The sequence below is a fragment of the Pseudomonas sp. TZ252 genome, from assembly GCF_056110345.1.
Window position 1 is genome coordinate 842425 of record NZ_CM148566.1, and the last position, 114271, is coordinate 956695.

General features: G+C 65.4%; 98 protein-coding genes (2 of these 98 running past the window's edge). 22 read left to right on the plus strand and 76 right to left on the minus strand.

Features of this window, described 5'->3' with window-relative positions; all coding sequences use genetic code 11:
• Positions 1-136, plus strand: the final stretch of a protein-coding gene (locus ACYAF3_RS03960; protein WP_020649397.1) for a peroxiredoxin. The gene continues 434 nt to the left of window position 1, outside the view; only the last 136 of its 570 coding nucleotides appear in the window; the start codon falls outside the window, past its left edge; the stop codon is at positions 134-136.
• Positions 137-198: 62 nt separating this feature from the next.
• Here the strand turns inward: ACYAF3_RS03960 and ACYAF3_RS03965 are convergent, their stop codons facing one another.
• From ACYAF3_RS03965 to ACYAF3_RS03995, 7 genes are read right to left on the minus strand one after another with little or no spacing between them, the layout of a single operon-like run.
• Complete coding sequence (locus tag ACYAF3_RS03965; RefSeq protein WP_176392680.1) at positions 199-336, minus strand: hypothetical protein; 138 nt, start codon at positions 334-336, stop codon at positions 199-201.
• Positions 333-1577: an MFS transporter gene (locus ACYAF3_RS03970; RefSeq protein WP_169518324.1), complete on the minus strand. Its 1245-nt coding sequence runs from the start codon at positions 1575-1577 to the stop codon at positions 333-335. Before ACYAF3_RS03970 ends, ACYAF3_RS03965 begins: the two co-directional genes overlap by 4 nt.
• Complete coding sequence (locus tag ACYAF3_RS03975) at positions 1574-2536, minus strand: alpha/beta hydrolase family protein (RefSeq protein ID WP_088928741.1); 963 nt, start codon at positions 2534-2536, stop codon at positions 1574-1576. Before ACYAF3_RS03975 ends, ACYAF3_RS03970 begins: the two co-directional genes overlap by 4 nt.
• On the minus strand, positions 2529-2828 hold the full coding sequence (locus ACYAF3_RS03980) for a DUF1330 domain-containing protein (RefSeq protein ID WP_024889585.1): 300 nt from the start codon (positions 2826-2828) through the stop codon (positions 2529-2531). Before ACYAF3_RS03980 ends, ACYAF3_RS03975 begins: the two co-directional genes overlap by 8 nt.
• A complete protein-coding gene (locus ACYAF3_RS03985) occupies positions 2825-3226 on the minus strand; it encodes a cupin domain-containing protein (protein ID WP_088928742.1) in 402 nt (133 codons plus the stop codon). Before ACYAF3_RS03985 ends, ACYAF3_RS03980 begins: the two co-directional genes overlap by 4 nt.
• A complete protein-coding gene (locus tag ACYAF3_RS03990) occupies positions 3223-3615 on the minus strand; it encodes a nuclear transport factor 2 family protein (RefSeq protein ID WP_026353018.1) in 393 nt (130 codons plus the stop codon). Before ACYAF3_RS03990 ends, ACYAF3_RS03985 begins: the two co-directional genes overlap by 4 nt.
• Positions 3616-3619: 4 nt before the next feature.
• Positions 3620-4213 carry a LysE family translocator gene (locus ACYAF3_RS03995; protein ID WP_020649404.1) on the minus strand — a complete coding sequence of 198 codons (594 nt, stop codon included), beginning with the start codon at positions 4211-4213 and terminating at the stop codon, positions 3620-3622.
• 231 nt (positions 4214-4444) lie between these two features.
• Between ACYAF3_RS03995 and ACYAF3_RS04000 the strand changes: the two genes are divergently transcribed.
• From ACYAF3_RS04000 to ACYAF3_RS04020, 5 genes are all read left to right on the plus strand, one after another.
• Positions 4445-5239: an enoyl-CoA hydratase/isomerase family protein gene (locus ACYAF3_RS04000; protein ID WP_474727501.1), complete on the plus strand. Its 795-nt coding sequence runs from the start codon at positions 4445-4447 to the stop codon at positions 5237-5239.
• Between the two features lie 4 nt (positions 5240-5243).
• The gene (locus ACYAF3_RS04005) at positions 5244-5702 is read left to right on the plus strand and encodes a PaaI family thioesterase (RefSeq protein WP_024889590.1); all 459 of its coding nucleotides are present in this window, start codon (positions 5244-5246) and stop codon (positions 5700-5702) included.
• 64 nt (positions 5703-5766) lie between these two features.
• The gene (locus ACYAF3_RS04010) at positions 5767-6360 is read left to right on the plus strand and encodes a biotin transporter BioY (RefSeq protein ID WP_217980118.1); all 594 of its coding nucleotides are present in this window, start codon (positions 5767-5769) and stop codon (positions 6358-6360) included.
• A 28-nt stretch (positions 6361-6388) separates the two neighbouring features.
• Complete coding sequence (locus ACYAF3_RS04015) at positions 6389-6814, plus strand: nuclear transport factor 2 family protein (protein WP_245217913.1); 426 nt, start codon at positions 6389-6391, stop codon at positions 6812-6814.
• Positions 6811-7608 carry a hypothetical protein gene (locus ACYAF3_RS04020; RefSeq protein WP_474727504.1) on the plus strand — a complete coding sequence of 266 codons (798 nt, stop codon included), beginning with the start codon at positions 6811-6813 and terminating at the stop codon, positions 7606-7608. The genes ACYAF3_RS04015 and ACYAF3_RS04020 overlap by 4 nt, the downstream gene beginning before the upstream one ends.
• Here the strand turns inward: ACYAF3_RS04020 and ACYAF3_RS04025 are convergent.
• The 17 genes from ACYAF3_RS04025 to mads1 form a co-directional block, all read right to left on the minus strand.
• Positions 7584-8378: a DsbA family protein gene (locus ACYAF3_RS04025; protein ID WP_474727506.1), complete on the minus strand. Its 795-nt coding sequence runs from the start codon at positions 8376-8378 to the stop codon at positions 7584-7586. The genes ACYAF3_RS04020 and ACYAF3_RS04025 overlap by 25 nt on opposite strands.
• A gap of 12 nt (positions 8379-8390) precedes the next feature.
• The gene (locus tag ACYAF3_RS04030; protein WP_474727508.1) at positions 8391-11270 is read right to left on the minus strand and encodes a conjugative transfer ATPase; all 2880 of its coding nucleotides are present in this window, start codon (positions 11268-11270) and stop codon (positions 8391-8393) included.
• Positions 11270-11701, minus strand: coding sequence for a TIGR03751 family conjugal transfer lipoprotein (locus ACYAF3_RS04035; protein ID WP_474727510.1), 432 nt, complete (start codon positions 11699-11701; stop codon positions 11270-11272). Before ACYAF3_RS04035 ends, ACYAF3_RS04030 begins: the two co-directional genes overlap by 1 nt.
• The gene (locus ACYAF3_RS04040) at positions 11682-13100 is read right to left on the minus strand and encodes a TIGR03752 family integrating conjugative element protein (RefSeq protein WP_474727512.1); all 1419 of its coding nucleotides are present in this window, start codon (positions 13098-13100) and stop codon (positions 11682-11684) included. The genes ACYAF3_RS04035 and ACYAF3_RS04040 overlap by 20 nt, the downstream gene beginning before the upstream one ends.
• A complete protein-coding gene (locus ACYAF3_RS04045; protein ID WP_474727514.1) occupies positions 13090-13977 on the minus strand; it encodes a TIGR03749 family integrating conjugative element protein in 888 nt (295 codons plus the stop codon). The genes ACYAF3_RS04040 and ACYAF3_RS04045 overlap by 11 nt, the downstream gene beginning before the upstream one ends.
• Entirely contained in the window at positions 13974-14651 is a 678-nt protein-coding gene (locus ACYAF3_RS04050; RefSeq protein ID WP_474727516.1) for a PFL_4703 family integrating conjugative element protein, read from the minus strand. The genes ACYAF3_RS04045 and ACYAF3_RS04050 overlap by 4 nt, the downstream gene beginning before the upstream one ends.
• Positions 14648-15058, minus strand: coding sequence for a TIGR03750 family conjugal transfer protein (locus ACYAF3_RS04055; RefSeq protein ID WP_009463352.1), 411 nt, complete (start codon positions 15056-15058; stop codon positions 14648-14650). Before ACYAF3_RS04055 ends, ACYAF3_RS04050 begins: the two co-directional genes overlap by 4 nt.
• Positions 15059-15064: 6 nt before the next feature.
• Positions 15065-15424, minus strand: coding sequence for a TIGR03745 family integrating conjugative element membrane protein (locus ACYAF3_RS04060; protein ID WP_009463354.1), 360 nt, complete (start codon positions 15422-15424; stop codon positions 15065-15067).
• A 23-nt stretch (positions 15425-15447) separates the two neighbouring features.
• Positions 15448-15681 carry a TIGR03758 family integrating conjugative element protein gene (locus ACYAF3_RS04065; protein ID WP_009463356.1) on the minus strand — a complete coding sequence of 78 codons (234 nt, stop codon included), beginning with the start codon at positions 15679-15681 and terminating at the stop codon, positions 15448-15450.
• A complete protein-coding gene (locus ACYAF3_RS04070) occupies positions 15678-16049 on the minus strand; it encodes an integrative conjugative element protein, RAQPRD family (RefSeq protein ID WP_134235660.1) in 372 nt (123 codons plus the stop codon). Before ACYAF3_RS04070 ends, ACYAF3_RS04065 begins: the two co-directional genes overlap by 4 nt.
• Before the next feature lie 266 nt (positions 16050-16315).
• Entirely contained in the window at positions 16316-21775 is a 5460-nt protein-coding gene (gene mads8 / locus ACYAF3_RS04075) for a methylation-associated defense system ATP-binding protein MAD8 (protein ID WP_474727518.1), read from the minus strand.
• Positions 21772-23415 carry a methylation-associated defense system protein MAD7 gene (gene mads7, locus ACYAF3_RS04080; RefSeq protein WP_474727520.1) on the minus strand — a complete coding sequence of 548 codons (1644 nt, stop codon included), beginning with the start codon at positions 23413-23415 and terminating at the stop codon, positions 21772-21774. The genes mads8 and mads7 overlap by 4 nt, the downstream gene beginning before the upstream one ends.
• Positions 23399-27556, minus strand: a complete 4158-nt coding sequence (gene mads6 / locus ACYAF3_RS04085) for a methylation-associated defense system protein kinase MAD6 (RefSeq protein ID WP_474727522.1) — start codon at positions 27554-27556, stop codon at positions 23399-23401. Before mads6 ends, mads7 begins: the two co-directional genes overlap by 17 nt.
• Positions 27556-28971 carry a methylation-associated defense system restriction endonuclease subunit S MAD5 gene (mads5, locus tag ACYAF3_RS04090; protein WP_474727524.1) on the minus strand — a complete coding sequence of 472 codons (1416 nt, stop codon included), beginning with the start codon at positions 28969-28971 and terminating at the stop codon, positions 27556-27558. Before mads5 ends, mads6 begins: the two co-directional genes overlap by 1 nt.
• Positions 28968-30986 (minus strand): methylation-associated defense system DNA methyltransferase MAD2, encoded by a 2019-nt coding sequence (gene mads2, locus ACYAF3_RS04095; protein ID WP_474727526.1) that lies wholly within the window; start codon positions 30984-30986, stop codon positions 28968-28970. The genes mads5 and mads2 (ACYAF3_RS04095) overlap by 4 nt, the downstream gene beginning before the upstream one ends.
• On the minus strand, positions 30983-32986 hold the full coding sequence (gene mads2 / locus ACYAF3_RS04100) for a methylation-associated defense system DNA methyltransferase MAD2 (RefSeq protein WP_274753521.1): 2004 nt from the start codon (positions 32984-32986) through the stop codon (positions 30983-30985). Before mads2 (ACYAF3_RS04100) ends, mads2 (ACYAF3_RS04095) begins: the two co-directional genes overlap by 4 nt.
• A 28-nt stretch (positions 32987-33014) precedes the next feature.
• A complete protein-coding gene (gene mads1 / locus ACYAF3_RS04105) occupies positions 33015-33221 on the minus strand; it encodes a methylation-associated defense system helix-turn-helix domain-containing protein MAD1 (RefSeq protein WP_024889608.1) in 207 nt (68 codons plus the stop codon).
• A 156-nt stretch (positions 33222-33377) separates the two neighbouring features.
• On the opposite strand from mads1, the gene ACYAF3_RS04110 reads away from it, so the two are divergent.
• From ACYAF3_RS04110 to ACYAF3_RS04120, 3 genes are all read left to right on the plus strand, one after another.
• Positions 33378-33728 carry a helix-turn-helix domain-containing protein gene (locus ACYAF3_RS04110; protein ID WP_024889609.1) on the plus strand — a complete coding sequence of 117 codons (351 nt, stop codon included), beginning with the start codon at positions 33378-33380 and terminating at the stop codon, positions 33726-33728.
• 93 nt (positions 33729-33821) lie between these two features.
• Positions 33822-35555 (plus strand): ATP-dependent nuclease, encoded by a 1734-nt coding sequence (locus tag ACYAF3_RS04115; RefSeq protein WP_474727529.1) that lies wholly within the window; start codon positions 33822-33824, stop codon positions 35553-35555.
• Complete coding sequence (locus ACYAF3_RS04120; protein WP_217980146.1) at positions 35542-36960, plus strand: UvrD-helicase domain-containing protein; 1419 nt, start codon at positions 35542-35544, stop codon at positions 36958-36960. Before ACYAF3_RS04115 ends, ACYAF3_RS04120 begins: the two co-directional genes overlap by 14 nt.
• Here ACYAF3_RS04120 and ACYAF3_RS04125 read toward each other — a convergent pair.
• The 9 genes from ACYAF3_RS04125 to ACYAF3_RS04165 all read right to left on the minus strand — a co-directional run bounded on the left by ACYAF3_RS04125 (position 36957) and on the right by ACYAF3_RS04165 (position 43746).
• Positions 36957-37706: a TIGR03747 family integrating conjugative element membrane protein gene (locus ACYAF3_RS04125; RefSeq protein ID WP_150084287.1), complete on the minus strand. Its 750-nt coding sequence runs from the start codon at positions 37704-37706 to the stop codon at positions 36957-36959. The two genes, ACYAF3_RS04120 and ACYAF3_RS04125, sit on opposite strands and share 4 nt — an antisense overlap.
• Positions 37703-39859, minus strand: a complete 2157-nt coding sequence (gene traD, locus ACYAF3_RS04130; RefSeq protein ID WP_474727532.1) for a type IV conjugative transfer system coupling protein TraD — start codon at positions 39857-39859, stop codon at positions 37703-37705. Before traD ends, ACYAF3_RS04125 begins: the two co-directional genes overlap by 4 nt.
• Before the next feature lie 10 nt (positions 39860-39869).
• A complete protein-coding gene (locus ACYAF3_RS04135; RefSeq protein WP_474727534.1) occupies positions 39870-40421 on the minus strand; it encodes an integrating conjugative element protein in 552 nt (183 codons plus the stop codon).
• A complete protein-coding gene (locus ACYAF3_RS04140; protein ID WP_009463805.1) occupies positions 40418-40996 on the minus strand; it encodes a lysozyme family protein in 579 nt (192 codons plus the stop codon). Before ACYAF3_RS04140 ends, ACYAF3_RS04135 begins: the two co-directional genes overlap by 4 nt.
• Positions 40981-41670 carry a TIGR03759 family integrating conjugative element protein gene (locus ACYAF3_RS04145; protein ID WP_474727913.1) on the minus strand — a complete coding sequence of 230 codons (690 nt, stop codon included), beginning with the start codon at positions 41668-41670 and terminating at the stop codon, positions 40981-40983. The genes ACYAF3_RS04140 and ACYAF3_RS04145 overlap by 16 nt, the downstream gene beginning before the upstream one ends.
• A 71-nt stretch (positions 41671-41741) precedes the next feature.
• The gene (locus ACYAF3_RS04150) at positions 41742-42389 is read right to left on the minus strand and encodes a hypothetical protein (RefSeq protein WP_474727536.1); all 648 of its coding nucleotides are present in this window, start codon (positions 42387-42389) and stop codon (positions 41742-41744) included.
• The gene (pilL2, locus tag ACYAF3_RS04155; protein ID WP_474727538.1) at positions 42386-42970 is read right to left on the minus strand and encodes a PFGI-1 class ICE element type IV pilus protein PilL2; all 585 of its coding nucleotides are present in this window, start codon (positions 42968-42970) and stop codon (positions 42386-42388) included. Before pilL2 ends, ACYAF3_RS04150 begins: the two co-directional genes overlap by 4 nt.
• Positions 42922-43101: a hypothetical protein gene (locus ACYAF3_RS04160; RefSeq protein WP_474727540.1), complete on the minus strand. Its 180-nt coding sequence runs from the start codon at positions 43099-43101 to the stop codon at positions 42922-42924. Before ACYAF3_RS04160 ends, pilL2 begins: the two co-directional genes overlap by 49 nt.
• A 48-nt stretch (positions 43102-43149) precedes the next feature.
• The gene (locus tag ACYAF3_RS04165; RefSeq protein ID WP_474727541.1) at positions 43150-43746 is read right to left on the minus strand and encodes a helix-turn-helix domain-containing protein; all 597 of its coding nucleotides are present in this window, start codon (positions 43744-43746) and stop codon (positions 43150-43152) included.
• A gap of 111 nt (positions 43747-43857) precedes the next feature.
• On the opposite strand from ACYAF3_RS04165, the gene panE reads away from it, so the two are divergent.
• Positions 43858-44784, plus strand: coding sequence for a 2-dehydropantoate 2-reductase (gene panE, locus ACYAF3_RS04170; protein ID WP_474727543.1), 927 nt, complete (start codon positions 43858-43860; stop codon positions 44782-44784).
• 93 nt (positions 44785-44877) lie between these two features.
• Here panE and ACYAF3_RS04175 read toward each other — a convergent pair whose 3' ends face one another.
• The 7 genes from ACYAF3_RS04175 to ACYAF3_RS04205 all read right to left on the minus strand — a co-directional run bounded on the left by ACYAF3_RS04175 (position 44878) and on the right by ACYAF3_RS04205 (position 51248).
• A complete protein-coding gene (locus ACYAF3_RS04175; protein ID WP_474727544.1) occupies positions 44878-47148 on the minus strand; it encodes a helicase-related protein in 2271 nt (756 codons plus the stop codon).
• Between the two features lie 110 nt (positions 47149-47258).
• Positions 47259-47564 (minus strand): hypothetical protein, encoded by a 306-nt coding sequence (locus ACYAF3_RS04180; protein ID WP_003294134.1) that lies wholly within the window; start codon positions 47562-47564, stop codon positions 47259-47261.
• Positions 47565-47665: 101 nt separating this feature from the next.
• A complete protein-coding gene (locus ACYAF3_RS04185) occupies positions 47666-48775 on the minus strand; it encodes a DUF6094 domain-containing protein (RefSeq protein ID WP_474727546.1) in 1110 nt (369 codons plus the stop codon).
• A 64-nt stretch (positions 48776-48839) separates the two neighbouring features.
• Positions 48840-49490, minus strand: coding sequence for a hypothetical protein (locus ACYAF3_RS04190; RefSeq protein ID WP_474727548.1), 651 nt, complete (start codon positions 49488-49490; stop codon positions 48840-48842).
• 84 nt (positions 49491-49574) lie between these two features.
• A complete protein-coding gene (locus ACYAF3_RS04195; RefSeq protein ID WP_474727550.1) occupies positions 49575-49940 on the minus strand; it encodes a hypothetical protein in 366 nt (121 codons plus the stop codon).
• A gap of 89 nt (positions 49941-50029) precedes the next feature.
• Positions 50030-50641, minus strand: a complete 612-nt coding sequence (locus tag ACYAF3_RS04200; protein ID WP_474727552.1) for a DUF3275 family protein — start codon at positions 50639-50641, stop codon at positions 50030-50032.
• A gap of 55 nt (positions 50642-50696) precedes the next feature.
• Complete coding sequence (locus tag ACYAF3_RS04205; protein ID WP_474727554.1) at positions 50697-51248, minus strand: STY4534 family ICE replication protein; 552 nt, start codon at positions 51246-51248, stop codon at positions 50697-50699.
• 566 nt (positions 51249-51814) lie between these two features.
• Between ACYAF3_RS04205 and ACYAF3_RS04210 the strand changes: the two genes are divergently transcribed.
• A complete protein-coding gene (locus ACYAF3_RS04210; protein WP_474727555.1) occupies positions 51815-55180 on the plus strand; it encodes a hypothetical protein in 3366 nt (1121 codons plus the stop codon).
• Positions 55181-55328: 148 nt separating this feature from the next.
• Here the strand turns inward: ACYAF3_RS04210 and ACYAF3_RS04215 are convergent, their stop codons facing one another.
• The 14 genes from ACYAF3_RS04215 to ACYAF3_RS04280 all read right to left on the minus strand — a co-directional run bounded on the left by ACYAF3_RS04215 (position 55329) and on the right by ACYAF3_RS04280 (position 67662).
• The gene (locus ACYAF3_RS04215; protein WP_474727557.1) at positions 55329-55721 is read right to left on the minus strand and encodes a hypothetical protein; all 393 of its coding nucleotides are present in this window, start codon (positions 55719-55721) and stop codon (positions 55329-55331) included.
• A 25-nt stretch (positions 55722-55746) separates the two neighbouring features.
• Positions 55747-55998 carry a hypothetical protein gene (locus ACYAF3_RS04220; RefSeq protein WP_009461167.1) on the minus strand — a complete coding sequence of 84 codons (252 nt, stop codon included), beginning with the start codon at positions 55996-55998 and terminating at the stop codon, positions 55747-55749.
• An 806-nt stretch (positions 55999-56804) separates the two neighbouring features.
• Positions 56805-58820 carry a DNA topoisomerase III gene (locus tag ACYAF3_RS04225; protein ID WP_474727559.1) on the minus strand — a complete coding sequence of 672 codons (2016 nt, stop codon included), beginning with the start codon at positions 58818-58820 and terminating at the stop codon, positions 56805-56807.
• A 210-nt stretch (positions 58821-59030) separates the two neighbouring features.
• Entirely contained in the window at positions 59031-59498 is a 468-nt protein-coding gene (locus ACYAF3_RS04230) for a single-stranded DNA-binding protein (RefSeq protein WP_474727561.1), read from the minus strand.
• Positions 59495-60043 (minus strand): DUF3158 family protein, encoded by a 549-nt coding sequence (locus ACYAF3_RS04235; protein WP_034365971.1) that lies wholly within the window; start codon positions 60041-60043, stop codon positions 59495-59497. The genes ACYAF3_RS04230 and ACYAF3_RS04235 overlap by 4 nt, the downstream gene beginning before the upstream one ends.
• A complete protein-coding gene (locus ACYAF3_RS04240; protein ID WP_032963671.1) occupies positions 60040-60828 on the minus strand; it encodes a PFL_4669 family integrating conjugative element protein in 789 nt (262 codons plus the stop codon). The genes ACYAF3_RS04235 and ACYAF3_RS04240 overlap by 4 nt, the downstream gene beginning before the upstream one ends.
• A 188-nt stretch (positions 60829-61016) precedes the next feature.
• Positions 61017-61769, minus strand: a complete 753-nt coding sequence (locus tag ACYAF3_RS04245) for an OST-HTH/LOTUS domain-containing protein (protein ID WP_474727564.1) — start codon at positions 61767-61769, stop codon at positions 61017-61019.
• Between the two features lie 237 nt (positions 61770-62006).
• Entirely contained in the window at positions 62007-63200 is a 1194-nt protein-coding gene (locus ACYAF3_RS04250; protein WP_474727566.1) for an STY4528 family pathogenicity island replication protein, read from the minus strand.
• Between the two features lie 2 nt (positions 63201-63202).
• Positions 63203-63763, minus strand: coding sequence for a DUF2857 domain-containing protein (locus ACYAF3_RS04255; RefSeq protein WP_141123778.1), 561 nt, complete (start codon positions 63761-63763; stop codon positions 63203-63205).
• 17 nt (positions 63764-63780) lie between these two features.
• Positions 63781-65439: a ParB family protein gene (locus ACYAF3_RS04260; RefSeq protein ID WP_474727568.1), complete on the minus strand. Its 1659-nt coding sequence runs from the start codon at positions 65437-65439 to the stop codon at positions 63781-63783.
• Positions 65432-65680, minus strand: a complete 249-nt coding sequence (locus ACYAF3_RS04265; protein WP_474727570.1) for a type II toxin-antitoxin system HicA family toxin — start codon at positions 65678-65680, stop codon at positions 65432-65434. The genes ACYAF3_RS04260 and ACYAF3_RS04265 overlap by 8 nt, the downstream gene beginning before the upstream one ends.
• Entirely contained in the window at positions 65664-66530 is an 867-nt protein-coding gene (locus tag ACYAF3_RS04270) for a ParA family protein (protein ID WP_350329777.1), read from the minus strand. Before ACYAF3_RS04270 ends, ACYAF3_RS04265 begins: the two co-directional genes overlap by 17 nt.
• Before the next feature lie 41 nt (positions 66531-66571).
• Positions 66572-66790, minus strand: a complete 219-nt coding sequence (locus ACYAF3_RS04275; RefSeq protein ID WP_009461157.1) for an AlpA family transcriptional regulator — start codon at positions 66788-66790, stop codon at positions 66572-66574.
• Positions 66791-66900: 110 nt separating this feature from the next.
• A complete protein-coding gene (locus ACYAF3_RS04280) occupies positions 66901-67662 on the minus strand; it encodes a hypothetical protein (RefSeq protein ID WP_474727573.1) in 762 nt (253 codons plus the stop codon).
• 747 nt (positions 67663-68409) lie between these two features.
• On the opposite strand from ACYAF3_RS04280, the gene ACYAF3_RS04285 reads away from it, so the two are divergent.
• The gene (locus ACYAF3_RS04285) at positions 68410-70170 is read left to right on the plus strand and encodes a caspase family protein (RefSeq protein ID WP_474727574.1); all 1761 of its coding nucleotides are present in this window, start codon (positions 68410-68412) and stop codon (positions 70168-70170) included.
• Positions 70167-71054, plus strand: coding sequence for a hypothetical protein (locus ACYAF3_RS04290; RefSeq protein WP_474727575.1), 888 nt, complete (start codon positions 70167-70169; stop codon positions 71052-71054). The genes ACYAF3_RS04285 and ACYAF3_RS04290 overlap by 4 nt, the downstream gene beginning before the upstream one ends.
• Positions 71055-71601: 547 nt before the next feature.
• On the opposite strand, the gene ACYAF3_RS04295 is transcribed toward ACYAF3_RS04290, so the two are convergent.
• Positions 71602-72078, minus strand: coding sequence for a hypothetical protein (locus tag ACYAF3_RS04295; protein ID WP_031633222.1), 477 nt, complete (start codon positions 72076-72078; stop codon positions 71602-71604).
• 231 nt (positions 72079-72309) lie between these two features.
• Positions 72310-72603 (minus strand): DUF2845 domain-containing protein, encoded by a 294-nt coding sequence (locus ACYAF3_RS04300; protein WP_003141121.1) that lies wholly within the window; start codon positions 72601-72603, stop codon positions 72310-72312.
• 339 nt (positions 72604-72942) lie between these two features.
• On the opposite strand from ACYAF3_RS04300, the gene ACYAF3_RS04305 reads away from it, so the two are divergent.
• A complete protein-coding gene (locus ACYAF3_RS04305) occupies positions 72943-73200 on the plus strand; it encodes a YjhX family toxin (protein WP_003085431.1) in 258 nt (85 codons plus the stop codon).
• A gap of 59 nt (positions 73201-73259) precedes the next feature.
• A complete protein-coding gene (locus tag ACYAF3_RS04310) occupies positions 73260-73766 on the plus strand; it encodes a GNAT family N-acetyltransferase (RefSeq protein WP_105579219.1) in 507 nt (168 codons plus the stop codon).
• Between the two features lie 43 nt (positions 73767-73809).
• Here the strand turns inward: ACYAF3_RS04310 and gloA are convergent, their stop codons facing one another.
• Together gloA and ACYAF3_RS04320 are read right to left on the minus strand one after the other, a co-directional pair.
• The gene (gene gloA, locus ACYAF3_RS04315) at positions 73810-74205 is read right to left on the minus strand and encodes a lactoylglutathione lyase (protein ID WP_003098430.1); all 396 of its coding nucleotides are present in this window, start codon (positions 74203-74205) and stop codon (positions 73810-73812) included.
• A 44-nt stretch (positions 74206-74249) separates the two neighbouring features.
• Positions 74250-74546 (minus strand): heme-binding protein, encoded by a 297-nt coding sequence (locus ACYAF3_RS04320; RefSeq protein WP_003085421.1) that lies wholly within the window; start codon positions 74544-74546, stop codon positions 74250-74252.
• 115 nt (positions 74547-74661) lie between these two features.
• On the opposite strand from ACYAF3_RS04320, the gene ACYAF3_RS04325 reads away from it, so the two are divergent.
• The 7 genes from ACYAF3_RS04325 to ACYAF3_RS04355 all read left to right on the plus strand — a co-directional run bounded on the left by ACYAF3_RS04325 (position 74662) and on the right by ACYAF3_RS04355 (position 82359).
• Positions 74662-75516: a LysR family transcriptional regulator gene (locus tag ACYAF3_RS04325; RefSeq protein WP_003123052.1), complete on the plus strand. Its 855-nt coding sequence runs from the start codon at positions 74662-74664 to the stop codon at positions 75514-75516.
• Between the two features lie 285 nt (positions 75517-75801).
• The gene (gene toxR / locus ACYAF3_RS04330; protein ID WP_003120800.1) at positions 75802-76581 is read left to right on the plus strand and encodes a toxA transcriptional regulator ToxR; all 780 of its coding nucleotides are present in this window, start codon (positions 75802-75804) and stop codon (positions 76579-76581) included.
• Positions 76582-76673: 92 nt separating this feature from the next.
• A complete protein-coding gene (gene catB / locus ACYAF3_RS04335; protein ID WP_003163350.1) occupies positions 76674-77312 on the plus strand; it encodes a type B chloramphenicol O-acetyltransferase in 639 nt (212 codons plus the stop codon).
• A 254-nt stretch (positions 77313-77566) separates the two neighbouring features.
• Complete coding sequence (gene migA, locus ACYAF3_RS04340) at positions 77567-78466, plus strand: alpha-1,6-rhamnosyltransferase (protein ID WP_003163351.1); 900 nt, start codon at positions 77567-77569, stop codon at positions 78464-78466.
• 127 nt (positions 78467-78593) lie between these two features.
• Positions 78594-79988: an amidase gene (locus tag ACYAF3_RS04345; protein WP_003098438.1), complete on the plus strand. Its 1395-nt coding sequence runs from the start codon at positions 78594-78596 to the stop codon at positions 79986-79988.
• A 70-nt stretch (positions 79989-80058) separates the two neighbouring features.
• Positions 80059-81375, plus strand: a complete 1317-nt coding sequence (locus tag ACYAF3_RS04350) for an MFS transporter (RefSeq protein WP_105579218.1) — start codon at positions 80059-80061, stop codon at positions 81373-81375.
• 78 nt (positions 81376-81453) lie between these two features.
• Positions 81454-82359, plus strand: coding sequence for a sterol desaturase family protein (locus tag ACYAF3_RS04355; RefSeq protein ID WP_003085391.1), 906 nt, complete (start codon positions 81454-81456; stop codon positions 82357-82359).
• Here the strand turns inward: ACYAF3_RS04355 and ACYAF3_RS04360 are convergent.
• The 18 genes from ACYAF3_RS04360 to ACYAF3_RS04445 all read right to left on the minus strand — a co-directional run.
• The gene (locus ACYAF3_RS04360) at positions 82342-83007 is read right to left on the minus strand and encodes a helix-turn-helix transcriptional regulator (protein ID WP_003116524.1); all 666 of its coding nucleotides are present in this window, start codon (positions 83005-83007) and stop codon (positions 82342-82344) included. The genes ACYAF3_RS04355 and ACYAF3_RS04360 overlap by 18 nt on opposite strands.
• Before the next feature lie 71 nt (positions 83008-83078).
• Positions 83079-84065: a LysR family transcriptional regulator gene (locus tag ACYAF3_RS04365; protein WP_003120804.1), complete on the minus strand. Its 987-nt coding sequence runs from the start codon at positions 84063-84065 to the stop codon at positions 83079-83081.
• 9 nt (positions 84066-84074) lie between these two features.
• Complete coding sequence (locus tag ACYAF3_RS04370; protein ID WP_003455027.1) at positions 84075-84500, minus strand: hypothetical protein; 426 nt, start codon at positions 84498-84500, stop codon at positions 84075-84077.
• Positions 84500-85444, minus strand: coding sequence for a peptidylprolyl isomerase (locus tag ACYAF3_RS04375; RefSeq protein ID WP_003098445.1), 945 nt, complete (start codon positions 85442-85444; stop codon positions 84500-84502). The genes ACYAF3_RS04370 and ACYAF3_RS04375 overlap by 1 nt, the downstream gene beginning before the upstream one ends.
• 4 nt (positions 85445-85448) lie before the next feature.
• Complete coding sequence (locus tag ACYAF3_RS04380; protein ID WP_003141135.1) at positions 85449-85928, minus strand: YbjN domain-containing protein; 480 nt, start codon at positions 85926-85928, stop codon at positions 85449-85451.
• Between the two features lie 28 nt (positions 85929-85956).
• The gene (locus ACYAF3_RS04385) at positions 85957-86619 is read right to left on the minus strand and encodes a hypothetical protein (RefSeq protein ID WP_003116527.1); all 663 of its coding nucleotides are present in this window, start codon (positions 86617-86619) and stop codon (positions 85957-85959) included.
• A gap of 34 nt (positions 86620-86653) precedes the next feature.
• Positions 86654-88360 carry a putative porin gene (locus ACYAF3_RS04390; RefSeq protein WP_003123057.1) on the minus strand — a complete coding sequence of 569 codons (1707 nt, stop codon included), beginning with the start codon at positions 88358-88360 and terminating at the stop codon, positions 86654-86656.
• 67 nt (positions 88361-88427) lie between these two features.
• Positions 88428-89174 (minus strand): energy transducer TonB family protein, encoded by a 747-nt coding sequence (locus ACYAF3_RS04395; protein ID WP_003098450.1) that lies wholly within the window; start codon positions 89172-89174, stop codon positions 88428-88430.
• An 8-nt stretch (positions 89175-89182) separates the two neighbouring features.
• Complete coding sequence (locus ACYAF3_RS04400) at positions 89183-89602, minus strand: ExbD/TolR family protein (protein WP_003085366.1); 420 nt, start codon at positions 89600-89602, stop codon at positions 89183-89185.
• A 10-nt stretch (positions 89603-89612) separates the two neighbouring features.
• The gene (locus ACYAF3_RS04405; RefSeq protein ID WP_003085365.1) at positions 89613-91460 is read right to left on the minus strand and encodes a DUF2341 domain-containing protein; all 1848 of its coding nucleotides are present in this window, start codon (positions 91458-91460) and stop codon (positions 89613-89615) included.
• Between the two features lie 23 nt (positions 91461-91483).
• Complete coding sequence (locus ACYAF3_RS04410; protein ID WP_003116531.1) at positions 91484-93118, minus strand: ShlB/FhaC/HecB family hemolysin secretion/activation protein; 1635 nt, start codon at positions 93116-93118, stop codon at positions 91484-91486.
• Positions 93119-93281: 163 nt separating this feature from the next.
• Entirely contained in the window at positions 93282-93884 is a 603-nt protein-coding gene (locus tag ACYAF3_RS04415) for a transposase (RefSeq protein ID WP_003098455.1), read from the minus strand.
• 391 nt (positions 93885-94275) lie between these two features.
• On the minus strand, positions 94276-106809 hold the full coding sequence (locus tag ACYAF3_RS04420) for a filamentous haemagglutinin family protein (RefSeq protein WP_474727585.1): 12534 nt from the start codon (positions 106807-106809) through the stop codon (positions 94276-94278).
• 198 nt (positions 106810-107007) lie between these two features.
• Positions 107008-108186 (minus strand): substrate-binding domain-containing protein, encoded by a 1179-nt coding sequence (locus tag ACYAF3_RS04425; protein ID WP_023116094.1) that lies wholly within the window; start codon positions 108184-108186, stop codon positions 107008-107010.
• A gap of 513 nt (positions 108187-108699) precedes the next feature.
• A complete protein-coding gene (gene gspF, locus ACYAF3_RS04430) occupies positions 108700-109914 on the minus strand; it encodes a type II secretion system inner membrane protein GspF (protein WP_003112721.1) in 1215 nt (404 codons plus the stop codon).
• On the minus strand, positions 109914-111323 hold the full coding sequence (gene gspE / locus ACYAF3_RS04435) for a type II secretion system ATPase GspE (RefSeq protein WP_003112722.1): 1410 nt from the start codon (positions 111321-111323) through the stop codon (positions 109914-109916). Before gspE ends, gspF begins: the two co-directional genes overlap by 1 nt.
• Positions 111320-113731, minus strand: coding sequence for a type II secretion system secretin GspD (gene gspD / locus ACYAF3_RS04440; protein ID WP_105579216.1), 2412 nt, complete (start codon positions 113729-113731; stop codon positions 111320-111322). The genes gspE and gspD overlap by 4 nt, the downstream gene beginning before the upstream one ends.
• Positions 113728-114271 carry the 3' portion of a type II secretion system protein M gene (locus ACYAF3_RS04445; RefSeq protein ID WP_003112724.1) on the minus strand. 50 nt of this gene lie beyond the right edge of the window, so 544 of the gene's 594 nt are visible here — the last part of the coding sequence; its start codon lies beyond the right edge, outside the window; the stop codon is at positions 113728-113730. The genes gspD and ACYAF3_RS04445 overlap by 4 nt, the downstream gene beginning before the upstream one ends.

Genomic DNA, 114271 nt, shown 5'->3' on the forward strand with positions numbered 1-114271 from the left:
AGGCCTGGCACTGCTCAAGCGACTGACCCTGATTGCGCGCGATGGCGTGATCGAGCATGTGTTCTATCCTGTGTTCCCGCCGGACCGGAATGCCGACGATGTCGTCGCATGGTTGAGGCAACGGCCAGCCACTTGACCTTGGCCAGTCAGCGACACGATCAGCGCTCATGGTCGTGCGAAGTTCTCGTCAGGTCCCGCTCACCCGCAGAAGGACCACTGCTCCAACCACACCCACAGCAGTTCCATCGACAGCCAGGCGCGGAACACCAGCACGCCCGCAGCCAGCAGCACAGCCAGCGGTGCCCAGCGCCTGAACCATTCGCGGTCTTGCCTCATGAAGTCGCCAACCGTGGATCGGCGCGAACGATGGTCCTGTCGTCGATCGGCCAGTGCAGAACCGTCGCCAGCAGGCCCAGCGCAATCGCCAGCAGCCAGATGCTCAGGTATGACCCAGTTGCCTCGAACATGCGGCCACCAAGCCAGACACCGAAGAATGATCCCAACTGGTGGCCGAAGAAGACGAAACCGAACAATGTGGTGATGTAGCGCACGCCGAAGATCTGAGACACCAGGCCATTGGTCAGCGGAACCGTCCCGAGCCAGAGGAACCCCATCACTGCAGCGAACAGGTAAACGCCCCATGTGCTGAGCGGCAGCAGGACGAACAGGGCCATCGCCACCGTGCGCGCCAGGTACAGGCCTGCAAGCAGGTACTTCCTGCGCAGCGTGCCACCCCAAAGCCCCAGCAGGTAGGTGCCGGCCACATTGGTCAGCGCAATGATCGCCAGCGCGGCGACGGCATCGGTAGCGGCCAGGCCCCGGTCCAGCAGGTAGGCTGGGAGGTGCGTGGCGATGAAGGCGAGTTGGAAGCCACAGGCCAGGAAGCCCAGGTTCAGCAGCCAGAAGCCGCGGTGGCGGAAGGCTTCACCGATCGCCGCCTTCATCGACAGCTCCGTGCCGACCACCGCGTTCGAGATGCTTGCGTCGCGCATCGGGAACGCCAGCGGCAGCAGCAACGCCATGACCACTGACAGAATCAGCAGCGCACCCGTCCAGGCCCAACCGCCGATCAAGGCCTGCGCAACCGGGACCATGGCGAACTGCCCGAGGCCACCGATGGCGCCGGCCAGCCCCAGTGCCCAACTGCGGCGCTCAGCCTGCACGAGGCGGCTGAGCGCGCCGTAGATCGCACCGAATGCCGTGCCCGACAGCGCGATGCCGACGCACACGCCAGCGCCCAGAACAAAGGCCACGTGGCTGTGCGCCTGAACCATGAAGAAAAGCCCCAGCGCATAGAACACGAGCCCGCCCGCGATGACCTTGGCCGAACCGTAGCGGTCGGCAATCATCCCGGTGAAGGGTTGGGCGAGACCCCAGGTCAGGTTCTGCACCGCCATCGCGAAACCGAACATTTCGCGCGACCAACCGCGATCCATCGTCACCGGCAGCAGAAACAAGCCTTGCACGTGCCGCACACCGAGGGCCAAACCCATGATCAGTCCGCCGGCCAGGATCGGAATCCAGAGCGATCGGCGCTCGTTTGCCGATGCTGTCGAGGGGGCGAGGTTCGTGTTCATGTCGTGGCTCCCGCTGCTTGCGGATCGTCCGCAGGTCGATGCTTCAGTGCGCCGAGTGGGTGGGTTGGTGGCTCGCCGGTACGCAACCAGTCCAGCGCCAGGGGCCACAGCGCCTCGCGGAAGCGCTCGTGGAAGAAGGCGAAATGGCCGATTTCGGCCTGCTCGATGGCCGCGGGAGCCAAGCGCAGGTGATGGCGCTCGCTGCCGGTGTAGTAATCCAGCAGGCGGTCCAGCGCCGGTACCGTGCCGAATGGATCGTCCTCGATGCCCAGCGCCAGGATCGGTGCGCGCACCTGGCCGAAGCGCCGTGCCAGCATTTCGGCTTCGGGCTCACCTTCCAGTGTCTCCCGGCCTCGGCGCACCGTGCCCTCGAAGCGGGGACCCATGCGTGCCCAGTCCAGTGCCACGCCCTTGGGCGTGTCCTCCATCCATCCCAGGCGCTTGGCTGGCACGTAGCCAAGCACCCGCGCCAGCAGCGGCATGGCCACGTGCCAGCGCAGGAACATGGCGCGGCGTGCGGCGGGCGCATAGTCGCGCCAGTAGGCGTACTGCGCCCCCATGGTGAAGATGCGCCGCACGCGGTGTGCGGACGCGGCCAGCCCGATCACGAAGCCCCCAGCGGAGTGGCCGACCACGTCGATCGGCTGGCCGGGGAATCGCCAGGCGAGGTACTGCAGCACACCCTCGAAATCGTGCTGCCCCCAGTCGATCCAGTCGGCCTGCAGCCGACGCAGCCCACGGTGTCGCGATTCGCCGATGCCGCGGTAGTCGTAGGTCACCACGTCCCATCCGTGGCTGTGGAGCCAGTCGGCAAAGCGCCCGTAGTACCGGCAGCGCACCGAGGTGGCAGCGTTGATGACCGCGACCGGATGCGGGCGTCGTGGATCGCAGGGGCGGCGCCAGGCGAATCCACCCAGTGCATAGCCGTCGGCGGCGCGAATGTCGATGGGCTCAGTCATTCACAGCGAGACCCTGGACCAGCAGCACCACGGCCTGCGCGCCGGCCATGCGATCCTGGGCAATGCGTTGGTACTCGTCCGATTCCGCCCAGTCATGGAAGGCGGCTTCGTCGGGAAAGGACATGAGCACGAGCTTCTGGTGCGGCCAGGTGCCTTCGATGGTGCGAGGCTGCTCGTCCGCGGCCAGCAGACGTCCCCGGTGGTGGCGGAACACCTCCATGAAGCGCGCCTGGTAGCGGTCGTAGGCGGTCCGGTCGTGGATGGTGAGTTGGGCAATGGCGAAAACGGTCATGACGCAGGCTCCGAGTCGCGATGGCGATCCGGTTCGGCGGCCGAGGTCGATTCGATGCGGTCGCCCTGCGTGCTGGGGCTGGAGAACACCAGAAAATTCACGTCCTCGTCGCCACCATTGGCGGCGATGTGGCGAGTGCCGGCCGGGACATGCACGCCTTGACGGGCTGCCAGCAGCACGTCCTGGTCGGACGTGCTCAGGCGCAGGTGGCCACTGAGCACGTAGAAGAACTGGTGCGCCCTGGCGTGCCAGTGGGGTGCTTCGGCGCCGCCTGCGGGCATCCATTCCTGCCGCACCTGCATGTGTTGCAGTTCCAGCAGTCGCCAGCCCAGGCAGACCCCACCCCAGTCATAGCGGTTGCCGTCGTCGGTCCGGACGGCGCGCAGCAGTGCCGTCATGGCGTGTCCTCCTCGGCGGGGACGCCGTGCAGAGCCTCGCCATGGACCTGCCGCCCGTTCTCGAAGCGCATGATCTCGCACATGCGCGTGCGCTTGCCGCAGGCCTGCGCCACGTAATGGACGACGACGGTCTGCGCCTCGACATCGCAGATGGCCGAGATGAGTTCGAACCGCAGGTCCGGCCTGTCGGCGAGCGCGGCCAGCCAGTAGCGGCGCAGCGCGTCCTTGCCTTGTACCCGCGTGCCACCGGTATAGGGCTGGGCCAGCGCGCTCACGAACAGTGCATCGTCGGCGTAGGCGGCCAGCACCGCCGGCACGTCGCGCCGGTTCCAGTCGTCGATCCAGGCCAGCGCATGGGCCCGGAGTTGATCATGAGAGAGTGTCGTCATGGCATCACATCCAGAAGAGAAGAACGGTCAGGGCGGCCAGGGTCGCCATCGCACGATTGACCACGCGAGCGACGGCGCGGTCGCGCAGCCAGGGCCGCAGGCCGGCGCCGAAGGCGGCCCAGACCAGCATGCAGGGCAGTCCGATGGCGGCGAACACCAGGCTGACCACCAGCAGGCGCAGTGCGTAGCCTTCGCCCGGCGGCAGGAAGGTGGACACCACCGTCACCGAGATCAGCCAGGCCTTCGGATTGACGAACTGGAAGGCCAACGCCTGCATGAAGCCGATGGGCCGGCCGGCTTCGGTCTCCTCCAGTTCGGCCGCGCGCCACAGGCGCGCGGCCAGCCAGAGCAGGTAGAGGCTGCCCACGACCTTCAATGCGACCTGCAGGCGAGGTTCGAGGGCAAACACCGCACCGAGGCCGGCGCCGGTGATCCCGAGCTGCACCATCACGCCCGCGGGGATGCCCAGCAGGTGCGGCCAGGTTCGGCCCAGGCCGAAGAGCAGGCCCGAGGACATCAGCATCACGTTGTTGGGACCGGGCGTGATCGACATGACGAAGGCGTAGACGATCAGCGCCACGAGGGCGGTATGTTCCATGGGAGTTCGCTGGGACGGGGAGTACCGGGGCGTTGAGGGAAAGACGAGGCCCGTCCGCGAATTGATTCTGGGCCGGGCATGGCGTCGGCTCCAGCGAGAAATTTTCAGTCCCACCTGAGATATTCGCGCTTGGCCGCAAGCGTCATCGCGCAGCAGACTTCGCAGGTACTGCCCGGCGCTGCCGAATCGATGACGGCCCGGCACTTCGGGCGGTTCCTCGCAGGAGAACCCATGTCTTCCGATTTCATTCGATGCGCGTCGCACCCAGACGGCTATGCCGAGTTGGTCATCGACCGGCCGGCAGCCCGCAACGCCCTGTGCCGCTCACTGACCGATGCGATGGCCGCGCACCTCGACAGGCTGGCGGCCGACGCCGCCGTGCGGGTTGTCCTGCTGCGCGCCGAAGGCGAACACTTCGCGGCCGGTGCCGATCTCAAGGAAATGCTGGGCATCAGCGCGGAGCAGGCGCGGGCCACTGACTTCGCCGGTTGCTGCGCGCCGCTGGGCACGTTCCCCAAGCCCGTGGTGGCGCTGGTGCAGGGCTTCGCGCTCGGCGGCGGCTGCGAACTGGTCGAGATGTGCGACATCGTGCTGGCGGCCGAGAACGCCGTGTTCGGCCACCCGGAGGTTCGCGTCGGCACCATGCCCGGTGCGGGCGGCACGCAGCGCCTGCCGCGCCTGCTCGGCATGGCCAAGGCGCTGGACCTGCTGCTGACCGGGCGCCGCATGGACGCCCGCGAGGCCGAACGCAGCGGGCTGGTCTCGCGCATCGTGCCCCCCGATCACCTGCTCGAAGAGGGCCGCCGGCTCGCCGCCGACATGGCGTCGCTGTCGGGTGAGGTGCTGGTCCTGATCAAGCAGGCCGCGCGTGCCAGCGCCAGCCTGCCCATGGACGAAGGACTGCACCGCGAGCGGGCCACCTTCCACCACACCCTTTCGCTGCCCGACCACGAGGAAGGCATGCGTGCATTCCTGGAGAAGCGGCCACCTCGATTCAACCCCCTCTCCACTGCAAAGGAACCTTAGAACGATGACCCAAGCCGCCCCATCCTTGCCGCTCGATCCCCAGGTCGAGCGAATCGTCCGCGACAGCTTCGCCCGCCAGGGCCTGATGCACCACCTGGGCGCCGAACTGCACGAGGTTGCGCGCGGGCGGGTCAGCATCCGGTTGCCGTTCCGCGAAACCCTCACCCAGCAGCATGGCTACTTCCATGCCGGCGGCACCAGCGCCATCGCCGACTCGGCCGGTGGCTACGCGGGCTTCACGCTGTTTCCACCGGACAGCTCCGTGCTGACCGTCGAGTTCAAGATCAACCTGCTCGCCCCCGCGCAGGGCGACTACCTCGAAGCGGTCGGCACGGTGGTGCGCTCCGGACGCACCCTGACCATCTGCCAACTCGAAGTCTTCGGCGTCACCGAGCAGGGACGGGCCCAGGTGGCGCTCGGCCAGCAAACCCTGATCTGCCTGCAGGGCAAGCAGGATCGATGACGTTTCCGGTGTCCGCGCAAGGATGCGCTCGGCGGCCAGTGCCGCCATTCATGAAGGAGAACCCATGACCCCAACCTCGACCCAAACCCTCGGGACCCTCGACACAACCCGCTGGCTGCGCGGACAGTCCAACGCGACCAAGGTGCTGGCGGTGCTGTTCGGCACCCTCGTGCTCACCGCGTCGTCCCACGTCAGCGTGCCTATGGTGCCGGTGCCAATGACCATGCAGACGCTGGCCGTCACGCTGGTCGGCGCACTGTACGGCTGGCGCCTGGGTGGCCTGACGATCCTCGTCTGGCTGGCCCAGGGCGCGCTCGGCTTGCCGGTGTTCGCCGGCGGCACGGGAGGTCTGGCGCGCTTCCTGGGACCGACGGGTGGCTACCTGCTGGCTTTTCCCGTGGCCGGCGCGCTGACCGGCTGGCTGGTCGAACGCGGCTGGCATGGCGGGCGCGTCGTGTTGGCCTTCGCGGCGATGCTGATCGGCAACGCCCTGTGCCTGCTGCTCGGCGGCGCCTGGCTGGCCGCGATGGTTGGCGTGCAGAAAGCCATCGCCGTGGGCGTGGCCCCCTTCGTCCTCGGCGGCGTGCTCAAGTCGGTGCTTGGCGCTGCGCTGCTCAAGGCCATCGACAGCGGTACCCGCAAGGCGGCGCACCGATGATGCGCGTCCCGGACCGGCCCGGCACATCATGATGAACGCCCTCGATGCGGAGCAGGCGCGGCGCTTTGCGCAGGCGTGGCTGCCTGCCTGGACCGGCAACGATCCCCAGCGGCTGGCTGCCTTCTATTCGGAGGATGCCTTCTATCTCGACCCTGCCGTACCCCAAGGGCTGCGGGGAAAGCCCGCGTTGCTGGGTTATTTCGAGCGCCTGTTGGCGCGCAATCCGGCGTGGGTCTGGACGCAGGTCGAGGGCATCCCCATGCAGGATGGCTTCCTCAACAAATGGTGTGCCGACATCCCGGTCGGTGGCGAGGTGTTGACCGTGGTCGGCGTATGCCTGGTACAACTGGACCATGCGGGCAAGATTCGCCGCAACGAAGTGTATTTCGACCGCAGCGAGTGGATGACCAGGATGGGAGCGGCATCGAAGCGGGATCGGGACGGAGGGCCATGAGCGAGCAGCAGGCAGGGAGCGTTTGGTGGACAAGGATCTACGTCTTCGTGGTGGAGCCGGTGCTCCTGGTGTCGGGCCTGACGCTGGTGCTTGCGTTGCTGTCGTCCCTGCGCGCGGACCCTGGCCCCGCCAGACTGGCTGCCGCCGTCTTCCTCGTCACCTCCGTCATGGGGCTCATGGTCCTGGTCCGACAGTATGGACGCCGCCTGCGCTGGCGAGGCAGGCACATGCCCTTGCCCCGCTTCCCGGCGACGCTGCGCATTCCCATCGCGCGCGCCGCGTGGTGGGAAGTGCTGGTCATGGGCATGGGGATCGTGTTCCCTCTGCTGGTCGTCGTGCTGCCTCCCCTCGTCAAGGACATCCACGAGACGGACCCTGTCGTGCTCGCTCTTGCGCTGGGCGGTGTCATCCTGGCCGTGGCGCTCACACGTGCGATCGTGCGAACACTCGTGCGGCGGTTGCGTCGCCTCGACCCACCCGCCGACCTCGTGGCCGATGCCCTCGGCCTCACGCGCGAAGGCCCCCAGCGGGCCTTCGTTCCCTGGCAGGCAATACAGTCCATCGAACATGCGAAGTTCCGCATCTGGAACTCGCACCTGCACCTACTGGCGCTGAAAGTCGATGATCCGCATCGATATGGCTTGGACACCGGTCGCTTCCAACGGCTGATGCTCAGGGGCACCACCGACGAACGCGGCATGAACGTCGGGCTCATCAACCTGAGCGGCTACATGCCTTCGCCATCGGACAGCGTGCGCGCCCTCCGCGACTACTGGGCCTCGGCGAGGCCATGACGGCGACCACGGACCGCCGTGCCGGCGGCGTCGGCGGCCCCCACTGAACGAGCGTCCGGCCTGTCCGGCGATGCAACCAGATCGAGCGCCGACAGCAGCGCATCGCCCTCGACCGGACCGTGCAGCAGCAGCGTTTTCCCGGTCAGGCCGTCGTCAAGCCGCACGGTGGGCGTGGCGTTGATGCCGCTGCGCAGGGCCTCGTCGGCCTGCGCGCGAACGATGGCTGCGGGGCGGTCGCTGTCCAGGCAGGTCCGCATGGCGGTCGTCAGACCTGGCCAGGCCTGATCGGTGGGCAGCCCCTGGCCATCACCGCGGGTGTTTTGGTAGAGCCAGGCGATGGCATCGAAGAAGGCCTCGTGGCCTTGCGCTTCTCCTGCGCACTCGGCCACGCGGGCCAGCCGACTCGCCTCGGGATCGTGCATCGCCAGCGGCAGGTGATGCCACCGCAGGCTGGCCTCGGGGTGGGCATCGATCCAGGCCATCAGGGTCGGGTAGTAGGCCTTGCAGAACGGACACTCCAGGTCGGCGTACAGCGTCAGCGTGAAGCGCGCATCGGCTGGGCCGTAGCGCCAAGGTGGGCCGGCCGGATGCGCCTGCGCGACCTCAGCCCCCGTGCGCGGTGCCGGCGCACCGGGCGTGCGATACAGGAGCCATCCCAGCAGGCCGGCTACAAGGATGCCAGCGACCACCCAGGACAGCCGTGGGAGGCGCCCGGCGCGCTTGCGAAGGGCCTGGGATCGGCTTGGCAAGGAGGTTCGCTTCGATGACATGAGGCGCTCCGGTCATTTCGGCAGGAACAGCGGCGGCGATGCGATGCCACGCGCCTGGTCGATCTTTTCGGCCACCTTGAAGGCGGCATCCAGTTCGCCGATGCCGTGCTGGCGCATGAGCTGGTAGCGTTCGGCCTTCTCTTCCGGCTCGGTCTGCGCAAGGGCCAGATAGAGGCTGGGCGGCACGGCGCGGAACAGCACTTCCATCGACTTGGACAGGATGACGCCCTCGCTGAACTTGCCCGCCTCCTTGCGCGCGGACAGCATCAGCGCCTTCTGCGCGGGCGAAAGTTCGCGGAACCGGGCGATCTTCTCCACCTCGTCGGGCGGCATCGACAGGCAGATCCACCACTCGATCATGTTGAGCATGGGCTCGGCGGCCTTGGGCAGGTCGTCGATGTTCTGCGTCGCCAGCCAGTACCACGCACCGAGCTTGCGCCACATCTTGGTGATCTTGACCACGTAGGGCGCGAGCAGCGGGTTCTTGGTGATGATGTGGCCTTCGTCGGTGACGTTGATGATCGGCCGGCCCAGGAACTGGTCGCGTTCGGCGATGTTGTTCACCGTGTTGATGAGGCTGATGTAGGCGATGGAGAGCTGCGCGTTGTAGCCCTCGCGCGCGAAGGTGGCCAGATCCACGATGGTGATGTCCGCCTCGGGCCAGGGCGTGCCCGGACGGTCGAACATCTCGCCGTCTGCGCCCTGGCAGAGCATGTCCATCGCATCGGCCATCTCCAGCAGCCGCGCGCGCCGGGCATCCGGCAGGTTGGCGTCGCGGGCGCGTTCGCGCAGCGCGTCGCGCACGTCGCGGGTCAGCACCGTGCGCGCCTGTGCCACGCAGCGCTGGGCGGCGCCCAGGATGCACTGGCGAATAAGGCTGCGGTCGGCGCGCGTCATGCGCGCTTCCTCCTTGTCCTCGCCGCCGGTGATCATCAGCCGGGCGGTGATTTCGAGTTCGCCGAGCACGTCGCGCTGGTCATCCCCGTCGTCGGCCTGATGGGTGTCGCCGTCCTCGTCCAGAGCGTCGGCATCCAGCGTCTGCACCTGGCCCGGTGTATCGACCAGGCGCCAGGCATCGGCGAATGGCGCCAGGCTCACGCCCGCGCCGGGTGCCAGCTTCACGCGATGCACGCTCAGGCCCAGCCGAGCGGCGAAGTCACCGAACAGGCCAAAGCTGTTGCCGGCCTCGACAATGAACAACCTGGGCCGGTAGATCGCCGTGACCTGGTTGAGGATGTTGTTCAGCGTGGCGCTCTTGCCGGAGCCGGTGGGGCCGAAGAGGAACAGGTGGGCGTTCATCTGCCGGTCGAGCCGGTTCAGTGGATCGAAGGTGATCGTGCCGCCGCCCCGGTTGAAGAAGGTGATGCCCGGATGGCCGGTGCCCTGGCTGCGCCCCCACACCGGCGCCAGATTGACCGCGTGCTGCGCGAACATCAGTTGCGTGTACCACTGCCGCTTGTCCGCCGCCGGGTCGAACAGACAGGGCAGCCAGCGCAGGTAGGTGTTGAGCGGGGCCACCTCGTCCTCTTCGCGCACCGGTTGCAAGCCCGCATTGAGCATGACATTGACCAGTTGCAGGCTGCGGGCGTCGAGCTGCGCCATGTCGCGGCCGCGCAGGTAGAACGCCAGCGTGCCCCGGTACAGCTTGTGCGCGCTGCCGATGAGGCCGCGGGCCTGCTGCACGTCTTGGCGCGCCTGTTCGCTGGCGAGCGTCTCGCCAACCGCCTTGCGGGCCAGGTGGTTGAGGTGCGCCTCCAGCACATCCTGCGGCGTGGCGACCAGAGTCAGGCACATCACCGTGTCCTCAGGCATCTGGTCGAACAGCGCGTTCATCGCATCGCCGCCCTTGCGTGTCTCGCCGGTCACGTGTCCGGTCGCGGGCGGCGAGCGCAGGCGGTCCATGACGATGGCCCGGTGCGGCATGCCGTCGAAGAACCACAGGCCGCGGGCGACATCCGAGCGCGGCTGACCGAAGAACAGGCGTTGTGCGAAGTCGCCGCTGGCCAGTTCGATCTCACCTTCTTCCCGTTCCTCCGGGTAGCGGGCGAGCGCGTAGAAACGTTCCCGGTCTTCGGCCGTGCTGCCCAGCGCGCCGGGATTCGGGTTGAACCAACGCAGCAGCCAGTCGTGAATGTCCGCCGCGCCAAGGCGCCGGGCCTTGACGCCGGCATTCGCCAGGCCGCCGACCAGGCGGTCGCAAATCGTCGCCAGGGCCTGCTCGGGCGATTGCCCCCGCCGGGCCGATGCGGCGTCCGGGGTGCGCCGATAAACCACCATGCGCACGCGCCGGGTCTGGCCGCGCCACGGCAGGCGTGTGACCGTGGTGTCCTCGAACAGGCCGCCCGGCTTCGCGATCGCGCGCAGGTGGTGCCCGAAGAAGCGCAGATAGAACTCGCTGAACGCGCTGCCCTGCGCGCGTGGATGCAGGTACGCCCCCAGCGTGCGCAGGTAGTGGTCCCAATCGGCTTCGTCCTGCGCGTAGAGCTGCACCACCCACGGGTTCTCGTCCAGTTCGTCGAAGGAGTCCTGCAGCGCATTCTCCAAGGCATCGCGGGCCTGCCACAGCCAGGCGGTCTCGCGCCCTTCGGTAGCGATCGGCTGCAACTCGAAGAACGCCGCCACCGATTGGCCATCTTCGAGCAGCATGCTCTTCGTGGCCGGCAGGTACTCGACCCAGGGCAGCAGGTCGGCGAAAGACGGCGCCACGTCATAGAGCGCCGCGTGGTCGGCCCGCGTCGCGGGTCGCCGATGATTCGACCCAAGGGCGGCGCCAGGTGCGTCGATGCCGTGCGCAGCGAGGCGGTCGACATGCCGCGTCCAGGCGTCCGGCTCGATGTCGGCCTGGACTGGCCTGGGGGCCGGACGACGCGGCCACGGCAGTCGCCAGCCCATCAGTAGTCCTCCAGCCGTTCGCCCGGCATCGCGTACTGCACGCGCTGGTAGAGCGGGAAGACGGTGCTGTAGCCGGGCACCGGTACCGGGTCGGTGCCGGCCAGGTGCGGAAAGACATACATCACCAGATCGGGGTTTGGCAGTCGATGGAACTGTCGCTGGATCTCGTTCGCTGCGGTGCGGGTGTAGGCCGCTTTCCGGGCGGGCGCCGCGAGGGTGTCAGCGTCGGCCGGCGGGCGGCGCAGGCCCTGGCGTGCGTCGAGCAGCAGGCGGCCGGCCTGGCCGCCGCTGTAGCCGCCAGTCTCGTGCTGCCAGATGTCCAGCATGGTGTGCTCGCCCCGGGGCAGCAGCTTTTCCGAGCTGGTGGCACAACCCGCGAGAACCGCGGCGGCGAGGAGGACAAGGGGGCGGTCAATCCAGGTCCGACGCATGCGCTTCTCCCATGAGGTGATTCACCCGGCGCCCCTTGGCGTCGTGGTCGATGGCGATCGGCTGCTCCAGGTGCACGGCCACCCTGGCGCCGGGCTGCACGTAGACCGCAGCGAAGGCCTGACCGTAGAGCTTGTTGACCCAGTCGGCCATGTCGCGCACGCCACCGGCCAGGATGCGGCCCATGGCCTCGTTGCCCGAAATGCCGACCGTGCCCAGCGAACCGTTGTTGTTGGCGACCACGGCCACGCTGCCGTTGTCGGAATTGATGAGCGAGGCGGCGCCTGCGCCGGCCGCGGTGATCAACGCCTGCGATCCCAGGTACTGCTGGGCATTGCTGCGGCGCTCGCCCGAGACGCACGGGATGCCGTAGGGATCGCTGATCCAGCCCAGGCCATCCAGCAGACTGGTGCTGTTCTGGCTTCGACTGCGCTTGCCGTCGTCCTCCGGCACCGTGCGGATGGTGCCGTCGCTGAACACGAAGGTGATGGAACGGATCTGCCCACGCACGCACGAGAGCGTCCAGTCGCCCGAGGCCGTGCCGCTCACCACCGCACCGGCCACGTCGGGAATATCGATGCCGTTGGCCGCCAGGTTGTCGGCCCCGATCAGCACCTTGAAGGGAAACGGGTCGTTGACGGTGCCGTCGATGGGGATGCGACCGATCAACGCGGTCATGGCGACCGAGCCCATCAGCGTGGCGTTGGTGGGCAACGTATAGACCGCCTGGGTGGTGCCGCCAACGGCCTGCGCCGTCCTGTCGCTGACGGCCTCCGCCGCGGCCGAAAGCTCCGGCGAGGCCGGGCCGAAGCTGGAGGGAAAGGCGGGCAAGCGCAGGCTGCTCGAACCGCCCTTGGGATCGGGCCGGGCGTCATCCGGTTCGATCCAGCGCATGCCGCCATCCTTGAGCGGCAAGCCGTCATGCCCGTCCAGTCCAAGGCCGATCGGCAGGTCGGCGGCACCGCCCTTGCCGGACAGCCCGTCCAGGCGGCGCTGCAATTCCTGCATCAGCCCTTGCGTCTGCTGCCGGTCGCTGGCGGCCTGGGTGCGCTCCTGCTCCAGGCGGCGGCGTTCGCTGTCGAGGGCGTTCTGGATGCGCTGGTCGATCGCACCCTCGCGGGTACGCAGGCGCTCGTTCTCGGCCTTGTGCTGGCGGTTGTCGCTCAGCGCGGTCTGCAGCTCGGTGCGGAGCTGCTTGACCTGCGCGACCAGGGTGGCGACGGTATCGCGCGGGGTGTCGCCCGCGATGCCGAGCGCCTTCATTTCTTCGGGAGTGAGCTGCCCCGGGACATCCTGCTTGTCAGGTGCAGCGTCACTGCCTGAGAACAGCCTGGCACCGACGAACACCAGCAACAATGCCATCGGAATCAGCAGCCACTTCAACAGGGGATTACTCCTCATCGGACGTCCTCCCCGCAGTGGCGGCCGGCGGCAAGTTCGTGCCGGCATCGATGGGGCCGAGCACCGGCATCAGGGACTCGGCCAGGCCACGGCCGCGCGTGACTAGATAGACCACCGTGGTGTCGGTCGAAGCGCCCGCCGGCCCCAGGTCGGGATGCTGGAAGGTCGCGGCCACGAAGTCGCCTTGCAGCACCCTTGGATCGAGATCGATACGGTGCGGCGAGGTGTTGGTCAGGCGGACCGCGGTGACCCACTGGTCTTCGAGTCGCCAGGCCGCCAGCGCCCGCGCCTTGAGCGGCAGCGTTGGCAGCAGTGTGTCCAGCGCGAGCGGGCGCCGCAGCGGCACGCGCCCGATGCCGGCCACGGGCTCGACGGTGCGCAGCGGTGCGTAAAGGTTCTGCGCCGCGTAGCGCGTCAGGACAACGGTTATCGGCGTCTGCCGACGCCTGGCGGGTTGCGCTGCTTGGGTCGGACCGGCGGCAGTGTCACCGCTGGCATCCTCGGCGGCGTCCTGCAGGACGATGCGTACAGGCTCCAGCGGCGGCTCGCCTTCCCGGGCGTCCGTGGCTGCGATGTCGACCAGCACGATGGCGCCGGATTCCACGTCCTGCAGCTGCAGCCGCGTCGGCGCGATGGCCTCGCTGGCGCGCAGGTAGATGGCGCCGCCCGCGCTCTGCACGCGCAGCCGCTCGCCCAGGCTCGGGGGCAGGCCGACACGCACGTTGCGGTCGATGAAGACCACGCGCTCCTGGCCGACGACCAGCGGGACGGCCAGCGGCAGCCGCTGCCAGCGCAGGATCTCGATGGCATGGCTGTCCGGCACCAGGCCGAAGCCGAGGGCCAGGCTCGCCACGATGATGAAGACGTGGTGTTTCATGGGTTGCCTCCCTGCGAAAGGCCGCCGCCGGGCGTGCCGGACGGTGGCGCTGCCTCGATGCGCAGCGGCGCGCCGTCATAGCAGTCCAGCGCAAGGCCGAAGGGGTTGTGCTGGGGGTCGACGTCCAACCGCACCACTTTCAGCGGATAGCGCACCAGGGCCCGCTTGACCTGCTCGGCGCCGTAGTACTCGTCCGCGCTGACATCGAGCGTGACGATCCAGTCGCGGCTGGAAACCGTCTTCACCCGCATCGCGGGGTTGTCGCCAAAGCCGCGCCCCGGAATCTCGTAGATGCCGCGCACCCGCTGGCGCAGTTCGCCACTGCTGCGCCGGTACTCGTAGTCCTGTCGCAGGAAGGCCTGGCAGGCCGGTGTGAAATAGGCCGACAGCGCGTGGAGGTTGCGCGGGTAGTCCTGTTCGCCATCCGTCGGCCAACGTTGTACCTGCTGCCAGACGTAGAAGGCGAACGCATAGACATTCTCGGGCGGCACATCCCACCAGGCGCGGGTGCTGCCCGAGCGCAGATCGGGGGGCACGTGGATCGTCAGTTGCCTCGGCGCACTCCACCAGCCGAAACCGAGCAGCAGCGCCACCACGAACAACGCACCGGCGCCCAGGCGCAGCGTGCGCACATGGGCCTGCAGGTGATGGACTTCGTTCCTGAAACGGCTCATGAGGCGGCTGCTCCGCGTGAGCGCCGGGTGGTCCAGTACCCCGACCGCGTGATGAGACGGTGCCCACCGAGCCAGGACGCTGCCAGCGGATGGCGCAGCGCCAGGCGCCACTGCAGTTGCCGGTACAGCCAGGTGTCCGGGCGGCCGCGCTTCTGCCGGCGCAGGAAGCCGCCACCACCGAACACGCCAGCCGCCACGCCGGCCACGATCAGGGTCGGCACCATGGCGACGCTGTGCGTGGCCCAGGCCAGCGGCACGCCGGCGATGAACCCCGCCACCGCGGACAGACCGGCGCAGATCCAGAGCTCGTCGGCGGTCAGGCCCCTCACCACCACGGGCTGGCGGTTTAGCCTGTGCGGCAGGAAGGTCACCAACCCGTCACGCGCGATATCGTTCAAGGCAGCCATCGCCGCTCAGAGCACGCCAGTGGCCTTGGTCAGCAGCCAGATACCGACCACCAGCAGGATCGCACCCACGGCCACGGTGAGGCCGAACTGGCCCCAGGTGGCGCGACCGGTATGGATTTCCGAGTAGCGCGTATAGGCGTGGTAGCACACGCCGACGAACATCGAGGCGACCACGAGGAGCGCGATCAGCAGCACGATGTCATAGCCGTAGTTCTGCAGCGTCTGCATGATGCCGCTGCCCTGTCCGCGCGAGGGGTCCTCGATGGTCGGCAGGCCCTGCGCCCGGGCCATCAGCGGCAAGCCCAGCAGCATCAGTGGCGCGAGGATGGTGGTGGCAACGCGATGGGGAATCGGATGGGTCTTCATGGCGGTCGGGCCTTTCGTGGTGGTCAGGACAGGAGGAAATAGGTCAGCACCAGGTACATCGCAACGAAGCGCACGACGACACCCAGGAACTGACGCTGGGACAGGCGCTGCTCGGCCCACCCGGTGTAGGCGGTACGCATGGCCCACACGCCCCACAGGAGCAGGACGGCGAACACGAGGCCGAGCACCACCGTGGCCACGGCGGCGGGGGCGAAGCCGCCATTGGCCTGGAAGGCACTGACCTGGGCGGCGTTCATCGGGGTGCATCCTCGTCGGAGGGCGGGCTGGACTGGCGGTAGTCACCGGACAGCTCGACCGGGTCGCGCGGCTGGGCGCGCGGCGGCGTCAGGTAGTCCTGGATGCCCGCCCGGACGCGCTGAAGATCCTCGCGCAGGCGGGCATGGTCGAAGTGGTAGCGGGCGCGCTGCTGCGGAGCGGTATGGGCGGCGTGCTCGGCGAGGCGGTCGATCAGATCGAGCTGGCGCGCGAGGGTCGCCAACTGCGCATGCTCTGGGGAGGCATCGCCCGCTGACGCGGGCGTGGCATTGGTCAGCGCGACGGCTAGGACTAGGGCCAATGCCGGCGCGCGGCGGCAGTCGGTCGTTGGTTTGCCTGTGGTCGTCATCACGCCATTCCGCAGTCGTCTGGATGGCGGAATGCTGCGGTGGTCGGCTGGAACCTGCCGCAAACAATCGGAATCGGCAGGGTGCCGGATTTACGTTCGTGGTTGGCGTGGCGCGGTTGGGGTGCGGGAGCAGGAGAGCCGCACCCCGTCCGTAAATGGGTTCCAGGAGGGGGCTGAAGTGCCTAACTCACTCCCACAGGAAGGGAGTTCTCATTTGGTGGAGGTCGCCTTCGTTTTGTTCAGATTGGTGAGGGCTGCTCGCATTGCTATTGCTGGTTAGCAACTGCCGTCTTTGTGCTGCCGCCATGCTGGGTGATGCGTGGACGGCATTTGATTCTCACTGCGCCGCGGGTGAACGAGTCATCTGAGGCCTTGCTTGACCAAACATAGGCTTCGCCTGCACCGAGGTGACTCATTTTCTCGGAAGTCAACTCTCCGAGGGCGGCATTGGCCTTCTGGATATGCTTAAGCCAGGCTGGTGAGTTGAACTTGTGCATGATGATCTGTGAGGACAGCTCAATTAGAGAAACGGGAACCGATGGCGGGTCTTGGGACGCGACCATGATGCTGGTGCCTTTATGTCGCATTTCCCGAACCACTTCAACCAATCCGGAAACTAGATCATCGTTCTCTATGTACTTGTGGGCTTCGTCAAATACCACGAGCTTGTTAAAGGCGCCTCCTTGGTAAGTGGCTTCCGAGAAAATCTGCAACATCACCACGAACAGACCGAGCGCTTCATCCTTTTCAATGTACTCGTCACGCAGATCCACAATGATCAAGCGGCCCGGACGGATCAGGTCTTGAAGCCGTTGGTTATCGTTGATGTATTCACTGGCGAACAGCAGGCGCGTCTGGGCCAGCTCCTTCAGGTGATCGGACAGGCCAGAGTTATCAATGCCTGCTCGTAGGGCGTCCAAGGTCAGGTTGTCGCGCAGCCCCCTCATTATGAGATTGATCTGGCGCATGTACATGCTCTGGCTGCCAATCGCACCCATCAGGAATTTCCAGTGGGCGGCCTTAAGCTCGGAGGCAGAGAAAGCAATCGGCTTAACCTCGATATCCGGGTATTCGGCCCGGCGATCATCCACCTTGTTCGCAGGGGTAAGAATCAGCACATCTTTCAGCGCTTCTGGGTTGGCCTTGTAACGTTCGCGAAGGACGCGAATCTCCTCATCCACCGAGTTCGAATTGATCATCGAGGTAAACTCCGGCGCATAATCCTGCGTCGGGCTGTAATGGAAGATGACCGTGGCAAGCGGGCTTGGCAGCACGTTGATATGCTGGAACGGCATGGAGGCCATCTCGATCACCGTTCCAAGTGTGTAGCTCTTGCCGCCGCCTTGAACCCCAAAGAGACTGATCGTGTGGGTGTGGTTGAGATCTAGCGCGACCTTTCTACCGGAGACCTCTCCGAGTAATCCGTACTGAGGCGAGTCGCCATTGACGCCGAGCATGATGTCATAGCAGGCCTCTGCTTGAGGCACAGGCTCGGACGCCGGGTGCCCTCCATGCTCTGGTTCAGCATGCGCTTCCGGTACGGCAGCCACGGCAGGTTGTTCGTCATCCTTTTCGACTTCCGAAGCGATAGAAGACGGAGGGGTTGGCTCGACAGGGCTCGCCTGTTCTTCTGCCTCTTGGTGAGCAGGCGCAGGTGCTCCCTCTGCGGCCGGGGGTGCTGGCGCGGTGATTGGTACCTCCGGATCATCGTCCCAGAGCTCATCCACCGTCCAGGACGTTGACCGCGCTCTCTTGGGTGCGATAAAGGCCGCTGTCTCAAGTTTTGGCACGTTCGGTATGAACTGCTCGCTAAGAAGGTGCGTGGTCGGTTCTTCCTCAATCTCGACGGAAACAGGCTTGCGGCAGTTCTCCAGTAAGGCGCGAATGAGATCCTTACCGATGCGGTGGAATTCAATGCCAACCTCGTTGTCGGGGGCCTCGGTTCCGGTCTTGTCGAAGTCGAAGATCAGGGCGCAGCGTCTGAACTGAAGCGAGTAGCCCTGCTCGATGGATTCAAGTAGCCCTCGTGCTTCCTGCGCAGCAGTCGCATCAAAGATCCCGTAACGTAGTGAGCGCTCTAGATAGAAACGAAGGATCTGAGCCAACTCCCGGCTCTTGAGCAACCTATCCGGCCGGTCGGGCTTCTTCAAGGCCGGGTCAAAGTGGCGCTGGAGGATGCGCTCGCTCTGATTGATCTGGGCGGAAATCCGTTCCTTCAGTTGGTTGAAGGCCGCAAAGTCGCCCACTTGCGAATAGCATTTCACCTCGACCAGGTTGCAAGTGATCGTTCTGGTGTTCAAATCCAAGTCGAACAATCCCAAGTCGGTGCGTTGCAGACTGATTGCATCATTGACATCGTCTGACTCACCGCTTGAGCGGTAAAGGTCCGTGTGCGCATCCAACGGCACAATGACCTGATTGCTCAATGCGCCCTGATATTCGAGGTAGAGCCGAGCCAAAGCCAGACCAAGTGCCTCCGCCTGTTGTGTGCGAGCAGAAATCAGCTTGAGCGCTAGTTGACCGGACAGCGACCGCAGATTTGCCAGGATCTGAACCGACTGCTCGCCGTCGGCGGACAAGCCATGCTCAAGCAGCACCGGCTTCAGCATCGCCTCCAGTTCATCGTTCGAGCGCGACGAGATGATCAGGTTGTGTGTCGCCTGGGAGCTGGCTCCCGGCACATAGTCAATCAGATAGTCCGGTCTGTTCTTCCGGCCGCCATGGTCGAAGAACTCAATCCCCATATTTCGGTCGATGGTGAACACCCAATCGCTGATCTGGTGAACCTCGTAGATCAGTTCTCGTTGGGCCACATCGAGGCCAAGGGTCACCACAGGCACAGCTTTGAAGCTGGCACCAGAAGCAGCAACCGCTGAGGTAGCAAAGCAGAAGTGTCGGCTCAGGGACGACAGCAAATCGAAGCACGCCGCATGGTTGTCCGCGCCGAGGGAGCGCCCGACAATCGGCCGCTTGTTCCAAAAGGTTCCCGAATCGTCATCAACGAATTCAGTGTCAAAGTCCTGTATCAGCCCATGCAGTGGGGTCACGCCCATCGGCTTCTCTGCAATGGAAAGCTCCTCGGCGGGAAACACATCCAGAAGAACACTGATGTGGGCCGGGAACTCCTTGGAATTTGCATGGAATTCATTCAGGGGGTGCTTGGCCAAGTTCAGTTTGGAGAACAGATGGCTGCCCGTTGAGGTCGCAAATGCGTCGGCGGCCTCGTTTACCGTGGCTCCGGGACGGACCATCGACTCAAGAGCCTCGCCCAAAACAGGTGAGTCGGGATCGGTGGTAAAGAGCCGCACGTCATAGCGCAAATCGGCATGCTCGCGCTTCTGCTGGAGCGATAGCAGAGCCTCCGCAATCACCGATCCGGCCCCAGGGTTGAAGATGTTCAGTGATAACTCTCGAACATAGGGATGCTGAGAGAGATAGCGCTCGATCTTGTCCGCAATGACTTGTCCGGAAATATCTGATCCCGCCGCAGAGGGCTCGGCCAAGCCGAGCGCTGAACAGATTTCCGCCATCAGACCACGGGAATTTTCCTCGGTCGTCGGGGCGTAGAGCGCCCAGAAAGCATTCAGGTTGTCCACCGGAGTGAAGATGCGGCCATCCTCGACGGGAATACCGACCGGATAGGCAGAGGGCACAAGGCCATCCAACAGCGCGGAACGGACGTGAGGAATGTGATCCTTTCCGCCTGACTTGATCTTCTCAATCCAATCCTTACCCAGGGCGACCCAACTGCTCAGCCACAAGGCACGAAGCGGATGGGTTGGGGAGACCAAAACAGCCTCCCGGTGCCTTCCACCGAAGTCGGTCAAGATGACATGAATGGAATCGACGGCCAGCACATTTTTGAGCGCTTGCAAGTGTTGCTGACGCTCGGCACCAGAAGTCGTCTCAGCCTGACGGATGAGGTTCCTGACCAAGTCAAGGTAGCTTTCAGCATACGCGAGGCATTCCCTTTCCGAGTCGCGGAACGAAAGCCCTTGCATGATCAGCTCGGCAGTGTCTTTGCGCACTGCTGCAAAAAACTCTTCGCGGGCAGCCAAGAAGGAAGCCATCGCGGCGGAAGATGGCAGCGTGAGTCCAACCTCGGAAGGCGGCTCGGCGGTATCCAGATTGATCTGCATTCGCCAGCCTGACGGGTGCTTAGGCTCCGCCAAGACGCGCTGCTCGATGGTTTTGAGCATACGCGAAAGCGGAATCTGAACCGCGCCCTCACGACCGAATTTTGCGTGTAGGGTTTCCTGGCGAGAGGTCTTCTTGGAACGACCGCCCTCGGCCCAGGCGACACCACTGATGGCGATATCATCGGGATCGCGTTCATCGCCCAGGGCAGTCAGTTGCAGCCGGAAACGCGCATGCTCCAGGCTCTGCTCAATGGGTATGGCGCGTTGCGGTGGTTCTTCCTCGATGTTGCCACCGGGCAGGACGTAGAAAGGTTCGCTCTCGTAGGAACGTCTTGCGCCCTCGGAGGCGGAATCCGCTTCCAGCGGAATCGGATCGCCATCGGCCGTCCAAGGCATTACACGGATGAAATGCCATCCTTCCTCGAATTCGATCTTATTGAGCTTGGCCAAGTTGGTCGTGCATTGCAGACGGTTCGGCGTCCAGGCCTTGACTTTCTTAGATTTTCCAACCGGGCCGTCATTCTGCGAAATGATCTGAACCGTAAAATGATCAAGCCCGCTTACCTTGCCGGGGTGAGGGCTAACCTCGAACACCACGTTCATTTTGCGGCGGTCGTTCGGCACCAGAACCTGTTGCCCGATGAGGCCGGAGAGTTGGTCGTCGGTCTCATCCTCCTGAACGACTGGCAAGTCGGTCTCCAGCACTGTCAGCAGGACCTTGTCCAGCGAAAGCTCTTCCTGGAACGTCCATTTATCGAATGAAATGCTCCACCAGCTCTTGTCGGTCGCGATGGGCGGCGTCCAGGATTCGGGCTCCTGGACTTCGTATTTTTCAAAATAGGTGAATAGTCGCGACTCCAATGCCTTGTCGCTGAGTCCCAGATCGGCGATACGACCACGAACCGACTTGTGCGAGGCCATCAGACTGCGGACGCTGCCGAGGTTACGGCGAATCTTGCCATTGACCATGCCGGGATCGGCAAAGAGCTTGAAGTCTGGAATCAACGTCAATTCATACAGGCTGGCCCCGAGGGTTTCTCCATCAATCCCGTTTTCGAGCGCAGTGAGCAGGTACCGCACGCGGGAAACATGGTCGGCAAACAGCCACTCCTCGTCGGTGAGGATGCCCAGAAGATCGCGAGCATGGCCAACCAGCGTTGTCGGGAGCCGATCAAGCAGCGAGTCGATAAGGTCCTCGTAGATACCGGCGAAGGTCAGCTCCTCGAAGGTCGCCACACCAAAAGAGTCCTCGGCGCTGGTGCGAAGCGAAGTCGGTATGAAGACCAGCAACGGCTGACGCAGCTCGCCGTTCGCGTCCGGGTTGCGCAACTCCACCAGTTTGGTGGAAGTGACTCGGAAGGGCTGGCCCTCCTGATCATGGCTGCCGAGGATAAAGATGTTTCCGTCGGGCCGGGTCCGACGTAGTTCCTTGCAGACCGACTCCATTACCTCGTCATCGAGATCGGTGACCCGCATGCAGTGGCCTGGGCCACGGTCACCCAGGATCGCTTCGATACGGGGGCACAGCAGACAAGCGACCGCCGCATTCAACTTGTCCTGGGAAAGCTTGGTGAACGCATTACTCATGCGTGCCTCCCGTTTTTATCTGTTCCGTCATTTCTCTCAATCGCATAGCGGGGCGATACCTTCTGGGTCACGTAGGCATCCGACAGGTCCTCGTAGAACCCGATTTCACGCAGGCGACGCTTGAAGGCTTCGAGGTTGAGGCGCAGGGCGCGTCTGTCGAGGATGCTGCTGTTGGCCTGTGCTCCTTCCGGCAGCCGGTCGATGTGAAGGCCGTAGCGGCTTCTCAAAAAGGCCAGCAACTCTTCGATGCGAACCTCGCGGGTCACGAAACGCCCGTCATCCTGAGTGAGCACAGCCACCTGAAGGAGCACCTCAAGAAGCTTGCTTCCCAGCACAAACCGCCGAGGACTTCCCTTGGTTCGGGATTGAGCCAACAGGCCGTTCTCCTTGTTCTTCAGCAGCAGTGAGTCCAGGCACTCAGTGATGTACTGGCGGTGATATTTGCCGCGATATGCCATCAGGATTTCTATGAAGGATTCGAACTCGCCAAGGCCCATGGCGGTGACGTCCCGGATCTCCGGATCGATGTCCTCGTTTCCAGAGGCCGACTCCTCGATCAGGCTGGCCAGGCGGAACTTGAAGTAGGCTTGCCGCTCGGCGTCGTGCTCGGGCTTCAGTAGAGAAACCAGATCGCCGACGGTAAACACGCCGGCCCCTGGAGTGGTCAGCTTGCCCGTCTTCTTGCTCAGGTATTCCGCCATCTCATCGAGCTTCTTGACGACGAAATTGGCCTGCACAAAGGCAGGAATCTGGCGATAGAGCCGGTCAGTGGACTTGCGAGCCAGCTCGACCATATGCGGATTATTGACGTCCCCCATATCCACGACCAGCGCCACGGGATCAGGTGAAATCGCCAGCGCATTGTCCGAGCGCTGCTTCACCAGCTTGGGCAGTATCTGCAACAGCTTGAGGTGGTAGAGCGCCAGATGGAATGCCATCAGGGTTTTAAGGTAATCCACCAGCACCGAGCGAGGAATATGGGGCTCATAGGCCAATAGCCGCAGAATGTCGTCGGCCATGGTGTCGGCCTGATCGATTAGAAGTGGTGGAAAGCGCTCGGGCTCCTTGGAGTCCTGTGTGTCCTGAGTAACTTGAGAATCGAAGCGAAGGAGCGCTTGGGTTTCTACATCGACGACCGTGCCGGATTCATGCCTACCGGTTACATGGTCAATCCCAGGGAAAAAAAAGCGTTTTAGCGTGTCTCGGGCGGCCTGGCCCTTGCCTTTTCGGGCATAGTAGAGCATCCAATAAATCTGCTCGGCTGCCCCATAGTCACGGCAGTGCTTCGAATTTCGAAATTTGTAGGTCTCTCCATGAAGCGGGCGCGGAGAGGCGACAGCTTGATTCGACTTGCCCCGGTTTACCACATCAAGAAGTTCGGTCTCTACCCACTTGTGGACAATGGAGGGATGTTCGTCAAATCCCTCAAAATACTGCTTAACCTCTTCGGACAGCATCATTTCATCTGCAAATTCTTCTGGCTGCAAAATATTTGCGCGTGGCGGTTTGCGACTGCCATAGCCATTGAATTTGAGGCGAGGAAATAGCATGGTCAGCACACGATCCATTTCTGTGTGCTGCCAATGCAAATAACTGACCTTAGGTGTTCTGAATTCCTTGTCTCTACCCTTGATTGACATGATATTCAGCCCCCTTTTCAGAAACACCCAATGCCAATACGCCACCCTCTTTTCTGTTTATCTGGTAGAACCGGAGCCCATTTTCCGTCAGCAGAACTTCTTGATAGAGTGCAGCAGATAACAGGTTCTTGAATACCGCCAGACTTAACAGGAAACCTTCCTGCTCCTCGATGCTGGGACGGTAGCCGTTGTTGAGCCGCATCAGCATTTCATAGATGTCAAGATTGATGCGCAAGCTGGCCTTGTGCCCGTCGCCGGAGTCGTAAAGCAGCACCAGCGCCTGAGACAGGCATTCAAGGAAAGGGTGAGCCGCTGTTTCCTGCGCGGTGCGGAGCGTGAAATGGTCGCCGTCAAAGAGACGGTAACTGCGGATGGTGCCCTTATCCACTTGGCGAACACGCAGCGCCAACTGGTTGCCCAAACGCGCCGGATCGCTCAGACCTTCGCCCCGGTTGATGGCTCGAAGAATGGCCGTAACCTCATCTGTGCTTTTTGCTCCCGGCTGCTCAATGGCATCCAGGAAGGGATCGATGCTTCCATATGGCAGCATCTCCTTCCAGCCGGTGTCGCGTCGCTCAAAGAAATGGCGACGGCGCATATGCGATAAATAATTGCGGTGCTTGGCGATCAGTCGAGCACGGTTCTTCGACGAGTAATCGCGAGGCAGATTGCGGAACAGCGTCGCCACAAGTTCATCGTCGTACCCAGCCCGCTCCGCGAACGAGAAGCGGCTCATGGCCTTGGTCTTGGGATTGAGGAAGCCAAGCTCGCGGTCCAGATCGGGATTGCTGACTTCGGCGACGTCAATTTCGCGCAGCAAGGCAATCAGCCGGTCATTGGATCCTTCCGCCCCACCAAGCCACGAGTTGAAATAGAAACCGTCAAGGATGCGATTCTGGGTTTCTTCACCGCCGTTCTGATAGAGGTGGTGAATGCCGTCGCAATCCTGGGTGCCTACCAGCATGAAGGCCAGCGCCGAACGAAGGTCGCGCATAGTGATGTGCAGTCGGCCGCGCAGGTGCGTAATGGTGTAGAGCATCTTCAGGCGCTCGATCACCTTGGGACCGGCAACCGGGTCCTGGAAGGTCCGGGCGTTGTGATAGGCGTAGCATTTGCCCTTGAGATCGCACTTGTCGCATGCCTGCCAGTATTCCTGCTGGGTCATGCGGGCGATCAGCCGCTCCAGAATCGAAGGCTGACCTTCCTCGGGTTCGGCGACCACCGAGCGCAGGTTGAGGTTGATAACCGCGATACCGCCTTCCGGAGCAGCTCCGGCCAAGCCCTGCTGGATCTGCTTGGCAAGCAACGGGAACTCTTCTTCATGCTCAAGGAAGAAGTCGACCAGCCGTCCCTCGTTGATGGCGATTAGGCGGGTCTGATTCTCGGGCCAGTCGGAGGCATCCTTGCCCGCGAAGGGAGCGAAGAACTTCTGAAGCACGGCATCGTTGCGCTCGTCGCCTTCATCCTGGCTGCCGTCGTAGTTGCTTTGGTAGGTATGCCCCTTGAGCTGGAACACAGCCCCGTTCGCGCCGCGCTGTATCTGTGCGCCCTTGCTCTCGGCAAAGGCCTCGAACTGCTGGATGAAGGCCGTCTTGCCGTCGCCGGCGTTACCGCTGATGATGACCAAACGGAACTCACCCTTGAGCAGCGCGGGCTTGAGCTTTTCGTCCAGATAAGTCGACACGTAAGTGGCCTTGCCAACTTCGTCCAGGCCACGGGTGCCTGCGTTGGACACCTGGCTCTGGCTATAGAGCGTCAGCAGGTGGGTGACAAAGGGGTTGGTGTTGAGCTTGGTCGGCTCGAAACCCAGCTTGGACACCACCTTGGGTCCGGCACCAATCTCGCCGGTCGTCAGCACCGAGCGCAGGCGCTTGACCTCGGCCAGGGCAATCAAGAACTCCTCCGCCGACGCAAAGCGATCCTTGCGCTCAGGCGCGATCATTTTCGCCAGCACATTGACCAGCGACGAGCTGAGGTCGGCGCAGCCTTTGAACTGCTTGGGGTCCCTAGGCTGAGTCTTGATCGGCGGCGTGGGATCGTCGAATGGATACTTGCCGGTCAGGCACTCATAGAAGGAGATGCCCAAAGCATAGAGGTCACGATCCATTCGATCCGAAGCATCCGGCTCGGAGGAGTAGTCGTAATCCGGCGGCAGGTAACGGCGCGTGCCACCACCTCCTTGAACCTCATCGTTCTCGGAGACCGCGACGTTGAAATCGATGATCCGGACGCCTTTGTCCGTCCAAAGCAGATTGGAGGGCTTGACGTCCTGATGGTAAACGCCGTGCTTGTGGAGATGGGCCAGCCCCTCGGCGGCCTCGCGCACGATGCGCACGGCATCATCCAGCGACAACGCCTCGGCATCGATCAGATCGGAAACATCCAAACCTTCCACATACTCAAAGACAATGTAAGGCGTCTGCTTAGCATCGGCCATGCGATCCGCCCAGATCACCTTCACCACATGCGGATGTTCGGGGAGATTGGTCAGGGTCTTGTACTCGCGGCGCAGCCGTTCGTACACGCTGCGGCGGTCCTTGGTCACCAGTTTGATGACGCGGACCACATCGCCCAGGGAATCGAACACCTTGTAGGCGACGCCGAAGCCGCCGCTGCCCAACTTCTTCTGAATGCGGAAGCGATCCGCCAGGATGAAATCCTGCGGCAAGTTCATCAGGTTATCTGGGAGCTGTGGCATAACCACGGCCGGGCCGCTCACATCCGGGCCTGAGTCGTTCTTGGCCTCAGGCAGAATCAGATCATCCAGGGCCTTGCGAGCGATGGCTGCGCTCGTGTGCCGTTCCTCCGGATCAAACTCGCAGAACTTCTGCAACCACTCGTCGATCCCCTTGGGCAGGTCTGGCTTGTGCTCCGAGGGCTTGATGGGGAACTTGCCGTCGGCCTCCATCATCTGGTCGACGCTTTCAAAGGGCAGCTCGCCGGTCAGCAGTTCAAAAAAGATCAGCCCGGCGGCATAGAGGTCGGAGGCAATGCTGGCCTGGGTCGGGTCCTTAAAGCACTCTGGAGCCTGGTAGGTAGCATCCAGATCATCCACCACCTGATCGGCGATGGTAGAGGTGCGGTTCTTGCCCACCCTGGCGAAATCGAAATCGGTTACCCGGGCCTGGCCGCCCTTGGTCAGCAGAATGGCGTCCGGGGTCAGGTTGCGGTGGATCACCTCATGCCGGTGCGCATGGTCCAGGGCCGACAGCACGTCGCGCATCACTTGGAGCTTCTGATCGAAGGTCAGCGCCATCGAGACCTTGTTGATGTGCAGGCGCAGGGCCTGGCCAGGCAGATCCTCAGTGACCAGCACCACCTTGTCTTCATCGTCGGAGACGAACAGATCCTTCACCGCCAGCACATTGGCGTGGGTCGGCATGTGCGCCACGGCGCGATAGGCGTTGCTGATCTTCTTGAACTCTTCCTTGCGGGCAGCCTCGTCCTGGTACGGGTCGGCCTGGTAGACCCGCAGGCGGGCCATGCCGCCGCTCTTGCCCAACAGGTTGTGTTTGGCGCGGTACTCGGTGTAGCGGTCCGTGCCGCCCAGCTTCTCTTCCACTTGCCAGTCGCGGAACACCAGCGCCGCGCTCTTGGGCTTGGCGTTGCCGGTGATCGCCTTGGCGATCTGTGAGTGGAAGCGGGTGATGTTACTCAGCCGGTTGTCAGGAATGCGGCTCGCGTCGCGGAAGTATTTAAGGCAGTGCTTGAAGTCGGTCACGTCCGGGCTGTCGATGCGCGCCTGATCGAACACGGTGGCGTCATCGGCAGTGAGCAACACGGCGGCATGGACATGAGCCTTGCGCAGCTCGATCTGTCCGGGATTGCTATCGCGGATGAAGCTGGCCATCACCTTCGCGTGGTGACGAAGCTTCGCGAGGGGCGAGTGAAACGGTTGCCGCCCCTGCGGATACCACTTGGAGCCATACACATCGATGTTGCCCCGCGTCCCTTTGACATCCACCAGATACACCGCATGAGGCGCGAGGATGGCGATGTCGATTTCGAACACCTCCTGGCCTTGGCGCATCTCGAAGTTGTGGAAGATCAGCCAGCCCTCGGGGAGATGATCCCGAAGGAAACCGATGGCCTGGCGCTCAGATTCGTTCGCGGGCTGCCCGATGGGTATGACTTTTGCCATTAGCGGCCGCCCTCTTCGATTGCACGTTCTACGAGGCGGCGGGCGTTGCTTTCGTGTTCAATGGCCTCATGTCGAAGTTTGGCGCTCTGTAGGCCCATTGCACCAATCTCCTCGATGACCTCATCATCTAGGTCAGGCACCAGGGTTTCCCCGATCTGGTTAACATCTAGATGCGGGATGGAGGAGCCGTATGCGCGAGCTTTGAGTTGGCGGCGCCCATACTCGGACCTAAGTACAATGAAAAGAAATCCGGCAATGATCTCATTCGAGCAATTGATTCTAATTGCATCTTCTGAGACAGCAGATCCAATTATGGCGCCATAAGGAAGGACGGCAGTGCCGATAATGCCAGATATCTGCCCAGATCGAGGAACGAGCACTGTCTTCTGATCTACCAACAGATCATCAATGTCACTCATGTTTTTTGGTATGAGATAGCTGGGCTGTGGGTCCGCCCACATCAATGCCGATGTTCCAAACATTGGAATACCAAACTCTGGATCATCAATCTGGATTCTCTTGAATCGTTTTGGCTCGACTATGGATACCGCCTTATTCGCTACAGTGGTCGTCGGAACCGATGCGGTTTCGAGAGCCCTTACAGCATCACGATGAAACAAACTATGAAAGGCACCGTCCATTCGTTTCATCAGGTTCGAAGAAGGTGTGACACTCAAGCTGAGTGGAATGCCGTCTGATTTACTGGAAGGTAGCTCTTGTAAGCCCGCGGCAATTTCTAATTGCGCGACAGCTCTCGCAATGATTCTGCTGGCCTCAACGCGTTTGTTTGCGGCTTGTTGAATTAGCTCATGAGCCTGATCTTCCACGATGCCAAGGCGCGGGACAGGGAGATCGGCGATATGCTGCGGCTCAATATGTGGAATAATTGCGCCATATGTTCCGGAGGCAATAAGAGGGACTCCGAACTTGCTGCATAGGTAAGCATAGAGATATCCAGATTTAATTAATTCTGGATTTGGGACAACCTTCATGATGTCCTGATTTGACCAAACTCCCTTCATGTCTGACCTGGCATAGGCCATTCTGCCGATGCTGCCAGAGCAGGTAATGAGAGTCATATCCGGCTTTATTTCGAGGAAACTAAGCTGCCTGGAGCGGGCATCTCGCTTGCTCAGCAGCGAAAGATTGGTCAGGTCAGCCTGAAGCAATGAGGATGTGGTCAAAAAGGGAACGCCATGATCTGGATCTTCCACATAGTTCCGGACAAAGGGTGAGCCGTTGTAGATCCCGCCCTTATGCCCAGTGGTCAAATCCTTCAGCGGAGTTGTGTTCATCTGACTAAGAAGCTCTTTTGCTTCTATCGCTCCTGACACATAAGGCCCACAGTCAAGGCGGCGACCGTTGTGTTCAATCCAGATACTTGGCACAACCTTACATTGGAACTTTCTGCTCATAACGTCACCTCGCCGGTTGCGCGGAATTCCTTGTATTTCTCTGCCACCAGCGGCAGCTCGTCATGAACACGGCGGTTACGGCGTGTGGTCCGACGGATTTCTACTTCACCGCCTTCTCGAACCCGCTCGATCACTTCCTCATCGAAAACCAGTTCCTCTCCATCGGGGGCTCGCTGGAACAGGAGATTGCCCCGGGCGTCGACACCAGCCCGGTCCACCACGGCCATGAAGACCTTGTATTCCGGTTGTTCGGTATTGATGAGCTCTTCCTGGCTGCGGCGGCGCAGTACCAGGAGACTGGGCAAGGCGGGCGTCAGGCCATATTCCTTGACCGTGACCTTGAACGGCTCCACCGGCAGGTCAACCGAGGCCAAGACCTCGCAGTGGCGCAGAATCCACCAGCGCACGTGCTCATCGCCCGGATTGCCCAGCAAACCATCGGGCAACAGGATGCCCACGCGGCCGGTGCCAGGCTTCACCCATTGCAGGGCGCGTTCGATAAACAGCACCTCGGGCGGCACACCGCCGATGTTTAGATTGCCGGTGTTGCGGAATCCACCTTCTTCGTCGCGCTCCCAGTTGTTGCCCAGGTCGTAGCGCTCCAGGATAGAGGTGTCGCTGACCGTGTCTTGTGTCGAGAACCAGGGGTTGAGCAGAACCATATCCATGCTGCCCAGCGGCATGGCCGGGCGAGCGGCCTCAATGCCATCCAGATCGCCGTCCGGGAAGGTGCGAGCATCGATGCGGAACACACGACCGGGATTGCCGGTGGTGAACAGCAGGTTCATGCGGCTGGCCACGGCCAGGAAGGGATCAATGTCGCAGCCGAGGGCATTGCTGGCCGCCCAGGCGGCGGTTTCGTTTTGCGCCTGGCGGATCTGTTCGTTGGTGGCCTCTTCAGGCGTCGTGCCCACGGCCGCCAGTTTTTTCGTGAAGATGTGCGCAGCGGTCATGGCCAGGAAGGTGCCGGTGCCGCTGGAGCAGTCCATGATGCGTTCGCCGGGTTGCGGGTCGAGCATCTCCACCGCCATTTCGGCCACGTTGAGCGGCGTAGGGTAGCGGCCCTCGCGGCCGTCCATCACGCTGCGGGCAACCGCACGGAAGGCCTCGGTACGGTAACGTGGCTGGGTTTCGCTCAGTGAGTAACGGGCCAGCTCCATGACCACGCGGGCGGTCTCGTGGGGTTCCAGCGTCAGATCCCAGCCACGGGTCAGCAGGTTCGGTTGCCAGGCCTTGGCGGCGGCAATGGATTCGGTGATGCGCTGGGCAATGGCCTGTTGGCCCGCCTCGGTGAAAGGCTCGTCACCCCTGATCCAGAACTTGCGCTCACCGGTGGGCAGGGTCTCGTCATGGATCTTGGCCAGCATCAGCACGGCCAACTGCTTGAAGGAATCCTTGTGATCGAGACCAAGATTCCGGTTCAGATATTGACGGCAGCGCATCAGGGCGTCTTCCAGATCTTCCGCTTCGGCGCTGACCTGAATGACACCGCCGGTGCGATCGAGATCGGAGGTGCGTTCGCCCGGAACCGGCCAGACACCCAGCGGTTTGGGCCGGACTTCAAATCGGGTGCGCTCGACCTGGAACAGGAACTCTTCTTGACCGTTGGTCCACATGCCCAGCGTCGCGCCCGGGATCAGTTCCAGCAGCTCCTTGAGCTCGCGCAGGTCGGCGTCGGCCTCGGCAACGGAGCGGAGCTTGTCTCGCTTTTTCTGATTTTTGCAGACGATGATCCGCTGCAGGTTGTCGTTATTGTGCTCGGCATCGGGGCGGAAAATCGCGATGTCGATGCGCTTGCGCCCCTGGCCGGGGATCTGCGGGTTGTAGTTGACCTCCAGATCGTTTCGGTCAAAGCCATAGCTCTCGATGAGCTGGCGCAGAACTTTCTGCACCAGCAGCTTCTTGGCCGAGGCGCTTTCCTTGTTGCCGGTCAGGATGTCGATGAAAAAGTTATCCGGGCCGCTCTCTTCGGCAGCATCCTGCGGGGTCTCGATGATGTCGTCTTGATCGCTCACCCGTTCTGCTCCTTGAGAAATTCGCGGTACTTCTCAGCGATGACCGGCAGATCGTTGTCCTCGATCTTTTCACTGCGGGTCAGGGTCCGTTCCACGAAGCGCCCGCCGATACGGATGCGCTCGATATGCTGCTTGGGCTCGACAATCTCTTCGCCGTCCGGGGTGCGCTTGTAGAGTTTGTTACCACGGCGGTCGAAGCCAACCTTGTCGGCAACGGCCATGAAGACTGGGTATTCCTCGGCACGACCTAGGGCCTCGCGATGCTTCTCCTGGTCGTCCTTGCGGCGCAGGAACAGCAAGCTGGTGAGGATGTTGACGTTGGCTTCGGCAATGAAGGCTTCTACCGGCAGGTCGACGGAAGCAAGCACCTGCGTTTCGCGCATGATCCACCAGCGGATGTATTCCGCGGCCGGATTGCCGAGAACTCCGTCGGGAAGAACGATGCCCATGCGGCCGGTTCCCGGCTTGAGCCACTTGATGCAGCGCTCGATAAAGAGAATTTCGGGGGCAACGCTGCCCTTGAGGACGCCGGTGTTGCGGAACCCGCCTTCGCCGTCCGGCTCCCAGCCATGAGCCAGCTCGTACTGCTCCAGAATGTGCTTGTCCGTAATCGGGATGTCGGAGCCGAAGGGAGGGTTGGTGGCGATGATATCCACCGACGCCAGCGGGATCTCCTTCTTGACGCTGGGCAGGTCGGCTAGATGCCCCAGCGGAAACTCCAATGAGTTGATGTTGTAGATATGTCCACGGCCATCGCCCGCCAGCACCATGTTCATCTGAGCGGCGCGGATCAGGAACGGGTCGAAGTCGGTGCCGAAGACATTGGCGGCGGCATACTCTTTCAGCCGTTCGTGGATGTTCAGGAACTCGGTGGTGTTCTCGTTTCCGGCCTGGATGTTTTGCTCTTCGCGGAACTTCTTCAGCATGTGCCCCAGGGTCGCGACCAAGAAGCCGCCCGTGCCACAGGCCGGGTCCAGCAGAGTCTCGGTCTCTTTGGGGTCGAGCATCTCAATGACCAGCTTCACGACGCCTCTGGGAGTGAAATACTGGCCCCGGTCGCCACGCAGGTTAACGCCAACCAGCTCCTGGTAGGCCACGCCCTTGGCATCGACGTCAGTCCGGGTGAAGTCGTACTTGGCCAGTTCCGAAACGATAAAGGCCAGCGCCCGGTCGGAGAGAGTGATCTCCTCGTTGCCGCGGAAAATATTCTTGTACTGCTTCTTGACCTCGGTGAAGAGCTCCTCGATGCGGACGCGGATGGCTTTGCGCCCTTGTGGCTCGAACTGCTCCCTGGGTCCAGCCCAGAAACGGCGCTGCCAGGCCTGCCGCTGCTTGGCACGCAGGTTCTCGTCGTGCATCTTGCAGAATATTAGGTACAGGAATTGCCAGAAGGCGGCGTCCTTGGGCATGCCCTCGTTGCCATGAATGAAGTTGTGGCAACGCCGGAAGGTGATCTTCAGCATCTCGTTGTCGGCGACACGGGTATGGGCATCGGAGATGACCTCCTTAGTGCCGACCGACTCTTCGGCCATCGGCCAGTCGCCGATGGGGTTGCACTTGGTTTCGAAGCGCTTTTGCTCTTTCTCGACAAAGAAGAACTCCAGGCCGTTGGTCCACAAGCCGTATTGAACGGCATCGACCTCGCGCATGATGGTTTCGATCTCGTCGAGGTCTTTGGCGGCCTGCTCGTAATCGCGGATGCGCATGGCATTTTTGCCGACGTTCGGTTCTTGGCGGCAAATCACTGCGCGGCTGAGATTCTCAATTGTGTGGTCCTTGCCGTGGTGGAAGATGGCCACATCCACCTTCTTGCGCCCGCCAATGGAGAAATCCAGCTCCATGTCTTCCGGAGAGAATCCGTATTCATGGATCAGGGCACGAACTACCCGCTGCCGGACGAGCTCTTTCTTCGTTTCCTTGATCTGTCTGCCAGAAACGTAGTCGAGCGTGTATCCAGCTGGGATGGTGTTCTCGGCCTGCTTGTTCTTCGTTCTGCTCATATAAAAACTCCGCTCACCGAGGCTGGGGTCATTTCTGGTCTTCCTCGCCGAAATCATGGGTTGTGTGTTTCTGCTGCTCTATCCATGTATCGATGTCCTTTCGGGCGAATCGCCACTGACCTCGCACCTTGAACGCAGGTAGTTCTCCAGCCTGGGCCATGGAGTAGACCGTCTTCTCGCCGACCTTTAAGAGCGTGGCGACCTCTTTAACCGTGAACACTTCTTCCCCAAGCATCTGTTCGCTCCTGAAAAGTGACGACGTGGGCAGGTTGGCCGGCATGGTCCTGGCCCAAGATCGGCAGGAAAGAGCAAACTTTACCAAACAATGGAGTAGTCTACTAAGTGTGTTAAATGTTGCACAACACTAAACACCTGAGATAGGATGCGCGGCATGAGTAGCTTTGGAGAGACGATTCGCGACCTTCGGGTGGCACAGAGCCTTGGCTTACGCGAGGCGGCAGGCTTAGTCGGCATTTCGCCGGCCTACTTGAGCCGTATCGAGCGTGGTAAGGAGTCTCCGCCTAGGCCTGAGGTCATCAAAGCTCTAGCGAAGGTGCTGGCGGCAGATCCCGACGTGTTGTTCCGCCTATCGCCTTCGACTGACCCTGAAGTCGTCGACTACTTGCACACGCAGCCTGAAGCGATGGCTTTAGTGCGATACCTCAAGGAGGCGTCATTGCCCGCAGAGGACGTCGCAAAGTTGTTGGAGCTTGCCGAGTCGCTGTCTCGCCCTACCAAGTAGAGAACTGGGCAGGAGGCCTGCAGCAGGCGGCCCGAGTGGATAGTGAGGTGTTGCGATTTCAGTGGGAGCGGCTTCAATGCGCGGGGGATAGGCATGGCACGAATCAGAAAAATCCAGATCGCCAACTTCCGCGGCATCCAGCTGCTGACCTGGTGCCCGACGCCTGGCATCAACTGCCTGATCGGCCCGGGCGACAGCGGCAAGTCCACGGTGCTGGACGCGATCGACCTATGCCTGGGGGCCAGACGCAATGTCCAGTTCTCGGATGCTGACTTCTTCGGCCTGGACATCACAACCCCAATCAGCATCACGCTGACGCTCGGCGACCTCGATGACAGCATGAGGACGCTGGAGGGCTTTGGTGCATTCCTGCGCGGATACCACGCCAACACTGGCGTCGTCGAAGACGAGTCCTCTGCCGGCGCGGAGGTTGTGCTCTGCCTGAACCTGACGGTCGCCAGTGACCTGGAGCCCTCGTGGACCCTCGTCTCCGACCGCGCCGCACAGCAAGGCATCGTCAAGACGCTCGCATGGAAGGATCGCGTCGCCCTGGCGCCCACTCGTATCGGCGCGCTGGCGGACTTCAACCTGGGATGGCAGCGCGGCTCGGTACTGAACCGCATCTCGGAAGAGCGAGCCGACGCGTCGGCCGCCCTCGTCAAGGCCGCCAGAGATGCGCGGAGTGCCTTCGGAGACCAGGCCGAACAACAGTTGGGAGAAGCGCTGGGGATCGTCACCGCCACTGCTCAGGAGCTGGGCGTCAACATCGGCGCTAAGGCCAAGGCGCTGCTGGATTCGCATTCGGTGTCGTTCGGTGGCGGCACCATCTCCCTGCACAACGAAAGCGGCATCCCGCTTCGCAGCCTGGGCGTCGGGTCCACGCGTCTGCTTGTCGCTGGCCTACAGCGCAAGGCGGCCGGTCAGGCGTCGATCGTGCTCTCGGACGAACTGGAGTACGGGCTGGAGCCGCACCGCATCGCGAGGTTCTTGGGCTCCCTCGGCGCCAAGGAGGCCGCTGCTCCGCTTCAGGTGTTCCTCACCACCCACTCACCCGTGGCGCTGAGAGAACTGTCTGGCGGCCAGCTCTTCGTGTTGCGCCGCGGCCCCCTCGGCCATGAGGCTCGCCTGGTCGGCGCCGACAATGACATCCAGAGCACGATCCGCCTCTACCCCGAGGCCTTCCTGGCTGGCTCCGTGGTCGTGTGCGAGGGAGCCAGCGAGATAGGCCTGCTGCGCGGGCTGGACTTATACAGGCTTGACCAGGGGAATGCGTCACTGGCTGCATTGGGCGTGGCCCTCGTCGACTGCGGTGGCGGGGAGCCGGATCGACCGTATGCCCGCGCCGCAGCGTTCCAGTCTCTGGGCTACCGGGTGATGGTGCTGCGCGACGACGACAAGAAGCCCACTCCTGCGGTCGAGCAGGCTTTTGTCGAGAACGGTGGCACCGTCGTCGCCTACCGCGCGGGCCGGGCGCTGGAGGACGAGCTGTTCGGCAGTCTCACGCCGGCTGCCTGCCAGAGGCTGATCGGCTACGCCAACGAATTGCATGGCGACCTGATCGTCGAACACCTGCGCACTGTCTCGAACAACACGCTCACCTTCCAGCAGATCTGGGACGAAATCCAGAACACCGGCCTCCTGTCGGCCGAACGCAGGGCCATCCTTGGTCAGGCGGCGCGCATCCGAAAGGCTGGCTGGTTCAAGCAAATCTCGTGGATGGAGGACGTGGCGAGGACCATCGTTGCACCTGACCTGCATCTTTGCGATCAGGGATTCCGCGCTCTGATGGACCAGGTATTCGGGTGGGCCACTGATGGACCACGTTGAAATCGACCTTCGTGCAATCCAACGCGGAACCGTCACCGCACCGGCCGGCTGCGGCAAGACACAGCTGATTGCCCACGCGCTTGCCGGTCATCGGGGCAACAAGCCCATTCTCGTGCTGACACACACGAATGCCGGGGTCGCGGCCTTGCGTGGCCGGCTGGACCGCGCCGGTGTGCCAGCCAGCGCCTATCGATTGAGCACGATCGATGGCTGGGCCATCCGGCTCATCTCGACCTTTCCGGGCCGCAGCGCCCACGATCCGGAGATTCTGCGGCTGACTGCACCTGCACGGGACTACCCGGCAATCCGCGACGCCGCCTGGAAGCTCCTGCAGGCCGGGCACGTCAGTGAGGTGCTGAAAGCCTCGTATGCGCACCTGATCGTGGATGAGTACCAGGATTGTTCGGTGCCTCAGCACTACATCGTCTATTTCCTCTCGTTGATCTTGCCGACCTGCGTGCTGGGCGACCCCATGCAGGCGATCTTCGGGTTCCGGGGCAATGCACTGGCCGATTGGAACCAGCACGTGTGCGCGCATTTTCCTGTCGTCGGGGAACTGGCAACGCCCTGGCGATGGCGCAACGCCGGCGCGGAAGCGCTGGGACAATGGTTGCTGGAGGCTCGCCGGTTGTTGGCGACGGGGCAGTCGGTGGACCTGCGTAGTGGGCCACCGGAGCATGTGACCTGGATGCAGGCCTTACCACCCAACGACCATGCCCAGCGCCTAGCCGCTGCGAGGACGGCATCGCCAACCGCTGACGGGCGCGTGCTCATCATCGCCGATAGCCGCAACCGAGCAGCACAGCAGAACTTTGCGAGCCAGACGCCGGGCGCTTCGACGGTCGAGGCCGTCGATCTGCAAGACCTCATCGCCTTCGCTAGCAACTTTGATGCGGGGGCACCGAATGCTCTCGCGCAGTTACTGGCGCTGGCGCAGAGCGTCATGACCAATGTGGGCGTGGCGGAGTTGACGCGGCGCCTGGAGTCGTTGGCAAAGGGAACTGCAAGGAATCCTCCGAACGAGGCAGAAAGCCGCGCACTGGCGTTCGGGCGCGCGCCCTCTCTCGCTGCGGCCGCCGCGCTGTTGTCGGAACTGCGGGCACTGCCGAACGTACGTGTGCATAGGCCGGCCATCCTCTACGGGGTGCTTAAGGCGCTCCGGGAAGCCTCGTCGGGGGCCGTCCCTCTGGCAGAAGCGGCCCGGCGCGTGCGGGAAGAGAACCGGCTGTTGGGGCGCCCGCTACCAAAACGCGCCGTCGGCAGCACGCTGTTGCTCAAGGGGCTGGAAGCCGAAGTCGCGGTGCTGCTAAATATCGAGGGTATGAGCGCACAGAACCTTTACGTCGCCATGACCCGTGGGTCGATGAAGGTCGTAGTGTGTAGTCCTGGTCCAACAGTCGGCTAAATGTACTTCTTGAAGCTTGCCGCCACGATGTTCACCGCCAGTCCCAGCAGAAACGCTGCAGGCAGCAGAATCATCAAAGGGTGCAATGACACTGGCAACGCCAGGTAGGTCACCCACGGCAACACCGCCAGCGGCATCAAGGCCGCCTTCGCCCGGTGATAGACGAAGCCCGATTCCCGCCCCGCGCCGAACTTGCGGATGTCGCGGCGAACCAGTCCATCGATCAAGCCGACGAAGGCCGCGAGCAGGAACAGCGGCAGCGTGAGCACCAAGACCAGCAGGCGGACGATAAACGTCAGAACGGTGAAGCCGGCGGCAATCAGATAGCGCTCGGTCCAGACATAGACCTGGGCGAGGTAATAGCGGAAGTCTCGGTGCGCGCCTGGGCTGGGTGCGCTGGCCTGCGCCGAGGCGTCGCGCGTCCAGTCCAGCAAGCCCGTCTTCACGAAAACCCACTCGTAGGTGCCCTCCACCAGCCAGCGCGCGGTGCGTCCCGGCTCCTGCACGACGGCACTCCGGGTGAAATGGGTGGAGAGCTGGTTCAGTTCGTAGTCGAGCATGCCCTGCGCGTGGCGCCAGCCCTGGTCGGGCCAGAACAGGTGCATGCCGACGCATTCGATGACGATGGACAGCAGCAGCGAGGCGACCAACACGCCGAACAGGCGCCATGGCAGCGTGACCACGCTGGCGACCAGGCTGCGCTGGCGTGCCTGCTGTCGCTCGGCGGTCGCGGCGGGCTCTTTCACGATGGCGCCTCTTCATCCGGCGTGCCTTCTTGCACTTCCTCGGCCAGATCCGCTGGCAACGCGTCGTCGTGCGACCGGGGCAGCCCGTTGCCCTCCCACCATTCCCCCGCCTCGGCGTAGTGCTGGCGCATGTAGCCGGCCAGTTGTTGCAGGTCCCGGGGCATGGCTTCGTCCGGATCGGGCGCAGGCAACGGCATGCGGACCTTCCACAGGTTACCGCCTTCGATGAGGGCGAAACACTGCCCCTTGGGCAGGCCGACCACGTGCGCAGGCTCGATGAGTGGCACGCTCGACGTGCTGATGCGGTCCTGCGCGTTGCTGGTGAAGTCGGTCGGACCGTGGATGTCGGAACTGTCGGTGGCGCCGCTGACCAGCGTGGTGGTATAGACCTCCACCTTCGGCAGTTGTCGTGTCAGCAGTTCGGCGGTGGCGGTCTCGCGCACCCGCAGCATGAACAGGTTGTTGAAGTTGCCGATGACCTGGCCGGCCTTGGCGCGATTGCCGATGCGCGCCTCGATGTCCGAGAGCGTCTGCGTATAGGCCGTGACCTGCATGCCTGCACCGCCACCCTTGTTGATGAGCGGGATGAACTCATCGCCCATCAGTTCGTTGAACTCGTCCGCATGGACATTGATGGCGACCTTGGCATTGGCCGATGCTCCAGGCAAGCCATCGTCGATGCCGTGCTTGTAGATGTGCCCCGCTACCGACACCAGGTCGCTGAACATGCTGTTGCCGACGGCCGCCGCCACTTCGGCGTCGGACAGCGCATCCAGCCCCACATAGACCACGGCACGCTTCCTGATGATCTGCATCCAGTCGAAGATCGGGCGCGGGTCAGACAGGTCGGAATAGTTCGGCGCGAGCAGTTGCGCGATCTTGCCGGTGGTGAGCTTCTCCAGCAGCGGCAACAGCGAAGCGACGATCTTGTCGAAGTAAGTGCGGTCGTAGCGCACCGCAGAGCGCAGGCCGTCGAGCACCGCGTCATAGGTTCGCGTCTGCGACAGGTACTGCTCCAGTGCCACCACCCGCTTCTCTCGCCCGACCATGTGGCGCGGGATGGTCTTGTCGTTGAGGCGTCCTTCGAGCTGGACGATCACCTCCCAGGCCTTGGGCTCGGTTCGGGCGAAGAAGTGCTGGGCGTACTCGATGAACAGCGCGTCGATGTTGACGACGTGGCGCTGGATCAGCAGGTAGTCTGGCCGCTGCCCCAGTTCCACTAGGGCACGCGCGATGATGTTGACGAAGCGCCAGGCGAACTCTCGGAACGCGGCGCTGTTGCCCTCGCCGGAAAGCTGCCCCGCAATGCGGGTGGCGACTTCCGAGATGCGCCCGAACCGGCCCACAGCGTTGTAGCGTGCCGAGATGTCGGGCCAGCCCAAGTGGAACACGTACATCTCGCCCTCGCGTCCGGCGCGCCTGGCCTCGACATACATGCGCTTGAGCAGGTCGGCATCGCCCTTGGGATCGAAGACGATCACCACCTCATGCTCGCCATGGATCTTGCGACGGATGTCCTGGGTGATGAACAGTTCGGCCAGGCGCGTCTTGCCCACGCGCGTGGTACCGAGCACCAGGGTGTGGCCCACACGCTCGCCCAGCGGCAGGGTGACGTCGGTCTCGTGCGGCTCGATGCCATGCAGACGCGGCATGCCCCCCACTGGCGGCAACGGCCGGACCGGGTTGAGCGGGCTGTCCCAGGCCAATGCTCGCGCCAGCCTAGGCAGCGGCGGCGGCGCGAACTCCAGCCGCTCCTCCAGGCGGCGCGCCAGGCGGTAGAACGTCGTCGGTTCGGCGTAGCGCCGGAACTCGGGCTTGTAGGTCTGCGTTAGCCGATGGGTGTGTCGTTGTTCCCAGCGGAAGCCACGCCCAACGAACAGGCGGTACTGGCTCACCGGCACGTCGCGGCTCGTCATCACGTAGCGTGGCAGACGACGGATGTGGCGGCGGTAGCGCAGGATGGCCCAGGCGTCGCGCAGGCGAATCGCGCCGAAGGCCAGGAAGGCCAGCGCGCTGCCGCGGCCGAGTACCGGATTCAACGCGAGCGACCACGGTGCCACCACGCACACCACCGCGGCGCCTGCGCATACGGCAACGGTGTATAGCTCCACCGCTGGCCGCAGCAGGACTTCGACGGCGTGCGGCTGGGCCATCGGGCAGTTCTCACTGTTCGATGCCGGTGGCGGTCACCAGCACCGGGTAGTGGCGCAGCCCCAGGCGCTCGGCCAGTTCGTCCCCGGACGCCGGTGCCAGCATCAGCCCGGGCGCCAGGGCACGCAGTGACGCCAGTGCCTGCGGTGACTCGACCTGGACCACCAACCCCACGGCCCCGAGCTCGCGCAGCGCCGGGGCACGCTGGCGCAGCCAGGCATAGGAGCGCTGGTCATCACCAACCAGGAACATCGGAGTGAGCCCAGGCGCCTGGATCGCCCGGGGAGCCACATCGCCAGGGACCAAATGGGCAGAACGCACCGGCAGCATGGCCGCCTCGCCAGAAGGCCCTTCGGGCAGGCGTGGCATCTCGATCCTGGGAGATGGCCTGCTTCCGGTGCGCGGTTGCAGGTCCAGGGCCTGGTAATAAGGCAGCGCGGAGGCACCGCCGTGATCCTCGACGACGATCAAGGGCGGCGATTGTGCGAAAGCGGCTGGCACGGACACGAGCGGCAGCAAGCCGATCAGCCACCGCGTAGCCGGACGGAAGATTCGAGGCTTCATGGCAGGGTTCTCCGGGTATCCGAGCCCCGCGCTGGCTCGCCCAGTACGCGGGCCAAGTGGCGGCCAACACTCTGGCGGTAGCGCGCAGCGGGTGCGCCACCAGCGGGACGGTGGTAGCGGCCGATCGTGATCAGCCAGTCCTGGCCCGGCGCGTGCTGCTCGCGCAGGATCTGCGCGGCCAGCGCCAGGTTCCGATAGGGATCGAGCAGTTCGCAGGGGTGGTCGTAGCGGTGACGCTGGTAGCCCAGGTTGATCTGGCCCAGGCCGGCGTCGATGCGGGTGGGCGGCACGTCGCGCAATGCCTGGTGCAGGCCGGCGCAGGCCTCGGTACGGGTGGCGAATCGACGCGATGCCCCGGCCACGTTGAGCGTCCAGGGCCAGGGCACGAGGCGGTCGTGGTACCGGGTGCCACTCTCCTGCAAGGCCACCGCGTACAACACCGCCGCCGGAATGCCCGCACGCTGTGCCGCGAACTGGTAGGCCGGCGGCGGAACCTCCCCGGCCTTCGCCTGGCCGAGTGCCCAGCAAGCCAGCAGCAGGAGCGCGAGACGCGCGAGGCCTACTGTCGCTGCCATTGGCCGCCGACCTGGCGCACGACGGCGGGCAGTTCGCCCTGCAGGCCGAGGGACAGCCAGCGGCCACCGTCGTGGTTGAGGGTGATGTGCCGTGCGCGCACTTTCGCCGGGTCGATACGGGCCCGGCGTGCCCATTCACGAATGCGCGCGTCGTCGGTGCGACTGCCGACGACATAGACATCGAACTCGACGCCCGACGCCTGCAGCCGCTGCACGGCCTGGTCGCAGGCGGTACAGCCATCCTTCACGAAGACGGCGGTTCGGTCGGTACCTGATGCGATGGTGGTGCCCGCGCCGGTCGGCTTGGCACCGGGTAGGTTGACCCTCGCCATGCCCGGCGCGATCCGTTGCCAGGCGGCGTCGTAGGCACGCTGGTAGGCCAGCGTCTTCTCGACCCGCCGGGCTTCAGCCCGAACCTGCAATTCCGCGTAGCGGCGGCGCTCCTCGTCGGAACGTGCTTCGATACCGAGGGCCGTGAGCGGGTCGAGGCTGGGCGAGTAGACGCCCAGCGGCCCCTGCATCAACTCGCGATAGCGCGTCCATTCATCCGTGCGCAGCCCCCAGTCCTGCGCCCGCTGTTCGTCGCTGCGAGCGATGGCCGCAGGAGCTTCACGGCTCGGCGCCGTCCTGGCCGCGATGGTTGCGCCGGTGGGCTGCGCGAGCGCCGCCTGCATGGCGGAGGCGGCCAGCAATGCAACCAGCAACGTCGGGGTCAAGTGGCGCGGGACCATCGGTGTGGGCCTCCTTATCGGGGCGGGATGGGCAGCCTGCGGATCTCGTCTCCCTGCCGGAAGACGGCGCCATCTCGCTCGATCCCGTCCAGTCGCCAGCCACCCTCCGACTCTCCGGCGCGCAGCAGGCGGACATCGGCCAGCCCGGTGCCATCGGCAGGCATCACCGACACGAAGTGTTCTCCCGCACGCAGTTCCACTCCGATCAGGCGGAATGAAGGCTCAACAGGCTTGGGTTGGGCCGCCACAGGTTGGGATGGCCGTGGTGCGGGCAGCTTGGGCTGGCGCGAGACCCGGCGGGCTTCCAGTCGCGCGACGCGGGTTTCCAATGCGTGCAGCGCATCGGTGGCGGCGTATTGGGCCTGCGCCAGCTCGATCGCCGCCAGCCGCTGGTCCAACGCCGCGGTGTCCTGCTCGTAGCGTGCCTGCGGCAAGGCGGCGGGTTGAGTGTGGCGTTGTTCGATCCGATGCGAGAGACCCTCCAGTCTGGATTCGAGCAGGGACACCTGCGCGGTGGGCGCGAAGGCCTGGGTCTGTTCCGCCAGCCCGGACAAGGCCATGTGATCCACCAGCACCACCGCGCTGACGAGCAACAACCAGGTTGCGGCCGCGACCCGCAGCAGCGTCGTGCGCTGGCCCGTCGCCGAGTCCCGGATGGTCATGGCGAAACCTCCCGGATCAGCGGAGGGGGCTCCGCCGAACGGTTGATTTCCGGTGGCTTGGGCTCGTGCGGCGTATGAGCCTCCCTGAGGCTGCGGATGAAGCACACCTTCCGCTCACCGTCGTCGACCTGCAGATCCCAGGCGGGGCCGGCCAGGGTCAAGAGCGCGTCGCGCAGCAGGACCGGGCCGAGCCGGTAGTGAGCCGCCGGCAGCGGCGAGGCCAGCAGATCGGCAGACTGCTCATCGCACAGCCGGTAGCCGGAACGCAGGACGAGGTGCCGGAGGGCATCCCCGACGGTGGCGCCCAGCGTGCCGGGGATCTCCACATCCACCACTTGCAGCAACAGGTCGTGCTGGGCCGCCGTCGGCGCGAGTTCAACCAGGGTGTAGCGGCCATACCGCGTCACCGGCACGAACTCCGCCACGGCTTCGGACGCGATGTCGACGGCTTCGGATGCGGGTGCCGGAGACACAGCGTTCGTCGTTGCGCAGCCGCTGGCCATGGCGGCCAGGAGCAAGCCGGGCAAACGGATCAGATGGCTGCGTACGGCGATACGGAAGGGCTGGCGGGATGGGCGCATGGATCGGTGTCCTGAAACAACGAGCCATCACCATCGCCGCGCAGGCCCTTTGTCACAGCAAACAAAGCGAATCCGTCGGCTCCCGATTTGCCGAAAGCAATGCCGGCAACCACGCGGTCGTCAGGATGCATGTCGGGATCATGCCGCGGCGAATGGTCGTGCCGGGGCGATCTCGCCGCCTAACGCCGCGTCCGATCGTTGATCACGATATAGAAGACAGCCGGCTCGCCGCCTTCATTTCGGAACTCATGCACGCAATCCGAAGGAAAGAACAACGTGTCTCCGGCAGCGACGTCGAAGCGCCTTCCGTCGATGACCACGGTAAGCGCCCCCTCATGCACGACGAGAAACTCCTCCACGCCCGCATGGTGCGGGGGGAACTCGACGGACTTGCCCGGAGGCAACACGTTGAAGGCCAGATCGACCGCGCCATCCTCGAACAGCGGCGAAAGAGAACGGCGTTCAAAGCCGGAAGCGGGATCGTGATAGACCGCCTGGCGCTCCCTGCCATGCAGCCTGGGCTGGCGCGCATGGAATCCCCCCAGGAGTTGAGACAGGCTGACCTGCAGTGCCGCGGCAAGCTTGCCCAGCACCGTGGCAGTGGGAACCGAGGCGCCACGTTCGATCTTGGAGATCATCGCGCGGCTCACGCCCGACAACGCCCCGAGCCGATCGAGGGTGAGCTGCGCTTCCAGGCGCAGACGTCGAAGATTGGCTGGGAGCGCTTCGGCGCGCTCACCTTTCGGCCTGGTCGGGGGAGCGGAGGAGTTCGGCATGGGCTGCGATCAAGTCAGGATGGATGCGTGGAGTCTCGATGGCGCTGAAATCGATCGCGCCACGAATTTCTACTATAGTAGAAATTCTCAACTTCAAACAGGAGCATGGCCATGCGTCTTCTGGTGCTGGGTGCAGGTGGGATCGGGGGCTATTTCGGCGGGCGTCTGGCCGCGGCCGGCGTGGACGTGCGTTTCCTGGTGCGGCCGAGACGCGCCGCACAACTCGCCGAGACCGGGCTCGTCATCAAGAGCCCTTTGGGTGACCTGACCCTTCCCGTAAAAACAGTCGTCGAGGCACCGCCGTCCGTGGATGCCGTGCTGCTGGCCTGCAAGGCCTACGATCTTGAGGGCGCGATGACTGCCATCGCGCCCGCCATCGGCCCCTCGACATGCATCGTTCCGCTGCTCAATGGGGTGCGGCATCTGGATCACCTGGATGCGCGCTTCGGCGCCGAGCGCGTTCTGGGCGGCCTGTGCCACATCGGTGTTGCGCTCGGCCCGGCCGGTGAAATCCAGCATCTCAACACGCTGCAGCGCCTCGCCCACGGCGCACGCACCTACAGCCAGCAGGACGCGGCGCAGGCGCTGCATGGATTGATGGAGCGCGGCGGTTTCGCACCTGTGTTGAGCCAGGACATCCTGCAGGAGATGTGGGAGAAGTTCGTATTCCTCACGACCTATGCCGGCATGACCACGCTGATGCGCGCGCCCGTTGGCGCAATCGTGAAGGCACAAGATGGCGAAGCGCTGGTGCGCCAGATGCTTTGCGAATGCGTGGCTACCGCCGCCGCCTCAGGGTACATCCCATCGCAGGACGCCTATGCCCGCATGTTCACGACGTTGTCCGAGCGCGGGTCCACCGGCACCGCATCGATGCTGCGCGATCTGCAACGTGGTGGCCCCACCGAGCATGAGCACATCATTGGGGACATGCTGCGTCGTGCGCATGAAGCTCGACTGGATGCGCCGCTGCTGAGGGTGAGCCTTGCACACATGCAGGCCTACGAGGCGACCCGCATGGCCCATGGCGGTGGATGAGGCCCTGTCTTCCACTTCCCGGATCGATGTCACCGTCAGGATGGCCAAAAAAGAACGGCCCCCAGAGGAGCCGTTGAAGTGAAGCAGTGAAGTTCAGCACGCCAACTGTCGTGCCAGCGCGACTTCCACCGAGTCTCCGTCCTGATTCAGGACATCGAGCCCGGACTCCGGCACGTCGCCCGACGTGCTTTGCGACACCATGATCTTCCGGGCCATCAACCCCAGGCAGGTCATCTGCGAGGAGTTGGCGTAGCCGAGGTAGATTACGCGCACCGGCTGCTTCTGGCCGATGCGCCAGGAGCGCCGGGCGGCCTGCTGCAGCGAATACACGTTGTAGCCCGACTGGAGAAACACGATGGTCGGGAACTCCAGCAGGTCCAGGCCGGTTTTCACCAGCTCGGGATTGGTGATGAGCACGTCGATGCCACGGTCCAACTGCTCGGCGATCCAGTCTTCCCGGCGGGAGGCATCCACGCTCGCGCGCAGTACCGCCACCTTGAAGCCCTCCTGCTCCAGCAGCACCTTCAGGCGCGATGTGGTGTCGCGCGTGCCGGTGTAGACCGAATAGACCAGGGTCTTGCGACCTTCTGCCTTCTCCTGCTTGCAGATCTCGATCAGCTCGCGTTCCTTGGGCATCACCTCCAGCTCGTTGAACTGAGCCGGCACGAACGCCAAGGTGTTGCGCGTGCGCGGATGCACCACCGTTTCCGACCGGAAGCAGCAGTCCGGCCAGGCCAGCAGCACGTTGAGGACCACACCGAGCAGCGTCGTGTCGCGCTTCGCCAGGGCCTGCTTCAGCTCCTGGGTCAGCCGACCCGCCAGATCGCGGTAGGCCGCGGCTTGCGCCGTGTCCATCGCGACTTCGCGGAACTCCTCGTCGTAGGGCGGCAACACGTTGCCACCGATGTCCTTCAACTTGAGGAAGACCGTAAACGGCAGGACGCAACGCAGCACACCCTTGGGACCGAAGCCCGGCGCCTTGACCGTACGCACCGATACCTTGGTGCCCTTGGCCGTCTTGTGCGCCGTGCCCGTGCTCTCGGAATAGATGTCCTTGAGCACGCCGTGATCGCGCATGAACGCCATCGCGGCCGACGTCATGCTGCCGCTCTTGGTCGGGCGGTAGCCGTCTTCGATCATCCGCCCCGGCAGGGCTCGGAACAGCAGGTGGAACAGGTCGTCGCCGTAGCCGCCCATCAGCGTGCCGGTGAGCAGCAGCGTCTTGCGCGCCTTGGCCGCCAACACCCCCATGGCCTGGCCCTGTGCGGAGCCGCCGTTCTTGTACTCGTGCGCCTCGTCGGCGATGAGCAGGTCGAACGTGCCTTGGGGAAGCTGCCTCTTGATGAACTCGGACGGCTGGTAGCCGCCCTCGCCGAAGCCGAACTCCATGTTGGCCATCGCGCGTTCCATGCGATGGGCTTGCCGGTCCGAGAAGACCAGCTCGCCGTTGCCATCCATCAGGTTGATGAACTCGTGGATGTTGTCCCCGAGCATCGACGCGAGGAAGGCGTCGCCGAACTTCTGCATCAGCTTCTGCGCGGTGACTTCCCCGATGGTTGGAATACGCTTCAGTGCCTTGAGCACGGTCGAGGACTGGTCGCTGGCGGACAGGCCTCTGGGACGAATCAAGGACCACATCGGTGCACGGCAGTGGCTGCACTTGCGGCGGGACTCCTCGGCTTCGAGTTCGACCGGGTTGATCGGCTCGCCGTCGAGGTCGGTGATGACATGCCCGCAATCCGGGCAAGCCCCCAGGTCGCCTTGAGGCGCGCGCCGTCGAACGAAGACAGGTTTCCAGTGGAACCCCATCCGCATCCGCACACGGCCCAGGACGAAGAACTCCTGGCCCTCGGCCGGCACGCCCAATTGCTCGCGCAGTTTCAGCAGCTTGACCAGCGTGTCCGGGCCGTTGAGCACCCAGACCTTGGCACCGGCCACCGTCTCCTGGATCTCGCGCCGCCACTTGTAGACCAGGTGGGGCGGCGAGAGCACCAGGGTACGGCGGTAGCCTTCGGCGTTGAGCACGGCGGCGGTGGCAATACCCACAGTCGTCTTGCCGCAGCCCATCTCGCCATTGACGATCGCGGCGCGTTCGCCGCGGTCGACCAACAGCTCGGTAACGGCGTGGACCACATCGGCTTGCGCCGGGAACAGCTTGCGCTTGAGCGCGGCGAGGATCAGTTGCCGATGCACCCGCACCTGGCCGGTGTAGACCGGAGGATTGGCACGGTTGAGCGAATCGAGCAGCTCGTCGCCGAACTCGGACACGAAGTCCTGCAGGCTGAGCGTGAGGGGGGAAGCGGCCGCTTCGAGCAGGTCGCCCTGCACAACGGTTTCGGGAACGGTTTCGAGATCGAGGGACATGGTGATGCTCCAGAGCAATGGGGCATGCACCTCCCCCACGGGGCGGTGACATGCCCCTGGGTGGGAAGAAACATGCGGCAAAGAAACGTGTAGGTGCCGCTGGATGCGGATCAGTATTCGCTGGGCAACAGCAGCGTGGTGACGCTGCGATCCCATTCGGTGATGATCCAAAGCTTCAGGTCGCGCGTGACCTGGTAGGACGAAAACAGACGATCCTCACCGGATTGCAGCGCAGCGTCGTTCAATCGCCGATCGTCGTCGCTCAGGTCGCCCCAGTCGCCATGAAGATGGCGGCGCAGGTACGGCGTGGGGTTGAGCCGGCCCTGTCGGACCAGCTCGTCGACGCCGGCGGTCATGACCACCTGCCCGGGCGAAAAGCGTGCTTGTGACGCGAGGTTGAGGATTGCGAGTGCCATGGTGGTTTCTCCTTCTGGAAGAAGGGGCCACGGCACCCCATCGGGGCAACGTGACCCCGGTGGGTGGATGAAAGCGACGGCGAACCGTCAGGGAACAGCGATCAGCGGATGGTCAGCACTTCGCCCCACGTGGGCGAGCCCAGCGTCAAGTCCCATGCACGAATGACCGGCACGAACTTGTCGGTGAGGATGCGCGTCTCGGCCACGGAGCCGTCGTCGCGTTCGGTGTATTCCGTCTGGAGGGTCTTCTCCTTGTGGGTATCACCTTTGACGACGAGCACGCGCCCGCTCTTGGACTTCACCACGCCGGAGATCGCGCCTGCGGCCAGGGCCAGGGCGAGATGCCAGTGCGACAAGGCCCGCGCAGGCGGACGCAGCGATTGCTGCGCGGCGCCCAGGTGCATATCGAGCGCCGGCCAGAGGCCTTGTAGCCGGCCGACTTCATCGGCGAACTGCTCGGGCTCCATCGTCACGCGATAGAAGTGCTCCGGCTCGGCCGGGCTGGCAGGGACGGTGTACGGCAGGAACGGCCATTCGAGCGGCAGTTCCTCGGCTTCGGCGTCACCCTGTCCGATCTGCAGCAGCAGACCGCGCACGGCCTTGACCGACTCCGATGCCTGGTCGCGTTGACGAATCCTGCGACCGAAGATCACCACCTGCTTGAACTGCGTCTCCACCGCACGGTAGATACGCAGGTCGGCGAAGTGGCGCGTCAGCCATCCGACCAGCTCGGCGTCGAGCACGTAGGACGGCACGATGAAGATCAACACGCCGCCGTACTGCAGCAGCGGCAGCGCACGCTGATAGAACAGCTTTTCCAGCCGCCCACGGCCCTGGCCCTGATAGCCGATGTTGCCGTTCACGTCCTTGCTCAGGTCGCCGTACGGCGGGTTCAGCCACAGCAGCCCGAAGGACTGGCGCGAGATCAGCGTGTCCATCAGGTCACCGTGGATGCAGCGATCGACCAGTTGCCGTGCGTGGCGGGCACGCTCAGCGTCGTACTCGACGGCGAAGGCCTGGACCTGCTCGCGCCCGAGGGCGTGGGCGGCTTCGGCAATCGCCACGCCTTCGCCGGCGCAGGGATCGAGGATGGACATGGCGCCGGGAGACGGCGCCAGCGCGGACAAGGCCCGCTCCAGTGTCGGCTCGTCGGTGGGGAAGTAGCCGTTACGAATGAAATTGCGCGCCAGGCGCGGAAACATGAGTGCCATGGATTTCTCCTGGTGATGGATGAGGGAAGGCGGGCACGCGCAGCGCGCATGCCCGTGGGGATGGCTACGCCACACGCCGACGCGGTGCGTTCGCGGCCAGTTCGTACTGCGTGGCGCCGAGGGTGCCGTTGCGGATCAGCTCGCCCAACGCCTTCGTCAGCGCCGGGACATCGAGGGCCAGCCGATGGCCTTCCAGCGGCCCGAGGGCCAAGGGAAGACCGGTCAGCATCCGCCGTGTCTGCAACAGCTCCAGTACGGTGTCGCGCCAGTGGTCGAGCAGTGGCAGCGGGCAGGTGTCCTGCACCAGCGTCCACAGCCGGTCGAGCCGGTGAGCAGAATCCCTGGGCAGAAGCGCCAGCGCGCTGGCGTTGGCCTTGTCTGGCTTCACGCAGCGACGGTCGAACAGCCACACATTCGTCAGCGAACCGAACAGCGTTCGCCGATAGGCACGGGTGATGCGCTTTTCCAGGTTCTCGACGTTGCCGACGAAGACCGGGATGGATGCGCCCTGCTCGGTGATGACGTGGAACTGATCCAGCCCCTGTTCATCCCGGCCAAGGGTCAGGCGGGCGAGGAACTCCTGAACGGCGGTGTCGCGCGCCCAGATCGAGAGAAAGACGAGATTGCCCTGCTCGTCACCGACGCAACCGTCGGCCATGAGGTCGGGGCATTCGTCGATGCGGTACAGCGGTTTCGTGGAAGAAGGTGCAGGCATGGTGATGTCCTCTTGGAAATGAAGGAGCAACCACAGCCCGCGGGGCCGTGCTCGCCCCGGTTGGGTGAAGGAAGATGCGTGCCGCTAGGCAGTGCGTCCAGCGTGGAAGCGGTGAACCCGCTCGCGCCACTCGGAGCTTTGCACCGGCGCCATGTCGAGATAGCGCAGCGGGCACGAGTAGTAGTACGGATGCACGGACTCATCGAGAGACTTGTAGCCCCAATCGCCGCCCGAGCTTTCCAGCAGATGGCAGCCGATGTAGCAGACGGACTCACCGGCCGCGAGGCCCATGACGCCCGCCTGCCTGGCGGTGACGCGAACCACGGTCCACAGAACGTCGCCGTCCAGCGTATGGTCGATGACTTCGCAGCAAGCGCGTTCGGACGCCTGCGGATCGAGCAGCTCGCGGATCAACTGATCGCGCGTCTGACGAACGAAGGTCCAGCCCATGAAGGTCTCCTTGAAGAAATGGCCGGAGCCCTCCCCGTCGGGGGAGAACCCCGGCGGGTGGCGGAATGCCGCGCAAGGCGGCGAATGGATCAGGCAGCTTTGAGGTGCCAGTCCTGGGACAACGGAGCGAACTCGTAGCCGAGCTTGTCGAGACGGTCGCGCTGCTGACGCAGCACACGACGATCCACGGTCGCATCGAGCTTCACGGTCTCGCCCAGGGGCCACAAGGCACCGAACAGCGCCGCGTCGTCTGCCTCGGCCGAGGCCGAAGCGGACACGGGAGCCGGTTCGCTGCCGAACGGCGTGGTATCGACCAGGGGATCGCGCGAACTGCGCGGCTTCGCCTTCGGCCTGGCCGGGGGCGATGCCGGCGCGGGCGCCTGCGCTTCCTCGTCGATCGGATCGACTTCCTGCGGACTCAGCCGGCGGGCTTCGTCGCGGCTCAGGGCGTCGATGTTGGACAGCGTCATCCCGCCCAGATGGGCGCGGATCTCGATGACCATGCGGCCGTTGGCGTTGTACGTGGAGGGACGAATCTCGACGATGGCGAAATCACCGTCGTACTTGCCCTCGCGGTGCTGGTCGAGTTCGGCGTTCTTCACGACGAACTCGCCGATCGAGGTCGCCAGGCGGCCGACGTTGAAGTCGCCGTTCCTGCCGTGGATGGTCTTGATGGCCAGTTGGCCGGGGATGGTGATCATGAAGGTCTCCTGCTGACGAAGAGAAGACAAGGCCCCAGGGGTGGGGCCTTGCGGATCAGAACGACTCGGCGACGGCCAATGCGGGGGCATCGGCAGCGTCGTCGGCAGCATCGGCGTCGGGCTTGGAAGGCTCCGGTGCCGAGGCTTTCTGCGCGGCGGGCGCGTCGGACGTCACAGGGACTTCCGGGTCCCGCTCGTCGGTCTCGGTCGGCTTGGGTTCGGCCTTGTAGACGAGCTTGCCGTCGACCTTGATCCAACTGACGAACAGCAGGCGGGCCTTGAGGCTCACACCCTGCTCGCCGGCACGCTTGCCCTTGGAGTAGGTGAAGGTGTCGGTCCACAGGTCGCCCAGGCGGAAGCCGATCATCACCTTCTTCTCGGCGTCGACCGCCTGAATGCAGCGGCGCACCAGGTGCTGCGCTTCCGATCCCGATACGCGCGTGTCGAAACGCACATACGAGACGTCATCGCTGGGACCGTTCAGAGCCGCGATGTCGCAGGCCAGGAACGCATCGCCTTTCTTGGGCTTCACTTCGCGGATGCGATTGAGATACCCGAGGCCGGTGATGTGCAGATCGAAGTAGGACTTTTCGGTGGAAGTGGTCATGGTGAATCTCCTGGGAACAATGAGGCGGAGACACACCCGACCCAAGGCGGGGAAGGTGTGGAACCCCCGCGTGGGTTGATGAAACAGCTTGGTGGCATCGCCATCGAGAACCGATGGCCGTTCGCGCATGGATGCCGGTGCGAACTGGTGTGATCAACGCGGTCGGAACCGCGTCGCAGCCTTGAAGATCGTGGCTGCCTGGGCATGTCGCTGACGGACGTCAGCGGAACATGGCCGGAAGCGTGGCGCCGGGACGGCGCAAGCGTGAGCGAAAATTGGTACCCCGGACTGCCCGCATTCTCAAAGAAGGACCCTGTAAAGGCTTGCACGGTCGAGGAATCGTCCTTAAGTGCGCTACCGAGAATCACATTGGCTCCGGCTTGGTGCCCGTGGTCAAATTCATGCAGTCGTACTTTGCCCCTTCCCGACCGACAGGTAAGAGCCCAAAGAGCCCGTGAGCAATGAATCGAATTCCAAGCCTGCGCTACTCATCCTTCCATGCACGAGCTGTGCTACGCGCAAGACTCGCTGCATTGCCTTCGATGCGCCGTCCTCATATGGGCTTGATGTCCGACGAACAGGAGGCGCCTGGCGACGTGGATCTGCTCAAGCTTTTGCTGGATACGACTTCGAGCCGAAACGATGATGAAGCGACGGCACGGCAGGAGTACATGCGCATTCGCTTGGAGGTGGGAGCCGAGCTGCCGGACTTCGATGAAGCGCTGACGAGGGGATGGTTTCGGCTCATTCAGGGACGGGTAGTTCCTGCCGTTGCGTTGAGCGACTATTACCTTCGGCACGATGTGCCGTATGCAGAGGCGCTACGGTCTTTTGTCTACTGGCTTAGCGACCTGAAATATCAAATCGCGCAGCCAGGCGCACATGTCAGTGCAAGTACCTTTGAAGACTACCTCGTCGCTGGAGCCGAATCGGGGCGCAAGCCGCCCGTCCAGACGCCGACCTGGATTGCGGCGCGACTTTGGGATGACCAGCCACCAGTCGATCTCGCAACGTGGGCCATGCGCTGGGAAGTGCTCGATTTGGTCCCCCTGATTCCTTCTGCCGTTTGGTCTGAGCAGGATGCACAGCGGTTCAGGGAGGCTTCACTTCAAGCCCTACGCAATGCCAATCTCCCCACATGGGACCACGTGTCCGTTGCCGAAAGCCTGCGGGCCTCCGGGGACATGCGAGAGCTGGCACCTATCGAAGTGAAGCCTGATCTGCTGGGGCGCGTCCTCGCTCGTACGCGCTCTCACTACGGAACCGACCTCTATGAGGCGCATGCGCTCTGTGCGCTCATGAGGGTACTGGTGCTTGAGCTGGCGCATGTCGAGGCTGGGCCGGTCCCTTCCAAGATGGCGCAGGAACTGGTCGCGCTGGCGACGTGCCATCCTGAGCTTTGCGACGTGCTGACCGACTGCTGCTTGCAAGCGCCGCAGGTCCTTGCCGACCTCATTTTCTGTCCACCTGCAGCGGGCCTGGTCTGCCACCTGGTCGCTACATGGCATGTGCAGTTCCAGATCGACCGGGACTATCGCAATGAGGCTGCCGACTCGGTGCAAGCGTCATTGTTGGCGGACTGTCTGGAGGTTCTCCGGTATCACCTTGTTCTGGGCGACGTAGCTCCGACTGAATCCGCGCGCTTGCTGATCGTAATGCAGGAGCACGATTGCGGGGGGAGTGATGGCGTGCCTTTGCTGCCCATCGGCCTCGATCACCTGCGTGGACTGCCCGTGGATATCAAGCGGCAAGTTCGCCAGTCACTTATAGAAATGGCAAGCGCCAAGGCCACCTCCCTGGAGTTTGCGGTCATGCTGAAGGCCGTTGCCGTGGTGGGTGAGTTGTTGCCTCCTGCAGAAGCGGAGACCGTGGCTTCTGCCTATCGACAGGCATTCCATGCGAAGGAACGGGCCGATACGCGATGGGTAGACGTCACGGGCGCGGCCGTGCTGGCCCGGCTGGCAATGGATCACGGCCACCTCCAACCCAGGATCTTCTATCCCCTCGACTTGCAGGTCGAACTGGCTCGTCGACCGGACGATGTCGTGGGTCTGGGTTTGTCCATGCGTGAGCAGATACGAATGCTGAGCCGTGCGGTGGTGGGCTACCCCGAAAGCGTACCTGGCGACCTCGTCGAAGCATTGGCTTTGGCGATCCAGGCTGGGGCGAGTAATCGCCCGGACAGGGGCCGGGTCGACGCCTTCACATTCCAGATGGACAACCAGGTCCGAGGTCGGCAAGGGCCGCGCCTGGAGTCAGATTTGATCGAGGCCGTGAACAGGCTGGAGGTCCCTGCTCAACAAGAGCGCCTCGTACAGGCGCTCCTGCTGGTCGAGGATCCTCTGATACTGGCCATGTTGTTGCCCCGTGTGCCGGCGGTGTACCGAGAGCGCATTGTTGCCCGGTTGCGGGTATTGACACCCGACGAAGCTAGCCGTGCAGCGTTCGTCACACAAGCGTCGGAGCGCGGGCAGGCGCTTCTGGATGCAGGGCTTCCTGAGCTTGCCAGTGCATATCTGCGAGAGGCCCAAGAAGCGCAACGTGGAAGAAATCTCCCCGCGTTGGCCGTGCAGACCCTGAATCAGCAATTGCAGATCCACTACCTGAGCGGCACGTTTGATGCGGTTGCATCAGCCAAGATTCCAGACGGTCTGCGGCCGGAACACCAGGCCGAGGCGCAGAGAACACTGGATTTCTTCCGCGCGCTGGTGTGCCTCAAGAACGAGCCACCCGAAGCCTTGAAAGCTGCAGGGATTTTTCACAGCCTGTATCGGCAGCACCCGTTGCCTGCATACGCGATCAACCTGCTCGCCGCACGTGTGGTCAAGCTCCTCGGGGAGAACCTGTTTCGTGTCGTGGTCGGGGAGGATGCTGAGATGGCCCGCCTCGCAATCGATGAGGCTGACCGGGCCATTCCTTCTATCAAGGGACTCAGCGACATGTCCCGCGCCATCCATGTGCCAAATTGCGCAGCCATGCTGCTAGCCGTTGGGCGCCCCAGGGAGGCCATGAATCGCCTCAAGGAACTTGCGTCTGCGGAGCGCACCGCCGAGAGCACGGCATTCGAGGCGGTGGCCAGCGCGAGGCTTGGCGAGCCGGATCGTGCCCGTGCGTTGATTCGGTCGGGCAGGGAGCGCTACGGCGACGCATCGCTGCTCGTCGGGGCCGAGAGCCACATCGATCATTCGGCCGGCTTTGGCGCGCCTCCCCTCGTGCTTTCCAAACAGGAGGCGGCGGTCCAGTTGCGCGCAGCCATGCGTTCATTCATGGAGCTCCCCGCTTCGGAGCAGGCAGAAGTTCTGATGGGGCCACCCTTGGCATTGGAGAAGCTGCTGACGGCAGCCTTTCAGGACGCGCTCGCCGCTTTTCAGCGAACGCTGTCATTCCTCAAGCTCGACAGGCATACGGAATTCGATGAAGACGACTTCAATGGCATCGTCGCCGAGTTGGTCGAAGCGCGACTCGAAGGAAGTTTGGGTTGGCAGGCGCACGAGCAGTCACCGGGCGGTTACACAGAGAAGGGCAATGCCGGAAGGCGTGACTTCGTGGTCCGTCGCCGAGGCGTAGACATCACCGTTTTCGAGGCGCTGAAAGCATCGCAGCCAAACGACAAGCGGATTTCTGCACATCTCCACAAGCTCTTTGGCTACTCTTGGGCCGACATCCTCTTCCATGTCACCTACAGCAATCGCAAGGACGTCTCAGAGATGCGCACTGCAGTCGAAGAGGTGGCACGGCAGCCACCTCCGGGCATAACGTATCAATGCCAATCGGCGATACCCGCCGACGGGGCAAGGCCCGGCGCTGTCAGGGGAAGCTATCGTAGGAATGGAGAAGATGTCACAGTCATTTTCTTTGTGATCGACATGCGGCAGGAAGGCCAGCGCGCGGCGGTGGGGGCGCCAGCATTGATCGAGAACACCGATCAGTGATGACGAGAGCCGGCGCCGGTGAAGGTCCGTGGCTGGGGAGATTCCGGTCATGGCCGCTCCGGCGAAAAGAAGGAGGGACATGGCCCCGAGTGGCGACGCATGTCCCTCATGGGATGGGAGGAACGGGCGGTGGCTTGCCAGGCCCGGCTCACCAGCCGCTGTAGTGCAGCATCAGGTCGGCGATGACCTTTCGTCGCTCCAGATCGAGACCGCCGAGGTCGGACAGCCCCTCGAAGCCGCAACGCTTGAGCATCGCACCGCCCTCGCGGGCGTTGTAGAAGCTGACCATGGCCGACAGGAACATCCGCTGGCCGCTGCTCAGGACGCCGAGGGCGTCGTTGAGCATCAGCAGGTTCGGGCGCAGATCCCATTTGGTGGTGGCACGCTGCAGGCCTTCGCGTGTGCCGTCGCCGAACCATTCGGCACCGGCGATGTTGACGCCGTGCTTCCACGCCTCGAAGAAAGCTTGGGGCGCGGCGGCGAAGTGCTGGTGTTCCAGCTCGATCTGATCAAGTACCTCTTGAGGCAGAGCACGGTTCATGACGGAGGCTCATGGTGGTTGGACATCACGGGTTGAGGCGCTGCTGCCAGCGGCCAGTTTGCAGGGCGTGCTCGGCAGCGTGGTGCGATCTGAAGTAGCTGACCGACTCGCGCGAGACGGGACCATCCGCGTCGGCGGTGCCGATGTAATGGCCGGCTGCGCTGCAGAGCACCTGCAAGGGCAGGCGCTTGCCGACGTAGGCCAGGGCTTGGTAGCCGATGGATTCGGCGCGGGCCTGTTCAGCACTCGAAAGTGCCGATGCGAACGCAAGGGACATGGTTTTCTCCTGGTGGTTGAAGACCGGGAGCACCACGCCCTGTCGGGAGCGGAGACTTCCCGGAAGGTTGAACATCGAAAGCACCCGCGTCGTGGCGACGCGCGTCCGCGGCGGTCGGTGCGAGACGGACTGGATCGGTCAACGCGGCGAACCGCGTTGCAGCCTTGAAGACCGGGGCTGCCAGGGCATGGTGCTGAAGACCGTCAGCGACACATGCGGGAAGGATGGAAGCGCGGCGCCGCGCCGTCGCCGATCAAACGGAACCGCTCGCCGTCCGGTTTGCCCCGAGTGCTGGGTGCAGGAACCGATGCACGGTCCGGCTGCCCACGACCAAGGCGCCGAAGCCCCGCAGGGCTTTGGCTGGAGAGGAATCAATCCACCTGTGGGCTGCAAGCAGGCCAGGCCGTCGTCAAAGCCATTCGCTGCTTCAGCAATCTCACCCGACCCGTTTCGTGGCTGGGGCCGGCATCCTCTGGCATGTATCCACACACAAAGGGAGCCCGTTGTTCCGCCGGCGGGCACCGGCACCGAATACCGTCGACCGCAAGCGGTCTCCTGGCACCTCGCAGCCTCGCGGGCCAAGGCGTTAGGAAACCGCTCGCGGATGGACGGAAGCACTTCGATCAGCGGAATCGCGGCGAGCGCGATTCGATTGAGCAATGACCTTCTCGCCCCGTCGCCCGATGGTGGGCAGACGGGGCGCGCACACCGTTGCAGAAGGAGACGCGCGCTTTGGAGTCCCGCGCGGTGCGGGACGTTTGCCTCGCCGCCAGTGAAGTGGCCGGCGCGGCAGGGGGAAGCGAGGATCAGGACGCCTTGGAGGCAGCGCGCCGCTTGCGCGGTGCGCTGCGCCGGCCCGTCGGGGACTCGATCGGCAACGTGCCCTTGCAGTCCGGGTAGCGCGAGCAGGACCAGAACGCGCCGCTCTTGCCCGTGCGCTGCTGCATCGGTGCGCCGCACTGTGGGCAGGCCGGCGTCGGCGGCAGCTTGAGCGAGAGCGTCGCGCCGCGGTACTGCTTCACGAGCTGACCGACCCACACGGACTGCTTCTCGATGAAGGTGTCCAGCGCCATCTGGCCGGCCTCGATCATGTCGAGCGCCTGCTCCCACACCGCCGTGGTGCCGGGGTCGGCGATGGCCGAGGGCACCGCGTCGATGAGCGTGAATGCCGCGTCGGAAGCGCGGACGGCGCGGCCTTTCTTGACCAGGTAGCCGCGACCGATCAGACCGTTGATGATGTTGGCGCGTGTCGCCTCGGTGCCGATGCCGGTGGTATCTCGCAGCTTCTGTTTCAGCCGCGGGTCGGTCACGAACTTGGCGACGGTCTTCATGGCCTTGATCAGCTCGCCCTGCGTGTAGGGCTTGGGCGGCAGCGTCTTCAGCGCCTTGAGATCCACCTTATCGACCGGGCAGGACAGGCCCGCATGCAGGGCGGGCAGCACCTGGCTGCGCTGCGCATCCTCGCCACCGGCATCGTCCGGCCCCGGCGTCGCCAGCACCTCACGCCAGCCGATGACGGCAATCTGCTTGCCCACGGCCGCCAGCGACTGACTGCCGCACGAGAACTGCGCCACCGTCCGGTCGAACTCATGGTGCGGGAGGAACTGCGCGAGGTAATGAGCGCGGATCAGCCGGTAGACGGCCAGTTCCTTCTCGTTCATGGCCGACAGGTTGGCGGGCTCCAGCGTCGGGATGATGCCGTGGTGAGCCGACACCTTGCCGTCGTTCCACGCACGCGAACGCTGGTTGCGATCCAGGCGCTCGATCAGCGGCCGCAGGCTGGGGTCGGTCTTGACCAGGCTGTCGAGTACGGTCGGTACCTCGGCCAGCATGCTCTCGGGAAGGTAGCCCGAATCCGAGCGCGGGTACGTTGTCGCCTTGTGCGTCTCGTACAGCGCCTGGGCAATGTTCAGCGTCTCCTGCACGTCGAGCCCCAACTGCTTGGAGCACACCTCCTGCAGCGTGCCCAGGTCGAACGGCAGCGGCGGCCCTTCGCGCACGCGCTCGGTTTCTACCGACAGCACCTGGGCGGAGCCGGCCGTGCGCAGGCGCTCGGCGGCCTGCTGCGCCACCGGCTGTTGCAGGCAGCGGCCCGCATCGTCGGTGCTGCCTTGCGGCGGCGTCCAGTTTGCGACGAAGGACTGGCCTGCATGCGAAAGCGCAACCTCGATGGCCCAGAACGGTACGCAGACGAAGCGCGCGATCTCGCGATCACGATCCACGACCAACTTCAGCGTCGGCGTCTGCACGCGCCCCACCGACAGCACGCCGGCATAGCCGGCCTGGCGCCCCAGCAGGGTGAACAAGCGGCTCAGGTTCATCCCGATCAGCCAGTCGGCGCGCGATCGGGCGAGTGCGGAGAAATACAGCGGCAGCGTCTCGGCGGACGGCTTGAGCGCACCCAGCGCTTTGCGGATCGACGCATCGTTGAGCGCCGACAGCCACAGGCGCTGAATCGGCCCGCGGTAGCCGCACAGGTCGATGATCTCGCGGGCGATCATCTCGCCCTCGCGGTCGGCGTCGGTCGCAATCACCAGCTCGCCCGCCTTGGCGACGAACTGCTGCACGACCTTGAATTGCGCTGCGGTCGCCGCCTTGGGCTCGACACGCCAACGCTCAGGAAGAATGGGCAGTTGCTCGATGGCCCAGCGCTTGTATTGCTCGCCGTAGCCTTCGGGCGGAACCGCCTCCACCAGATGACCGATGCACCAGGTCACGACGACACCCGCGCCGCTGTAGCAGCCGTTGCCGCGTTGAACGGCACCCAGCACACGGGCGATGTCCTTGCCCTGGGATGGCTTCTCGCACAGGAACACGCGCATGAAGCCTCCTTGGAAATGTGCGGTTCATCGGATGGGCGTCAGCTTGGCGGGGTCAGGAGATGCCGGCAGCAAGGAAGCCGATTGATGCAGACACCGCTTTGTGATCGGCAGGCGGCCCGTTGCCGCAGCGGTGTGCATAGACCGCAGGAGCTGGCACAGCAAGATCGTCGTTTCGGGAGGGCGGCTGGAACTCCGTGGACGACCTTGGAGCTATCCCCTGGGGATAGCTCGCTGGTGCATCGCGGGCGTATGACGGTTGCTACAGCCGCCCTCGGGGGAACGGCGATGGGCGAATTGCTGTCCGCCGGCCGGCTTGGTGCTGAGCGCCACCGACTCGATGCGGTACGGCAGGATGCCCACGCGCCGCGCCTCGACCTTGAACGTCACGCGCTCGTTCTCGTCGGCGTCCTCCCATTCGTCGCGCACGGTGCGGCCCTCGACCAGCACCCGCATACCTTTCTGGTACAGCGTCTTCCAGTGCTCGGCGTCGCGGTGCCACAGCTCCACGGGCGCCCAGAAGCCGCCGCGATCTTCGTACTCGCCGTCCTTCTTCGGGATCGGGTTGTCGAAGTAGACGTTCAGGCGAAGCAGCCGGCGCGGCTCGTCGTTGCCGTTCGGAAATTCGCGGTAGTCCGGCGCAGAACCGATGTTGCCCTCGCCGACGAAGTGCGTGCTCATGGAGACTCCTTGGTGGTGGGTGGAACGGACGCGGTATGCCCGTGGACGCGCCGCAGGTAAGCCGCTTCGGCCTGCGCGGCCTTGTTGGCGCATTCCAGGGCTTGGCGGGCGATACTGTGGGTCAGGCTGATCTGCATGTTCAGCACGATGCGCTGCAGTTCGATCGCGTACAGCTCGTCGATCAGCGAGGCCGGCGTCGCGGGGTTGGCCAGCAGGGCCTCCCACAACGCCACGCCCATGGAGGAACGGTCGAGGTTGCGCCAGCGCAGGAAGGTCGTTCCTGCACCAGTGGCCTGCTGGGCCAGTTGCACGTCGAGCAGGCTGAAGGGGTAGGCGCGCGCCTGGGGCAGCACGCGCCGCTGCGCCAGGCCAATCACGTCGTCGCGCAGCGCTGCGCACTGGTTGGCCCAGGTCTCCAGACTCCCCTTACCCTTAAAAGGCTGTAAAAGGCCTTTTAGGTAGCCTGCGTGTTCCAGCCGCTGGAAGTCGGCCTGTTCCAGCGCCACGAAGCGCGTGGAGTGGCTGATAGGGGGCGATGCTGTCATGCGCCAGCACCCTCATCGCCCGCAGCACCATCGGCTGCGCCACCCGTGGGAGCGTGCGCATCGGGCACGATGGCAGGCGCAGCAGGCGGCGTGCTGGGCTTGGTTGTCCGCCGCGCGATCGGTGGCGCAAAGCGCGAACGGCGCGTGCCTTCGAGCACATCCAGCGGCAGCTCGCCGAATTTCTCCAACGCCGCCCGCGCCGCCGCGTTCTTCGCCGCGAAGTCGTCGCGCGTCGTGCCCGAGTAGCGGTACTGCTGGGCCAGCGAGAACAGGCTGCGCAGCGCGTGCGCACCATCATTGAGCCAGCGCTCCAAGGTGCTGCGGTCGATCAGCGCCGTGTGGTGCGCCAGGATGAGTTTGCGTGCCAGGTCGTCGTAGTCGGCCAGCAGATACACCGCCATGAAGCCGAGCTGGGCGTTCACGAACAGCGGCAGCTTCACCGGCTGCACGTTCATGTTCTCGCCCAGGGACAGCGCCGCTGGCACGTCGGCCAAGGCCTGATCCACCTGTTCGCGCAGGGTCTGCAGACGGGTCTTGGTGTCGGCGAGCTTGTCCTCGATCCGCAGCATCCACCAGTCCGAGTACGGGTCGTCCTGCTCGGCGCCGCGCTTCATTTTGTTCATGGCGCCGATGAAGCCGTTGAGACCGATGATGCCTGGGCGCCCCTCGGTCGGCGCGCGGCCGTGCCAGATGCGCGATGCGTGGTGTGTGTGCAGCGTCAGCGACATCGCGCTGCGCAGCGATCCGAGATTCAGTTGCAGGGGTTCTGTGCGTTCGTTGGCCATGAGAGCGACTCGCGGTGAAGGGGCGAGTCGCCAGCATCGGCATCGACCGGAAGGCCGTCAGTCAACAAACCGCAGCCCATGCGCGCCCGGTTTGTTCCGCACGGAAGGCTGTGTGTGCCGGCTATCCCCTGGGGATAGCTCGGCGGAGTCGTTCGCGGCTCGCGCGGAGGTGAGACCGCGTCGCGGGGTTATGCCTCGCGAGGTCTGTACCAGGCGGCCCGTTGACCCTCCACCTCACGGTAGCGAAGCTCGAACAGGCGGCACTCGTGCACCGCCTGACGCCAACTGCTGCAGCCGTACTTGGCTGGAAGCTGCTCTGGATGCCGGCTCGCGATCCAGCGGCCAGCAGCGGCGATGGGTGTCCAGCCCTCCACGGCCAACTGCGCGGCGGCCTCGCGCAGCGCGCGGACGATGCCGGCGGCCGGCCAGTCCACCGTGCCGTCCGGCGCGATGCCATTGACCACCAGGTCGTGGAACACATCCGACTGGACGAACTCCGCTGCCAGGCGCCGCGCCTGATCCATATGCTCGGCCCAGCCGCGCAACTGCTCGAAGTGTTGATCGATGCGCGTGTAGGCGGAACCGAGTTCGTCTTGTGCGGTGCGGCACCCGTCCACGGTCCATAGATCGTGCTGGTCGATGAAGTGGTGCACCAGGGTGTTGCGCAGCGATACCAGGTCTTTGAGGTCGGCCTGGGTCTTGGCGTAGTCCTGCGCAGACAGGCTCAGTTGCACGCGCGTGCGAAAGGAAATCACATCGCCGGGAAGATCGTCGTCGCGTTCCTCGCCGCCATTTCCATCGGTGACGACATACGAACCAAACAGTTGTCCGACCAACGTGCCCAGGGTCTTGGTCGCGGCATCTTCAATCCGCGCTGCGCGAATGGCCTCCAGCGAATGCGCCGGGCCTGAAATCTCGTGGTGGGCCACGATGGCTTTCATGAGGCGCTCGTATTGTTGAAGGCGCAACAGGCATCTGCCCAGCAAGCGCTGAACGTCTCGCTGTAGTGGTTGCAGTGCGTTTGTGGCGGGGGAAGTCGTCATGTCCATCGTCGGCCGGGCTCGTGCGTGGCTGTCCTCGTCTGATTCACAGGCGACAGTTTCGCCTGTCATTCGGCGGGCGACAATCGAGCGCTGCGGAAAGATGTCTGTTCCAGCTATCCCCTGGGGATAGTCAACTCAGCGATCACGCAAGGCTTCTCGGAGCTGCGCCAGGTAGGCACGTGCCACCTCGGGGTCAGCCGCACGGGATGCCGGCGGTGACGATGGCGCAGGTGGCGGGGGCGCTGGCGGTGCCGATGCACTTTCTCCGGCCCAGGCCTTGAACTCCCCGCGCAGTGCCTTCTGGATGATGCCAAACAGGTAGCCGGCCGGGTTGCGTACCGCACTGTTGCGGCAGCGTGCCGCCCACTCGTCGAGAACGGCCTGCCGCTGCGCCTCGTCCACCTGCTGCAGCGCCACGAGCGCGCCGACCTGCTGCTCGTCCTTCAAGCGCAGGAAACGCTCGGGCAGTCGCAAGTTCTGCAAGGCCCTCGCGCGCAGTACTGTACGTACTTCATTTATACGATCATTACGTACTGTACGGTCCTCCTTCGGAATCCGAAGAGAGCCGTCCGGCGCGGGTTTCGGCCCTGCTTCGGATTCCGAAGACGGGCGCGCGGCATTCCGAAGAAGGGCTTCCTGGCCTTCTTCGGATTCGTGGTCCGCACCCTCCTGTGGATAACCTGGCGTCGTCCAGCCATGCAGCGCCATGCGCTGCGCCAGCACCTGCAGGCGGGTGGGCAGCGTGCGGCCGCTGAGCAGCGGGTCTTCGGCAATCTCCTTGAGCGTGTTCATGCCCACGATCTGCACCGCCTTGGCGGCATGGGTCAGCGCCTGGCTGACCAGGCCGAGGTAGTCGGCATCGAGCTGCATCGCCTCGAAGGGCGACAGCGGTTCGTCGTGCAGCACATAGAGGTTGCCTTGGATGCGGCCGGTCTTCGGGTCGCGCCGTCGTCGCACCAGGCTCAGCCAGCGCGTCAGCCGCAGCAGCGTCAGGGCGCGCGCCACGGTCTCGTGCGAGGCTTGTGCCACGCAGGGCATCGAGGCCAGGTAGGGGCGCAATTGGTCGTAGGTGGGAAAGGCGGTCACGCCATCGTCGTTGAGCTGCAGGCGGAACACCTGCCAGGCGTTTCGCTCCAGCGGGGTCAGGCGCCGGTCGATGAACAGTCGGCGCGGCACGCTCTCATGGCGGTTGCCGCTGTAGAGGAAGCCGTCGGCGGCCGGCGCCATGCCCTGCGCCGGTTCCTTCGACTCAAGGTGCCGCAGCGCCTCGTCGAACAACGCCGACAGCGCAACCGGGCCATCGCGCCGTGATGCGCTGCCCGTGGTCATGGCTACACCAGCCCCTGGTCGATCCAGTTCCGTATCGCCGACCAGATCACCGACATGGGCAGAGTCATGGCCTCAGCCAGATCCATGGTCAGCTCCAGCATCGCCATGTCGTCGGTCAGGGCGATATGGCGCTCGGAGACGCCGGCCTTCCAGCGCTCCCACAAGGCCACGTCCTGCGCCTCGTCGAGCACCGGATGCCGGCCCTTGCGCTTGGGCAGCCCGAGGATGTCGCGGCGCAGCGCCACTTCCTGATGCGTGAGGCCGTAGAACTTGCTGACCATCTCCGTGCTCGCCCCCAGGCGCAGCATGCGGTCCACCGTGGCGATCTCCCGCTCCACGTCGTGCACCTGGCTCAGCAGCCGCTTCAACACTTCCCGGTTCACCGACACCGAACACCACGACACCGTGGCATTCACCAGCATGCTCACGAGTTCGGGGTGCTTCAGCGCATCCAGCTCCTCCTCGCCGAAGCCCATGGCCTTGCAGCGGCGCAACTGGCCGTTGCGCAGGTCATGCAGGGCCTGGGCGATCACGGCCTGGTTGAGCGGGTGCGGTGCCGACATACGGGAGCCTCCTGCGCTCAGGAATCCTGGCTCGCTACGCCGGCTTCCAGATCCAGCAACCGGCGCGCCAGGCGCAGCAGACGGAACAGCTTCACCAGCGCAGCATCGGTCAGTCGTGTGGCCGAGCCGCCATGGCCATGGAGCAGCGCCGCCAGCTCGTCGGCCAGCCGCGCGCGGTCCAATCCGTTCGCGGCGGGCGGCGCTGCACTCAGCGCATGCAGCAGGGTCAGCACCGCCCGCGCGAACACCGGCAGCGCCTTCGCCTGGCCCACGGCCGGCGCCACGCAGATGAAGCCGATGCCGCCGTCGCTGGCCTCGATGTGGTCGGCTACCGCTGCGTCCCCGGCGATCTCGCGCGCGAATTGCGCGATGTGCACGCGCAGGCGATCCGGCACGTCCAAGCTCGGCTCGATGTACCAGACGTCCGAGATGGGATAGAGCCCGCCCGCCTGCACGGGGATCGCACGCAGCGCATCGGCCTCGAAGTCGGGCAGCTTGTCGCCGAGCTGGTCCGCGACCATCCGTTGGATGGACTGCAGGCGCTCGGTGGTCGGTGCCGGTGTCACGATGTGCCCTTGCAGGCGCTCGTCGCGTTGTCCGTGCTGGTCCTGCGGCGCTTCGGGCGATGCAGGCGGTGGCGCTGCTGACGCCGCAGGCGAGACCGGTGTGGTGTCGCGCGGTAGGGACGACACGGGAGGCTGCTGAGGCGCGGAGACCGGTGCGGAGGGAGCAGCAGGCACGACAGGCGCCGCCGGTGGCTTCGGCGCCGTCGGTTCGCTGCTCAGCGCACGCTGGCGGCTTTCGCTGTCGTCGATCTCCAGCGCCAGCGTGTCGTAGTCCACCTCCAGCAGCTCGGCCATCTGGCCCACCAGCTCGTCCTGCACCCGCTGTGGCGAGAAGTCGTCCGGTTGTGTGTCGAACTGCGTCAGCACGTCCTGAAACAAGGTGGCGAAGTCCACGGCCACGGTGCGGCCCAGCGCACGCCGCTCCCAGGTGCGCTCGCACGCCTTGCGCAGCACTGCGAGCCGGTCCACCTGATGCCGGCCCAGTCCGCCGTACAACAGCGTCGGGATCGCCGGCAGCAGGTAGCGCACCGCATCGTTCATACGGCTGATGTGCGACTGCGGCACCGGATAACCGTCGGCAGTCAGCCGCCGCGCTAGTTCGCTCTGCGACAGTGCCTGGCCGCTTTCCTGCTCGTAGAACTCGCGCGCCTTCTCGATGCCCAACGCCCGCTCGATGAAGGTCAGCCCGCCACGCAGCTCGTTCTCGGCCAGATGCCCGGTCAGCGCCACGATTTCGCCGCGCGCCGGCCACGGGCGGAACAGGCACGCGATGCGGAAGAAGCGTTCTTCCTTGGTTTCGCTCCACAATTCGCGCAGGATCGCCAGCCGCGTATTGCCACCGTTCCTGATGATGTAGTGCGCCTCGCCCGGCCGGCGCGTGATCGCGGGCGGTGCGTCCAGCCCGCGCTCGCGGATCGAGGTCTTGATTTCCTCGTAGGCCGGGTTGCGCGTCACGCGTGGGTCATGTTCATAGGGGCGCAGCTCGTCCAGCGTCACCACCATCGGTGTGTCGGCGATGGGGTCGGTCAACGCCGCGGCCGAAGGACCGTTGCGTTCGAAGCCGCTGGCCAGCAGCTTGGCGGCCATGTCCTGCGGCGTCGGCTCAGCCATCGCTGCTCTCCCGAGACGCCGCCGGGACCTGTCGATCGGCGCGGCGAAGCTGCGCGCGAGCGTTGCGGCTGGCGCGGTGATCGCTCGCGGTCGAACTGGTGTAGATCGTGGAGTAGCCGGGCTTGGTGAACATCAGGTGCCCGCCGCGCGTGCGCTTCACGCGCCAGCCTTCGCCCAGCGCGAACTCGATCAGCGCGCGCAGCCGCTCATGGCCGCGGGCCAGTTCATGCGCGTTTGCCATGACTGGCTCCTCCTGCGTGGCCTCTGCCGGTAACGCACGCGAAGCGTTCCCGCCATGCCGGGAAAAGCTCGCCAGCCAGCGCACGCATCGTTTCCAACGCCGCAGGCGCAGTACGGCCCACCGGCTGCCGGTATTCGACGCGATGCACTGGCAGTCCCCGTGTGGCAGCACGTGGGTAGGCTTCGATGGCCGGCACGTCGGTGTTCAGGACCTGTATGCCAGCGTGCGCCTGGAACACTTGGCGCAGGGCCTGCTGGATCAGTCGGGCGTTCGACGACACCGGATGCACACGGTTGATGAGCAAGCGCAGCGGCGGTGGCTCTATGCCGAGGTGCCGATACGGAGCGATGTCCTCTATCAGCTGCAGCGTGCCGCGCCTCAGTTCACGCGCTGCCAGGATTTCCGGCGTCACCGGTGACAGCGCCAGGTTGGAAGCCAGTACCGCCATCTCCAGCAGCACACTGCGCGCGCCCTGGGTATCGATCAGCAGCAGGTCGTAGTGCGACGCCAGCGCGGGGAGCAGGTGACGCAGGCGCAGCCGACCGTCGGGCGCGTGCAGCAGCAGTGTGTTCAGTTCGCCGCGGTGGTCGTTCGACACCACCAGGTCGAGACCCGCCACAGCGGTCTGCGAAGTCAATTGCTCGATACGCTGCTCGTTGAAGGCCAGCATCTCGTAGATGCCGGCAGGCGCACGCGTGCCGAGCGTGAAGTAGCTCGACAAGGTGGGCTGTACGTCCAGGTCCAGCAGCAGCACGCGCAGCCCCGCATCGGCGATGAAACCGCCCAGGTTCGCTGCGGTGGTCGTCTTGCCGACGCCACCCTTGGTCGAAATGATGGATACCACCTGCATGGCGCGACTCCTCGTGGAAGGGATTCCGGGGGAGCGCGGGCTCACGCCCGTTCCCTGAGTCGATCGGTGATCCACTGATCGATCTCCACCGAATCCCAGCCGATGGCGCGTACCCCGAGGCGCAGGGGCTTGGGAAACTTGCCCTCCTTGATCAGGTTGTAGATGTGGGCGCGTTTGAAGCCGGTCTTGGCCTCGACTTCCGCGCGGCGCAGGATGCGGTGTTCGTTCGGCGTCGCGGTGGCGATGGTCTGGGCAGTCACGAGGGACACTCCTTGGCGCTGTGTAGCGGCGGTGATGGAAGTGCCACGTATTCAATAGCGCGGTTCCCGCGCAGTCACCGCAAGTGCAGACACGCCGTCTGCACTTGCAGTCAGCGGTCCTGAGTGGCGAGATGACGCTTGGCTGCCGAAAACTTCGCCCACAGCGTTCGCTCGCTGATCCCGGATTTGTCGCCGTAATGGGCAACCAGCGCACTGATGACCGATTCCAGCGTCTCGAAGGACGAATAGGGAACGCCATTGGGTGACTTGCCCAACAGCAGGGTCAGAAGACCGCCAACGATGTTCAGGTAGGTGGATTCACTGCGGGCGCCCGGCATCCCGGACCGCTTCTCGTGCTCCGTGCGCGCCTGGTGCTCCTGGCTGAGCGTCTGGAACTGCTCATAGAGCGCGTCCCAGGCTTGCACCTTGTCGGCAAGCTGGAGCTTCAACGCCTCGCGGTCCATGACCAGTGCCTGCACGGCATCGACACTGACGGCCGGATGCAGGTGACGCTCAAAGGCATCGAACAGGAAGGCCGGTCGCTGGTCGGGATAGAAACGGATCATCCAGGCCTTCAGATCGACGTGGCGGATCGTGAGGCCAGGGTCATTGAGCAAGGCGGGGTCGTTGCTCGTGATGCCATCCTTGCCGTAGGGAAGGTCGAGATGCACCAGTGCGTCGTAGATCCGTTCCGCGTTCAGGCGAAGCTGTGGCCAGCGCGCCAGTTCAGGGTCCTCGGGCAAGCGGTTCATCCCCTTGGCGACATCGAGGATGCGACGCTCGAAACGCGACAGCCCCGCCCACTGAATGGCCGCCTCGATCGGACGATAGAAGACCTTGGCTTGGGCGCCGGAAGAAGATGACTTTCTCATGGGCTACTCCCTGGTGAACGGGTTCAGGACATCGGCTTGTCTCGTGGTCTGGTCGGCACCATCCCACACCTTCGCGGCGCGGAGCGGTGGCGACTTGGCTTGTGGAAAGGTTGTAGTGACGGCGAATGGCTGCAATGCTCACCCCAGCCCCCAGTCGATGTGGCACCTTGTCCACCGACACCGAGCCCCCGCGTGGCGGTATGCTTCAAGATGTTTCTTGCCTATGACGGGGAGGCTTGGTAGTGAGGTTTTGCTACAGATGCCATCGCGGCGAAAGACGCATTCCGTCTCTGTGCCTTCATGGCTGAGCATCACCCGCGTGTCAGACGCCGATGGTCTTTCAGCAGAGGCGGTTCGGGTGGCACCTGACGCGGCGACGCCGCCTCGACGGGCAACGATGAGGCATCGAGCCAGACGGCATGGGTCTTCGTTCAGATCAAGAAGGAATGACAGGCGAATGCCATCGATTCACCGATTCGCCGACAAATTTCAGGACATCAACCGTTCTATATGCGGGCAACCGAAGTAACAGAAAAGCCGATCATGGTCCCCCTGCATCCTCACCTGAGAGGCCAGACATCAAGCGCAACACGCAGTGACATGCTGGCGCAAGCGCGCGGCTCTGGCGTCACGACTCTCATCGGACGAAGGCCTCAAGCGATACAGGGGCGACGACAACGTGATCGTGCTTGTACGATCTACTTTCGACGAAGCGATTAGATTGGCGCATTGCCGGAGGGGACAACCGTGAAGCTGTGTCTGACGATTGGGGTATCGAAGGCTCCCCCACTTTCATACTTGCCGGGAGCTATTACGGCGGCACACGAAATGGGAGATTGGGCGCGCCAAGCCGGATTCACCACGGAGGTGATCACTGATGAGGGTGAGACACGCGTCACCATTCAGCGTATTCGAGAATCGCTGAAGAAGATGCTCGCTTCCAACGACGAGGTGGAGCTCTTTGTCCTGCACTTCGCTGGGCATGGATTCCGCTCCGGGGCTGAACAAAATATGTGGCTCCCAAGCGATTGGTTTGACGAAACTCGTGCCATCTCTGTGGAAGGGCTAAAGAGACAACTCTACAGACACGGCATCAGGAGCCTGACGATCTTTGGTGATGCTTGCCGCTCGCTACCGGCGGACATAGATACTGCTGACATTTTTGGTGATCCCGTGCTTCCACGAGGGCCATACGAAGCACAGGCACCGATCATCGATCGCTTCAATGCGGTGGTAGATGGTCAACAGGCGTATATGCTGAAAGGGGACGGCAAGGCACCTGATCGATGCGTGTTCTCCACCGTCTTGATCGAAGGCCTTTGCGGCTTCAGGGATGAAGCGTTTGACAAATACCTTCCCGACTGCGTAATACCCGAATCACTGGCCTTGTTCTCCAAAGACCGATTGCGGGAAATCGGAGAAATCTACGACCTCCAGTGCAAGCCAGATTGCGCCACCGGCATACCCCGCGAGCATGCAGTCTACTTTCAGCGTGGAGGCAGCCCACATGGGCTACCTCCACCCAAGTGGCCGGCACCACCTGAGGTGGTTCAGGAGCCGGATGGTGGCGGTAGAGAGCCGCAATTCAGACTTCCCGGCATCAAAGAGTTTTCGCGCCCTCTCCAAGCGCGATTACTCACGCGGCACATCCGAGACGGACTCTCAATCCAGAGAAAGGCCGACGTCCGTGATTTCAATCTGTCTATCCGCGGTGCGGTGCCAAAGGCGATCTGGAGTACATCTTCCGTTGAGAAATGTCTCATGGAAGACGGCGTCACACACTACCGGGTGAGCAGCAAGAATCAAGGGGCCATTCAAATACTGGTCGAATTCGAGGATGGCGTTTTTGCATCGGCTGTCGTTTATCCGATGCTGGTCACTTTTCTTGTTCGCGACGGAAGAAGTGAGATCAACTGGACCTGTGTTTCCCGATGGGACTGGGGACCGGATCCACTAAGCACTTACATCGAGACGATTGTGGACCTTCAGGCCGGCAATCTTGCTGCAGATCAGGTGGACGATATCGCGGCGCGGCTCCGTTCTGCCAAGCACGTCAACCCGACACTGGGAGCCATCGCCAGCTATCTTTATGACTATAGTGGAGACATCGACAGTATTCGGCGCATGGCGTTTTTTTACTGCGATTACGGACAGGCCATTCCATTCGACGTGGCGTTCATGGGATTACTCAAAAGCACCGACTCCGGCCACGGCAGCTTGGTGACAGAAGTTCCCCCAGTCAGGGAGCGACCATATTCAGCTGCAAATCAAAAGTTACCCGGATGGGTAACCAGTGCGACCCACCCCGTCGAGGGAGAGATCGCCGGTCTATGGCCTTGGCTGCGCCAAGGATGGCAATTCATGGAAAACCCGGAACCAGAGGAGAAGGCAGTTGCGGAAAATTTAGGTGACGTCGCTGCTTTTCTCCTGCCATCCCAGTTCTCGTCATTCAAAGCAGAAGGCGCGCGTATCTTGGTACAAAAATTCAACCTGGAGGAAAGCAGATGAATGTGCTGATGATTCACGGGATCGGGCAAGAAGGCTCAACGAAGGAAGAACTCCTGCAAAAGTGGACTGAGTCTCTTCATGCTGTTCAGCCTGGCTTGCTTGCCGGCGCCTCAGTCGAGATGGCCTACTACGGGACGACTCTCGCGGATTGGACGAACCGCAAGACCAAAGTCGCTGTCGGCATGGGAGCTGAATCCACAGCAGTCGATATCGGCGACGCTGATGAACTGAAGTTCCTCAGCGCTGTTATGGAGGAGTTCGCTGGCGATCATGACATCGATGAGGCCCAGATCGACGCTGCCATCGAAGAGTCGGGGAACATTGCCGTGCCGATGGACAACCTCATCGCAAGACGCCTCGTTGGTCTCATGCGCGTGGTCGAGAAGATTTCCCCTGCCAAGGGCGCGCTCCTGCTTCGGCTCGTGCGACAAGGCCATACCTACCTTTCCTCGCCAAAAGCGGCCAAGGCGGTGGACGATATCGTTCGCCCTTACCTGCAGCGTAGTCCTCAAATACTGATTACTCACTCACTCGGAACTGTCATCGCTTTCAAGCTACTGCGAGAGATAGACGCTGTCAGTGCCGGGGTTCAGGTCCCTCTGCTGATTACCATGGGATCGCCCCTCGGGCTGGATGCGTTCAAAGCGAAGTTGGGTGTCCCGCGACGAAGGGCAAGATTTGTCCAGAAGTGGGAGAACTTCTATGACCCCTCCGATTTCGTTGCACTCGGAAAGCCCCTTACCAAGGAGAACTTCGCAGAGGGAATCGGGAACGACGGTACCGTCGACAACACGACCATCAATGCGCATGGCATCATTGGGTACCTGCCGCACAAGGGCGTGATTGAGGTGTTGAGGCAAGCGCTATCGCAGATTCCATCCTAATTGGGCTCGGACGGTAGCGCAGGCTTGGAAGCTGAAAGCAAGTGGTTTCTAGGAGATTTTGGCGGCCAACGGTGCCGACGATTCTTTGCCGTTGCAATCCGTCGCGTCGACCATAGCAATGACGGCGATCGGATACCTCAAGCCGAGACCGAGCTGGTGAGTGTGCTGCTGCAGACTGGCGGATCTGATCGCGCCCCACGATTGTGGTGCCTTCTGGGGCAAAGTAACCAGCGCCGTGTGGAAGGCTGGCGCACCACCGCTTAGAGATTGGGAGGGGCGGCACCAACCTGGCCTTTGCCCTAGAAGGTGAGACTGGTACATAATCCGGTCTAATTCCATGGTGCTCATGGGAGAAACTCGTTATTAATCAACGGGTTGAGTGCGGCGTGATGTTCCCTTCGCCCGCTCCAGATCCCAATGCAAAGGCCCCTGACACCAACCAGTGCCAGGGGCTTTCTGTTTTCAGGCTTTCCCCGCCTAAAGCCCGGGAAAGATCGCAAGCGCCCCCTGGATTTCGGCGGAGGCGCAGCCGGAAGGCTCCTCTTCCTTACATCATCAGCGAGTAGGCCCGCTCCAACTGGTCCAGATCGATATCCAGAGGCAGCGGCAGGGGCGCTTCGCCGATGTGCTGCTCGCTGGCGAACTTTCCCTCGGCCAACACACGTGCCGGGTCGTTGAGGGCGAGGAAGTCACCCCCGTCGTATTCCCAGAAGTTCAGCGGGGAGCGGCCGGAGTAGGTTTCGTTCCAGCAGGCGACGTACGAACGTTCGCCCAGGACTTTCGGACGGCAGGAAACGTAGGGTTCCAGATAGACCTCATGGGTGAGGTACAGGAAGGTGAGGTCATCCACACGATAGGCCGGCGCTTCGCTGACCTCCTGGGGCTCCCCGTCCAGTTGCGCTTCGGGCTTCGCTCCCGGATCGACCGCTGCGACAGCGGAAAACCCATCCGCCCCCCCGGGCTCTCCCATGGCCATGCCTCCGCCGATGAACAGGGAAGCAACCACGACCAATAACTTCAACACGACGCGTCCTCGCCTGAAAATCGCGGAGATTACGCCGCCAACTTTTCAGGTATGCGATCAGGGTGGCCCGCAACCTTCCGCCCCGCCGCCCGATATCGGGCAATTCCTACACGACGGAAGACGCATCCACCTGGGCCCGCACCCGGCTCGTCTTCTCGCTCAGCGCTCTTTCACGGTGTTCCGCAGCAAATTAGTAATTATCTGTAGGAATAACTCCTCAACAGCCTCGTATCACTTCCGCTCGAGCCGAATCTCGACCAGCTTGCCATCGATGAAGCGCAAGTGTCGGTAGACGCCTCCACTGGGGCCATACACCCAGAATTCGGTGCGTGCGGCATTCAACTTGGGCACGCCGTTGTTGCGCAGGGCAGGCTCGTTGACGATCCTGCTCAGCGGTTGCCCGCACCTTTCCAGGACTTGCTCGACGCTGTCGCCCTCGTCCACCAGGTGCGTGCCGCATCTCATCGAGGCGACGGCAGGAATTGCCAACGAAGACATGAACAGCGTCAGCGCCGTGCGAAACATGGATACCTCCCGCTTCCCCCGATAATGAAAGCGCGGACCGCCGCGGGGCGAGGCGAACTCCCTCACAAAGCCGCAAGCGTCGCACAGCGGCATGGCGACGCAGGCAGTTCCTTGCCGTCGCTTCGCCAGCTTCGTTAGACTGCCGCATCGCAGCACGCTTTCGTGGCTGCGCCCTCCCCGATCCGAGGCTTGCATGTTGGAGATAGTAGTCATCCGATAACCGCCACTTCGTCATCCCGCACGAGGTGTCGCCGGTTATCTGCCTTCGCCATGGCTCGCACGCGCCTTTTCGCGCCGTGCGGCCGCGTTGTCACACCGATGATTACAGGTTCTACCGACATGAACGTTTCCAAGCCGGAACAACGGACGCTTCACGCCTTGGCCCAGGGCGGCCATATCGCCTTCCTTCGCGACGCTTCGGGCAAGATCACCCGCGTCGAGTGCTACAACCGCGACGGCCACCTGCTGCTCGACTGCACCCTGGCGGTGTTCTCCAGGCTGAAGAACAAGGGCCTGGTCCACTCCCGCCAGGGCAGGCCATACCGGATATCCATGGCCGGGCTGAAAGCCGTGCGCCCGCAGGCGGACAATCGCTGACCCCCTTCCTTTTCCATTGCCCCCGCCGGGACAAGGCGGGGGTTCCGAGGAGTGCTTGCATGAATATTTCCATCCGTGCGGAAACGCCCGGCGACATCGACGCCATCGCTCGCCTGACCGAAGCCGCGTTCCGCAACGAAACGCACAGCAGCCATACCGAGCAGTACATCATCGACGCCCTGCGCCGTGCCGGCGCGCTGACGTTTTCGCTGGTGGCCGAAGCGAACGGCCAGGTGATCGGCCATATCGCTGCCTCACCAGTGACCATCGATGGCGAAGCGGGCGACTGGTACGGCCTCGCGCCGCTATCGGTGGCGCCCGAGCGGCAGCGCCAGGGTCTCGGTTCGCAGTTGGTCCGGCGCCTGCTCGCCGAGCTGCGCATGCTGCCCGCGGGCGGCTGCGTGGTACTGGGCGAACCGACCTACTACTCACACTTCGGCTTTCGGGTGGAAAGCGGCCTGGCGTTGCCCGGCGTTCCCGCCGAATACTTCCAGGCACAGTCCTTCAGCGGGCGCATGGCGCGAGGAATAGTGGCCTTCCACGCCGCATTCGACGCCAGCGACTGAGCCGGAACGACAGCAGCCGCTATGTCGCCCCCTGGTCGCGGGCTCAATCGAACTGGGTACCCTTCTGGATCAGTTCCACCTTGTAGCCGTCCGGGTCTTCGAGGAAGGCGATCACGCTGCGTCCGTGCTGCATCGGCCCGGCCTCGCGGGTGACCCGATAGCCCAGCGCCCTGGCCCGGGCGCAGGTGACGGCGGCATCCTCGACCTCGATGGCCAGGTGGCCGTAGCCGTCGCCCTGGGTGTAGCCGTCCCGGTCCCAGTTGTGGGTCAACTCCAGGGCAGCGGCCGCGCGCTCGTCCTGGTAGCCGACGAAGGCCAGGGTGAAGCGGCCTTCGGGATAGTCCCGGCGCCGCAGCAGGCGCATGTCCAGGGCGCGGGTGTAGAACTCCAGCGCGGCCTCGAGATCGGCCACGCGGAGCATGCTGTGCAGGATTCGCATGGAAATTCTCCGTGGAATCCGGCGGCGAGCCGCCGGAGCGGGGATCAACCTTCGACGCGGTAGCCCTTGAACAGGAAAAGCGGACCGAAGGCGTAGCTGTCGATCAGTTCGTAGAAGCGCGCGATGGTTTCGTTGCGGCAATGCTGGAGGAACGCCGCCTCGTCTTCGTACACCTCGTCGAGGTAGAAGCGGTTGCGGTTGTTCTCGTCGCGGATCACCTCGAAGCGCAGGGTGCCCGGTTCGTTCTGCAACGAGCCATTGGCATCGAACAGGCCTGCCGCGGCGAACGCTTCGCGCTTGTCGGAGGGAACGTCGAACTGAACCAGTACGTGGTAGGTCATGGAATCTTTCCTCGTGAAATGGGGTTGGAAGCGATCGCGAGGTCCATGCTAGGGTGGCCTTTCACTCATTAAAAGTAATCAATAATCAGCAAGTCACTCACTTAAAGAGAATGATGTGAAACTCTCTCAACTCGGATTCTTCTGCGCGGTGGTCGAACGCGGCACCATCGCAGCCGCGGCCGAACAGTTGCATTGCGTGCCGTCGAACATCACTACCCGCTTGCGCGAACTCGAAGGACAACTCGGCATAGCCCTGTTCAATCGCGAAAGGAATCGCCTGCTGGTCACCCCCGAGGGCCGCCTGTTGTACCGCCATGCCCGGCGCCTGCTGGCGCTGGCCGACGAGACCGCCGCGCTGTTCGCCGGCGACCAGGCGCACGGCGCGCTACGGGTCGGCGCACTGGACGTGGCCCTGGCCAATCATCTGCCCCAGCGCCTGGCCCGCTACCGCCGCGAGTCGCCGGGCGTTGAACTGCACATCCGCCCGGAGCATTCGCTGCTGCTCGAGCGCCTGCTGATGGAGGGAGAGCTGGACCTGATCGTCACCGACGGCCCCATCGAACACCCGTTGCTGGCCAGCCGCCTGGCCTTCCGCGAGCGCCTGTTGCGGGTCACTCCCGCCGACCTGCCGGCACCCACTCCCGAGGACCTCGCCAGCCTCGAACTCTATGTGTTCGGCCACACTTGCCACTACCGCCGCCAGGTCGACCGCTGGCTGGCGGAAAGCGGTATCCAGCCGCGTGCAACCCTGGAAATCGAGTCCTACCCAAGCCTCTTCGCCTGCATCGAGGCCGGTCTTGGCTTCGCCTGCGTGCCGGAGAGCTTCGTTGCACGCATGCCCTCCGCGCGACGGGGTTTCCATGCCGAACCGGTAGCCGGCCTGGACTCCAGCGATATCCATTTCGTCTGGCGCAAACAGCAAGCCTCGCCGCTGATCCAGGGCTTCATCGACAGCATCGGCGCCGACTGACGCCAATGATCGATGCCGCAACACAAACGCACTCGGAAAAATCGGTAACAGCGGAACCACTGCACAGACCAGAGAAAAAGCCGCCACCAACCAGGCCTGGCGGCGACACCGGAAGTACCCTCGGCGGCCGATTGCCGAGCCGATCCCCTACCTGCCCCCTGGGTTTTCCGACGAAAGACCTTGATTCGTGGGAGGTAGGGTCGTCTCCGCTAGATACCCCTCAACCCTGCGTGCGGGCTCCATGCCCGAGCGCCTTGGCGAGATTTGCCCATAGAGCCATCACTTATGACTGCGACAGACAGAACGCCCCCGCCATTGAAATGGCTCTGCCTCGGCAACCGTGATGCGAACGACGGATTCGAGCTCTTCGCCCATGGCATCTATGCGAGGAACGGCGCGTTGGTCGGCAGCAAGCTCTCCCTGCGCGAACGGCGCCAGCGCGTCGACCTGTCGGCCTTCCTTTCCGGCGCACCGCCGCTGCTTGCCGAGGCGGCGGTCAAGCACCTGCTGGCACGCCTCCTGTGCGTGCACCGGCACAACACCGACCTCGAACTGCTCGGCAAGAACTTCATTCCCCTGCATGCCAGCAGCCTGGGCAACGCCGGGGTCTGCGAGCGGATCCTGGCCTCGGCCAGGCAATTGCAGCAGCACCAGGTCGAACTCTGCCTGCTGCTAGCCATCGACGAGCAGGAACCCGCCTCGGCGGAGTACCTGGCGTCCCTCGCCCGGCTACGCGACAGCGGCGTGCGCATCGCGCTGCACCCGCAACGCATCGATACCGACGCTCGCCAGTGCTTCGCCGAGGTCGACGCCGGCCTCTGCGATTACCTGGGCCTGGACGCGCGCCTGCTTGCCCCCGGCCCGCTGACGCGTAACCTGCGCCAGCGCAAGAGCATCGAGTACCTGAACCGGCTGTTGGTGGCACAGGACATCCAGATGCTTTGCCTCAACGTCGACAATGAGGAACTGCACCAACAAGCCAACGCACTCCCCTTCGCCTTCCGTCACGGCAGGCACTATTCGGAGCCTTTCCAGGCCTGGCCGTTCAGCAGTCCGGCCTGCTGAACGCCGACGCGGCTGCCAGCCGTCACGCCAGGCTGGCCCGCTATCCCGCCAGGCGCTACCCTTGGCAGTTTCGACGGACAGGGACGACGGTCATGGGCAACTATTTCGAGAGCCCCTTCAGGGGCAAGCTGCTCTCGGAACAGGTCAGCAACCCGAACATACGGGTGGGGCGCTACAGCTACTACTCCGGCTACTATCACGGGCATTCCTTCGACGACTGCGCCCGCTACCTGATGCCGGACCGCGACGACGTGGACAAGCTGGTCATCGGCAGTTTCTGCTCGATCGGCAGTGGCGCCGCCTTCATCATGGCCGGCAACCAGGGACACCGCGCCGAATGGGCGTCGACCTTCCCCTTCCACTTCATGCACGAAGAGCCTGCCTTCGCCGGCGCCGTGAACGGCTATCAGCCAGCGGGCGACACGCTGATCGGCCATGACGTCTGGATCGGTACCGAGGCGATGTTCATGCCCGGCGTACGGGTCGGCCACGGAGCCATCATCGGCAGCCGCGCGCTGGTGACCGGCGATGTCGAGCCCTATGCCATCGTCGGCGGTAACCCGGCCCGGACCATTCGTAAGCGCTTTTCCGATGGCGATATCCAGAACCTGCTGGAAATGGCCTGGTGGGACTGGCCACTGGCCGATATCGAGGCAGCCATGCCACTGCTGTGTACTGGGGATATCCCCGCCTTGTACCGGCACTGGAAACAGCGCCAGGCCTCGGCCTGACGGTTGGACGAAGGAGGTCGAGGATTTTTCTCGGGCCCGATGGCCTACCCTCTATGCTTCCAACGGTGTACTGTCGCGATGCCTGGCCATCCAGGCATGCGTGCCAGAGCCACTCCAGCGACCGTACCGGCGGAACGAAACGCTGTGTTTCCGCCAGCCCGTGCCGAGCAACGATCGCCGGAACGATCGCAGGACTTCATGACCGGCGGCCTCCTGGAACGGCTACCGGGCAAGACGAGTGACAAGAACGACACATGATTGAAGAAGCCACTTCCAGCAAGCACTCAGACACGACGGACGCCCCACTGGTATCCGTCGTAGCGCCCTGCTTCAACGCGGAAAAGTACCTGGAAGAAGCCCTGCGCAGCATCTACGAGCAGGACTACCCGAATTTCGAAGTGATCATCGTCGACGACGGTTCCACCGACAACAGCTACGCCATGCTGGAGCAGTTGCAGAAAGTCCACGGTTTCCAGCTCTACCGCCAGCAGAACCAGGGCGTCAGCGCAGCGCTGAACTTCGGCCTGCGACACGCCCGCGGCGACTACGTAGCCACGCCGGACCTGGACGACATCATGCTGCCGCACTCGTTGAGCGTGCGCGCCGCGTACCTCGACCAGCACCCGGAAGTCGGCTGCGTCGGCGCCCTGGTGATCTACATCGACAGCGAAGGCCAGGAAACCAAGCGGCAGAACGGCAATCGCATCCGCCAGCTGGACTTCGACTACCTGCTCGGCAACGCCTACGTCTGCGGCGCCCCGGTGTCCCTGTACCGCATGGAGGCCCTGCGCGCAGCCGGCTTCTACGATCCCGAGATCAAGGTGCAGGACTTCCAGATGACCCTGCGCATCGCCAGCCAGGGCTACCAGATCCACAAGCTGCCGGTACTGGTCACCCGCTACCGGCGCCACCCCGACAACCTGTCGCGGCGCTACAAGGTGCTGCTCGATGCCGACCTGCGCACCATCGCCCCCTACCAGTCGCATCCCGCCTACGAGCGCGGCCGCACGGAGCTGGTCAACAAGGCCCTGAAATACGCCGTGGTCGCGGACAAGCGGCATGCCTGGCAACTGCTCCGCTCGCTGCCGCTGCGGCAATGGAACCGCACCACCTTCCGCCGGTTGAAGCGCTTCCTTCTCCATCACGAGAGCTGAGTCCGTCACCGCGAAGATTCGTCGTGCATGGGCTATACCTCCCGGATACACCTTGGTTTCGAATCGCCGCCCGACAACGGGTAGGCCGGCCGCTTGACGCCCGCGGCCGTTCTTCGAGGGAGCTTGAATGACCGCGCTGCACGACCTCCCGGGAACCCGCCTGCTGGCACTGTTCGCCCGCCGGGAACTCTCGCCTGGCGAGTACTACGAGCATCTGCTGGCCCACATCCAGCGCTGGGAACCGCATCTCAACGCGCTGTATCGCTTCGACCCGCAACGGGTTCGCGAACAGGCCGCGGCGGCCACCGAGCGCTGGCGCAAGGGACAGCCCAAAGGCCCGCTGGACGGGCTGCCGGTAACCATCAAGGAGCTGATCGCCACCGCTGGCGAACCTATCCCATTGGGCAGCGCCGCCACCGCCCTGCAACCCGCGCCCTGCGACGCGCCGCCGGCCGCTCGGCTGCGCGAAGCCGGCGCGATCGTCCTGGCCAAGACTACGGTTCCAGACTTCGGCATGCTTTCATCCGGCCTCTCCAGCTTCCACGGAGTCACCCGCAATCCCTGGAACCTGGCCAACAATACCGGCGGCTCCAGTTCGGGCGCGGCAGCGGCGGCCGCCGCCGGCTACGGACCGCTGCACCTGGGCACCGACATCGGCGGCTCGGTGCGACTGCCGGCGGGCTGGTGCGGCCTGGTGGGCTTCAAGCCAAGCCTCGGGCGGATCCCCATCGACCCTTACTACACCGGTCGCTGCGCCGGTCCGATGACCCGCTGCATGGACGACTGCCTGCTGCTGATGCGCTACCTCGCGCAGCCCGACGCCCGCGACGCCACCAGCCTGCCGCCGGAAGCGCTGGACTGGAGCGCCGAGCCGCTGTCGGTGCGCGGCCTGAGGGTCGGCCTGCAACTCGACCCCGGCTGCGGCCTGCAGCCCGACGCGGAAATCCGCGCCGCGATCGAGGCCGCGGCGCGGCTGTTCGAGGAGCACGGCGCTCAGCTCAGGATCGTCGAACCGCTGATGGACCGGAGCCTGCTCGACGGCCTGAACGACTTCTGGCGCGCCCGCCTGTGGAGCGAACTGCTGCTCCTCGACGAGACGCGGCGGGCCAGGGTGCTGCCCTATGTCCACGCCTGGGCCGAGGGCGGCGCACGGGTCAGCGGGGTCGATGCGGTGCGCGGTTTCAACCAGACCTTCGAGATGCGCCGGCGCGCCGCCCGGCTGTTCGGCGAGATCGACCTGCTGCTGACGCCGACCAACCAGGTCGAGGCCTTCCCCGCCGACTGGGCCTCGCCGCTGAACGATCCGCAGCGGCCGTTCGAGCACATCGTCTTCACCGTGCCGTGGAATATGGGCGAACAGCCCGCGCTCTCGATAAACTGCGGCTTCACGGCCGCCGGCATGCCGATCGGCCTGCAACTGGTCGCGCCGCGCTTCGCCGATACCTGGCTGTTGCGCATCGGCAAGACCTACGAAGGCTGGCGCGGTCCGATCCACGGCTGGCCCCGGCCGCCGGCTGACTGAAGCCGGCGGCCGCTCGTCGCTCGGCTCCAGGCCTGAGTGTTTCAGTCGTCACTCCGAGAGGGCCTTCGCCATGCGCTCCCCCACCCGTCCCCCGGCGGCCGCCGATCCGGCCAGCCGCCGCAGCGTCTTTGCCGTGGTCCTCGGCAACGCCGTGGAATTCTTCGACTTCGGGGTCTATGCCACCTTCGCCGTGATGATCGGACGGACTTTCTTCCCCTCCGACAGCGCCTTCGTCAGCCTGCTCCTGTCGGTCACCGCGTTCGGCATCGGCTTCGTCATCCGCCCCCTCGGCGCGATCCTTATCGGCGCCTACGCCGACCGCGCCGGGCGCAAGCCGGCGATGCTCCTTACCCTGTTCCTGATGGCGCTGGGCACCGGCGGCATCGCGGTGCTCCCCGGCTACGACAGCATCGGCCCGGCTGCGCCGCTGCTGCTGGTGCTGACCCGCCTGCTGCAAGGCCTGGCCTGGGGCGGCGAGGCCGGACCGGCGACCACCTACATCCTCGAGGCGGCACCGCCGCACAAGCGCGGCACCTACGCCTGCTGGCAGGTCGTAGCGCAAGGCATCGCGGCGGTCGCCGCCGGGCTGATAGGCTACCTGCTCACCCTCTGGCTCGACGAGCGCCAACTGCAGGAATGGGGCTGGCGGATTCCCTTCGCGGCCGGCCTGCTGGTCCTGCCGATCGGCCTGTACATCCGCCTCAACCTGGCCGAGACCTTTGCCGGACGCGGCCGCCAGGCCAGCACCCGGAGCCTTCTCGGCGAATTGTTCGGCAATCATCGGCGGGCCCTGCTGCTCGGCCTGCTGATCCTCTCCGGAAGCACCATCACCCAGTACTTCCTCAACTACATGACCACCTTCGCCCTTACCGAGCTACACCTGCCGGCGGGCATCGCGATGCTCTCGACGCTGGTCGCCGGCGCCGCACTGGCGCTCTCGGCGTTGCTCGGCGGCGTGCTCTGCGACCGCTACGGGCGCCGCGCCGTGCTGATCCTGCCGCGCCTGGCGCTGCTCGCGGTGCTGTTCCCGGCACTGCAGGCAATGACCCGTCACCCCGAGCCGGCAGTCTTCCTCGCCGTCCTCGCCCTGCTCTCGGCCCTGCATGGCATGAGCGGCGCGGCGCTGATCGTGCTGCTGGTAGAAAGCTTCCCCCGGGCGCTGCGCTCCACCGGTTTTTCCCTGGTCTATGCAACCGGCGTCGCCGCGTTCGGCGGCACCGCGCAGATAGTGGTGACCTGGCTGATCGGCGTCACCGGCAATCCGCTGTCGCCGCTGGGCTACCTGCTGCTGGCCAACCTGGTCTGCCTGGGTGGGGCCTGGCTGGCCCGCGAGACCTGGCCGGGTCGCGGGGACATGGGAGGCGCGCCGCTGGTGCTGCGCGACTGAGAACTTGCGCGGTTCGTTCAAGCGCCGCCGGCCTGTCGCGAGCGACGCTGGGGACCTCATTCATCCGGAGGTCCCACCATGCAGTTCTTCCTGCGCTACGCCTACGCGCCCCTCTTCTGGTCCGGCTTCATCGGCCTGGCGACCTGGCAGGTCGGCTATCGCCAAGCTTCCCACGCCTGGCTGGTCGCCCTGTTCCTCGGGGCGCTCGGCCTGTCCTTTCTCGCCGAACGACGACTGCCCTACCAGCCACGCTGGAACCGGCCGCACGCCGACCGCCTGCGCGATGTCCTGCACGCGTCGGTCAACGAAAGCCTGAACGCACTTGGCATCCTCGCCCTGCCACTGCTGGCCGGAGTCCTGGGCTTCTGGCCGGTATGGCCGCAGGCCTGGCCGCTGTGGCTGCAACTGCTGCTGGCGATCGTCCTGGCCGATCTCGGCATCACCCTGGTGCACTATGCCAGCCACCGTTCGGCGCTGCTTTGGCGGCTGCACGCGGTGCACCATAGCGTGCAGCGCCTGTACGGTTTCAACGGGCTGATGAAGCATCCCCTGCACCTGGGCCTGGAAGCGCTCGGCGGCACCCTGCCGCTGTTGCTGCTCGGCGTGCCGCAGACGGTCGCCGCGCTGCTCGCCTTCGCCATCGGCATCCAGTTGCTGCTGCAACACAGCAACGTCGACATGCGCATCGGCGGGTTACGCCATGTGTTCGCCTGGGCACCGCTGCATCGCCTGCACCACATCCGCTACGGGCGCGCCGGCGACGTCAACTTCGCGCTGTTCTTCAGCGTCTGGGACCGCCTGCTCGGCACCGCCCTCCATCGTCCCGACTACCGCCTGGACAGCACCGACATGGGCATCGGCGACCAGCCTGACTATCCCCGCGACTATGCCGGCCAGTTGCTCGCGCCATTCCGCGACCTGCCACGCAGCAGGCACGTCCCACAGCCGCCGGAAGGATTGGGGCGTTCAGCCGGCCAGGCGTAGGTGCGGCAGCGACAGGCCGGCGCGGATACCGAGCAGGCTGCGTACGCTGCGCGACAGGTGCGCGGCGTCGGCAAAGCCGGCGTGATGGGCCGCCTCGGTCAGGCTGCGCCCCTGCAAGGCCAGGGCGAAGGCCAGGTACAGGCGGCGCCAGAGCACCAGGCGGCGCACCGACAGGCCGACCTGGACGGCGAACAGCCGCTCCAGTTGGCTCAGCGAAAGACTGGCGCTGCGCGCCAGTCTTTCCGCCTCGACCCGCGCCGCGAGTTGCTCGTCGAGCGCCGCCAGGGCCTTTTCGACGCGGCGGTCGAGCCGTCGACGAGGCAGCCGCGCAAGCCGCCCCAGCAACGCCTCGGGCTCGCCGGGAGCGTCCTCGAGAAGCTGACGCAGGTCGTCGCTGTCGAACGCCAGCGGCTCGGCGTACAGCGCCAGCAACGGCTGCGACGCTTCGACGCAATGGGCTTGCAGCGAGGGCACCAGCAAGCGCCGGGCCTCCAGTACCTGGCCAGCGACGCGCACCCGCAGCGGCGTCTCCGCCAGCAGCAACTGGTGGGCATAGTGCGCGTGCTCGCGGGTATCGCCGTTGACCCCGGCGAACAGCGCGTGGTCCCGCGCCAGCCAGACCTCGCCCTGCCAATGCCGCTCCGTCATCGCGTACCTTCCGTCAACCGTTCCGTGGCGAAACGGTGTCGGCTATGGCGACCGCCGTCAAGCCCGCAAGGTCAGCGTCCGAACCAGTCGCGCCGATCGTCGAAGGCGTGCTCGATCAGATCGAGCAAGGCACGCACCTCCACGCGGTTCTCCGCTTCCGGCTGCACGCTCATCCAGACTTCCCGCCGCATCGGCTCGTCGAAGACCTGCGGCAACGCCGCCAGGTTGCGCTCCAGGCGTCCGGCGTAATGCGGCAGCAGGCCGATGCAGGCGCCCCAGAGGATCGCCTGTAGCAGCAGGTCGTGGCTCTGTACCTCGATCACTCCCGACTGGCGAGCCGCCACCCGCCGGTTCCAGGGCGCCAGGGCGGCGCTGGCGGCGTGACCGTGGAGCTGCGCCAGCAGGTAGTCGTCCAGCTCGTCCTCGCTGGCCGGCCGCGTGCGCTCGCGCGAATAGCGCTTGCCGATGTGCGGCTGGTACTCCAGCTCAGCGATGCGCGCCGGTGCGGCGAAGTGGCCTTCCATCGGCGGATGCGGCTGCCCCGGATCGGCGATCCAGATGGCGATCTCCGCCGGCCCTGCGCTTTCCGGCCAGCCCTCGCGCAACTCGGCGAGGGCTACGCGCAGGTTGGCGTTCTTGCGCAGGTAGCCCCACAGCTCGCGACTGAGCACATCGTGCAGGACGCTTTCGGCCACCGCCAGGCGCACCAGCGGCTGTTGCCGGTGAAGATCGGCGTGGCTCTGGCTGTCCTCGACCAGGCGCTGCCCGGCGGCCTGGACGATGCGGCCCTCGCGGGTCAGCGAGAGGGCGTTGCCCTCATGCACGAACAGATGCAGGCCGAGGCGCTCCTCGAGCCGGGCCAGGGTCTTGCGCAGCAGCGTCGGCTTGACGTCCAGGCTGCGCGCAGCCTGCATGAAACAGCCGCAGCGGGCGGTGACCAGGAAGAAATGCACCACCTCCAGAGAACCGAACAGCTCGTGCCAATAGGCACGGTCGTCGCGTCCCTGCGCGGGCCTGAGCAGTGCCGGGCGCTGCCCGGCGGACTCCGATAGGGCCATGCTTCCTCGCTAGCGTCCAGGCATGAGGCGAATCCGCAGTTCGATCGGCTGCGGCATGTGTTCCGGCGGCGGCAGGCGCAACGAACGGTCCATCAGCGCGCGCCGCAGTTCATTCTCGATCGGCTCGGCGTCGCTGCGCAGGCAGGCGAGACGGACGATCCAGCCGCGTTCGTCGAGCCAGACCCGCAGGTCGATGTCGGTATTCGGCAACTGCCCCGCCGCGCGCCGCGACTCCAGGAAGGCCAGCAGCCGCGGCGCGGTTTCGGCGTCTTCGCCCAGGCGCTGCTGGACCTGCTCGCCGAGCCATGCGGCATAGGCGCCCCAGAGCCGCTGGCGTTCGTCGCGGAACCGCTCGGGCTCGCCGAACAGCCAACTGCGCAGGTGCCGCCAGCGGCTCGCGCGCGGCCCACGCCTGGCCTCCGGCGTGCCGCCCATCAGTGCAGTTCCGCCAGGGTCTTGCCGAGCAACGCGCCGTCGATGCTCAGGGTAGCGTTGTTCACCAGGCCATCCAGGTAGGCCTTGGCAATCTGCTCCTGGCGTTGCGCGCGCAGGCTTTCGCGCAGGCGACCACGGACCTCGTCGAGGGTGGCGAGGCGAGCGTCGCGACGCTCGGTCAGCTTGACCAGGTGGAAACCGTTGGCGCCCTGGATCGGCTCGGACACCGCGCCGACCTTCAGCCGTTCCAGCGCCGGACGGATCGCCGGCAGCAGTTGCGCCTGCGCCAGCAACCCACCGATGTCGCCGCCGTTGCGGGCGGTCTGCGGGTCGTCGGAATGCTTGCGCGCCAGTTCGGCGAAGTCGCCGTCCGCGGCCTGCCGGTAGAGTTCCTGGGCGCGCTTGCGCGCTTCGGCAAGCCCGCCGGCCGCAGAGGCGGCGATGAAGATCTGGCTGACCCGGTACAGCGCCGGTACAGCCAGTTGCGCCTTGTTCGCCTGGTAGGCGGCCTGCAGTTCGGCATCGCTGGGGTAGTCCTCGGGCACCGTGCTCACCGACTCCAGGTAGGTACGCAGGACGATCTGCCGCGCCGCCGCATCGATCAGCGTCTTCACCTGCGGACGCTGTTGCCAGTCCTGGGCGCTGGCCTGTTCGTAGAGCGCCTTCTCGGCCAGTCGCGCACGCATCCAGCGTTCCATCGCGTCGCGGTTCTCGCTCAACTGCGCGCGGGTTTCCGCCGGCACCTCGGCCAGCAGCGCCTTCAGTTCGTCCGGCGCCACCTGCAAGGCACCGAGGCGGGCCACCGCGGGTTCCGCGGCGGCGCTGGCAGATGGCTTGGCAAGCGCGGCCTGGGCCTGGCCCGCGCCGCCGTCCTCGCGCTGGCCACAGCCGGCGAGAACGGCAAGCGCGAACGCCAGGATGCCGCAACGAAATGCCGGCCGCATCGGCTCAGGCCTCGCCATCGACGGGTTGACCGGCATCCTGCGCCATGCCCTGCTGCTCCGCGGCCAGGCGGCTGTAGTCGCGCAGATAGGCGATGAACTCCTGCAGCAGGCGATCCCACAGTTCGATATGGCTACGCAGGTTGGCCAGGCTGACGCCGCCGGCGACGATCACGTCCATTTCCATCACCAGGAACTCGCCCTGCTGCGACAGGCGGCCGAAGCGCCGGCTGAGATTCCAGCGCTCGGTCAGCCCGGCGGGCAACTCGCCCTGCACGCGCAGGGCGCAGCTGAAGGTGAAGTCGAGGTAGCTCGCCGGCGTCGCCGCCGGATTGCCGAAGCGCACCGCGTAGCCGATTCCCTGGCTGGCGCTGAGCAGTTGCACGACGCCGTTCTGCTCGCTGCGGTTGACCCGATAGCCGGCCTCCTGCAAGGCCTCGGTCAGGCTGTCGACGGAAAGGTGTTCGATCAGGGTGATGTCGTTCATATCCGGGTTCCTGGTTTGCTGTCGGATTTCACTGGGCGAGCGCCGCCTGGCGGTTCTCGACCTGGGTCTTGTAGAGGTCGTCGCCGAGCTTCTGCGCCATCTCTTCGAATTTCACCCGCGCACCGCTGGCGAACGGTTGGCGGATCTTCATCACCTCGGCGACGCTGACGTTCTCGTAGGCGCCGAGGATCTCCTTGGCCACGCCATACATCTCCCGATTCTTCGCGGTGCACTGCTGCAACTGCTGGTCGTGCTCGCGGAACGCCAGGTCGAGCTTCTGCCGCTCGGCCTCCTTGGCTCGCGCCATGACCAGCAACTCGTCGTAGGCCTGCTTGTACTTGCCCAGTTGCTCGTTGCTCGCCTCGACCATCTGCCGCGCCCGGTCGTGCAAGCCCTGTTGCTGGGCCGAGAGCTGCTCGGCCTGGCCCTTGGCCCGGGTCAGCTCGGCGCTCAGTTGCTTGACCTGGGCCAGCGCCGCATCGCGCTGGCTCTCCAGCGCAGCTTTCGCCGCGGCGGCCTGGGCCTGTTCGGTCTGCAGCACCTGGAGTTGCTGGGTGGTGCTGCGCAACTGGGTGCGCAGGCGTTCCTCCAGGCTGTCGGCGTAGGCCGCCTGGCTGGCGTAGGCGGCGAAGGCGGCCCCGGCGAGCAGCGCCTGGGCCCAGATCGGTAATGAGAAAGGTCGCGTGTTCATGGTCTGCCTCTTCATGGTCTGCCTCGAGGAGCGCTCAGAAGCGCGTGTTGACCTCGAGTTGCAGGACGTCGATGGAGAACGGTGCGCCGTAGACCTCGTCGGAGCTGAGCCAGCGCGCGGTACCGTAGACGCGCTTGTCGAAGCCATAGCTGGCGCCGAGGATGTAGCCCTTGGCGTTGGTCCCGCCAAGGTGGAAGGTGGAATCGTTGAAACCGTCCGGCAGGGCATCCGGCTGGATGTACTTGTAGGCGGCGAAGACCTGCCAGTCGCCGGCGTCGCGCATGTCCAGGGCGTTGCCCAGGGTGAACTGGAGCATCCAGGCGTTCGCCCCGCTCTTGATGTCGCCGTCGGAGCCGAGGTTGTTGGCGATCTGCGCCACACCGCCGGCGCGCTTGCGCATGTCGCCCTCGTCGTAGCCCAGGTTGTGCACGTAGTTGCCGGCCACCCGCAGCTTGAAGTCGTTGGGTAGCTCGGCATCCCAGCCGAGGTTCAGGTCGAGCAGATTGAACTCCGAGGCCAGGCCGACGTACTGCGGGTTCGGCGTGTTCGCCGGGTCGGCCGGGTTGGGCACGATGTCGCGCAGGAGGAACACCGTGTTGCCCTTCTGCATGAAGGTCGGACGGCTGCCGTCGGTGTCACACTCCGGATCTCCGGCCCAGGGCCGGCAAGGGCTGGAACGCCGCCCTTCGATATCGTCGAAGCGGTAGTAGGCCAGCGCGCCGGTAAGGCTGTGCTGCGGGTTGATCTTCCAGGTGGCGCCCAGTTGCGCGCCGTAGAGCCACTTGTTGTCGCTGTCTTCCTTGTCGAAGCCGTTCGACGAGGCGGTGTCCGAGCTGTATTCCACGGGGAACGCGCCGACCGTGCCGAACAGCGCGACATCGCGGCTCAGCGGCTGGTTGAAGATCGCCGCCACGCCGTCGAAGTTGAGGTCGTTGGAATACAGCAGGTCGGTGGACAGGAACGGATTGGCGATCCGCCCGCCGGTCAGGCTCAGGCGCTCGCTGGGCTTCCAGGTCAGGTAGCCCTGGTCGAGCCAGAGGTCCTTCTTGCCGAAGCCGCCGCCGAGGGTCTGGGTGGTCGACACCGGGTTGTTGTCCGAACCGGTGCCGATGCGGATGCCGGCGCTCCAGCTTTCCGACAGCGCCGCCTTGAGGCCGAAGCGCGCGCGCAGGCGCAGCAGGCTGTCGCGGTCCTCGCGGGTGTTGAGCAGCGGCGGCAGGCCCGAGCTGGTATTCGGGTTGACGTCATAGGGACCGTCGTCGTTGAGTTCGGCGAAGTCGGTGATCTGGTTGCTGTTGCCGTTGCCGAAGGAGCGCGACTCGTAGCGCAAGCGCACGTCGCCGTCGAAGCTGATGCGCGAGGCCCAGTCCGGGAAGGCGTTGGGCTGCGCCCAATTCTCCGCCTTGGCCTGGGTCATTACCTCGGCCTTCACTTCGTCGCGGATCTGGTCGCGCACCACCTGCGGGATATAGGGTACGCGGACCTCCCCGGGGACAGCGGCAACGGCCGCCGCGGGCGCCACGGCCTGGCGCGCCTGCTGGGCCTGCTGCGCCTCGGCCTCGGCCTGCCTGACCAGCGCATCGGCCTGTTCCTTCTTCAACACGCCCTGCTGTACCAGCAGGCGGATCAGGTTGATCGTGGCGTTCTCCGAGGGCGCCGGCGGCTGGGCCTGCGCCTGGCCGGCCAGCGCGGCGAGCATGACGCCCATCCCCAGCGCCAGTCGGTTCACTTTCGCGTTCATCTGTGTACGGCTCCTAAGGTCCTTCAAGGCAGTCGCCTGCCGGAAATCATTCTGGGTTGGCGTCTTCTCATCCCGGCCGCTTGCCCTGCAGGGCGATGCGCACCGGCAGGGTCAGCGAAGCCGGCGGGCGTTCTTCCAGGCGGCCGGCGGCGCGCAGCGCGGCCAGCACCTTCTGGTCGGTCTCGGGGTCGCCGCTGGAGCGGGTCAGTTCGGCCCGGGTGATATCCCCCGAGGAACTCAGCCAGATCTCCGCCTGCAGGCGGAACGCCAGGTTGCGCAGCTCCGGGTTGTCCCGCAGCAGGCGCTGGAAGGCGTAGGCCAGGTACTGGCTATAGCTGGCATTGCCGGCGCGACCGCCGCCGGAACCGGCCATCCCGCCGCCCTTGCCGGCGCCGATGTTGAAAGCGTCGGAGCCGGACTGGGCGTCGCCATCCATCTGCATCGGGTCGGCCAGGTCGTCGGCCGGCGACGGCGGCGCTTCCTCCTGCGGCTTGACCTCCTCCAGTTCGGGTTGCGGTTCCGGCTCGACGATCTTTTCCTCTTCCACCGGCTGCTCCGGTTCCGGCGGTTTTTCCGGCGGCGGCGGAGGCGGTGGCGGCAGCGGGATGATCGCCGGCACCTTGGGCGCCTCGCGGCGCACGCCGCTCATGTCGTTGGCCCACTCCCAGACCAGCCAGGCGAGGCCGGCGAGCAGCAGCGCGCCGAGGCCCCACTTGAGGTAGCGCAGGGTCGGGTTCGCCGGGCGGCCGTCGATGGACAGCGGCGCGGCATTTTTCGGCTCGGGGGTGTGCTTGGGATCGGCGGACATGTTCATCCCGGGCCTCAGGTCGGTTTGCCGGTGACCAGGCCGACCTGGGACAGCTCCAGGCGGCGCAGCAGGTCGAGGACCTCGATGACCTTCTGGTACTGCACCGTGGCGTCGCCGCGGACCACTACCGGGAAGTCGGGGTTGAGGGCCTTCTCCGTACGCAGGCGGTCCTCCAGCTCGGGCAGGGTCACCGGGTAGGCGTCGAGGAACACCTGGCCGGCATCGTTCACCGAGATCGCCTTGGTCTTGGGCTGCGACAGCGCCACGGTGGCACTGGCCTTCGGCAGGTTGATCTGGATCCCGGCGACCTGGGCGGTGGCGGTGAGGATGAACATCACCAGCACCACCATCAGCACGTCCACCAGCGGGGTGATGTTGATGCTGTCGACGGCGCCGTCGTCGTCATCGTCGTGGCTGCTGTTCACGGAAGCCATGGCGTTCTCCTCAGGCCGGCAACGGCTGGCCGTTGCGACGATGGGCCACTTCGCTGAGCTGGCTTTCGCCATGCACCTCGGCGAGGCGGGTGACGAACTCGTCGACGAACACCCGCATGTCCGCGCTGACTTCCTTGTTCCGCGTGACCAGGCGGTTGTAGCCGAACAACGCGGGGATCGCGACGAACAGGCCCATGGCCGTGGCCAGCAGGGCGGCGGCCATGCCCGGGGCGATGGCATTGATGTTGACGTCGCCGGCCATGGCGGTGCCGAGGAACACCACCATGATCCCCAGCACGGTGCCGAGCAGGCCGATGTAGGGGCCGCCGGCGATGGCGTTGGACAGGCTCGACAGGCGCGAGCCGAGCTGCTGGTTCTCCTTGGTGCGCACGCCGTCCATGGAGGCGCGGATCGCCTCGATGGTGGCCGCGGAGACGGAAGAGGTGTCGGCGCCCTGCTCGCGGCGGGTGCGGATCTCCTTCACCGCCACCTGGTACAGGCGCCACAGCGAGGAGTGTTGCAGGCGGGCGGCCAGCTCGCGGTCGTCGGCGAGCAGTTCCAGGCGCGTGCCGACCTCGGCGAAGCGCTCGCGGAACAGCCCGTTGGCGCGACTGACACGGCCGACGTTCTGGTTCTTGCGGTACATGATGACCCACGACTGGACCATCATCAGCGCCAGGATCGCGATGATCACCCAGGCATCCAGCGGCACTGCGTTGAGCAGGAAGCCGAGCTTGCCGAAGCCGAAGCCGGACTGCTTCTCGTCGACCCCGTAGGCCACCAGGCGCGACTCGGCGCCCTGGGCGGTGGCGTCGGCGAGGAGCAGCGCCGCCGGGCGGGCGATCTTCGACAGGCGCAACTCGTCGATGGCGCCCTGGAAGGGTTGCAGGGTCGGCGCCGCGGCGCTCGCCTCACCTTCCCCGCTTGCCGCTTCGGTGGCGACCGCAGGCGCGGCCTGGCCTTCCGCGCCGATGGCGATCGCACCGCTGAACGCCGGCAGCGCCGCCGCCAGGCTGGCGACTTCGCGCCCCCCGAGATACAGCGCCAGCCGGGTACCGTCGGCGACCAGCGCCAGATGCTGCCATTGCCCCTGCGCCAGGGCCTGGCTGGCGGCAGCGCGCTGACCGTTCAGCTCGACGAAGGGCGCGCCCTGGGCCAGGCCGACCAACAGGGCGTTGCCGCCTTCGCGGCGCGACAGCAGGACCTGTTCGCCGGCCAGTTGGTCGGGACGCACCCAGCCGCTGAAGCTGAAGGTGCCACCGGCGCTCACCGCCAGCGATGGGCTGGCCGGCAGCAGCAGCGGCTGGCCCAGCAGTTGCGCGGAGCGACCGATGACGCCCTCCACCGGACTGCCGGCGGCGGTCTGCGCATTGTTGGCGTAGGCGGTGGAGTCCCGCGGCGGAGTGCCCGGCGCACCGTCGAAGTGATAGACCAGGGTGTAGTCCGGGTCGAACACCGACTGGCCGTTGCCGCTCTCCGGCGCCTTGGCGTTGCCGTAGTACATCCAGATGTCCTGGCGCTGGCCACCCTCCACCCGCGGCACGTCGACCCAGATCAGGGCCATGCCCATCAGCGGGTCGAAGCTCTCGACCTGGTGGCGCAACACGGTCTTGTCGTCGGCGGCGACGAAGCGAATGTCCGAGCCGTTCTCGTTGACCCCGTCGAAGGTGAAGTTGCCGGTATGCAGGCGCACCAGCAACGGCAGGCGACCGAGACTCTCGTTGATCGCCGCGCCTTGCGGGGTGGTATCGACCGAGACCTGCTTGCGGTACTGCCAGTCGTCCTGCCACCAGGCACTGGCGCTGGCCGGGGCCAGCAGGCCCAGGCAGATCAGCGATGTCAGCAATAAGCGATACATGTGGGGTTACTCCGGGGTCAGCGTCAGAAGCTCGCCTGCACGCTGAAATGCAGGCGCGAGTCGTGTTTGTCGGTGTTCGTCCCTTCCAGCAGCGGGAAGGCCCAGTCGAGGCTGCCGGACAGCCAGTCGGCGAGTTGCGCGCGGGTGCCGATGCCGACGCTGGCCAGGCTGAAGTCGTCGTCCTGTTCGGGCAGCGCATCCTGCAGGCGCAGTTGCGCGCCCTCGGCGAACACGTAGAAGCGCCAGTCGTTGACGTAGCCGCCGGCGCGCTTGCCGAGGAAGCGTCCGAGGGACGGCGTACGCCATTCCTGGGAGAGCAGGTAGCCGTCGTCGGCGGTGTTCTCCGCCGCCAGGTAGCCACGCACGCTGGTGGCACCGCCGGCGGCGAACTGTTCGTTGGAAATCAGCGGCCCGGAGGCGAGCTGGAAGGCCGCCTTGGTCGCCACCTGCCAGTCGCCGCCGAAGGTCAGGGTGTGGTTGAGATCGCCCTTGAGCACGCCGAAGCCGGACTTGGCGCGATAACGCTTGCGGTCGAATTCCTCGTCGTCGTCGCCGTAGCCGAGGAGACTGCCGGTACCGGCCACCAGGCTCAGGCCAAGGGCCAACTGGGAACGTTCGGTGTAGCGGAAACCGTTGTAGCCGAGGGTCAGCGGGGCGTACTTGATCGGCACCCTGTCGTTGTTGCCGCCGATCCGGGTCTGTTCCTCGAAGTCCTTGAAGTCGACGCCGAAGGAGAACGAGTGCGACCAGAGGCCGGTCACCGGCAGGCTGTAGATCGCCGCCACGCCATAGGAATGGCCCTGGCCGACCACATTCATGCTGCCCACCGTGGCCACGTCGCTGTCGGACTGGTAGCCGGACAGCTGCACGCTCCAGCGCTGGCTCAGCGGCGCGGTATAGGAGCCGGACCAGACCTTGGCGTTGTCCTGGTCCTGCGGCGCGGTGAAATAGGTCAGCGAGATGGCGTGGCCGAGTTGCCAGAGGTTGTCGTAGCCCAGCGAAACCACCGAGCGCAAGTGACGGGTGTCGGCGCTGTAGTCGTTGTTCAGGCCGATGCTGGCGTGCCAGGGATTCTTGTCTTCCACCTGCAGGTCGACGTCCATGGTGCCGGGCCGCTGGCCCTCGCGCACCATCGGCAGCACCTGGCGGCCGGGGGTGCGGTTGACCTGCGCCAGCTCGCGCTGGACCTGGGCGAAGTCGGGCACCTTGCCCTCCTCCAGGGCCGGCACTTCCTCGCGCAACTCCACCGGCGAATAGTGCTTGGCGCCGACCACCCGGACGCGACCGACAGTGGTCTCGGTGACCTGCAGGTAGACCACCCCGCCGCTCACCTGCTGCTCCGGCAGCTCGACGTAGACCGACTGGTAGCCCTTCTCCTGGTAGGCGGCCTGCAGCGCATCGCGCGCCCCCTCGATGTCGCCCAGGCTGCGCTGCGGTCCGAGGAAGGGATACACCGCCGCCTCGATGGCGCGGTTGTCCAGCACGGTGTTGCCGCGTACCACGTACTCGTTGATGTCCACCAGACGCTGGGTCTCGGCTCCCGCCGCGGCGGGAGGGGCCTCGTCGGCCAGCGAAGCGCACGACAATGCGACAGCCAGGCAACCGATCGACCAGCGCTGGCGAAACGGGTGCGCACAATTGAACAGCGAACGCTTCACACGGTCCCCCGAAGTTCCATCGGGACTTATTGTTCTAATGCAACAAGTCCGTTCATCGAACAGTTCTGTGAAAGACAACAAACTAGCGGCGACGCATGAACAACCTGTTAAAAACGGCGCCCGCCCTTATGAAATCTCGTTCTTTTCTATTTTCACTTTCGTGCTAGATATTCAGCCGTCGCGCTCCGCCATGGCGCGCTTGCCATGTATGCAACAAGGCGAAGTTCAGGGAGAACTCCGGCATCTGCATGAGATCCCCGGAAATCACTTCCCCGATAATCCTGCCTATTATCCTTACCGCCTCCGCGCTGTTCAGCAGGACGGTTATATCGCTGACGAAAACCGGAAAATTCCAGATCTTCTGCTTCATTTCCAGGCCGACGAACCAGCGATACAGCAGGTTGTAGTTCAATTGCTCATACAACTGCTGCTCGCTGGGAATCGCGTACAGCAGTTGCAGCAGCAGCGCGTGGATCAGCGGCTCCGGGGCCAACTGCATGCCATGTTCGCGGGCGAGCGCCGAGAGGACTTTAGCCTCTTCGCCAAGGAGACTTTCTATTTGCGGTTTCAGCAACGCCAGGGAATGTCCCGGCGGTATATAGCTGGACACTTCCTTGAGCGCCCCCTGCCAATCTTCCTGGGACACTATCCAGACCCATGGCGCCCCATATCGATAAACCGATACCGGTTTCTTGCGTGCGGCTTCGACGATCTTCGATAGGCGCTGATCAAGTTCCTGCATACCGACTTTCGAGTAACTTTCCATCAATACTCACCGTCCTTCGCCGTATTCACCGGAGTGACCACGGCCGTTAGCGGATACTGTTCTCTTGTTTCAGAGCGGAACGCGTCTTTCTCGAACGACACGCTCATTTCCAGCAACCGGTCAGCGCAACCGGGAAATGGCCGATTCCTTTCGTTCCCGTCCCTGCCTTTCACCACTGAATTCCGTTTTCCTCATTCACACCTGTTTGACGGCAACCCCGTCGCACCACCGAACTTTTGTCATGAAAACTTCATGCGACCGGCCGTTCGCGCGCCGCCGGCGGGGACGAACGGGCATTCACCCGAGAATCGACCAGCACCTCGGAAGTTCGCCGAAAAAAAGGCCCTCCGTGGGGAGGGCCTGGCGGGTATCGTGCCTCCGCGGCGGTGCCTTACAGGATCAGGTTGCCGCGCTCTTCATCGGTCAATTGGCTGCGCGCCTGTTCGCCGAGGGCTCCGGCGCCGAGCACCTGCACGGCGCTGTCCGGGTTGTAGCCCGGCGAACGACTGGCGCCGTCGCGCGAAGGCTCCAGGCGCTCGTTGCCGAACCCGAGCACCTGCACCGTGATCACCGACGGCATGCGCTGCCGCGCGGCGGCCTGCTGCTGGCGACTGACGTCCTCCGCCGCCTGGGTCGCGGAACTCGCCGCGGCGCTGGCGGAGGTCAACGCCCCGGTATTCACCGAAGCCACCAGCGGAATGCCGCTGGACTGGCCCTGGGTCTGGATGTTCGCCGCGTTGACCACCTGCAGCGCCGCCACGTTGACGTTGCCGGAAACCCGGATGCCCGCCTCGCCGGCATCGATGGTGCCGAGCGGGGCGATCAGGTCGATGTCGCCCGGTGCCACTTCGGGAATCGGGTTGAGGGTGGCGATACCGGCGCCGGTGCTAGGCACCTGTGGCGACAGGCTGACGTTGCCCCAGGCGTCATAGATGCGCCGCGGCGGGGTGTAGACCACGGTGGTCTTGCTGCCGCGACCGGCATTGATGTCACCCTCGGACGACCAGATCTGGATATCTCCGCCGAAGGTGGTCATCACCCGGCTCTGGCCGAGCAGGATGCTGCCCAGGGCGTAGGAACGGATATTGCCAACGCCCTGGGTCACCACACCGGCGGTGGACGGCGGCGCCTCACCTTCGATACCGAATACCTGCTGCCCACCCGGGGTGAGCAACTGGATGTCGCCACCGAAGTTGGTGTGCACGCCGGCACCGCCATACATGACGATATCGCCTTCGTAGCTGATCGGATTGCCCGCCGGATCGCGCTCGGGGAACAGCGCGGCGATCGCGTTGCGCCCGCGCAGGTAGCTACCCTGGCGTACCCCGCCGACTTCGTTGTACTCGCGGCCGCCGGCCCTGAGTTCGGCGAAGTACACCTGGCGGGCGAAGATCCGCTGCTGCTCCGCCGGCAAACCGGCGAGAAACTCCCGCGCCTGCAGGGCGTCGCCGCTGAAGCCATAACGCCCGCTCAACCATTCGATCAATTCGTTTTCGTAGGTCCGTACCACCTTGCCGGGCTGTTCCGCCAGGGGCGTTCCTGCCTGCGCCAGGTTGTCGAGCGCCAGGTAACGCCGAAGGAAGCCGGAGTAGCCCGCCTGGCTGGCGCCCGCCTGCAGGACTATGCTGGCGCCGGAGCGCGTGTCGCCCGCGGCGACCGCCCCCAGGCTGGTGACCGCCACCTCGTCGTTCATCAGCAGGTTGCGTCCGGCGCTGATCTCCAGGCTGCCCGGTCCCGCGACGTTGAAGTTGCCGTAGAGGATGTCGCGCCCCGCCTGCACCAGCGACACGTCGGTAGCCGAGGTATTGACGAACAGATTGCCGCTGCTGGCGTAGCCCCCCATGTTGTCGCTCGCGGTCCGCTCGGAGCCCAACCCGGTGCCGCTGCTGACGATGTCACGGCCGGCGATCATGCGCACCGCACCATGCCCCTCGTAACGCAACTGGCCGAAACGCACATCGCTGGTCCCGGTGTAGCGCAGCAGCCGGCCACTGTCGACACCGACCAGATCACCCGCAAGGGCGTAGAAGCGCGACGGTTCCAGCGCCGCCCCCCATTCGCCGGAGACGCTGTTGGCGCCGAAGGCGAACAACGGGAAGTGGTTCGTGTCGGCGCGGCTGCCGTCGCTGGACAGGTTGTCGACCTGCCGCGTGATCCCGGTATAGCCCTGGTAGCTCGGATTCAGCGGCGTGGCCAGGCTGCCGGTGCTGGCGCCGGAACGGCTGATGCTGTAGCCGCCGGCGTAGATGGAGTCGCCGGCCAGCAGGTCGAGACGGCCCTGACTCGACGGCGCCAGGACCAGCGCGGTCCTGTCGCTGCGAGCGTTTTCGCGGAGTGTCGCGTTGCCATAATAGAGGCTGCCGGTCAGCGCCACGGCCGACAGCTTCGCCGGATAGACCAGCGCGGAATCGGTGTCCTGTTCCGTCCTGCCTTGGGAAACCGGGGTCAGGTTGCCTCCCGCCGATGTCAGGTCGATCGCCGTGCGTTCGGTCCACAACGAGAAACCGCTCAGGCCGTAACCCTCGACACCGCTGGCGCTGGTATAGGGGGTGCCGTTCATCAACGGCGTCCGCCCGGGATCGACCACCCCTTGCAGCACCAGGTCACCCAGGCTGTTCAGGCTGAAGGTGGCGTCGCCCGGCACCAGCGTCGGCCCGCCGTTGGCCAGGCCGAGGGTCGAGACGAAGGGATCGTAGGCGCGCCGTTCGCCCGGAACCTGATCGCTATCCAGACGACCATAGATCAGATCGATACCACCCAGGCTCGTCGCCCGGACCTGAGCATTGCCGCGCAGGTTGACCATCGCGCCGTACAGCGAACTGCCCTGATCGAAGGGCGTCAACGGGTTGAGCGCACCGCCGATACGTACGTCCATGTCTCCGCCGCCGCTCAGGGTCAGTTGGCCATCGGCGCCTACCCGGCCGCTACCGCCCACCGCCAGCACCAGCCCCTGGCTGCGCTGCGACGTTTCCTGCGGAACGCTGGACGTGCGCGCCTCGATGACGCCCGCATCGCCCGCGACCTTCAGGCTCAGATCGCCACCGCCCAGGGTGCCGATGCCGGTGAAGCCCACCTGCTGCGTGGCGGCAGCCGCTCCATCGCCGCCCGGCTGGCGCGCATAGGTGCCGAAATTGATCCACCAGGCGGTGCGGTCGGCCGTACCGGCGGTCGAACCGCTGCCCTGGCGCCAGAGCCAGTTGCCGACGGCCGCCGAGTCGTAGCCGGAGTTGGGTACGGCGCCGGACAACCGACCCAGCACATCGCCACGCAGATCGCCACCGACCGCCAGCGTCAGGTTGCCGCCCAGGGTCGGGTACCAAGTGCTGTAGAGGCTCTGTTCGCCGCCGTCCACCCATTGCTCGTAACCGCCCAGCGCCGGATCGCGCAGAACGCTGCCGCCGTCCCTGGCACGCGCCAGGTTGTAGCTGGAATCGACCGCGCTCGCGGTACCGGCGGTGTAGACTCCGAATGGCGAATCCATACGCAGGTTGCCGGCGGCGAACAGGTCGAGATCGCCAGTGCCGGTGCGCAGCACGCTGAAGCGCGAAGCGTAGGGTTCGGCTTCCAGCGCATAGTCGTCGCTGGACGCAGCGCACCAGGTCGGGAAATCGTCACAGATGGTCGGGTAGCCCAAAGCCTCCGGGTCCAGTGGGTCGCCCGGCTTGATGCCGGGGTCGCCCCATCCTGCCACCCCTTCCTCGGTCCACACCATGCCGCCCGAACTCGCGGCGCACCAGGTCGGGAAATCGTCGCAGATGGTCGGGTAGCCCAAAGCCTCCGGGTCCAGTGGATCACCGGGCTTGAGGCTAGGATCGCCCCAGTTATCCACCCCTTCCTGGGTCCATACCAGCCCACCACCCGCCGCCGGTATGCGCCGCATGCCGTAGTGCGTATCGGCGAGGCGCATCTGCCCGCTGGAACGCGGATCGGTCAGCCGCGGATCGGCCGCCTGCAGATCGGCGCCAGCCACCAGGCGCACGCTCCAGGACTGCGAACCGGCCGCCAGCATCGGCGCGATGGCCCAATTGTGCGAAACCGCACCGGCCGGGCGTACATCCACCGACGCGGCGCCATCGGGCAGGCGGATATCGCTGCCAGCCGGCAGGAAGGCCCCGGCGCGCAAGGCCAGTCCACCGGCCAGACGCACGCCGTCGACTTCGCCGCTGGCCAGCGTGGCGCGGCCGGGCAGTGGCACGCCGCCCGGCCAGGTCATCCCCGTCACGGGCGTCGCCAGCGGCAGACGGCTGCCGGCGCCGAGGCGGCTGCCGGCGGGCAGGTCCAGAGCCTCGCCGAGCAGGCTGCCGGCCGGCCGGAGCAGGTTGCCGGCGGCATCCAGCAACGCTCCCTCGAGCACCGTCCCCGCCGGCAGTTGCAGCGGCTGGCTGAGCACCGCCTCGACCGGCAGCCGGGTACCGGCGGCCAGGGTCATGGCCTTGATCGGCAGTTCGAAGTTGAGCGTCTTGCCGGCCGGGAAGAAGCTGTCGTCGTCCAGCCGCACGCCAGCCGTCGGCACCACCCGATCGCCGCCCAGGTGATCCTGGCCGGCTAGCAGCAACCAGCCCTGATCGTCGTCGGTTTCCGGCGGCGGGGCGAAACCGTCGGTGACGCTGCCGTAGATGTTCAGGTCGCCGCCGGCGCGGATCGCCAGCGAACCGGCCTCGCCGGAGCCGTATACCGAGGTTTTCGCCGTCCGCGGGTTAAGACTGGCGTAGCGATGGCCCGACAGGTCCAGGTCGCCCTGCACCACTAGGTCGCCATCGGCCGTGGCGCTGACGATCTCCAGCCCGGGGCGCAGGTGGAAAGCTTCCGCGTAGGCGGCATTGTTCAATCCGGCCAGCTTGCCGTCGAGCAGGGCGCTATTGGCCAACGCCGCCTGCATGAACAGTTCGCTCTGCTGGTGCTTGCCATCCAGGTAGGCCTGGGTGATCTCCTGGTACGGCCGGCCGTTGCTCGCCGGCAGCGCGGCGACCGGCGCGTCGTCGTAGCGCTGCACGGCGCTAAGGGTGATGGCGCGGGCACCGAGGATCTGCAGCGGCCCCCCGGCGTCGATGGCGATATCGCCCGCCATCGCCCCGCCCAGACGCGACGCGTACAGGTCGAGGGTGCCGCGGGCGACGCCATCGTTCTGCCCGGGCGCGCTTCCCGCTGCCGCCTCGGTGCCGTGGCGCAGGTCGATACGGGCACCGGCGCCGAGGCTGAGCAGCCCGTCCCCGGCGTTCAGCTCGATCAGCGCGCGGTTCGGCGAATCGATGATCTTGCCGTAGCTGTCCACCCGCAGCCGCCGCCCATGGGCATCGAGCAGCGCCTCGCCACCGATGCTCAGGCCCTGCTTGGCGGCCAGGAGGATACTGCCGACCTGCTCGCCGCTGGCGTCGAGCACGCCGTTCACGCTCAGATGGCCACCATCCAGCGACACCTCGATCGTCGAGGCCCTGACGTCGTTGCCGATGTTCAGGTCGCCCTGCTTGATCTGGAAACTGCGCGCACCGAACACCTGACCGGCATTCAGGCGCTGGTTGAGAGCGGCGAACCGGCTGTCTGGCGTACCGTCCTCGCCCAGCCGCTGGGCACGGATCTCGACGCTGCCCGCGGCGTACGGCACCAGGGTGCCGCCAGCGTCGTATTCGCCGCTGCTCGCCGCCAGTATCTGCCCTTGCAGGTCGACCACGCCGGCCGCGCTGTCCAGCGCCACCGCCGTCAGGCTACCGGCCTGGTTGTTGCTCGCCGACAGGTCGATGCGCGAAGCGCCGGCCTGGCGGATGTTGCCACCGTGGCTCAGCAGGTTGACTTCGCCGCCCCAGCTGTAGCGGGTCACGTCGTCGAAACGCAGCGCGCGCCCGGCCAGGTCGAGCTGGGCGCCGGCGCCCAGTTCCAGGTCCTCCTGCGCGGTCAGGCTCAACTTGCCGCTGGGCAGGCCGACGCGGGTGTCCAGCAGCAGGCTGGCGCCCTCCAGGGCCAGTTCGGCGCCCAGTGCACCATTGGCCAGTTCGACCGGGGTGGATGCCGCGCCGTCGCCCCCCGCGCTGACCCGCAACGCACCGCCCGCCAGCAGGCTGTTGCGTGAGCCGGCCTCGCCGGTGAGCAAGGGTGTGATCAGGTTGAGATCGCCGCCGCTGTATGCGTAGCCGCTACCAGCCCGATACTCGCCCTGGCTCTGATAGACCGCGAGGCTACCCTTGTGGTTGGCGGTGATCCGCTCGCTGGCCGCCAGGTTGACCGTGGCGAAGCCCAGCGCCAGGCGCTGGTAACTGTCGATGGCGCTGGGCTGGCTGAAGGGACCGTAGCCGAACTCCAGGCGTTCGCTGCGGATGTCCAGCGTGCCCTGGCCACTGCCGGCGCCGCCGGCGATGCCCCCGGCGGCCGGCGTCTGCGCGCCGTTCCAGATCAGGTTGGAGGTGCGGATCGAGGCGACGCTGTCGCTGTCGCCGTATCCATAGATCGCCGGGGTGCCCAGCACCAGGCGCGACAAGCGGGAGCGACCGCTGCTCGGATCGTAAGAATCGAGGCTGACGTCGCCGTAGAAGTTGAACGCGTCGCGGGCGTTCAGCACCAGCGTCTCCAGGGGCGGCGCGCCCTCCGACGCATCACCCTGCAGCAGGCGGTCGAGCACTTGCTGGTCGAGCGCCAACCCGGTCGGCAGCACACCGCGCTCGGCCAGTTCGGCCAGCAGCGCCTGCTCGCCGACATTGAAGCCGCCCGCCGCCAGGGTCAGGTTGCGGGTGCCGTAACGCACGCTGCCGTCGAGCACGAAGCGCTTGTCGGTGGCCGCGACCAGACTGCCCTCGGAATACAGCCGGGTTTCGCCGGCCACACCATCGGCAGCGGAAACGCCAAGCAGGATGTCGCCGGGACCACTGTCCGGCGTTCCGGCTTCCGGTGGCAAGACGTTCAGCACGCCGTTCGACAGGGCGAGCATGGAACGCCCTCCCGACGCATACAGGAAGCCATCCCGTGCATCGTAGGCAGCAGCCCCCCGCCCTAGGGTGACAATGGCGGCACCTTGTTCAAGGCTGATCGCCTCCCCCGGCCGATTCGCCAGGAGGAACACCTCGGGTGCGGCCAGTTCGGCGCCATTGCGCAGGACGATGCTTTGCGCGCCGTCGGTGATGTCGAAGGTGACGTAATTGCCGCCTTGCCCGTAGAGCACTGCTGGCGTCGAGCCGATCACCATGCGCGCCGCACCGAAGGCGTTGAGATCGTCGGCCCGCAGCGTCACGCCCTGGAACCCCTCGCTGGCCTGCGCGCCGGCTCCGACGATCTCGATCCGCTGGTTGTTGCCCAATACCACCAGACTACCGCCATAGCCGCCTCTGGCGGCCTGGAACAGCCCGGTGCCGTCGAACGCCAGCGCATCGGCACCGCCACCGGCGAGCAGGTCAAGGCGCAGGCTGCGCGCATCCACCGGCAGCATCGGCCGCGGGATGCCACGGCGAGCAGCATCGGCCATGGCGAAGTCGCTGTAACTCGTTTCGTTGTACTGCGAATGGCGCCGCAGCACATCCGCCGGGGTCAGCAGCACCTGGCGGAACAGTTCGTCGCGCACCCCGGTGCCGGCGAGGGACAACTGCCCGGCCAGCGACCAGGAGCCGCTGCGCATGAGCTGGGTGGGCGCTGCCCGTCCCAGCCCGGCCTGGCCGTTGAGTTCGACCCGGTACGCGCCGGGCAGCAGGGCGTAGGTCGACGGCAACAGGGTGTAGGTTCCCGCCGACAGGCCGGGCACGCCGCTACCGATGCTGATCTGCTGGCCGACCAGCGGGTCGACGGCGCCGCCTTCGGCGGCCACCGGCGCGATGCGCTGAACCCCGGGCACAATGGCGTAGATCGGATTGTCGACCAGTCCCGGCAGGTCGAAGCGGCCCTCCTCGTCGAAACGCACCAGCGGGTTGTAGCGCGCATCGGTGGAGCCACCGCGGCCGGAAACGAAACCGGCGCCGAGCAGTTCGCCGCCGCCGGAAAGATCCAGCGTCGTTCCGGACGCCACCCGTACGGAGCGGCCACCCAGGTCGACCCCGGTATCCATTATCCCCCTCTCGTTGAAGCTACCGCCGACGCCGGTCAGGGAGATTTCCTCCCCGGCATAGCGCCAGACCTGGCCGTCTACCGTGCCGCCGTAGGGCAAGGTCAGGCCGGCGCCGCTGACCGAGGTCAGGCTGCCAGACAACAACTCAACCTTGTCGGCGTTCTGGCCGATTTCCAGATAGCCCAACGGAGCGCGCACGACGCCGCCTTGAACGACGCTCGCCGCCCCCAGCGACAAGCGACCGAAGACCGCCAGGGGCTGCTCTGGCGTCGTCGCGTCGCTGCGCTCGATACGCAAGCTGCGCGCCGGGTCGAACGCCGCAGCGGCGCCATCGGCCTGGTAGCCGTAGCCGGCGAGAATACGCGCGCCCGCCCCGGTGCCCGGATAGAGCTGCGCAGCACGGATGAGCAGATCGCCGCCACTGAGCACCTGGGTGTTGATGCGCTCTACGGGCGTCGCGTTCCCCGCCAGCAAACGCATGTCGCCCGTGCTGGACAGCTCGACCCGGTCGAAGCCACGTCGGTCGATCATCTGCGTCCCGCCACTGGCGTCACGGAAACTACCGTGCGAGCCGAAGACCAGGCTGTCGCGTATATCCAGCACCTGCGCTCTGGCTTCGAAGAGCGCCTCGCTAGGTTGCCTGGAAACCTCGAACAGGCCGGTCGACAGCGGCTGGGTTTCGTTGTTCTCCGCCGCTTCGTTGACGAACGCTCCCGCCAACAGCAGCGACGGTGCCGACAACCTGACCCGGCTATCGCCGGCGGCGCCTTCGCCAAGCCCCAATGCCCCGCTGTAGAGGCGCAAACGTTGCGCCAGGGACAGCTCCAGATCGCCGGCGAAACTCAGCAGGCCGCCGCTGAACAGGGTCAGGTCACCGAACCCGCCATCCTGTACCTGGCTCGCCGCCAGGCGGCCATGGCCATAGGCATAGTTTCGCCCTTCCCCGGCGGCTTCGCGCTGCTGGCCGACGATCAGCTCGCGCGGGCGCAATACCTGGTCGGTCGCCAGGCTGGTCAGGTAGTTCGGCGTGGCCAGCGCCAGCGTCAGGCTGCCGGCGGCGGCACCTTCCCCGCCGGCGAAGGCGCGCAGGTCACCATCCAGGTACAAGCCGTTGGCCGACGCCAGGGAGATACTGCCGCCGGCGCTGCTGACCCGGGTCTGGCCGACCCCGGGCACGTCCAGCAGCGCCTGGGTGCCGGAGGCATCCAGCAGGCTTCCCGGGCGCAGGTCGATGAACAGTTCGGCGGCATCGGCCTTGCCGCTGGCATGTTCGACCGTGCCGCCGATGACAATGCTGCCACCATCGGCCACCTGGCCGTAGCGCCGCCCCTGGAAGTCCAGCGCGGTCGCAGCGCGTGCGGCGACATCGAGCACACCCTGCTCGCCAACGCGGATGGCGCGCTGGTGGCCGACGCTCTCGACCTGGTCGCGCACCGGATCGGGCAACGCCACGCTGCCCAGTTCGATCGAGCCGCCCCAGGCGTTCAGGCGACCATCGACGCTCAACTGGCCGACGCTGCGCAGCTCGATGCGCCGGCCGGGATCGACCTCCAGCAGGCTGCCACCACCGACGTCGAGGACGCTGTCGGCCACCTGCCCGGCACCACTCTGGCGGCTGCCGGCCTGCAGGAACAGGCTGGCGCCGGGACGCTGGCGCAGCTCACCGTCGGCCGGCCGCTCCTCGTATAGCGGCGTCAGCCAAGGCTCCAGCGCGAGCAGCGGGTCGGCGCCGCTGGCGACGCTGACGGCGTCGTCGCGGAAACGGTACAGCGGACGCAGCACCTTCACCTGTGCGCCTTCCGCCACTTCCAGTCCCTGCTCGCCGATCACCTGGTAACTGGCGAAGCCCTTGTCGAAGAACCCGGCGGCCAACGCCAGGGTGCCGTCCTGCGCCGCCGCGCCAATGCTCACCCGCGGCGCCTGGACGCTCAGGGTGCCGGCGCCGGCGACGCCATGGCCGGCCAGTTCGCCGCCCAGTTGCAGGCGGCCGTCACCTGCCGCCGAGCCGGTATTGGCCGACAGCGTCAGGTCGCCGCCCTTGCCGCCCACCTGTTTGCCATCGGCGAGCAGCGCGGCCCCGGACGACACGTCGATCCGGCTGCCATCGCCCAGCGACAGGTCGCCGCTGCTACGCAGGGAAATCCGCCCGCCGTCGAGATGAGCTCGATCGGCATCCACGCCGCCCTGCGCCTGGTTGCTCCAGAGGCCACGCGCATCCAGCGTCACGCCATCGCCCAGGGTCAGGGCGGCACGCTGGCCGGCGGCGGGGGTGAGATAGGTATCGATCCGCTCGCCACGGGCTACCTCCACCTGCTCCAGCACGTTGCCCAGGCGCAAACTGCCGGCGCGCGCCGTGAGGTCGGCGTTCACCTCGACCTCGGGCGCGTACAGGACGATCTCGCCGCCATCGCTGACCTGCAGGGCATTGTCCACCGCGATCCGCTCACGGGCGGCCACGCGCAGCGCCCCCAACTCGAAACCCGACAGCCGTTCGCTGTCGAGCAGGAGGACGCCCCGCTGTTCGTCGGCCAGCGCGGTATCCAGGTCCAGGTTCGCCGCCAGCGGCTCGCCGCCATCGGCCAGGCGCACCTGCTGCAGGGTCGGCGCAAGGTTGTACAGCACGTTGCCGCTGGCACTTTCGTAGCGCGGGGTATAGCTGCCCACGATCAGCTCGGCGCCGCGCGCCACTGCGTTCTGCGCCTGCTGGTAGCCATCCGCGCCCGGCTGCGGCGCGCGCACCTGGCGCTCGCCCTGGAATACCTTGCCGAGCAGGTCGCCCTCGAGCACCGCCGAAGCGGTGCCAACCACCAGGCGGCCAGCATCGCGGCCGACCATGTAGCCGCTCTCGTAACGGCTCTGCGGGGCGATCAGCGGATTGTAGAAATAGCGCGTCTGCCCCCAGCGCGGGCTGCTGTCCTCATAGCCGCGGTAGATGCCCTCGTAGAGCAGGTCGCCGGGGGCGCGGGAGATTTCGTAGAGACGTCCGTCGCTGCCCTTGAGCCAGGTCTGCCGGATCAGGCCGCCCTGCACATCGAGGGACCCGCCGGAGAGGTTGACCGTCGAGCCGGGCTGGCTCACCAGCTCGCCACCGGTGAAGGTCAGGGTGCCGCCCTGGGCCATCCACTCGCCGGCCGAATGGTTGCGCGTGCCAAGGTAGCCACCCAGTTCCAGCAGGCCGCCGGCGGTATACCAGCGATCGGTGGCGTAGCCGTTGGTGCCGGCCGGAACCAGGACCAGTTCGCGGGCATCGACCCAGACATCATTGCTGGCCAGTCCGCCGCCGTCGCGGTTGACCGGCGCGTCGCGCTGCTCGTTGCCCTGGACATTGATCTGGATGTTGTTGCTTTCCATCGCCACCTTCACCCCGACGGCGCCGGCGACGTCCACCTGCGCGCCGTCGCGCAGCAGGCTCCGGCCCGCCGCGCTGACCGCCACCTGGCCGCCGCTGGCCAGGGTCAGCGAGCCGCCCTGGAAATCCACGCTACCGCCGCTGACGATTTCGACCCGCGACTGCTCGCTGCGATCGGCGACCCGGCTGAGGTTGTCGAAACGACCGATCACGTTGTTGGTCGGCGTGGTGCCATCCAGCGCCTGCTGGGCGGCATCGCGCTGGCTGTCGAGGGCGCCGGCGCCGCTGGCGTCGACCAGCACCGCGGTGGTGCTGCCCTCGCCCAGGACCACGCTGCCCCTGGCGTCGCTGGCCGAGTTGAGCAGGTGGATGGTGCCGCGCACGTCGGTTGAGCTACTGGACAGAGCGACGCCCTCCTGGCGGACCTGGCGCCCGGTCAGGGTGATGTCGCCGGTGGCCGCCTGGATCAGACCCTGGTTGACCACCCGGCCGGCGGCGCTGTCAGCGGCCAGGGAGGTGGCCACTTCATTGCCGCGGGTGGTGGAGCGCAGGTTGCCATCGGTGCCGACGCCACGGCGAATGTAGAAGCTGTCGCCCGCCGCCAGGGTGGTCTGGCCCTTGGGCGTGACGATCTGCCCGGCGTTCTCCACCTCGCTGCCGAGCAACAGCACGTAGCCGCCCGCCGCGGTGGAGCTGGCCGGATTGGCGGTCTGCAGCAAGGCGCCCTGCTCCACCCGTACCGCGCCGGCGGCGTCGGTGAAGCTCGGCTGGCTGCCGTTGGCGTCGAAATACAGGCCGCGTTCGCGGAACTGGCTGTCGCTGATGGCTGCGGCGGCGACGGCCAGGTTGCGTACGTTGACCTGGCTGCTGCCGCTGAACACCACACCGTTGCGGTTGGCCACCATCACCGTACCGTCGGCCTTGATCTGGCCCTGGATCTGGCTCGGCCGGGCGCTCGGGTCGTTGACCCGGTTGAGCACCGCCCAGTTGCTCTGCTGGTCGAACTGCAGGGTGGTCTGCCGGCCGATGTTGAAGGTTTCCCAGTTGAGGATCGCCCGATCCGCGGTTTGCTCGACCGTCACCGTGGTACGCCCGTCGGCCTGCGACTGCACTGGCGCCTTGGCGTTCTGCCAGGCCTGCTCGAAAGGCAGGGAAGCGTCTACTTTCAGGCCGCCCTCGCCCAGGCCGTCCGGGATGTCCGTCGGCGCCGCCAGCGCGGCCTGGCGTCCCGCCGCCTGGGCGGCCTGCTGCGCGGCGATGGCCGCCACGGTGTTGTTGAGGTTTTGCAGCGAACGCTGCAACTGCTGGTTGACCTTCTGCTGCTGGGCCAGCGGCGGTGGCGTCATGCCCGGCAACTGCGCACTCGGACGCGCCGCCCCGGCGCTCTGCTGGGCGCCCTTGGCGGCGAACCAGGCGGCGCTGAACGGCTGGGAAGCCTGGGCGCCACCTGCAACCATGAGCAAGGCGATGATCTGCGCCAGCGGTTTCAGCCGCGGCAAGCCGCCATCGAGCGAAACGGTGACGGGGGACGACGGCACGAACGGACGAGACGGCATGACGCGAGATTCCTTGGGCGTGTTCAACTCGACGCGTCGGCTTGCCAACGCGCATTCCTGATAGAAAGACAGCCCGCAACCGGGCGGGCCGAAGTCTTGTCACGGAAAGTTCATGGAAAGCGGCTAAGCGCCGGAAAAAAGAAACCGGCAGTGCTTGCGCACCGCCGGTCTCCGCTATCGCCCGTGGACTGGAGCGTCTTAGAGCGGACGGCCGATACCGTTGCAGACGTTGGAATGGCCGATGTACAGGTTGTTGGTGGAGGTTAGGAACGACTGGCGTACGGCAAGCTTCCAGGAAGCCGGCAGCGGCACGAAGCGATGGTTGGTGATCGCGGTGTCGTTGTTGACGCTGGCGCCGTAGTGACGGGTGAAGAAGTCGCGCACCTGCTGGGTCTGGGTAGCGTCGGCGTAGCACTGGCTGAAGATCAGGTTGGTGAAGCCGAGGATCGGATAGCCGGTGGTCGGATAAGGACGGACGCTCGGATCGGTCGCACTGGCAGTGGCGGCGAAGACCGGCACCCAGTTGTTCGGGTCTGAACGCTGTGCGGTGGTCGGCGGGGTAACGGCACCGATGGCTGCCGAGACGTTGGCCGGAGCCGGCGATACGCCGCGCACCTGGGCGACCTTGGTGGCGTCGTCGAGGCCGGCCAGCGTCGGCGCGGCGAAGTCCGGGCTCATATAGGTGATGCGGCCTTCGGCGGCGTTGAGCGTATTCATCACGGCCTGGCTGCCCTGGGCCGATATGGCGCCAGCCGGCAGGCCGCCGGAGAAGCTGTTACCGAAGCTGGTGGTGATGGCGAAGGTGCCACCTTCGAGGGCGCTGGAGCAAGAGGCGTTGAGGAAGCGGGTGAACAGTTCGGTAGTGCCGCTGCTCTCGGAACGGTAGACCACTGTGATGGCGCCGCTACGGCCCGATCCGGGAATCTGGCTCCAATCGGTCAGACGGCCGGAGAAGACACCGCAAAGGGTGTTCACGTCTGCGAAGTTGACGGCGTTGCTACCTGACTTGTTGAACGGCAGAGCGACCGAAGTAGCTACCGACGGCACTTGGATCAGCGGTCCCCAGGCGGAGCCATGGGCGCTCAGATAGGGGGTGGTTTCGCCGCTCGGGTTCAACTTGGAGTCGCTGCCGGCCCAGTGCACGTTCTTGTTGGTGGTGCCGGCGACGAACTTGGTGTAGTCGTTGTTCAGGAAGGCCGCCTTGCCGTTGCCACTGCCTACGCCGATGTAGGCGGCAAAGCCGGCGGTCAGGACGCCGGGCTCCTGGTACAGCTGTTGCGGCAGGGTGGCGCCACCGCCGTTGATGTCGGCCATGGCTTGGGCGGATACGAGGGCGGCCACGCTCAGCGAGGCAGCGATCAGAGAGCGCTTGAACATGAAGAATCTCCTTTCATCGTGGTGTTGGTACGTTGAGGAAGTCGTCTTGCATGAGGCGGCGCCGTGCTTGCCGGGCTTTGCATCCCTAGCCGGTCGAAGGGGCCGCTGGGGATAAAACTCGCAAGTTCCGGTGACAGATCGGGGAAAAAATCTCGGGAGCATCGAATTGTTTTCGCAGCCTTTCCTCGGGTGTTCGCAGGCTCTGCGCCGGGCCTTTTCGCGGGACCTGCGAGGTTCCGCGAGCGCCTCCCGGCGGCCGGCCCGCGACGGCCATGGCGCGCCCTCGGGGCAACCTCGCTGAAACATGCACCCGAGCCCTGGCGAGGGGCCACACGGGTTGATGACAGCGAGAGGAAGGCCGGCTTGCACAAGCCCCTCCCGTAGGGCGGATTACGCCAGCGGCGTTATCCGCCGATACCTCTCTTCGGAAGACTGCTGAGACGCCCCATCCCCACGGCGGATAGCCGCGAGCGGTTAACCGCCCCGCACGGGAAGGGCTTGTTCAGGCACGGACTACTGGACCAGCTGGTTCATCTCGATGATCGGCATCAGCACCGCCATCACGATGGTCAGCACCACCCCGCCCATGACCACGATCATCAGCGGCTCGAGCAACGCGGTCATGCCCATGGCGCGGCGCTCGATGTCGCGCGACAGGGTCTGCGCCGCGCGGTCGAGCATCGGCGGCAGCGCACCGGTCTTCTCGCCGCTGGCGATCAGGTGGGTGAGGATCGGCGGGAACACCTGCCGCGTGCGCAGCGCCGAGGCCAGCGAGACACCTTCGCGAACCTGCGCGGTGGCCTCCTCCACCGCCTGCGCGAGGCAGTCGTTGGCCAGCGTCTGGCGCGCCGCATCGAGCGCGCGCAGCAGCGGTACGCCGGCGCTGCCGAGGATCGCCAGGGTGGAGGCGAAGCGCGCGGTATTCACCCCGAGCACGAAGCGACCGAGCAGAGGCAGGCGCAGCACTCGCCGGTGCCAGCCGAGCCGCGCCTGCGGGTCGCGCAGGTACAAGCGCCAGCCCCAGTAAGCGCTACCGATGGCGCCGGCGCAGAGCCAGCCCCAGGCGCGCACGAAGTCGCTGGCCTGGAGCATCGCCCGGGTCAGCGCCGGCAGGTCCTGGCGCGCCTGGGAGAAGGCGCTGACCACCTGCGGCACCACGTAGCCGAGGAGGAAAATGACGATGCCGATGGAGACCACGCCGACCACCGCCGGGTAGATGAACGCGGTGAGGATCTTGCCGCGCAGGGCGTTGCGTTCCTCGATGTAGTCGGCCAGGCGCTCCATCACCTGGGCCAGGTCGCCGGACTCCTCGCCCGCAGCCACCAGCGCCCGGTAGATTTCCGGGAAGTCCCGCGGCCGTGCGGCAAGGGCGTCGGCCAGGCGCATGCCGCCGCGCACGTCGCTGCGCACGGCGCTCAGGGTCTGGGCGATGTGCTTGCGCTCGGCCTGGTCGAGGGTGGCGCTCAGCGCCGCCTCCAGCGGCAGGCTGGCGGCCAGCAGGCTGGCCAGCTGGCGGGTGGCCCAGGCCAGGTCGCCGTCGGACAGGCGCGGGGCGAACAGCGCGCCCGCCCCTTGCCCGGTCCCGCCGCCAGCCTGCTCGCGGACCTCCAGCGGGGTCAGGCCGCGGGCGCGCAGTTGGCCGAGGGCGCCACGCTGGCTGTCCGCCTCCAGGGTGCCGGTCTCGATCCGGCCCTGGGCGTCGGCGGCTTCGTAACGGAAGGTCTGCATCAGGCGTCCCGGGTCACGCGGAGGATTTCCTCCAGGGTGGTGGAGCCGCTGGCGATCCAGCGCTCGCCGTCCTCGCGCATGCTGCGCATGCCGGCCGCGCGGGCGGCTTCGCGGAGATCCTGCTCGGCGCGGCCCTGGTGGACCAGGCGGCGGATCTCGTCGTCGATCACGAACAGTTCGTGGATGCCGGTGCGCCCGCTGTAGCCGGTCTGGTTGCAAGCCGGGCAGCCGACCGCGCGCCAGCCGCCGTCCTCTTCGACCCGGCAATGCGTGCACAGGCGCCGCACCAGGCGCTGGGCGAGTACGCCAAGCATCGACGAGGCGAGCAGGAACGGCTCGACGCCCATGTCCACCAGCCGCGTCACTGCCGACACCGCGTCGTTGGTGTGCAGCGTGGCCAGCACCAGGTGCCCGGTGAGCGAAGCCTGCACGGCGATCTGCGCGGTCTCCAGGTCGCGGATCTCGCCGATCATGATGATGTCCGGGTCCTGCCGGAGGATCGCCCGCAGGGCTACGGCGAAGGTCATGTCGATGCGCGCGTTGACCTGGATCTGGCTGATCCCCGGCAGGTCGTACTCCACCGGGTCCTCGACGGTGAGGATGTTGCTGGTGCTGGCGTCGAGCCGCGCCAGGGCGGCGTAGAGGGTGGTGGTCTTGCCGCTGCCGGTGGGCCCGGTGACCAGCACGATGCCGTGCGGCTGGCGGATCAGGTTGTCCAGCGGCGCCAGCACGCCGGGAGCCATGCCCAGGGTCTCCAGCCTCAGGCGTCCGGCCTGCTTGTCCAGCAGGCGCATCACCACCCGTTCGCCGTGGCCGGTGGGCACGGTGGAGACGCGAATGTCGATCGGCCGCCCGGCTACCCGCAAGGCGATGCGGCCGTCCTGGGGCAGGCGTTTCTCAGCGATATCCAGCTGCGCCATGATCTTGATCCGCGACACCAGCGCCGCGTGCAGCGCCTTGCGCGGCGCGACCACGTCGCGCAGGGCGCCGTCGACGCGGTAGCGCACCACCGAATGGGTCTCGAAGGGCTCGATGTGGATGTCGCTGGCCTCATCGCGCGCGGCCTGGGTCAGCAGCGCGTTGATCATGCGGATCACTGGCGCGCCATCCTGGGTGTCGAGCAGGTCGGTAACCTCGGGGATATCGTCCATCAGGCGGTCGAGGTCGACCTCGCTCTCCGCCGCGCCGACCACCGCCGCGGCGCTGCCGGTATCGGAGTAGGCGCTGGCCAGCAGGGTGTCGAGCTCGTCGTCGCGGACGCTCTCCAGGCTGGCCGGCGCATGCCGCTGGCGCACCTCGCTGATCGCCCAGCCGGGCGTGCGCGGGCTGACCAGCAGGGTCGCGCCATGCTCGCCCGGCCGCAGCAAGGCGCGCTGCGCCTTGGCCCAGGCGTAGGGCAGCAGGCTCATAGCGGCGCCGCCTCGCCCAGCGGTACCGCGCGCAGCGGCCGCGGGCTCGGGCGCAAGTCGTAGGCGGCCTGCGGGATGCCCTGCTGCGTCGGCGGCAGCACCGGAGCCTGCATGTCGCCGACGCTCCAGTCGTGGCGCGGCTGCACGCGCTGCTGGGCGCGGCGGATGAAGTCGTAGCGGTTGAGGGTGATGCTGCGGCCGGCGGCGGCGTCGCGGACGATGTAGGGACGCAGGAAGACCATCAGGTTGGTCTTGGTCCGCGAGCGCTTCTGGTAGCGGAACAGCGAACCGACGCCGGGGAGGCTGGAGAGTCCGGGAACACCGTCGGTGTTGTCCTGCACGTTGTCTTGCAACAGGCCGCCGAGGACCATGATCTGGCCGTCGTCGAGGAGGATGCTGGTATCGATCGCGCGCTTGTTGGTGACCACCCCGGCGGCGGTGCTGGCGCGCTCGTCGACGCTGCTGACCTCCTGGTAGACGTCGAGCTTGACCGTTCCTCCCTCGGAGATCTGCGGACGGATGTTCAGCTTCAGGCCGACGTCCTCGCGCTGGATGGTCTGGAACGGGTTGTTGCTGGTACCGCCGCCGTCGGTGACGTACTGGCCGCTGACGAAGGGTATGGTCTGGCCGACCATGATGCTCGCCGACTCGTTGTCCAGGGTCAGCAGGTTCGGGGTCGACAGGACGTTGGTGCCGCCGCGGCTCTTCAGCGCCCGGGCGAGCACCTTGAGGTCGAGGATCTTGCCGATCCCGGGGATGTCCACGGTGCCATCCACCAGGCCGATGTTGAGCCCCTTGGGCAACACGTCGATGGTGTTCTTGCCGGCCGTGTTCAGCGCCGACTGGCCGAAGTTGACCCCGCCGAACACGCCGTTGCCGCCGAGGTTGCCGGCCTGCCACTGGATGCCGAACTCGCTGGAGTCGTCTTCGCTGACCTCGACGATCAGGCTTTCGATCACCACCTGGGCGCGGCGCTGGTCGAGCAGGTCGATGACTTCGCGGAGGTTGCGGTACAACGGCTCGGGTGCGGAAATCAGCAGGGTGTTGGTGGTGGCGTCGGCCTGTACGGTGACCCCGCCGGCGGAGAACGCCGAGTTCTCCTCGCCCATCGCACCGGGTCCGGCGCCGCCCTGGCCGCTGCCCATCGCACCATAGGCGCCGCCGCTGCGGTTGCTGCCGCCCAACCCGCTGGAACCGCTGCCCGTGGTATTGCCGCTGCTCCCCAGGCCCTGGCTACCAGTACCGCTATTGCCGCCACCGAGCATGCCGCCGCCGCTCAGGCGCGCGCGCTGCTGGTCGCCCTCGTTGCCCTCGCCGCCGCTGTCGCCGGTGATCAGCCCGCGCAGGGCCTGGGCCAGGCGGGTCGCCTGGGCGTTGCGCAAGTAGACCACATGGAGGTTGCCGGGATTGCTTTGCACGCTGTCCAGCTTGCCGATCAGGTCGCGCGCCAATTGCGTGCGCTCTGGGCTCGGCGAGCGGATCACGATGCTGTTGGAGCGTGGGTCGGCGAGCACCACGGTCTTCTGGCCCTGCTCGGCGCCGCCGCTGCCCTGGCTGTCGAGCAGTTCGGAGACGGTGCTGGCGATGTCCACCGCGATGCCGTTCTGGATCGGCACCACGTCGGTGTCGCTGGCGCTGGGGATGTCGATGCTGGCGATGATCCCGGCGACCCGGTCGAGGTTTTCCGCGTAGTCGGTGACCACCACGGTGTTGTTCCCCGGATAGGCATTGATCGGGTTGTTCTGCGCGACGATCGGGCGCAGTACCGGGATCAGGTTCACCGCGTTCTCGTAGCGCAGGCGGAAGGTCCGCGTGACCATGCCGTTGGCCGCCGGCCGGTCGGCGCCGTAGACCGGCCCGCCGAGCAGCTTGGCGTCGGCCTCCGGCACCACCTGGCTGACCCCGTCGACGTCGACCACGCTGAAGCCCTGCATGCGCAGGGCGCTGGTGAGCATGCGGTAGGCGGTGCGCGCCGGCACCTGGCCTTCGGAAACCAGGGTCAGCTTGCCCTTCACCCGCGGGTCGACCAGGAACTGCCGGCCGGTGGCGCGCGACAGCGCGCGCACCACCGCTTCCACCTCGGTATCGACGAAATTCAGGCTGACCGGCTGCTCGCCGAGTTCGGCCGCTGTCGCTGAGACCGGAGCCACGCCACCGGAGCGCGCTACGCCGCGTCCGGCACTCAGCGCGCGGCGGGCCTGCTCGGCCTGGGGCCGCTCGCGGACGTCGGCGCTGCGCAACGGCGCACCGGAGCGGACACTGCTCAGCGGCCGACCGACTTCCTCGTCGGCCGGGGGCACGCCGGGGACCTTCGGCGTCTCGCTACACGCCACGACCAGTAGCGCGCCCAGCGCCACGCCCAGTACAGGCCAACGACGCCGGGCATGGTGGAAAGCTGATTGCCTCATGGGGAATCCTTGGGAGCGGAAGTCGACTGCAAATGGATCGAGGCGGACACCAGCCCGCCGGACAGCTCGTTCGAAGAGCCGGAGCGCTCCTCGGAAGGAGCGTCGAGACGCGTCACCTGCGCCTCGCTGACGCTCAGGCGCAACGCTGCCGGGCTGCGCGCCAGCCAGCGCAGCAAGGCCTCGCCGGACACGCTGGCGAAGTCCAGTTGCCATTGGCCCGGTTGCGGGGCGTCCAGTTGGAAACCGTCGAGTCCCTGATCGCGCAGGCTGCGACGGATCGCCTCGGCGTCCGCCGTACCGCTCAGGGTCGGACCGCGCAACGCCTCGACCTCACGCAACACGCCGTCCACCGCCGCAGCCTGCGCACGCAGGCGCGGCAGTTCGGCTTGCCAATGCTCGATCCGCGCCAGCGGCGGATCGACGAACACTTGCCAGGTCAGCGCCAGGCATAGCGCCAGGCCACCGCCGGCGAGAATCTTGCGCTCGCGCGGCGCCAGTTGCCGCCAGTAGGCCTGCAATCGCAGCAGCAGGGGACTCCAG

Coding starts and splice junctions, on each gene's coding strand:
- ACYAF3_RS03965 (WP_176392680.1), bottom strand. CDS start 336: ATGAGGCAAGACCGCGAATGGTTCAGGCGCTGGGCACCGCTGGCTGTG.
- ACYAF3_RS03970 (WP_169518324.1), bottom strand. CDS start 1,577: ATGAACACGAACCTCGCCCCCTCGACAGCATCGGCAAACGAGCGCCGA.
- ACYAF3_RS03975 (WP_088928741.1), bottom strand. CDS start 2,536: ATGACTGAGCCCATCGACATTCGCGCCGCCGACGGCTATGCACTGGGT.
- ACYAF3_RS03980 (WP_024889585.1), bottom strand. CDS start 2,828: ATGACCGTTTTCGCCATTGCCCAACTCACCATCCACGACCGGACCGCC.
- ACYAF3_RS03985 (WP_088928742.1), bottom strand. CDS start 3,226: ATGACGGCACTGCTGCGCGCCGTCCGGACCGACGACGGCAACCGCTAT.
- ACYAF3_RS03990 (WP_026353018.1), bottom strand. CDS start 3,615: ATGACGACACTCTCTCATGATCAACTCCGGGCCCATGCGCTGGCCTGG.
- ACYAF3_RS03995 (WP_020649404.1), bottom strand. CDS start 4,213: ATGGAACATACCGCCCTCGTGGCGCTGATCGTCTACGCCTTCGTCATG.
- ACYAF3_RS04000 (WP_474727501.1), top strand. CDS start 4,445: ATGTCTTCCGATTTCATTCGATGCGCGTCGCACCCAGACGGCTATGCC.
- ACYAF3_RS04005 (WP_024889590.1), top strand. CDS start 5,244: ATGACCCAAGCCGCCCCATCCTTGCCGCTCGATCCCCAGGTCGAGCGA.
- ACYAF3_RS04010 (WP_217980118.1), top strand. CDS start 5,767: ATGACCCCAACCTCGACCCAAACCCTCGGGACCCTCGACACAACCCGC.
- ACYAF3_RS04015 (WP_245217913.1), top strand. CDS start 6,389: ATGATGAACGCCCTCGATGCGGAGCAGGCGCGGCGCTTTGCGCAGGCG.
- ACYAF3_RS04020 (WP_474727504.1), top strand. CDS start 6,811: ATGAGCGAGCAGCAGGCAGGGAGCGTTTGGTGGACAAGGATCTACGTC.
- ACYAF3_RS04025 (WP_474727506.1), bottom strand. CDS start 8,378: ATGTCATCGAAGCGAACCTCCTTGCCAAGCCGATCCCAGGCCCTTCGC.
- ACYAF3_RS04030 (WP_474727508.1), bottom strand. CDS start 11,270: ATGGGCTGGCGACTGCCGTGGCCGCGTCGTCCGGCCCCCAGGCCAGTC.
- ACYAF3_RS04035 (WP_474727510.1), bottom strand. CDS start 11,701: ATGCGTCGGACCTGGATTGACCGCCCCCTTGTCCTCCTCGCCGCCGCG.
- ACYAF3_RS04040 (WP_474727512.1), bottom strand. CDS start 13,100: ATGAGGAGTAATCCCCTGTTGAAGTGGCTGCTGATTCCGATGGCATTG.
- ACYAF3_RS04045 (WP_474727514.1), bottom strand. CDS start 13,977: ATGAAACACCACGTCTTCATCATCGTGGCGAGCCTGGCCCTCGGCTTC.
- ACYAF3_RS04050 (WP_474727516.1), bottom strand. CDS start 14,651: ATGAGCCGTTTCAGGAACGAAGTCCATCACCTGCAGGCCCATGTGCGC.
- ACYAF3_RS04055 (WP_009463352.1), bottom strand. CDS start 15,058: ATGGCTGCCTTGAACGATATCGCGCGTGACGGGTTGGTGACCTTCCTG.
- ACYAF3_RS04060 (WP_009463354.1), bottom strand. CDS start 15,424: ATGAAGACCCATCCGATTCCCCATCGCGTTGCCACCACCATCCTCGCG.
- ACYAF3_RS04065 (WP_009463356.1), bottom strand. CDS start 15,681: ATGAACGCCGCCCAGGTCAGTGCCTTCCAGGCCAATGGCGGCTTCGCC.
- ACYAF3_RS04070 (WP_134235660.1), bottom strand. CDS start 16,049: ATGACGACCACAGGCAAACCAACGACCGACTGCCGCCGCGCGCCGGCA.
- mads8 (WP_474727518.1), bottom strand. CDS start 21,775: ATGAGTAATGCGTTCACCAAGCTTTCCCAGGACAAGTTGAATGCGGCG.
- mads7 (WP_474727520.1), bottom strand. CDS start 23,415: ATGTCAATCAAGGGTAGAGACAAGGAATTCAGAACACCTAAGGTCAGT.
- mads6 (WP_474727522.1), bottom strand. CDS start 27,556: ATGGCAAAAGTCATACCCATCGGGCAGCCCGCGAACGAATCTGAGCGC.
- mads5 (WP_474727524.1), bottom strand. CDS start 28,971: ATGAGCAGAAAGTTCCAATGTAAGGTTGTGCCAAGTATCTGGATTGAA.
- mads2 (WP_274753521.1), bottom strand. CDS start 32,986: ATGAGCAGAACGAAGAACAAGCAGGCCGAGAACACCATCCCAGCTGGA.
- mads1 (WP_024889608.1), bottom strand. CDS start 33,221: ATGCTTGGGGAAGAAGTGTTCACGGTTAAAGAGGTCGCCACGCTCTTA.
- ACYAF3_RS04110 (WP_024889609.1), top strand. CDS start 33,378: ATGAGTAGCTTTGGAGAGACGATTCGCGACCTTCGGGTGGCACAGAGC.
- ACYAF3_RS04115 (WP_474727529.1), top strand. CDS start 33,822: ATGGCACGAATCAGAAAAATCCAGATCGCCAACTTCCGCGGCATCCAG.
- ACYAF3_RS04120 (WP_217980146.1), top strand. CDS start 35,542: ATGGACCACGTTGAAATCGACCTTCGTGCAATCCAACGCGGAACCGTC.
- traD (WP_474727532.1), bottom strand. CDS start 39,859: ATGGCCCAGCCGCACGCCGTCGAAGTCCTGCTGCGGCCAGCGGTGGAG.
- ACYAF3_RS04135 (WP_474727534.1), bottom strand. CDS start 40,421: ATGAAGCCTCGAATCTTCCGTCCGGCTACGCGGTGGCTGATCGGCTTG.
- ACYAF3_RS04140 (WP_009463805.1), bottom strand. CDS start 40,996: ATGGCAGCGACAGTAGGCCTCGCGCGTCTCGCGCTCCTGCTGCTGGCT.
- ACYAF3_RS04145 (WP_474727913.1), bottom strand. CDS start 41,670: ATGCAGGCGGCGCTCGCGCAGCCCACCGGCGCAACCATCGCGGCCAGG.
- ACYAF3_RS04150 (WP_474727536.1), bottom strand. CDS start 42,389: ATGACCATCCGGGACTCGGCGACGGGCCAGCGCACGACGCTGCTGCGG.
- pilL2 (WP_474727538.1), bottom strand. CDS start 42,970: ATGCGCCCATCCCGCCAGCCCTTCCGTATCGCCGTACGCAGCCATCTG.
- ACYAF3_RS04160 (WP_474727540.1), bottom strand. CDS start 43,101: ATGCATCCTGACGACCGCGTGGTTGCCGGCATTGCTTTCGGCAAATCG.
- ACYAF3_RS04165 (WP_474727541.1), bottom strand. CDS start 43,746: ATGCCGAACTCCTCCGCTCCCCCGACCAGGCCGAAAGGTGAGCGCGCC.
- panE (WP_474727543.1), top strand. CDS start 43,858: ATGCGTCTTCTGGTGCTGGGTGCAGGTGGGATCGGGGGCTATTTCGGC.
- ACYAF3_RS04175 (WP_474727544.1), bottom strand. CDS start 47,148: ATGTCCCTCGATCTCGAAACCGTTCCCGAAACCGTTGTGCAGGGCGAC.
- ACYAF3_RS04180 (WP_003294134.1), bottom strand. CDS start 47,564: ATGGCACTCGCAATCCTCAACCTCGCGTCACAAGCACGCTTTTCGCCC.
- ACYAF3_RS04185 (WP_474727546.1), bottom strand. CDS start 48,775: ATGGCACTCATGTTTCCGCGCCTGGCGCGCAATTTCATTCGTAACGGC.
- ACYAF3_RS04190 (WP_474727548.1), bottom strand. CDS start 49,490: ATGCCTGCACCTTCTTCCACGAAACCGCTGTACCGCATCGACGAATGC.
- ACYAF3_RS04195 (WP_474727550.1), bottom strand. CDS start 49,940: ATGGGCTGGACCTTCGTTCGTCAGACGCGCGATCAGTTGATCCGCGAG.
- ACYAF3_RS04200 (WP_474727552.1), bottom strand. CDS start 50,641: ATGATCACCATCCCCGGCCAACTGGCCATCAAGACCATCCACGGCAGG.
- ACYAF3_RS04205 (WP_474727554.1), bottom strand. CDS start 51,248: ATGACCACTTCCACCGAAAAGTCCTACTTCGATCTGCACATCACCGGC.
- ACYAF3_RS04210 (WP_474727555.1), top strand. CDS start 51,815: ATGTCCGACGAACAGGAGGCGCCTGGCGACGTGGATCTGCTCAAGCTT.
- ACYAF3_RS04215 (WP_474727557.1), bottom strand. CDS start 55,721: ATGAACCGTGCTCTGCCTCAAGAGGTACTTGATCAGATCGAGCTGGAA.
- ACYAF3_RS04220 (WP_009461167.1), bottom strand. CDS start 55,998: ATGTCCCTTGCGTTCGCATCGGCACTTTCGAGTGCTGAACAGGCCCGC.
- ACYAF3_RS04225 (WP_474727559.1), bottom strand. CDS start 58,820: ATGCGCGTGTTCCTGTGCGAGAAGCCATCCCAGGGCAAGGACATCGCC.
- ACYAF3_RS04230 (WP_474727561.1), bottom strand. CDS start 59,498: ATGAGCACGCACTTCGTCGGCGAGGGCAACATCGGTTCTGCGCCGGAC.
- ACYAF3_RS04235 (WP_034365971.1), bottom strand. CDS start 60,043: ATGACAGCATCGCCCCCTATCAGCCACTCCACGCGCTTCGTGGCGCTG.
- ACYAF3_RS04240 (WP_032963671.1), bottom strand. CDS start 60,828: ATGGCCAACGAACGCACAGAACCCCTGCAACTGAATCTCGGATCGCTG.
- ACYAF3_RS04245 (WP_474727564.1), bottom strand. CDS start 61,769: ATGAAAGCCATCGTGGCCCACCACGAGATTTCAGGCCCGGCGCATTCG.
- ACYAF3_RS04250 (WP_474727566.1), bottom strand. CDS start 63,200: ATGACCACGGGCAGCGCATCACGGCGCGATGGCCCGGTTGCGCTGTCG.
- ACYAF3_RS04255 (WP_141123778.1), bottom strand. CDS start 63,763: ATGTCGGCACCGCACCCGCTCAACCAGGCCGTGATCGCCCAGGCCCTG.
- ACYAF3_RS04260 (WP_474727568.1), bottom strand. CDS start 65,439: ATGGCTGAGCCGACGCCGCAGGACATGGCCGCCAAGCTGCTGGCCAGC.
- ACYAF3_RS04265 (WP_474727570.1), bottom strand. CDS start 65,680: ATGGCAAACGCGCATGAACTGGCCCGCGGCCATGAGCGGCTGCGCGCG.
- ACYAF3_RS04270 (WP_350329777.1), bottom strand. CDS start 66,530: ATGCAGGTGGTATCCATCATTTCGACCAAGGGTGGCGTCGGCAAGACG.
- ACYAF3_RS04280 (WP_474727573.1), bottom strand. CDS start 67,662: ATGAGAAAGTCATCTTCTTCCGGCGCCCAAGCCAAGGTCTTCTATCGT.
- ACYAF3_RS04290 (WP_474727575.1), top strand. CDS start 70,167: ATGAATGTGCTGATGATTCACGGGATCGGGCAAGAAGGCTCAACGAAG.
- ACYAF3_RS04300 (WP_003141121.1), bottom strand. CDS start 72,603: ATGTTTCGCACGGCGCTGACGCTGTTCATGTCTTCGTTGGCAATTCCT.
- ACYAF3_RS04305 (WP_003085431.1), top strand. CDS start 72,943: ATGAACGTTTCCAAGCCGGAACAACGGACGCTTCACGCCTTGGCCCAG.
- ACYAF3_RS04310 (WP_105579219.1), top strand. CDS start 73,260: ATGAATATTTCCATCCGTGCGGAAACGCCCGGCGACATCGACGCCATC.
- gloA (WP_003098430.1), bottom strand. CDS start 74,205: ATGCGAATCCTGCACAGCATGCTCCGCGTGGCCGATCTCGAGGCCGCG.
- ACYAF3_RS04320 (WP_003085421.1), bottom strand. CDS start 74,546: ATGACCTACCACGTACTGGTTCAGTTCGACGTTCCCTCCGACAAGCGC.
- toxR (WP_003120800.1), top strand. CDS start 75,802: ATGACTGCGACAGACAGAACGCCCCCGCCATTGAAATGGCTCTGCCTC.
- catB (WP_003163350.1), top strand. CDS start 76,674: ATGGGCAACTATTTCGAGAGCCCCTTCAGGGGCAAGCTGCTCTCGGAA.
- migA (WP_003163351.1), top strand. CDS start 77,567: ATGATTGAAGAAGCCACTTCCAGCAAGCACTCAGACACGACGGACGCC.
- ACYAF3_RS04345 (WP_003098438.1), top strand. CDS start 78,594: ATGACCGCGCTGCACGACCTCCCGGGAACCCGCCTGCTGGCACTGTTC.
- ACYAF3_RS04350 (WP_105579218.1), top strand. CDS start 80,059: ATGCGCTCCCCCACCCGTCCCCCGGCGGCCGCCGATCCGGCCAGCCGC.
- ACYAF3_RS04355 (WP_003085391.1), top strand. CDS start 81,454: ATGCAGTTCTTCCTGCGCTACGCCTACGCGCCCCTCTTCTGGTCCGGC.
- ACYAF3_RS04360 (WP_003116524.1), bottom strand. CDS start 83,007: ATGACGGAGCGGCATTGGCAGGGCGAGGTCTGGCTGGCGCGGGACCAC.
- ACYAF3_RS04365 (WP_003120804.1), bottom strand. CDS start 84,065: ATGGCCCTATCGGAGTCCGCCGGGCAGCGCCCGGCACTGCTCAGGCCC.
- ACYAF3_RS04370 (WP_003455027.1), bottom strand. CDS start 84,500: ATGGGCGGCACGCCGGAGGCCAGGCGTGGGCCGCGCGCGAGCCGCTGG.
- ACYAF3_RS04375 (WP_003098445.1), bottom strand. CDS start 85,444: ATGCGGCCGGCATTTCGTTGCGGCATCCTGGCGTTCGCGCTTGCCGTT.
- ACYAF3_RS04380 (WP_003141135.1), bottom strand. CDS start 85,928: ATGAACGACATCACCCTGATCGAACACCTTTCCGTCGACAGCCTGACC.
- ACYAF3_RS04385 (WP_003116527.1), bottom strand. CDS start 86,619: ATGAACACGCGACCTTTCTCATTACCGATCTGGGCCCAGGCGCTGCTC.
- ACYAF3_RS04390 (WP_003123057.1), bottom strand. CDS start 88,360: ATGAACGCGAAAGTGAACCGACTGGCGCTGGGGATGGGCGTCATGCTC.
- ACYAF3_RS04395 (WP_003098450.1), bottom strand. CDS start 89,174: ATGAACATGTCCGCCGATCCCAAGCACACCCCCGAGCCGAAAAATGCC.
- ACYAF3_RS04400 (WP_003085366.1), bottom strand. CDS start 89,602: ATGGCTTCCGTGAACAGCAGCCACGACGATGACGACGACGGCGCCGTC.
- ACYAF3_RS04405 (WP_003085365.1), bottom strand. CDS start 91,460: ATGTATCGCTTATTGCTGACATCGCTGATCTGCCTGGGCCTGCTGGCC.
- ACYAF3_RS04415 (WP_003098455.1), bottom strand. CDS start 93,884: ATGGAAAGTTACTCGAAAGTCGGTATGCAGGAACTTGATCAGCGCCTA.
- ACYAF3_RS04420 (WP_474727585.1), bottom strand. CDS start 106,809: ATGCCGTCTCGTCCGTTCGTGCCGTCGTCCCCCGTCACCGTTTCGCTC.
- ACYAF3_RS04425 (WP_023116094.1), bottom strand. CDS start 108,186: ATGTTCAAGCGCTCTCTGATCGCTGCCTCGCTGAGCGTGGCCGCCCTC.
- gspF (WP_003112721.1), bottom strand. CDS start 109,914: ATGCAGACCTTCCGTTACGAAGCCGCCGACGCCCAGGGCCGGATCGAG.
- gspE (WP_003112722.1), bottom strand. CDS start 111,323: ATGAGCCTGCTGCCCTACGCCTGGGCCAAGGCGCAGCGCGCCTTGCTG.
- gspD (WP_105579216.1), bottom strand. CDS start 113,731: ATGAGGCAATCAGCTTTCCACCATGCCCGGCGTCGTTGGCCTGTACTG.